This is a genomic window from Chryseobacterium sp. NG-CE01 (assembly GCF_055695505.1).
Map to the genome: position 1 here is coordinate 1,204,040 of NZ_CM146369.1, position 115,343 is coordinate 1,319,382.

At 37.3% G+C, this 115,343-nt stretch carries 118 protein-coding genes and 1 pseudogene (2 of these 119 running past the window's edge); 45 read left to right on the forward strand and 74 right to left on the reverse strand.

Features of this window, described 5'->3' with window-relative positions:
* The 8 genes from ACYT6F_RS05890 to ACYT6F_RS05925 all read right to left on the reverse strand — a co-directional run.
* Positions 1-574, reverse strand: partial view of a nucleoside recognition domain-containing protein gene (locus ACYT6F_RS05890; protein ID WP_472600312.1) — the 5' end (the start) only. 830 nt of this gene lie to the left of the window's left edge; only the first 574 of its 1,404 coding nucleotides appear in the window; its start codon is at positions 572-574; the stop codon falls past the left edge of the window.
* A 452-nt stretch (positions 575-1,026) separates the two neighbouring features.
* Positions 1,027-1,539: a DUF6973 domain-containing protein gene (locus tag ACYT6F_RS05895; protein WP_472600313.1), complete on the reverse strand. Its 513-nt coding sequence runs from the start codon at positions 1,537-1,539 to the stop codon at positions 1,027-1,029.
* 53 nt (positions 1,540-1,592) lie between these two features.
* Positions 1,593-2,447, reverse strand: coding sequence for an acetyl-CoA carboxylase, carboxyltransferase subunit beta (gene accD / locus ACYT6F_RS05900; protein WP_169231710.1), 855 nt, complete (start codon positions 2,445-2,447; stop codon positions 1,593-1,595).
* 81 nt (positions 2,448-2,528) lie between these two features.
* Entirely contained in the window at positions 2,529-3,599 is a 1,071-nt protein-coding gene (fbaA, locus tag ACYT6F_RS05905) for a class II fructose-bisphosphate aldolase (RefSeq protein ID WP_169231711.1), read from the reverse strand.
* Between the two features lie 70 nt (positions 3,600-3,669).
* Positions 3,670-4,536, reverse strand: coding sequence for an NAD kinase (locus ACYT6F_RS05910; RefSeq protein WP_472600314.1), 867 nt, complete (start codon positions 4,534-4,536; stop codon positions 3,670-3,672).
* Between the two features lie 6 nt (positions 4,537-4,542).
* Positions 4,543-5,193 (reverse strand): CBS domain-containing protein, encoded by a 651-nt coding sequence (locus tag ACYT6F_RS05915; protein WP_169231713.1) that lies wholly within the window; start codon positions 5,191-5,193, stop codon positions 4,543-4,545.
* A gap of 185 nt (positions 5,194-5,378) precedes the next feature.
* The gene (locus ACYT6F_RS05920; protein WP_472600315.1) at positions 5,379-5,909 is read right to left on the reverse strand and encodes an RNA methyltransferase; all 531 of its coding nucleotides are present in this window, start codon (positions 5,907-5,909) and stop codon (positions 5,379-5,381) included.
* Positions 5,910-5,969: 60 nt separating this feature from the next.
* Positions 5,970-6,851 (reverse strand): bestrophin family protein, encoded by an 882-nt coding sequence (locus ACYT6F_RS05925; protein WP_472600316.1) that lies wholly within the window; start codon positions 6,849-6,851, stop codon positions 5,970-5,972.
* A 107-nt stretch (positions 6,852-6,958) separates the two neighbouring features.
* On the opposite strand from ACYT6F_RS05925, the gene ACYT6F_RS05930 reads away from it, so the two are divergent.
* The 4 genes from ACYT6F_RS05930 (at position 6,959) to mutS (ending at position 11,237) form a co-directional block, all read left to right on the forward strand.
* Entirely contained in the window at positions 6,959-7,123 is a 165-nt protein-coding gene (locus ACYT6F_RS05930) for a hypothetical protein (protein WP_472600317.1), read from the forward strand.
* A gap of 90 nt (positions 7,124-7,213) precedes the next feature.
* Entirely contained in the window at positions 7,214-8,083 is an 870-nt protein-coding gene (locus tag ACYT6F_RS05935) for a cupin-like domain-containing protein (RefSeq protein WP_472600318.1), read from the forward strand.
* Between the two features lie 47 nt (positions 8,084-8,130).
* Entirely contained in the window at positions 8,131-8,508 is a 378-nt protein-coding gene (locus tag ACYT6F_RS05940; protein WP_472600319.1) for a hypothetical protein, read from the forward strand.
* Positions 8,509-8,648: 140 nt separating this feature from the next.
* On the forward strand, positions 8,649-11,237 hold the full coding sequence (gene mutS, locus ACYT6F_RS05945; protein WP_472600320.1) for a DNA mismatch repair protein MutS: 2,589 nt from the start codon (positions 8,649-8,651) through the stop codon (positions 11,235-11,237).
* A gap of 6 nt (positions 11,238-11,243) precedes the next feature.
* On the opposite strand, the gene ACYT6F_RS05950 is transcribed toward mutS, so the two are convergent.
* Positions 11,244-11,675 (reverse strand): energy transducer TonB, encoded by a 432-nt coding sequence (locus tag ACYT6F_RS05950; RefSeq protein WP_472600321.1) that lies wholly within the window; start codon positions 11,673-11,675, stop codon positions 11,244-11,246.
* A 30-nt stretch (positions 11,676-11,705) separates the two neighbouring features.
* On the reverse strand, positions 11,706-12,134 hold the full coding sequence (locus ACYT6F_RS05955) for an energy transducer TonB (protein WP_472600322.1): 429 nt from the start codon (positions 12,132-12,134) through the stop codon (positions 11,706-11,708).
* A 219-nt stretch (positions 12,135-12,353) separates the two neighbouring features.
* On the opposite strand from ACYT6F_RS05955, the gene ACYT6F_RS05960 reads away from it, so the two are divergent.
* Positions 12,354-12,728, forward strand: coding sequence for a ribosomal maturation YjgA family protein (locus ACYT6F_RS05960; RefSeq protein ID WP_472600323.1), 375 nt, complete (start codon positions 12,354-12,356; stop codon positions 12,726-12,728).
* Positions 12,729-12,734: 6 nt separating this feature from the next.
* Here the strand turns inward: ACYT6F_RS05960 and ACYT6F_RS05965 are convergent, their stop codons facing one another.
* The 4 genes from ACYT6F_RS05965 to ACYT6F_RS05980 are packed head-to-tail and all read right to left on the reverse strand — an operon-like array spanning position 12,735 to position 15,968.
* Positions 12,735-13,652: a YARHG domain-containing protein gene (locus ACYT6F_RS05965; protein ID WP_472600324.1), complete on the reverse strand. Its 918-nt coding sequence runs from the start codon at positions 13,650-13,652 to the stop codon at positions 12,735-12,737.
* A gap of 32 nt (positions 13,653-13,684) precedes the next feature.
* Positions 13,685-14,323 carry a DUF2306 domain-containing protein gene (locus ACYT6F_RS05970; protein WP_472600325.1) on the reverse strand — a complete coding sequence of 213 codons (639 nt, stop codon included), beginning with the start codon at positions 14,321-14,323 and terminating at the stop codon, positions 13,685-13,687.
* Between the two features lie 12 nt (positions 14,324-14,335).
* Complete coding sequence (locus ACYT6F_RS05975) at positions 14,336-14,746, reverse strand: energy transducer TonB (RefSeq protein ID WP_472600326.1); 411 nt, start codon at positions 14,744-14,746, stop codon at positions 14,336-14,338.
* A gap of 10 nt (positions 14,747-14,756) precedes the next feature.
* On the reverse strand, positions 14,757-15,968 hold the full coding sequence (locus ACYT6F_RS05980) for a BaiN/RdsA family NAD(P)/FAD-dependent oxidoreductase (protein ID WP_472600327.1): 1,212 nt from the start codon (positions 15,966-15,968) through the stop codon (positions 14,757-14,759).
* A gap of 204 nt (positions 15,969-16,172) precedes the next feature.
* On the opposite strand from ACYT6F_RS05980, the gene ACYT6F_RS05985 reads away from it, so the two are divergent.
* The 3 genes from ACYT6F_RS05985 to ACYT6F_RS05995 all read left to right on the forward strand — a co-directional run bounded on the left by ACYT6F_RS05985 (position 16,173) and on the right by ACYT6F_RS05995 (position 18,117).
* A complete protein-coding gene (locus tag ACYT6F_RS05985; RefSeq protein ID WP_326321273.1) occupies positions 16,173-16,667 on the forward strand; it encodes an acyl-CoA thioesterase in 495 nt (164 codons plus the stop codon).
* Between the two features lie 61 nt (positions 16,668-16,728).
* Entirely contained in the window at positions 16,729-17,793 is a 1,065-nt protein-coding gene (gene thiL, locus ACYT6F_RS05990; protein ID WP_472600328.1) for a thiamine-phosphate kinase, read from the forward strand.
* Between the two features lie 60 nt (positions 17,794-17,853).
* Positions 17,854-18,117: a CPCC family cysteine-rich protein gene (locus ACYT6F_RS05995; protein WP_472600329.1), complete on the forward strand. Its 264-nt coding sequence runs from the start codon at positions 17,854-17,856 to the stop codon at positions 18,115-18,117.
* 70 nt (positions 18,118-18,187) lie between these two features.
* Here ACYT6F_RS05995 and pepT read toward each other — a convergent pair whose 3' ends face one another.
* Entirely contained in the window at positions 18,188-19,435 is a 1,248-nt protein-coding gene (pepT, locus tag ACYT6F_RS06000; RefSeq protein ID WP_472600330.1) for a peptidase T, read from the reverse strand.
* Positions 19,436-19,623: 188 nt separating this feature from the next.
* Between pepT and ACYT6F_RS06005 the strand changes: the two genes are divergently transcribed.
* Genes ACYT6F_RS06005 through ACYT6F_RS06015 form a run of 3 tightly spaced genes read left to right on the forward strand, consistent with a single transcriptional unit; the run spans position 19,624 to position 22,321 of the window.
* Complete coding sequence (locus ACYT6F_RS06005) at positions 19,624-20,472, forward strand: hydroxymethylglutaryl-CoA lyase (protein WP_472600331.1); 849 nt, start codon at positions 19,624-19,626, stop codon at positions 20,470-20,472.
* A gap of 2 nt (positions 20,473-20,474) precedes the next feature.
* Entirely contained in the window at positions 20,475-21,464 is a 990-nt protein-coding gene (locus ACYT6F_RS06010) for a tetratricopeptide repeat protein (RefSeq protein WP_472600332.1), read from the forward strand.
* 20 nt (positions 21,465-21,484) lie between these two features.
* Entirely contained in the window at positions 21,485-22,321 is an 837-nt protein-coding gene (locus ACYT6F_RS06015; protein WP_472600333.1) for a sulfurtransferase, read from the forward strand.
* Between the two features lie 100 nt (positions 22,322-22,421).
* Here ACYT6F_RS06015 and ACYT6F_RS06020 read toward each other — a convergent pair whose 3' ends face one another.
* The 3 genes from ACYT6F_RS06020 to ACYT6F_RS06030 are packed head-to-tail and all read right to left on the reverse strand — an operon-like array spanning position 22,422 to position 23,815.
* A complete protein-coding gene (locus ACYT6F_RS06020) occupies positions 22,422-22,748 on the reverse strand; it encodes an SUF system Fe-S cluster assembly protein (RefSeq protein WP_029296148.1) in 327 nt (108 codons plus the stop codon).
* Between the two features lie 3 nt (positions 22,749-22,751).
* Positions 22,752-23,456 (reverse strand): 3'-5' exonuclease, encoded by a 705-nt coding sequence (locus ACYT6F_RS06025; protein ID WP_472600334.1) that lies wholly within the window; start codon positions 23,454-23,456, stop codon positions 22,752-22,754.
* Between the two features lie 11 nt (positions 23,457-23,467).
* Entirely contained in the window at positions 23,468-23,815 is a 348-nt protein-coding gene (locus tag ACYT6F_RS06030; RefSeq protein ID WP_472600335.1) for a tRNA-binding protein, read from the reverse strand.
* Positions 23,816-24,042: 227 nt separating this feature from the next.
* On the opposite strand from ACYT6F_RS06030, the gene ACYT6F_RS06035 reads away from it, so the two are divergent.
* The 6 genes from ACYT6F_RS06035 (at position 24,043) to ACYT6F_RS06060 (ending at position 30,382) form a co-directional block, all read left to right on the forward strand.
* Positions 24,043-24,618 carry a DUF4840 domain-containing protein gene (locus ACYT6F_RS06035; protein ID WP_472600336.1) on the forward strand — a complete coding sequence of 192 codons (576 nt, stop codon included), beginning with the start codon at positions 24,043-24,045 and terminating at the stop codon, positions 24,616-24,618.
* Positions 24,619-24,685: 67 nt separating this feature from the next.
* Positions 24,686-25,282, forward strand: a complete 597-nt coding sequence (locus ACYT6F_RS06040) for an RNA polymerase sigma factor (protein ID WP_472600337.1) — start codon at positions 24,686-24,688, stop codon at positions 25,280-25,282.
* Positions 25,275-26,633: a hypothetical protein gene (locus tag ACYT6F_RS06045; protein WP_472600338.1), complete on the forward strand. Its 1,359-nt coding sequence runs from the start codon at positions 25,275-25,277 to the stop codon at positions 26,631-26,633. The genes ACYT6F_RS06040 and ACYT6F_RS06045 overlap by 8 nt, the downstream gene beginning before the upstream one ends.
* A gap of 29 nt (positions 26,634-26,662) precedes the next feature.
* A complete protein-coding gene (locus tag ACYT6F_RS06050; protein ID WP_472600339.1) occupies positions 26,663-27,634 on the forward strand; it encodes a T9SS type A sorting domain-containing protein in 972 nt (323 codons plus the stop codon).
* 100 nt (positions 27,635-27,734) lie between these two features.
* Positions 27,735-29,270: a YifB family Mg chelatase-like AAA ATPase gene (locus ACYT6F_RS06055; protein ID WP_472600340.1), complete on the forward strand. Its 1,536-nt coding sequence runs from the start codon at positions 27,735-27,737 to the stop codon at positions 29,268-29,270.
* A gap of 71 nt (positions 29,271-29,341) precedes the next feature.
* A complete protein-coding gene (locus ACYT6F_RS06060) occupies positions 29,342-30,382 on the forward strand; it encodes a hypothetical protein (RefSeq protein WP_472600341.1) in 1,041 nt (346 codons plus the stop codon).
* Positions 30,383-30,500: 118 nt separating this feature from the next.
* On the opposite strand, the gene ACYT6F_RS06065 is transcribed toward ACYT6F_RS06060, so the two are convergent.
* The 4 genes from ACYT6F_RS06065 to ACYT6F_RS06080 form a co-directional block, all read right to left on the reverse strand.
* Entirely contained in the window at positions 30,501-31,352 is an 852-nt protein-coding gene (locus ACYT6F_RS06065) for a GLPGLI family protein (RefSeq protein WP_472600342.1), read from the reverse strand.
* A gap of 57 nt (positions 31,353-31,409) precedes the next feature.
* The gene (locus ACYT6F_RS06070) at positions 31,410-31,682 is read right to left on the reverse strand and encodes a hypothetical protein (protein WP_472600343.1); all 273 of its coding nucleotides are present in this window, start codon (positions 31,680-31,682) and stop codon (positions 31,410-31,412) included.
* Positions 31,683-31,900: 218 nt separating this feature from the next.
* Positions 31,901-32,377, reverse strand: coding sequence for a YdeI/OmpD-associated family protein (locus ACYT6F_RS06075; RefSeq protein WP_472600344.1), 477 nt, complete (start codon positions 32,375-32,377; stop codon positions 31,901-31,903).
* A gap of 90 nt (positions 32,378-32,467) precedes the next feature.
* Entirely contained in the window at positions 32,468-34,669 is a 2,202-nt protein-coding gene (locus tag ACYT6F_RS06080; RefSeq protein ID WP_472600345.1) for a S46 family peptidase, read from the reverse strand.
* An 87-nt stretch (positions 34,670-34,756) separates the two neighbouring features.
* Here ACYT6F_RS06080 and ACYT6F_RS06085 point away from each other — a divergent pair, with 87 nt between their 5' ends.
* Positions 34,757-35,212 carry an META domain-containing protein gene (locus ACYT6F_RS06085; protein ID WP_472600346.1) on the forward strand — a complete coding sequence of 152 codons (456 nt, stop codon included), beginning with the start codon at positions 34,757-34,759 and terminating at the stop codon, positions 35,210-35,212.
* 75 nt (positions 35,213-35,287) lie between these two features.
* Here ACYT6F_RS06085 and ACYT6F_RS06090 read toward each other — a convergent pair whose 3' ends face one another.
* The 10 genes from ACYT6F_RS06090 to ACYT6F_RS06135 form a co-directional block, all read right to left on the reverse strand.
* Entirely contained in the window at positions 35,288-36,187 is a 900-nt protein-coding gene (locus ACYT6F_RS06090; RefSeq protein ID WP_309846278.1) for a hypothetical protein, read from the reverse strand.
* Positions 36,188-36,199: 12 nt separating this feature from the next.
* A complete protein-coding gene (locus ACYT6F_RS06095; RefSeq protein ID WP_472600347.1) occupies positions 36,200-37,054 on the reverse strand; it encodes a hypothetical protein in 855 nt (284 codons plus the stop codon).
* Positions 37,055-37,140: 86 nt separating this feature from the next.
* On the reverse strand, positions 37,141-37,545 hold the full coding sequence (locus ACYT6F_RS06100) for a hypothetical protein (protein ID WP_472600348.1): 405 nt from the start codon (positions 37,543-37,545) through the stop codon (positions 37,141-37,143).
* 5 nt (positions 37,546-37,550) lie between these two features.
* Complete coding sequence (locus tag ACYT6F_RS06105; RefSeq protein ID WP_029296175.1) at positions 37,551-37,958, reverse strand: hypothetical protein; 408 nt, start codon at positions 37,956-37,958, stop codon at positions 37,551-37,553.
* Positions 37,959-37,960: 2 nt separating this feature from the next.
* Complete coding sequence (locus ACYT6F_RS06110) at positions 37,961-38,323, reverse strand: DUF6804 family protein (protein WP_472600349.1); 363 nt, start codon at positions 38,321-38,323, stop codon at positions 37,961-37,963.
* Positions 38,324-38,357: 34 nt separating this feature from the next.
* Entirely contained in the window at positions 38,358-38,654 is a 297-nt protein-coding gene (locus ACYT6F_RS06115) for a hypothetical protein (RefSeq protein WP_472600350.1), read from the reverse strand.
* A 26-nt stretch (positions 38,655-38,680) separates the two neighbouring features.
* Positions 38,681-38,830, reverse strand: a complete 150-nt coding sequence (locus ACYT6F_RS06120) for a hypothetical protein (RefSeq protein ID WP_409790159.1) — start codon at positions 38,828-38,830, stop codon at positions 38,681-38,683.
* 150 nt (positions 38,831-38,980) lie between these two features.
* Complete coding sequence (locus ACYT6F_RS06125; RefSeq protein ID WP_288244381.1) at positions 38,981-39,646, reverse strand: response regulator; 666 nt, start codon at positions 39,644-39,646, stop codon at positions 38,981-38,983.
* Between the two features lie 12 nt (positions 39,647-39,658).
* Positions 39,659-41,311: an ATP-binding protein gene (locus tag ACYT6F_RS06130; RefSeq protein ID WP_472600351.1), complete on the reverse strand. Its 1,653-nt coding sequence runs from the start codon at positions 41,309-41,311 to the stop codon at positions 39,659-39,661.
* 78 nt (positions 41,312-41,389) lie between these two features.
* Positions 41,390-41,611 (reverse strand): hypothetical protein, encoded by a 222-nt coding sequence (locus tag ACYT6F_RS06135; RefSeq protein WP_472600352.1) that lies wholly within the window; start codon positions 41,609-41,611, stop codon positions 41,390-41,392.
* 394 nt (positions 41,612-42,005) lie between these two features.
* On the opposite strand from ACYT6F_RS06135, the gene ACYT6F_RS06140 reads away from it, so the two are divergent.
* From ACYT6F_RS06140 to ACYT6F_RS06195, 12 genes are all read left to right on the forward strand, one after another.
* Positions 42,006-42,848 carry a hypothetical protein gene (locus tag ACYT6F_RS06140; RefSeq protein ID WP_472600353.1) on the forward strand — a complete coding sequence of 281 codons (843 nt, stop codon included), beginning with the start codon at positions 42,006-42,008 and terminating at the stop codon, positions 42,846-42,848.
* Positions 42,849-42,949: 101 nt separating this feature from the next.
* Positions 42,950-44,710, forward strand: coding sequence for a metallophosphoesterase family protein (locus ACYT6F_RS06145; protein WP_472600354.1), 1,761 nt, complete (start codon positions 42,950-42,952; stop codon positions 44,708-44,710).
* 135 nt (positions 44,711-44,845) lie between these two features.
* Positions 44,846-46,075, forward strand: coding sequence for a GTPase HflX (gene hflX, locus ACYT6F_RS06150; RefSeq protein WP_472600355.1), 1,230 nt, complete (start codon positions 44,846-44,848; stop codon positions 46,073-46,075).
* Positions 46,075-46,704, forward strand: a complete 630-nt coding sequence (locus ACYT6F_RS06155; protein WP_472600356.1) for a DUF4919 domain-containing protein — start codon at positions 46,075-46,077, stop codon at positions 46,702-46,704. Before hflX ends, ACYT6F_RS06155 begins: the two co-directional genes overlap by 1 nt.
* A 26-nt stretch (positions 46,705-46,730) precedes the next feature.
* Entirely contained in the window at positions 46,731-48,008 is a 1,278-nt protein-coding gene (locus ACYT6F_RS06160) for a cation:proton antiporter (protein WP_472600357.1), read from the forward strand.
* A gap of 16 nt (positions 48,009-48,024) precedes the next feature.
* Positions 48,025-48,678, forward strand: a complete 654-nt coding sequence (locus ACYT6F_RS06165; RefSeq protein ID WP_472600358.1) for a DUF4919 domain-containing protein — start codon at positions 48,025-48,027, stop codon at positions 48,676-48,678.
* 2 nt (positions 48,679-48,680) lie between these two features.
* A complete protein-coding gene (locus tag ACYT6F_RS06170) occupies positions 48,681-49,397 on the forward strand; it encodes a DNA alkylation repair protein (RefSeq protein ID WP_472600359.1) in 717 nt (238 codons plus the stop codon).
* A 15-nt stretch (positions 49,398-49,412) separates the two neighbouring features.
* On the forward strand, positions 49,413-50,078 hold the full coding sequence (locus ACYT6F_RS06175) for a hypothetical protein (protein ID WP_472600360.1): 666 nt from the start codon (positions 49,413-49,415) through the stop codon (positions 50,076-50,078).
* Positions 50,079-50,093: 15 nt separating this feature from the next.
* Positions 50,094-52,154, forward strand: coding sequence for a hypothetical protein (locus ACYT6F_RS06180; protein WP_472600361.1), 2,061 nt, complete (start codon positions 50,094-50,096; stop codon positions 52,152-52,154).
* Positions 52,154-53,395, forward strand: a complete 1,242-nt coding sequence (locus ACYT6F_RS06185; RefSeq protein WP_472600362.1) for a hypothetical protein — start codon at positions 52,154-52,156, stop codon at positions 53,393-53,395. Before ACYT6F_RS06180 ends, ACYT6F_RS06185 begins: the two co-directional genes overlap by 1 nt.
* 10 nt (positions 53,396-53,405) lie before the next feature.
* Positions 53,406-53,744: a DUF6122 family protein gene (locus ACYT6F_RS06190; protein WP_472600363.1), complete on the forward strand. Its 339-nt coding sequence runs from the start codon at positions 53,406-53,408 to the stop codon at positions 53,742-53,744.
* A gap of 66 nt (positions 53,745-53,810) precedes the next feature.
* Positions 53,811-54,881, forward strand: coding sequence for a calcium:cation antiporter (locus ACYT6F_RS06195; protein ID WP_472600364.1), 1,071 nt, complete (start codon positions 53,811-53,813; stop codon positions 54,879-54,881).
* Between the two features lie 32 nt (positions 54,882-54,913).
* On the opposite strand, the pseudogene ACYT6F_RS06200 reads toward ACYT6F_RS06195, so the two are convergent.
* From ACYT6F_RS06200 to ACYT6F_RS06270, 15 genes and pseudogenes are all read right to left on the reverse strand, one after another.
* Positions 54,914-55,293: pseudogene (locus tag ACYT6F_RS06200) on the reverse strand (group III truncated hemoglobin).
* Between the two features lie 129 nt (positions 55,294-55,422).
* The gene (locus ACYT6F_RS06205; RefSeq protein WP_472600365.1) at positions 55,423-55,884 is read right to left on the reverse strand and encodes an SMI1/KNR4 family protein; all 462 of its coding nucleotides are present in this window, start codon (positions 55,882-55,884) and stop codon (positions 55,423-55,425) included.
* 323 nt (positions 55,885-56,207) lie between these two features.
* Complete coding sequence (locus tag ACYT6F_RS06210) at positions 56,208-56,681, reverse strand: SMI1/KNR4 family protein (RefSeq protein WP_472600366.1); 474 nt, start codon at positions 56,679-56,681, stop codon at positions 56,208-56,210.
* Positions 56,682-57,043: 362 nt separating this feature from the next.
* Positions 57,044-57,505, reverse strand: a complete 462-nt coding sequence (locus tag ACYT6F_RS06215; RefSeq protein WP_472600367.1) for an SMI1/KNR4 family protein — start codon at positions 57,503-57,505, stop codon at positions 57,044-57,046.
* 16 nt (positions 57,506-57,521) lie between these two features.
* Positions 57,522-57,737, reverse strand: a complete 216-nt coding sequence (locus tag ACYT6F_RS06220) for a hypothetical protein (protein WP_472600368.1) — start codon at positions 57,735-57,737, stop codon at positions 57,522-57,524.
* Positions 57,738-57,821: 84 nt separating this feature from the next.
* The gene (locus tag ACYT6F_RS06225) at positions 57,822-58,304 is read right to left on the reverse strand and encodes an SMI1/KNR4 family protein (protein WP_472600369.1); all 483 of its coding nucleotides are present in this window, start codon (positions 58,302-58,304) and stop codon (positions 57,822-57,824) included.
* A 4-nt stretch (positions 58,305-58,308) separates the two neighbouring features.
* The gene (locus ACYT6F_RS06230) at positions 58,309-60,669 is read right to left on the reverse strand and encodes a hypothetical protein (RefSeq protein ID WP_472600370.1); all 2,361 of its coding nucleotides are present in this window, start codon (positions 60,667-60,669) and stop codon (positions 58,309-58,311) included.
* Positions 60,670-60,787: 118 nt separating this feature from the next.
* Positions 60,788-61,012, reverse strand: coding sequence for a hypothetical protein (locus ACYT6F_RS06235; RefSeq protein ID WP_472600371.1), 225 nt, complete (start codon positions 61,010-61,012; stop codon positions 60,788-60,790).
* An 82-nt stretch (positions 61,013-61,094) separates the two neighbouring features.
* Positions 61,095-61,376 carry a hypothetical protein gene (locus tag ACYT6F_RS06240; RefSeq protein ID WP_472600372.1) on the reverse strand — a complete coding sequence of 94 codons (282 nt, stop codon included), beginning with the start codon at positions 61,374-61,376 and terminating at the stop codon, positions 61,095-61,097.
* Positions 61,377-61,712, reverse strand: a complete 336-nt coding sequence (locus ACYT6F_RS06245; RefSeq protein WP_472600373.1) for a zincin-like metallopeptidase toxin domain-containing protein — start codon at positions 61,710-61,712, stop codon at positions 61,377-61,379. It abuts the gene before it with no gap.
* The gene (locus tag ACYT6F_RS06250; RefSeq protein ID WP_472600374.1) at positions 61,693-61,899 is read right to left on the reverse strand and encodes a hypothetical protein; all 207 of its coding nucleotides are present in this window, start codon (positions 61,897-61,899) and stop codon (positions 61,693-61,695) included. The genes ACYT6F_RS06245 and ACYT6F_RS06250 overlap by 20 nt, the downstream gene beginning before the upstream one ends.
* Positions 61,900-62,071: 172 nt before the next feature.
* Entirely contained in the window at positions 62,072-62,491 is a 420-nt protein-coding gene (locus ACYT6F_RS06255; protein WP_283423181.1) for a hypothetical protein, read from the reverse strand.
* Complete coding sequence (locus tag ACYT6F_RS06260; RefSeq protein ID WP_472600375.1) at positions 62,463-64,043, reverse strand: hypothetical protein; 1,581 nt, start codon at positions 64,041-64,043, stop codon at positions 62,463-62,465. Before ACYT6F_RS06260 ends, ACYT6F_RS06255 begins: the two co-directional genes overlap by 29 nt.
* A 3-nt stretch (positions 64,044-64,046) precedes the next feature.
* Positions 64,047-64,316, reverse strand: coding sequence for a hypothetical protein (locus ACYT6F_RS06265; protein ID WP_472600376.1), 270 nt, complete (start codon positions 64,314-64,316; stop codon positions 64,047-64,049).
* A 121-nt stretch (positions 64,317-64,437) separates the two neighbouring features.
* On the reverse strand, positions 64,438-68,196 hold the full coding sequence (locus tag ACYT6F_RS06270; RefSeq protein ID WP_472600377.1) for a hypothetical protein: 3,759 nt from the start codon (positions 68,194-68,196) through the stop codon (positions 64,438-64,440).
* A gap of 474 nt (positions 68,197-68,670) precedes the next feature.
* On the opposite strand from ACYT6F_RS06270, the gene ACYT6F_RS06275 reads away from it, so the two are divergent.
* The 4 genes from ACYT6F_RS06275 to ACYT6F_RS06290 all read left to right on the forward strand — a co-directional run bounded on the left by ACYT6F_RS06275 (position 68,671) and on the right by ACYT6F_RS06290 (position 71,053).
* Positions 68,671-69,642 (forward strand): ion channel, encoded by a 972-nt coding sequence (locus ACYT6F_RS06275; protein WP_472600378.1) that lies wholly within the window; start codon positions 68,671-68,673, stop codon positions 69,640-69,642.
* Entirely contained in the window at positions 69,642-70,130 is a 489-nt protein-coding gene (locus ACYT6F_RS06280; protein ID WP_472600379.1) for a YkgJ family cysteine cluster protein, read from the forward strand. Before ACYT6F_RS06275 ends, ACYT6F_RS06280 begins: the two co-directional genes overlap by 1 nt.
* 125 nt (positions 70,131-70,255) lie before the next feature.
* Positions 70,256-70,603, forward strand: coding sequence for a hypothetical protein (locus ACYT6F_RS06285; protein WP_472600380.1), 348 nt, complete (start codon positions 70,256-70,258; stop codon positions 70,601-70,603).
* A gap of 180 nt (positions 70,604-70,783) precedes the next feature.
* Positions 70,784-71,053, forward strand: a complete 270-nt coding sequence (locus ACYT6F_RS06290) for a hypothetical protein (protein ID WP_472600381.1) — start codon at positions 70,784-70,786, stop codon at positions 71,051-71,053.
* A 301-nt stretch (positions 71,054-71,354) separates the two neighbouring features.
* On the opposite strand, the gene gdhA is transcribed toward ACYT6F_RS06290, so the two are convergent.
* The 3 genes from gdhA to ACYT6F_RS06305 form a co-directional block, all read right to left on the reverse strand.
* Positions 71,355-72,713, reverse strand: coding sequence for an NADP-specific glutamate dehydrogenase (gdhA, locus tag ACYT6F_RS06295; protein WP_472600382.1), 1,359 nt, complete (start codon positions 72,711-72,713; stop codon positions 71,355-71,357).
* Positions 72,714-72,903: 190 nt separating this feature from the next.
* The gene (dprA, locus tag ACYT6F_RS06300) at positions 72,904-74,013 is read right to left on the reverse strand and encodes a DNA-processing protein DprA (protein ID WP_472600383.1); all 1,110 of its coding nucleotides are present in this window, start codon (positions 74,011-74,013) and stop codon (positions 72,904-72,906) included.
* Between the two features lie 64 nt (positions 74,014-74,077).
* On the reverse strand, positions 74,078-74,848 hold the full coding sequence (locus ACYT6F_RS06305; RefSeq protein WP_472600384.1) for a rhomboid family intramembrane serine protease: 771 nt from the start codon (positions 74,846-74,848) through the stop codon (positions 74,078-74,080).
* Positions 74,849-75,102: 254 nt separating this feature from the next.
* Here ACYT6F_RS06305 and ACYT6F_RS06310 point away from each other — a divergent pair, with 254 nt between their 5' ends.
* The gene (locus ACYT6F_RS06310; RefSeq protein WP_472600385.1) at positions 75,103-76,029 is read left to right on the forward strand and encodes a DUF3078 domain-containing protein; all 927 of its coding nucleotides are present in this window, start codon (positions 75,103-75,105) and stop codon (positions 76,027-76,029) included.
* A 123-nt stretch (positions 76,030-76,152) separates the two neighbouring features.
* Here ACYT6F_RS06310 and sufD read toward each other — a convergent pair whose 3' ends face one another.
* From sufD to ACYT6F_RS06330, 4 genes are all read right to left on the reverse strand, one after another.
* Positions 76,153-77,460, reverse strand: coding sequence for a Fe-S cluster assembly protein SufD (gene sufD / locus ACYT6F_RS06315; RefSeq protein WP_472601101.1), 1,308 nt, complete (start codon positions 77,458-77,460; stop codon positions 76,153-76,155).
* Positions 77,461-77,553: 93 nt separating this feature from the next.
* Entirely contained in the window at positions 77,554-78,297 is a 744-nt protein-coding gene (gene sufC / locus ACYT6F_RS06320) for a Fe-S cluster assembly ATPase SufC (RefSeq protein WP_472600386.1), read from the reverse strand.
* Between the two features lie 243 nt (positions 78,298-78,540).
* On the reverse strand, positions 78,541-79,989 hold the full coding sequence (sufB, locus tag ACYT6F_RS06325; RefSeq protein WP_472600387.1) for a Fe-S cluster assembly protein SufB: 1,449 nt from the start codon (positions 79,987-79,989) through the stop codon (positions 78,541-78,543).
* Positions 79,990-80,050: 61 nt separating this feature from the next.
* Positions 80,051-80,380 (reverse strand): HesB/IscA family protein, encoded by a 330-nt coding sequence (locus tag ACYT6F_RS06330; protein ID WP_169231783.1) that lies wholly within the window; start codon positions 80,378-80,380, stop codon positions 80,051-80,053.
* A 144-nt stretch (positions 80,381-80,524) separates the two neighbouring features.
* On the opposite strand from ACYT6F_RS06330, the gene ACYT6F_RS06335 reads away from it, so the two are divergent.
* Positions 80,525-81,352, forward strand: coding sequence for a GLPGLI family protein (locus ACYT6F_RS06335; RefSeq protein ID WP_472600388.1), 828 nt, complete (start codon positions 80,525-80,527; stop codon positions 81,350-81,352).
* A gap of 75 nt (positions 81,353-81,427) precedes the next feature.
* Here ACYT6F_RS06335 and ypfJ read toward each other — a convergent pair whose 3' ends face one another.
* From ypfJ to ACYT6F_RS06400, 13 genes are all read right to left on the reverse strand, one after another.
* On the reverse strand, positions 81,428-82,279 hold the full coding sequence (gene ypfJ, locus ACYT6F_RS06340; protein ID WP_472600389.1) for a KPN_02809 family neutral zinc metallopeptidase: 852 nt from the start codon (positions 82,277-82,279) through the stop codon (positions 81,428-81,430).
* Positions 82,280-82,358: 79 nt separating this feature from the next.
* The gene (locus ACYT6F_RS06345; protein WP_472601102.1) at positions 82,359-84,443 is read right to left on the reverse strand and encodes an LTA synthase family protein; all 2,085 of its coding nucleotides are present in this window, start codon (positions 84,441-84,443) and stop codon (positions 82,359-82,361) included.
* 214 nt (positions 84,444-84,657) lie between these two features.
* Complete coding sequence (gene ribH, locus ACYT6F_RS06350) at positions 84,658-85,176, reverse strand: 6,7-dimethyl-8-ribityllumazine synthase (RefSeq protein WP_472600390.1); 519 nt, start codon at positions 85,174-85,176, stop codon at positions 84,658-84,660.
* Positions 85,177-85,179: 3 nt separating this feature from the next.
* Entirely contained in the window at positions 85,180-85,887 is a 708-nt protein-coding gene (locus ACYT6F_RS06355; protein WP_472600391.1) for a YfgM family protein, read from the reverse strand.
* Between the two features lie 236 nt (positions 85,888-86,123).
* The gene (locus tag ACYT6F_RS06360) at positions 86,124-86,660 is read right to left on the reverse strand and encodes an adenine phosphoribosyltransferase (RefSeq protein WP_472600392.1); all 537 of its coding nucleotides are present in this window, start codon (positions 86,658-86,660) and stop codon (positions 86,124-86,126) included.
* A 4-nt stretch (positions 86,661-86,664) separates the two neighbouring features.
* Complete coding sequence (locus tag ACYT6F_RS06365; RefSeq protein ID WP_472600393.1) at positions 86,665-87,858, reverse strand: hypothetical protein; 1,194 nt, start codon at positions 87,856-87,858, stop codon at positions 86,665-86,667.
* 49 nt (positions 87,859-87,907) lie between these two features.
* Positions 87,908-88,918 carry a hypothetical protein gene (locus ACYT6F_RS06370; protein WP_472600394.1) on the reverse strand — a complete coding sequence of 337 codons (1,011 nt, stop codon included), beginning with the start codon at positions 88,916-88,918 and terminating at the stop codon, positions 87,908-87,910.
* 150 nt (positions 88,919-89,068) lie between these two features.
* A complete protein-coding gene (locus ACYT6F_RS06375) occupies positions 89,069-90,400 on the reverse strand; it encodes a quinol:cytochrome C oxidoreductase (protein ID WP_472600395.1) in 1,332 nt (443 codons plus the stop codon).
* Positions 90,401-90,408: 8 nt separating this feature from the next.
* The gene (locus ACYT6F_RS06380; protein WP_472600396.1) at positions 90,409-91,131 is read right to left on the reverse strand and encodes a c-type cytochrome; all 723 of its coding nucleotides are present in this window, start codon (positions 91,129-91,131) and stop codon (positions 90,409-90,411) included.
* Entirely contained in the window at positions 91,124-91,645 is a 522-nt protein-coding gene (locus ACYT6F_RS06385) for a DUF3341 domain-containing protein (protein ID WP_066435200.1), read from the reverse strand. The genes ACYT6F_RS06380 and ACYT6F_RS06385 overlap by 8 nt, the downstream gene beginning before the upstream one ends.
* Entirely contained in the window at positions 91,632-93,029 is a 1,398-nt protein-coding gene (gene nrfD / locus ACYT6F_RS06390; protein ID WP_169231793.1) for an NrfD/PsrC family molybdoenzyme membrane anchor subunit, read from the reverse strand. The genes ACYT6F_RS06385 and nrfD overlap by 14 nt, the downstream gene beginning before the upstream one ends.
* Before the next feature lie 25 nt (positions 93,030-93,054).
* Positions 93,055-96,114 (reverse strand): TAT-variant-translocated molybdopterin oxidoreductase, encoded by a 3,060-nt coding sequence (locus tag ACYT6F_RS06395; protein WP_472600397.1) that lies wholly within the window; start codon positions 96,112-96,114, stop codon positions 93,055-93,057.
* Between the two features lie 22 nt (positions 96,115-96,136).
* Complete coding sequence (locus ACYT6F_RS06400; protein WP_472600398.1) at positions 96,137-97,504, reverse strand: c-type cytochrome; 1,368 nt, start codon at positions 97,502-97,504, stop codon at positions 96,137-96,139.
* A gap of 184 nt (positions 97,505-97,688) precedes the next feature.
* Here ACYT6F_RS06400 and ACYT6F_RS06405 point away from each other — a divergent pair, with 184 nt between their 5' ends.
* A complete protein-coding gene (locus ACYT6F_RS06405) occupies positions 97,689-98,228 on the forward strand; it encodes an SPOR domain-containing protein (protein ID WP_472600399.1) in 540 nt (179 codons plus the stop codon).
* 105 nt (positions 98,229-98,333) lie between these two features.
* On the opposite strand, the gene ACYT6F_RS06410 is transcribed toward ACYT6F_RS06405, so the two are convergent.
* The 6 genes from ACYT6F_RS06410 to ACYT6F_RS06435 all read right to left on the reverse strand — a co-directional run bounded on the left by ACYT6F_RS06410 (position 98,334) and on the right by ACYT6F_RS06435 (position 106,981).
* Positions 98,334-99,608, reverse strand: coding sequence for a DUF6080 domain-containing protein (locus ACYT6F_RS06410; RefSeq protein ID WP_472600400.1), 1,275 nt, complete (start codon positions 99,606-99,608; stop codon positions 98,334-98,336).
* 75 nt (positions 99,609-99,683) lie between these two features.
* Positions 99,684-101,024 (reverse strand): T9SS type A sorting domain-containing protein, encoded by a 1,341-nt coding sequence (locus tag ACYT6F_RS06415; RefSeq protein WP_472600401.1) that lies wholly within the window; start codon positions 101,022-101,024, stop codon positions 99,684-99,686.
* 91 nt (positions 101,025-101,115) lie between these two features.
* Positions 101,116-102,657 carry a protein adenylyltransferase SelO gene (locus ACYT6F_RS06420; protein WP_472600402.1) on the reverse strand — a complete coding sequence of 514 codons (1,542 nt, stop codon included), beginning with the start codon at positions 102,655-102,657 and terminating at the stop codon, positions 101,116-101,118.
* A gap of 75 nt (positions 102,658-102,732) precedes the next feature.
* Entirely contained in the window at positions 102,733-105,111 is a 2,379-nt protein-coding gene (locus ACYT6F_RS06425; RefSeq protein ID WP_472600403.1) for a transglycosylase domain-containing protein, read from the reverse strand.
* 6 nt (positions 105,112-105,117) lie between these two features.
* Positions 105,118-105,582: a gliding motility lipoprotein GldH gene (locus tag ACYT6F_RS06430; protein WP_472600404.1), complete on the reverse strand. Its 465-nt coding sequence runs from the start codon at positions 105,580-105,582 to the stop codon at positions 105,118-105,120.
* A complete protein-coding gene (locus tag ACYT6F_RS06435; protein ID WP_472600405.1) occupies positions 105,575-106,981 on the reverse strand; it encodes a PSP1 domain-containing protein in 1,407 nt (468 codons plus the stop codon). Before ACYT6F_RS06435 ends, ACYT6F_RS06430 begins: the two co-directional genes overlap by 8 nt.
* A gap of 274 nt (positions 106,982-107,255) precedes the next feature.
* Between ACYT6F_RS06435 and ACYT6F_RS06440 the strand changes: the two genes are divergently transcribed.
* The 5 genes from ACYT6F_RS06440 (at position 107,256) to ACYT6F_RS06460 (ending at position 113,169) form a co-directional block, all read left to right on the forward strand.
* Positions 107,256-108,491, forward strand: coding sequence for an OmpP1/FadL family transporter (locus ACYT6F_RS06440; protein ID WP_472600406.1), 1,236 nt, complete (start codon positions 107,256-107,258; stop codon positions 108,489-108,491).
* A gap of 9 nt (positions 108,492-108,500) precedes the next feature.
* A complete protein-coding gene (locus ACYT6F_RS06445; protein ID WP_472600407.1) occupies positions 108,501-110,066 on the forward strand; it encodes a G-D-S-L family lipolytic protein in 1,566 nt (521 codons plus the stop codon).
* Positions 110,067-110,151: 85 nt separating this feature from the next.
* Positions 110,152-111,090, forward strand: coding sequence for a ribose-phosphate pyrophosphokinase (locus tag ACYT6F_RS06450; RefSeq protein WP_472600408.1), 939 nt, complete (start codon positions 110,152-110,154; stop codon positions 111,088-111,090).
* 56 nt (positions 111,091-111,146) lie between these two features.
* Positions 111,147-111,791 (forward strand): 50S ribosomal protein L25/general stress protein Ctc, encoded by a 645-nt coding sequence (locus ACYT6F_RS06455; RefSeq protein ID WP_472600409.1) that lies wholly within the window; start codon positions 111,147-111,149, stop codon positions 111,789-111,791.
* A 157-nt stretch (positions 111,792-111,948) separates the two neighbouring features.
* Complete coding sequence (locus ACYT6F_RS06460) at positions 111,949-113,169, forward strand: aminotransferase class V-fold PLP-dependent enzyme (RefSeq protein ID WP_472600410.1); 1,221 nt, start codon at positions 111,949-111,951, stop codon at positions 113,167-113,169.
* A 73-nt stretch (positions 113,170-113,242) separates the two neighbouring features.
* Here the strand turns inward: ACYT6F_RS06460 and ACYT6F_RS06465 are convergent, their stop codons facing one another.
* Positions 113,243-113,434 (reverse strand): hypothetical protein, encoded by a 192-nt coding sequence (locus ACYT6F_RS06465; RefSeq protein WP_472600411.1) that lies wholly within the window; start codon positions 113,432-113,434, stop codon positions 113,243-113,245.
* Between the two features lie 179 nt (positions 113,435-113,613).
* On the opposite strand from ACYT6F_RS06465, the gene ACYT6F_RS06470 reads away from it, so the two are divergent.
* The 3 genes in view from ACYT6F_RS06470 to ACYT6F_RS06480 are tightly spaced (at most 31 nt apart) and all read left to right on the forward strand, a layout consistent with a single transcriptional unit that may run on beyond the window.
* Complete coding sequence (locus tag ACYT6F_RS06470; RefSeq protein ID WP_472600412.1) at positions 113,614-114,174, forward strand: RNA polymerase sigma factor; 561 nt, start codon at positions 113,614-113,616, stop codon at positions 114,172-114,174.
* Positions 114,161-114,775, forward strand: coding sequence for a hypothetical protein (locus tag ACYT6F_RS06475; RefSeq protein WP_472600413.1), 615 nt, complete (start codon positions 114,161-114,163; stop codon positions 114,773-114,775). Before ACYT6F_RS06470 ends, ACYT6F_RS06475 begins: the two co-directional genes overlap by 14 nt.
* A gap of 31 nt (positions 114,776-114,806) precedes the next feature.
* Positions 114,807-115,343, forward strand: the 5' portion of a protein-coding gene (locus ACYT6F_RS06480; RefSeq protein WP_472600414.1) for an outer membrane beta-barrel protein. 501 nt of this gene lie beyond the right edge of the window; only the first 537 of its 1,038 coding nucleotides appear in the window; the start codon lies at positions 114,807-114,809; the stop codon falls past the right edge of the window.

Genomic DNA, 115,343 nt, shown 5'->3' on the forward strand with positions numbered 1-115,343 from the left:
TGTCTTTATTGGGATTTAAGCTTTGTAAGCTTTCCATGGCTTTTAAACCGAAAGGTGTTGCCGCGTTATCAAGGCCCAGAAGATTAGCACTGAAATTCATCAGCATATGTCCGAAAGCCGGATGGTTTTTGGGAATTTCAGGGAAAAGCCTTGAGAAAAAAGGCTGTATCAGACGACTCAGGAGATTGATTCCGCCTGCCTTTTCAGCAATGCTCATAAATCCCATAAACAAGGTCATGATCCCAATCAGTCCAAGGCAGATCTTTACGGCCGTTTCAGAAGTTCCGATCACTCCGTCTGCTTCCTGAATGCGGTAGACTTTTACGTCCTGCTGCAAAGAATCTGTCTTATAATGAATCCTGCTGTCTGCGAAATCCGGTTTTTTAGTAAGACTGTCTCTTACAATTGGGGAAAGCGTGTTCATTTTCTGGGTGGCAATCTGCACCGTATCTCCGCCTTTGCCCACTACCATATCATTAAATATGGTTTTGTAATGGCTTGACGAAATGTATTTTATGCTGGCAATGGCAATGGCCACAATGATAAAAGCCGACCAAATTCTGCTGAGAACCATTTGATTAAATTAATATGGGTTAAACTTATCAAAAAAACTTCAGATGACAAAGGCAAGCTGCGTTTTTAAGTCATTGTGAGACACGAAGTATTGAAGCAAATGTATAAAAGATATTCAGGCAATTTATTTGAAGCTATTTCCAGCTATCTGCTCATACTCCTCGCGCCACCGCTTTTGCCCCGGCTTGCTGTGGGGTAACCGCGTCTATCTGGGCTAAAAAAAAAGGCAATCTTGAATTCCTTGGCGCGAATGGCAATTTTATAATCCAGCTTCTTTTTGTAACCACCCCGTCTAAATTTTCCCTGAAAATTTAGCCACCCCTCCAAGGGAAGGGAATTCCCAACGTTTAGAGATCAATAGGAGCGGGCTTTAGCCCGCGTCATGATTATAAAATCAGATTGGCTTTAGCCAAAGCTTAAAAATCACAATGAGTCATTGTAAAATGTAGAAACTTATTTTTCATCCAAATAAACCAAAAAACCTTCAAAATAATCATTCATGTTCTTCAGGACTTTGGCTTCTTTCATTTTCTTTTCGAGGCCGTCTATGAAAAAGCTTTTTTCAAAAAACTGGCGGTGAATCCCTGGAAGCAGCTCCATGAAATAATCCATTCCGAATTTATTGTTATGAAGATCCATTTTGGTTTCCAGCGGTTTATTGGGAAACAGTTCTTCATGAAGATCGGTCATCCGTTTACAGAATGCAAGGGCTTTTTCGGGTGAAGAAATCTTACAGCAGTACATCATGATGAGACAGCACCAGAATGCATGTCTGAAGGCATTTCCGATACCGTTGGTAGATGCCGTATCAGGAAATTTTTTCTGTGCAATAGAGTAAGCCTGTAACGTAGCATGGAAGCTTAATAAAGAAAAAAGAGGGTGAGAAAGAGCTAGTGATAAAAGACGCATGATCTTTTTTAGGCTCATGCTCCGGATCGTATTGAAAAATATGCTGAACGTTCTCATCAATAAAAAATCTCTCTCCTGTTCAGAGAGAGATTGCTGTATTTTTATTAAAATTAAGCTTTTACAGTTAACAGATTTATGGTTTTAGAAACGGTATCTTTAATTTCCGTTCTTTTCACGATAAAATCAACAAATCCTTTTTCCTGAAGGAATTCTGACGTCTGGAAACCTTCCGGAAGATCTCTTCCGATGGTTTCACGGATGACTCTTGGTCCTGCAAACCCGATCAGTGCACCTGGCTCAGCCATGATGATATCAGCTGTCATTGCGAAAGACGCAGTGATTCCTCCAAAAGTAGGGTCACAAAGGTAAGCGATGTATAAAAGACCAGCTTCCGAAAGCTGGGCCAGCTTCGCCTGAACTTTTGCCAGCTGCATCAGAGAGTAAGTTGCTTCCTGCATTCTTGCACCTCCCGATTGGCAGATGATCATATACGGAAGTTTTTTCTGAATACAATAGTCTATCGCTCTTCTGATTTTTTCGCCCATTACGGAGCCTAAAGAACCTCCGATGAAAGCGAAATCCATACAGGAAACTACCATTTCGGTTCCTTTTACGGTTCCTACTGCGTTTCTGATAGAATCGGTAAGTTTTGTCTTAGCTTTTACCTCTTTCAGACGGTCTGCATATGGTTTTGTATCTTTAAAATTAAGAATATCGATACTTTCAACATTAGCGTCCAGTTCTGTGAATTTACCTTCATCGAAAAGGATTTCAAAGAATTCTGCACTTCCTATTCTTACGTGAAAGCCATCTTCAGGAGAAACATAATTGTTTCTTCTCAGTTCGTCGTGTTCTACAATCTTTCCTGACGGTGTCTGATGCCAAAGACCTTTAGGAACGTCTTTTTTCTGATCAGTTGAGGTCGTAATATTTTGTGCTTTTCTCTTAAACCACTCGAATGCCATATTCTAAATATAATTGATGTGTGATAAATGATAAAAGATGAACAACGGATTATCATTCATCTTTTATCAATTATAAATAATTTATTTAAGCGTATTAACGTTATTTAAATCTTCAAATGCCTGAACAAGTCTCTTCGAGAATGTTTCTTCTCCTTTTCTTACCCAAACTCTCGGGTCATAGAATTTCTTGTTAGGTTTTTCTTCTCCTTCAGGATTACCGATTTGAGCTCTAAGGTAGTCGATATTGTTAATCATATAATCTCTGATACCTTCTGTATAAGCAAACTGCAGATCCGTGTCGATGTTCATTTTAATTACTCCATAATCAATTGCCTCTCTGATTTCTTCCAAAGTAGATCCTGAACCTCCGTGGAATACGAAATTTACCGGCTTAGCAGCAGTTCCGAATTTCTCCTGAACATATTTCTGAGAATTATCCAGGATTTTAGGCGTAAGAACAACATTTCCAGGCTTGTAAACCCCGTGTACGTTTCCGAAAGCGGCAGCAATCGTAAAGTTTTCGGAGATCGCTTTCAGCTTTTCATATGTATAAGCTACATCTTCAGGCTGGGTATATAATTTTGAATTGTCAACATCAGAATTGTCAACACCATCTTCTTCACCTCCGGTAACACCGATTTCCACTTCAAGCGTCATCTGCATTTTCGCCATTCTTTCGAAATATTGCGCAGAAGTTTCAAGGTTTTCTTCTAAAGATTCTTCAGAAAGATCCAGCATGTGAGAAGAATAAAGGGATTTTCCGGTCTGCTTGTAGAATTCTTCGTTGGCATCCATTAATCCGTCGATCCAAGGCAATAATTTTTTTGCGCAGTGGTCGGTATGAAGGATTACAGTTGCTCCGTAAGCTTCTGCAAGGGTATGAATATGTTTTGCTCCGGCAATTGCTCCCAGGATGGCAGCTTTCTGACCGTCATTGCTTAATCCTTTTCCTGCATTGTAAGCAGCCCCTCCATTAGAGAACTGAATAATGACAGGTGAGTTTAGTTTTGCTGCAGTTTCCATAACCGCGTTTACGTTGCTTGAACCAATTACGTTTACTGCTGGTAATGCAAATTTGTTTTCTTTAGCATGCTGAAAAATATCAGTAACTAATTGACCTGTGGCAACTCCTGCCGGGAAAATTCTGCTCATGTTTTACTTTTTAATATAAATTATTAGGGTTTGTAAAATTCCTGTAAAGGTAATCATTTTTGCTTAATTCTTAATTTCTTTTGTCTCTGCCCCAAAGCAGCTTCTGACGGATGGTTTCGTAAAAGCTGAGATTATTCGGCTGTACAAGAAGGATCTGGAAATCGGCTTTTTTTATGATGATTTCCTTGTCTGTCTCGATGTGTATCAGCCTGGAGTCCAGCGACAGAGAAAACTGTGGCACCCGGCTTTCTACTTTGAATTTTATTTCTACCTTATCATTTACTACAAGTGGCCTTACATTGAGATTGTGAGGAGCAATAGGCGTAATGACAAAGTTTTCGTTATTCGGGGAAATGATCGGTCCGCCACTGCTTAATGAATAAGCCGTAGAACCGGTAGGCGTGGAGACTATAACGCCGTCACCCCAAAAAACATTGAGAAACTCATTATTAATATAAGAATCTACCGTAATCATGGAGGTGGTCTCTTTCCTGGAAATCGTCACGTCGTTAAGAGCATACGGGAAAAAGTCTTCTATTTCCGGTGACACTACCTGGATCACTGATCGGCGGCTGGTCTTTACATCGCCTTTTAAGATAGAATCCAGCGCGTTGAAGGCTTCTTCTTTGGTAAAGCTGGCCAGAAAACCGAGCCTGCCTGTATTTACCCCAACAATCGGAATTTCAAGATCTTCAATAAACGTTAAAGAATTAACAATGGTTCCATCTCCTCCGAAAGTGAAGAAAAGATCTACTTCTTTATCCAGCAGATCCGGTTTACAGTTGAAGGTTTCGAAAATTTTTGAAAACTGAAGTGCTTCAGCCATTTCATCATACAAAACCGATTTTACGCCTCTGTTTTCAAGCTCGGAAATGAATTTGCTTAAATATAAAAAGGTATCTAAATCTTTTTTCTGGGAATATATGGCTGCCTTCATTGTTTTTTATATTTCTATAAATTTTTGGAAAAACCCGAACCTGTCCTGAAACAAGTCCGACTTTTCATCAGAATAATATTTTTGTACAATACGATAATCGTACCGGTCGAATGTTTCATCAATGGAGCTCAGGTTTTCGTTGCTGATTTTGATCGTTACCTGAATCGTATCTTCTGACATGTGGCTGATAAAGGCTCCGTAAAACTTGGAGTTGTTGCTTTCCACAATATTGGCGATCTCGGTCATTGAATATTTTCTTGCCGACGTCTCCACCGTGAGAATGGCTCCTGATTCCGAAAACAGAGGATATTTCGACAGATCCTGAAAGATGTCTTCACAGCTTATGTAACCAAGGTATTTCTCATTCTTGTTAATGACAGGAATGATGTTGGCATTAAAGGTGTAAAAAAGCCTGATGCTGTCCATGATATTGTTGTCTTCAAGAATGGCGAAGCGCTCGATCTGGTGTTCGAGGTCCTTCAAAGTACCTTCTTCTTCATAAAGAAAATCTTCTGCAAGGGCACCGTAAAACTGATTGGATTTTTTGATAAAAATGTGAGAATATCCAAACGCTTCCAGCGTATCTCTTGCTGATTCTATAGAGTCAGAAAGGCTAAAACACGGATAGTCTTTTGAGATATATTCCTTGATAAACATTGTGCTAATTTATAAAAAATTAAACGAAACTTTTTTCGAATGTCAAACTTTTTTTCCGTAGAGAATAAAAAAATGAATGTAAAATTTGTTTGTGACAAAAAAATAGGTATCTTTGTCGCCTTTCATTTTTACTTTTTATTAGATTTATTTCAAACTGCACTGTCTATTAGGCATATGCAGTTTTTTTATTTCAGGGCTTTTGCAAATTCCCACATCACAATTCCGCCACATACACTTACGTTCAGGGAATGTTTGGTCCCCAATTGCGGAATTTCAATAAAAGAATCAATATAAGGCAATGCTTCATCACTGATTCCTTCCACTTCATTTCCTAAGATCACGGCATATTTCTTAGATTGATCAATGGTAAAGTCCGTAATCATTCTACTGTTTGTAGTCTGCTCAATGCCGATTACTTCAAATCCATCGGATTTTAACTCATTAATAACGGTAATAATATCATTTTCATATTTCCAGTCAACACTTTCTGTTGCTCCCAGTGCAGCTTTGTGAATTTCACGGTGCGGCGGCTGGGGAGTGATCCCGCAAAGAATAATCTTCTGGATCAGAAAAGCGTCTGCGGTTCTGAAGGTGGCGCCTACATTATGCATGCTTCTGATGTTGTCCAGAACAACAATTAACGGAATTTTTTCAACCGTCTTAAAAGTTTCTACATCGATTCTGTTGAGTTCTTCCAGTTTTAATTTCTGTACCAATTGTATAGTTTTATTAATGGTTTATAAATATGTACGATTTCCTAATCATTTCAGATTTAATCATTTTCCAGAACACATGATCTGGTCAACACTCCGTTCGATATTCTGGGCAATCGTCTCCATCGGAATATCATTTTCGTCATTATTGAACGGGTCTTCAATTTCTTCGGCGATCATCTCCAGACTCATTAAAACATAATAGACAAAAACCGTAAGCGGAATCATGAAAAGACCGATAGAGATTACATATGCCACGGGCAAAGCTAATACATATAAAATGATAAATTTTTTAACGAAAGAAGAGTAAGAGTAGGGAATCGGTGTATTTTTAATCCGTTCACAGCCGCCGCATACATCCAGAAACCCGGACAGCTGTGTGTCGAGATACAGCATTTCCACATCAGTTATTTTGCCTTCTTTTTTAAGCTGATGAAGCTTGTGCGTCAGCAGGATCACGATTTCACTGGGACCGTGATGTTTGATATATTCTTCAATTTCGGAATAATCTTCGTCTAAAGCCAGTCTTGTAGATTCTTTCGAAAGATGCTTAGCCAGGAAATGCGGAAAAAACTTCAGGTATCTGGCGATCTGATCGGCATTTTTTCTGTCATCGCCAAGAATGGTGTTGATTTTAATGGCAAAATTCCTTGAATCATTCACAAGCTTGCCCCAGAGTTTCCTTCCTTCCCACCATCGGTCATATGCTGTATTTGTTCTGAAAACCAATAATAAAGAAAGCACAAAACCCAAAAGAGAATGAATCATGCTCACATTGCTGATGGGAGATTTGGAAGAAAGGTGAAGGTATTCTACCTCAAGATATTGAATTCCCCAGGAATAGAGTCCTATCAGGATCATGGTCGGAAAAAGAATTTTCAGCGTATCGCTTTTATGAAGACTGAATAGGATTTTCAGGAAATGTTTGGTATTGTAAACTCTCATAAGATTGGTTGACCGTACAAATATAAAATTTCACTTTTACTTTTGTTTTACGGAAAACCATAAATTTTATCTTATGATTCATTTTTTCTTTGTAAAAACAAATTACTATGGGATATTATCGAAAAGGACATTTCAGAAGAGACGGAAAATGGGTAAGCGGACACTATGTAAGCACCTTTGGAAGAAAAAGAAGAAAAAACGGCTCGCCTCAGGGATGCGCCATTTTGTTTCTCGGAGGAATAATTTCCTTTTTAATTTGGTTACTGAAATAAAATTGATGAAATGATGTCTGATATCGGTTAAAATTTTTACGGAATTTAAAAAAGCAGTACTTTTAATTTCGAAATTAAAAACACCACCAAATGATCCTCGGAAACGTAGACGTTGTCACTGATATCAGCAAAGAAGAATTTCAGAATAATTATTTTAAAAAGCATAAACCTATTCTGATTAAAAATTTCGCAAGCCGATGGGAAGCTTTCGACAAATGGAATTTTGATTTTATCCGCGAAAAAGCTGGTGAGCAGGATGTTCCGCTTTATGATAATAAACCGGCAGATGCATCCAAAAGTTCCGATGCTCCCGTTACCCACATGAAAATGAAGGATTATATTGATACGATCAGAACGAAACCTTCTGATCTGCGTATTTTCTTTTACATTATTACCGACCGTCTTCCTGAGCTGCTTAAAAATTTCACCTATCCTGATTTGGGGATGAAGTTTTTCAAAAGGCTTCCTACCTTGTTTTTCGGAGGCAGCGAAGCACATGTGCTGATGCATTATGATGTGGATCTCGGCGATTTTCTGCATATTCATTTTGAGGGAAGAAAAAGAATTCTGCTGTTTGATCAGAAGCAGTCTCCTTATTTATATAAGGTGCCTTTATCGGTTCATACGATTTATGAGGTCGATTATGAGAATCCTGATTATGATAATTTTCCGGCGTTGAAACATGCAAGGGGTTACGAGATTTTTATGGAGCATGGCGATGCGCTTTTTATTCCCGGTGGATTCTGGCATTTCAACAGGTATCTGGAGCCAGGATTTTCCATGTCGCTTCGTGCGTTGCCCAATAAGCCGGCCGTCTTTGCTAATATGCTGTATCATGTATTTATTATGCGGTATACAGACAAGCTTATGAGAAAACTTTTTAAAGCGAAATGGGTAAATTACAAGCAGAAATGGGCATATAAAAAAAGTTCTAAGGCTTTGGCCAGGCATAACGTTTAATTTTTTCCGCGGATTTTCACAGAAGCTTTAATTAAAATTTTTTAGAAATGATGAAATTAATTTATCTAAGTTTATTCTTTACATTTTCAGTTTCTTTTTTTTACTGCCAAAATCGTTATAGTCCGATGAAAATGAATAAGGAACTTATGACACTCACAAAATCAAAGCTTATTTTACAAAGTGAAATTGGTTATTTTATTTCTGAAGGGAAATGCAAATACTTAATAAAAGAAAGAAATTATGTTGCCCCTGTTGGCTTAACTGCGAAGCGGGATTTAAAAAATGCAGCAAAAGGAATTGACGAGTGGGTAGAATTAGATAAAGGAAATGCATATGTACTTACAAATTATAAATGGATTATAATTGATAATTTAGGCTCATCACAATTACATGTAGATTTTGATACTTTATATTGTAGTGAATAAGTCAAATAAATGATATTTCTCTAATATAAAATAGGCTAATTATCTGTGAAACCTGTGATATTTGTGGGAAAAATATAAAGCTCTTTACTCCTTCTATTTTATTTCCTATTTTTACCGACCAATTTTAAGACAGAATTTTAATGGCAAAGGCAGCGAAGAAAGAAACTCCGTTAATGACACAGTATAATACCATCAAGGCAAAATACCCTGATGCGCTTTTACTATTCAGAGTGGGAGATTTTTATGAAACGTTTGGCCAGGATGCCATTAAAACATCTCAGATTTTAGGAATTGTTCTCACCAAAAGAGCCAATGGGGAAGGACATATCGAACTGGCAGGATTTCCGCATCATTCAGTAGATTCTTATTTGCCAAAACTGGTAAGAGCGGGGATGAGAGTCGCCATCTGCGATCAGCTGGAAGACCCGAAAATGGTCAAAGGAATTGTAAAAAGAGGGGTTACGGAACTGGTTACTCCGGGGGTTACCTTCAACGATCAGGTTCTCAATTCAAAGAAAAATAACTTTCTGCTTTCGCTTCATAAAGAAAAAGAAAAATTCGGGATTGCGCTGGTGGATATTTCCACAGGGGAATTTCTCGTAAGTGAAGGAAATCTTGAAAAGTTGCTTCATATTGTTCATACATTCGATCCGAGTGAAATTATTTATCAGAGAAGTGTTCAGATTCCGGAACAGCTCAAAAACAGAAGTGCTTTTAAGCTGGAAGACTGGGCTTATCAATATAATTTTGCCTATGAAAAACTTACGAATCACTTTAAAACCAATTCGTTAAAAGGATTCGGGATTGAAAACCAGCAGCTGGCTATTACTGCGGCAGGAGCTATTTTTGCTTATCTGGTTGAAGATACACATCACAATTTATTGTCCCACATTACCAAAATTCAGATTATTCCCCAGGAAGATTTTCTGATGATGGATAATTTCACACTGAGAAATCTCGAAATTGTTTATCCAAGCAATGCGCAGGGAAAATCTTTACTTGATATTATCGACAGAACCTCTACACCGATGGGTGGAAGGCTCTTGAGAAGGAGGATTATTTTACCGTTGAAATCTGTTAACGAAATCAACAGAAGGCTTTCTTTAATTGACTTTTTAAATGAAAATGATCATCTTAAATATGAAATTTCCCAGCTGTTGAAATCCATATCGGATCTGGACCGACTGATGGGAAAGCTGGCGGCGGAAAAGATCTGCCCGAAAGAATTGGGATATCTTCGTCAAAGCCTTATTAATATTCACAAAATCAAAGGGTTGCTGCATCCTCATGCCGATGTACTGGCGTGGCTTGATCCTCTGTATGATCAGGAAGAATTAATCAAATGCCTTCAGAACCACCTGAACGATGAATTACCGGTGAATCTTGCCAAAGGAAATGTGATTAAAGAAGGAATTTCAGAAGAACTGGACCGATTAAGAGGACTGCAGTCGAAAGGTCGCGGCTTCCTTGATGAAATGTGCCAGCGGGAAATTGAAAGAACCGGAATTTCCAGTCTTAAGATTGATTTTAATAACGTTTTCGGGTATTATATTGAAGTAAGAAATACCCATAAAGATAAAGTTCCGGCAGACTGGCTCAGAAAGCAGACGTTAGTCAATGCCGAGCGGTACATCACCGAAGAGCTGAAAGAATACGAAAGCCAGATTCTGGGTGCAGAAGAAAAAATAGGCATCCTTGAAAATGAGTTGTACAGGAAAGTTTGTGGAGATACCATGATTTATATGGATCAGATTCAGGAAAATTCACATATTATTGCGCAGCTTGATGTGGCGGTTGGATTGTCGGAACTTGCTGTTTCTGAAAGTTATACAAGGCCTGTTTTAAACAAAAGTTTCGCAATCGATTTAAAAGAAGCGCGTCATCCGATCATTGAAAACGCACTTCCTTTAGGCGAAAAATATATTCCGAATGATATTTATCTGGATAAAGATTCCCAACAGATTATCATGGTTACCGGACCGAATATGGCCGGTAAATCGGCTATTCTTCGTCAGACCGCGATTGTCTGCCTGATGGCGCAGATCGGAAGCTTTGTTCCTGCTAAACATGCAGAGATCGGAATTCTGGATAAAATCTTTACCAGAGTCGGGGCAACGGATAATATTTCGGCAGGGGAATCAACCTTTATGGTAGAGATGAATGAGGCGGCTAATATTTTGAATAATATTTCAGAACGCAGCCTTATTCTTTTAGATGAAATCGGGCGCGGAACTTCCACTTATGACGGTGTTTCCATTGCCTGGGCCATTGCAGAATATCTCCATCAGCATCCTACCCAAGCCAAAACGTTATTTGCCACCCATTATCATGAATTAAACGAAATGACGGTAAATTTTGAGCGTGTGAAAAATTTCCATGTTTCGATTCAGGAAAATAAAGGCAATATCATTTTTTTAAGAAAACTGATTCCGGGCGGAAGCGAGCACAGCTTCGGGATCCATGTGGCCAAACTGGCGGGAATGCCTGCAAAAGTAGTCAACAGGGCCAATGAAATCCTGAAAACACTGGAAGCCAGCCGTACACAGGGAAGCTCATCAGAAAGCATTAAACGGGTAACGGAAGAAAATATGCAGCTTTCCTTTTTCCAGCTGGATGATCCCGTTCTGGAAAATATCCGTGAGGAACTTACGAAAATTGACATTAATACTTTGACGCCTATTGAAGCGTTAATGAAGCTGAATTCTATTAAAAAAATGATTGGTGGGTAGACTAACCTATTTTTTACTGAAAGTAATGGTTAAAGGCAAACGAAATTTGTAGCGGACTTTTTCGCCGTTCAGTTCAGCGGGAATCCACTTATCTTTAATTTTTGAAACGGCTTTTTCTGCTTCCCTGTTAAAACTTTCATTGCTTCCGGAAGCTTTCACGTCTACCATAGAGCCCTCCTTATCAACAATAAAAAGTATTTCGCAAGATTCTTTTTCGGCATTGCTGATAATTTTTCGCATCCTGAAATTTTCACTCACTCTATTTTTGAATGCAGTTACTCCGAGTGGGAAAACTGCCGGTTTTTCAGCGTCGATTTTTGTTCTGCCGTTTTTTTCAACCATCAGGAGCTCATTAAGCTGAGTTGTTTGGACCTGCTGTTCCTGAGCAAAAGTGAGAAAGCTCAAAAATAATCCTAAAAGTGTTATTATATTAGTCATTAATCGGCAAATATAAATATTAAACTTTATTTAAGATTTTTTCAGGGTTAAAGGAAAAGTGTAAAGATAACGCACCGGTTCACTGTTCACTGTTGCGGGTTTCCATTTTACAAATAATCTTCTCACGGCTGTTTCTGCGGCATCCGAATGTTTTTTGTCGCTTCCTGTTGCGGTTACGAAACGTACATATCCGTTTTTTTCAACAATGAAATACACTCTTGTATCAATGCTTTTGGATTTTACATTGATAATATCCATCTTTTCTGCAAACTGTCTTTTGAAATTTTCCATACCTCCGGGGAATTCGGGTGGGGTATCTGCTTTGGTTACGACATCATCAAGCTTCATTTTCTTTTTTAAAATTTCATAATCCGGAAGTTGTGAAACGGAAGTGTACTCTGTCTGTGAAAATAAAAAAGTGCTGAAAAACAGCGTTAAAGCTAATAAGATCTTCTTCATGTTCTGTAATATTTGATAAATCAGGACAGCAAAAATAACACCGAAGACGGTGTATGGCGGAATAAGAAATATTAATTTTGAATGAATTTTTTTCGGTTCGGCGCCGAAGGCGCCGAACCGAAAAAAGCAACCACAATAAGGACGTTCAACAAATAAAAAAAGAGCGAAAACTCTTAAATCCTGAAAAATTCAATATAATTGCAGCAAATAATCATCCGGATGATCAAATTAAAATTTAACCTCACTTATTTTCTGGTCAGCATATTCATTTTCATCACTGAAGTGTTGATTGCCACAGTATTCAGCAATATATTCTTCGTTAGGGCTTATCTTGGAGATGTTATAGTGGTAATGCTGCTCTTTACGCTTGTTAAATCTTTCCTGATCATTAAAAACAATCACATCCTTATTCTGGTAATTTTCCTGTTTTCCTGTCTGGTGGAGTGGGGTCAATATTTCCACATCGCCGAAAAAATGGGGTTAAAGCCGGGAAGCATCATGTATATTATCGTTGGAAATTCTTTTTCGTGGATTGATATCTTGTGCTACGCGGCGGGATGCCTGTTGCTGTTTCTTTTAATTCCCAAAAAATAAGTAGAATTATCTTCCGAAACTGTCGTACTTATCCTCTGCATACTTAATGAAACGGCTCAGTAACGCTACATTTTCTTTTTCCAGTGGAGAAAGATCGTTGTCTACATTATCTGACACAGGAATATACCAGTCGGTCTGTTCAAAAAAATTGCGGTAGGTTGCTTTTTTAAATGAATAACCATGCCGCGCAAACACGGAATTTTTAATGATTTCCATATCCAGCTTACGAAGGTTTTTAAGATCTTTTTCTGTTAATTTCTGTTTGGAAGCGTTGATCCTGAATACGGCATCAGAAGCAATCCTGTTTTTTGAAGCAGTATAGGTTTCTGTTTTGCCTGTTTCTTCATCGGTATATTTTTCGACAAAATTTTTTGGATTTTCCCAGTCGATGAGGTCGTTATCCGGGCTCAGCATAAAATTAGGATTGTAAACAAACTCTTTTTTTACCAGCTTTAATGTTTTCAAGGGTGCTTTTACTGCGGTTTTATTAAATGCATTCCAGGTTCCCGTAAGGCTGTCGTTGCTGAGCTTCACTTCGAATCTTCCGTCGGTCTTGTCATTTCCGGGTTCATCAAGGATGAAAGATTTTGCAGCGTCATTAAAAACTCCGCGGAAAGAGCGCTGGTTTCCGTCTACAATGCTTTGTCCGTATACACTATCTTTTGTGATTCTGTTGATTTTCAGGGCTATTCTTTTGTAAACATCACCTTCGTAATCTTCCCCGATTTCAGGTGTAATGATCTCTTTTCCTGCAAAATCTCCCATGTAAATTCCATAGTATTCTTTATGGATTTCAGGTATAATGACAGAGTCTTTTTTTGCGGTTAAGCTGTCTTTGGCAGTATTCGTAGTTTCTGCTTCCTTTTTACAGCCTGTTAAACTTATCAGAAGGGAAGCGGTCAAAAATAATTTTAAAATTTTCATATACAATTGTTGTTGATGGTGAGTTAATACAATTAGATATATTTTTTAGCAATTAAATATTCAATAAATAAAAGGTTCGGAATCCAGCCCAGCCACGCAATGATCTGATATACATCCATCGGGTTCGGGTGAAATAAATATACAATAATTACTTTCCACATTCTCAACGTCACTGCAGAAAGTGAGAGGGCAAAGCTCCGCCACATCCATTGCTGATGTTGTTTAAATTTTTTCTGCCGGGCTAATTGATACGCCTTAAAAGTTGAAATCCACCATAAAAAACCCAACAGTACAAACGAAATTTTAGAGTAGATTCCTCCATTGGCAAATATTCCCATATAAATTCCTGATGGTGCTGCAAAAACCAGAATTAGGAAAATGTATGCTTTTCCGATATTTTTATGGAAGTTTTTTATTCCGAAATCTTTTCTGAGAATTGCTAAAAACCCGCTAAGCAATACAAAAATACTGGTATACACATGGGTATAGAAGAAATATAAATATTCCGGTCTTTCGGAAACTTCCGTTTGTTTGATCATCAGAAAACTAACATCGGCTTTCACCGGAATATATTCCAGTGTGATTTTCAGCATCAGCCAAAAGAAATATCCGAATCCTGGTATCAATAGGATCTTTAAAAAATTAGGAATATTTTTTTTGAGTGAAAGCATTTATATTCTAAGTTAATCAAGATTCATTGTAATAGGTAATTTAAATTTGAATTTTACCGGTTTTCCATCAATTTTAGCCGGAATCCATTTTGTTTTTGACATATGCTTTGCTACACGTTCCATCTCTTTATTGAAAGAGTTATTGTCTCCTATGATTTTTATGTCTGTAACCTCACCGTCTTCGGAAATTATTAAATGAGCTTCTGATTTTATAGTGCCTTTACCCTTTACCTTATCCCAATTAATCATTTTAGCAAAGTTCATTTTAAAAATATTAATTCCGCCAGGATATATCGGGAACTCTTTAGTTTTTTCCGAATTGTCAAATTGTTCAATTCCATTTATCTGGTTAGATAGCGTATTCTGTTGTGAGAAAAATTTTATAGAACTGGTTAATAAAATAAATAAAATAAATTTTTTCATAAGACATGTTTTATAGATTGTTAAAATTATTTAAGTCCTGCGCAATCAGCCACGCTTCGCTCCAGCATGCCTGAAAATTAAAACCTCCGGTTACGGCATCAATATTCAGAACTTCTCCTGCGATATAAAAATTAGGTAAAATTTTAGAAGACATATTTTTAAAGTTAATTTCCTTTAAATCAACGCCACCAGCAGTTACAAACTCATCTTTAAAGGTTGATTTTCCGGTAACCTGAAATTTCTTTTTGCAGAGATTTTCAATAATTCTGTCCATTTCTTTTTTTGAAATGTTGGCTGCCTGTTTATTAAGATCAATGTTTGATACTTCCAGGACTCGTTGCCAGAAACGATTCGTTATCTCAAAAATTTTCGACTGTCCGATTGTTTTTTTTGGATTTGACTGTCTAAAATTCTGAAAAAGCTGTTCTGCTTCGTCTAAAGATTTAGAAACAAAGTTCACTTCAATTTCAAAATTGTACTTCATTTTCGCAATATTCACAGCCTCCCAGGCAGAAATTTTGAGAATTGCCGGTCCTGAAAGCCCCCAATGCGTGATCAGCAAAGGCCCGCTTTCTTCCGTTTTTAATTTCGGGATGGAGGTTTCTGCCATTTCAAAGCTTGTTCCCGCCAAATCCTTCAGCAAATCATCTTTAATATTAAAAGTAAATAGTGAAGGAACTAAGTCCACAATTTTGTGTCCTAAATTTTGAATTATCTTTAAAGACTTTGGAGAGCTTCCCGTGGTATAAATAATATAATCAGCCTCAAAATCTCCCAGACTGGTTTTTACCACATATTTTTCATCCTGTCTTTCAATTTCTTTAACGGAGCATTTGGTCTTTACTTCAATATTTTTGTTTTGAATTTCGTCTAACATTGCATTAATAATCGTCTGTGAAGAATTGCTTTCCGGGAAAACACGGTTGTCTCCTTCAATCTTTAACGAAACTTTTCGGTTTTCAAACCATTCCATTGTATCTCCCGGCTGAAAACGGGTGAAGACACTCAGTAATTCCTTATTGCCACGCGGATAAAACTGAACCAGCTCTCTGGGATCGAAACAGGCATGCGTGACATTGCAGCGGCCTCCTCCGGAAATTTTCACTTTCTGAAGAACATCCGAATTCTGTTCAAGAATGGTAACTTTATATTGGGTGGCGTCCAGGTTGGCAGCACAGAAAAATCCTGCAGCGCCGCCCCCGATAATGATGATTTGTTTCATATTCCTTGTAATCCTATGCTCAGGATTATTTTTGCAAAACTACAATTTTTATAAACCATCTTATTTGAGTAATTTTGAAGAATGTAATTTTTTCATTTTTAAAAGTGAAAATTATTAACCGCAAAAGCCGTCAGAATGAAAATCAATCTTTAATAAAATGGCACGGTTAATTAAATTAAAGTTCATCTTATAAACAAAGTTTAAATGATATTCTACCACAAATTCGAAGTACGCTGGAGCGATCTTGACGCCAATAAACATTTAGCCAATTCATCATATGTACAGTACTGTGCACAGGCTAGAATGGCATTTATGACCAAAGAAAAAATGGGTGTCACCCAATTGAGCAGATGGGGAATCGGGCCGGTGATCCTTCACGAACGGTATTCTTTTTTCAAAGAAATCTACGCCGATCAGACCGTAATTGTAAGCGTGGAAATCGACGGATGTTCAGAAGATTCTTCCATCTACAGATTTCTTCATAAGTTTTATACACCGGACGGCGTACATTGTGCCACTTCTGAAGCTACCGGAGTCTGGATCGATATGATGCTCAGAAAGATGACCACTCCACCGGATGATGTTGTGGAAGCCATGAACAAATATAAAACTCCGGATACGGTTGTGCTCTCGAAAGAGGATTTCAAAAAATTCCCTTTCCATCCGCATAATATTGATCCGGCTGAATTTACGGTTTAATGTTTTGAGTGTAAAGTTTAATATTACTCATTACTAATTATTCATTACTTATATTTAAAATATGTTTGAAGATAAATCACAGGAATTGACGCCCATCTCCAAATTAGGAGAATTCGGTCTTATAAAGCACTTGACGGAGCAATTTTCTTTGTCAAACAGCTCTTCCGAGCTTGGAGTGGGAGATGACGCCGCAGTCATTAATCCAGAAAACAAAAAAGTAGTTCTTACGACAGATGTGTTAGCTGAAGGTGTGCATTTCAATTTAGGGTATGTTCCGCTTAAACATTTGGGTTATAAAGCGGTGGTTGTAAACCTGAGCGATATTGCAGCAATGAACGCCAAGCCTACTCAGATTCTCGTTTCGCTTGCTGTTTCCAACCGTTTTCCGGTAGAAGCGCTGGAAGAAGTTTATGCTGGAATTCACGCAGCTTGCGCAAGATATAAAGTTGACTTAATTGGCGGAGATACAACGAGTTCCAATGCCGGTCTTGTCATGAGCATCACCGCAGTCGGAATAGAAAATGAAGAAAATCTTGTGAAAAGAAGCGGTGCAAAGCCGAATGATCTCTTGGTTGTGACGGGTGATCTTGGGGGAGCTTATGCGGGCCTCCAGATCCTGGAAAGAGAACATGCCGTTTTCCTCGCCGATCCCAATATGCAGCCTGAAATGGAAGGCTATGATTATATTCTGGAAAGACAGCTGAAACCGGAAGCGAGAACTGATGTAAAAGGCATTCTGGAACAGCTGGATATTAAACCGACCTCTATGATTGACGTTTCGGACGGCCTGGCTTCAGAGATTCTTCATCTTTCGGATCAATCCGGAGTGGGATTCAGGTTATATGAAGAAAAGATTCCGATGGACAGCCTTACCATTTCCACAGCAGACGAGTTTAATTTAAATCCTGTGGTAACGGCTTTAAGCGGAGGGGAGGATTATGAATTGTTATTCACCATTTCACCGAATGATTTTGATAAGATTAAAAATCATCCGGACTTTACCATCATTGGTCATGCCGTTGAAAAAGAAGACGGGAATTTTATGATGGCAAGAGGTTCAAACCAGTTAATTGCATTAACGGCGCAGGGTTGGGATGCTTTTTTAGGAAATCAGCAAAACGATTAAATTTTATTTAATTTTGAATATTGTAAACCACTGCTTTTGTAGTGGTTTTAATTTTAATTCATGAAAGAAGAAATTACTAATATGAATGTTCAATGTTATTGTTGCGGATATTATACGCTTGAAGAAAGAGGGCATTATGAAATCTGTCCTGTTTGCTTTTGGGAAGATGGTGGTGGATTTGAGTTAGATGAGATAAGTGGACCCAATGACATGACTCTAAGACAAGGTAGGCTGAACTTTTTGGAATTTGGAGCCTGTGAAAAGAGATTTTTAGAATATATTGTAAAAGATCCTGAAACTAGATTTGGTAAAGGAAATTTATAATACTTAAAAAAAACTTTGTCAAAGTTCTGAACTTTGACAAAGTTGATTCTGGTTAAAATATTCTTATATTTTACGCTTTCACAATATTCAGGATTACTTCAATTGCCTTTTGCATGCTTTCCAAAGCCACATATTCATACGGTCCGTGGAAATTAATTCCTCCCGCAAAAATATTAGGACAAGGAAGTCCCATATAAGACAGCTGTGCGCCGTCTGTCCCTCCTCGGATGGCTTTAATTTTCGGTTCAATTCCCGCTTCTTTCATGGCGGCAGCTGCACGGTCGATGATGTACATTTTACCTTCAAACTGCTGCTTCATGTTTCTGTATTGCTCTTTAATCTCAATTTCGGCAGTACCTTCGCCGTGCTTCTGATTAAATTCAGCAACTTTTTCTTCTATGAATTTCTTTCTTGCCTCAAATTTATCAGCATCATGATCACGGATGATGTACTGTAATTTAGCTTCAGAAACATCAGCATTCAGATCCATTAAATGATAAAAGCCGTCAAAACCTTTTGTGGTTGCAGGCGTTTCGTTCGCCGGAAGCATTTGTGCGAATTCGGAAGCCAGTAAAGCAGCATTTACCATTTTACCGTAAGCATAACCTGGGTGTACACTCAGCCCGTGAATCTTTACTACCGCTCCGGCAGCATTGAAGTTTTCATATTCCAGTTCGCCAACTTCTCCGCCATCCATTGTATAAGCGAATTCTGCCCCGAATTTCGCCACATCAAATTTATGCGCTCCTCTTCCTATTTCTTCATCAGGCGTAAATCCTACCGCAATTCTTCCATGCTTGATTTCAGGATGTGCGATCAGATATTCTGCAGCGGTTACGATTTCCGCACATCCGGCTTTGTCATCTGCTCCCAATAATGTATTTCCGTCTGTCGTAATCAACGTCTGGCCGATGTATTTTTTTAAGCTTTCAAATTTTGAAGGGGATAAAGTAAATCCGGTTGTCTGATTTAAAACAAGATCACTTCCGTCATAGTTTTCCCAAACCTGAGGATTTACATTTTCTCCGCTGAAATCCGGCGATGTATCATAATGTGAAATAAATCCGATCGTCGGGAGATCATTATTTTCCAGATTTGAAGGAACATATCCCATGATATACCCGTTTTCATCAATTGATACCTCTTCGAGACCGATCGTTTTCAGCTCTTCCGCGATATAATTGGCGATATCCCACTGTCTTTCTGTAGAAGGAGTGGTTTCGCTTTCAGCATCACTGGTTGAATATATTTTTACATAAGTAAGAAAACGGTTCAGTAATTTTTCTTTCCATAGCGGGTTGAATTCTATTGCGCTCATTATTAGTATAAATTTGTGGGCAAAGTTAAGGAATTTGAGCCTCAGAATGATTTATTTGTAAGCTGATATACACCATCGAAATTATAAATGAGATATAAATATTTGAGAATCAAAATAATGGTAGATTTGTGGAAGATAAAACTAAATAGTTTAGTTTTATTATATTTGAGAAAATCTAAAAGTCAAAAATGTTCCTTACTGAATGTCCGCGTGATGCAATGCAGGGTTGGGGAGAATTCATCCCCACAGATAAAAAAATAGACTATATCAACTCCCTGATGGATGTTGGCTTTGATGTGCTGGATTGCCTGAGCTTCGTATCTCCAAAAGCAATTCCGCAGATGGCCGACTCTGCTGAAGTTGCCGAAAATATTGATAAATCCAGATCCAATACGAAAGTTTCTGCCATTATCGGAAATTACCGAGGCGCAGAAAAAGCCCTTAAACACCAATCAGTAGATATTATCGGATTTCCGTTTTCTATTTCTGAAACTTTTCAGCACAGGAATACCAATAAAAGCCAGGAAGAGGCCTTCAATGAAATCATTAAAATGCTGGAACTGGTAAAAAGTGAAAACCGGCAGCTGAATGTCTATTTTTCAATGGCTTTTGGAAACCCTTACGGGGAAATGTGGAAATGGGAAGATGTGGATTTCTGGGCGCAGCGTTTTTCGGAAATAGGAGTTAAAGATATTTTACTTTCTGATACTACGGGAGTTGCAACACCGGAGACCATCTCTCTTTTATTCGGGAAAATTCCTGCAAAATATCCTGAAATTAATTTCGGAGGACATTTTCATAACCGGTATGAAGATTCTTATTCTAAATTAAAGGCAGCATACGATCAGGGTTGCAGAAGGTTCGACAGTGCCATTAAAGGAATCGGCGGCTGTCCGATGGCAAAAGATGATCTTGTGGGAAATATGCCGACTGAACAGGTAATCAACTTTATGAGCGTGGAAAAAGCAGAGCATAAGCTTAACCTTCTGAACTTTGAAAGTGCCTATAATAAGGCGAAAGATATTTTTCATTTTTAAATATGAAAAAGTTTTTTATCACCATTCTTATTATCTTTTCTTCAGGAATTTTTGCGCAAAAGGTAGAGAAACTCTTTAATGAAGAGAAATTTGAAGAATTAACGGCGCTTGAAAAAGAAAGCTCTGCGTTTACCGGCGAGGAATTGTATTACTTAGGCTTTGCATTTTTCAGGCAGGAAAATGACGAAAAAGCAATTGAATATTATAATAAAGCTTTACAAAAAGGCTTTGATAATGCTCTTGTATATTATCACATCGGCCTTTCTAATATGTATCAGAAAAAATATGATGAGGCTTTGAAAAATATAAATTTAGGACTTGATTCTCACCCTCTTGCTGAGTTTTATTTTGAAAAGTTACGGATTTACAGCATCTTGGAGGATTCTGTTAACCAGGAAAAAACTTTTTTAGAGGCACTCCAAAAATCGGGAGAGAAGGATAGTTGGTATTTGAAAATAGTTTTATTTGCAGGAGGTTTTTATTATAGCCAGAAGGATTATAAAAAATCTGAAAAAGTTTATAAAGATGCTATTTTATCTTTACCAAAAGAATATGAACTGTACACCAAGCTGATAAAATCCTTAAATGTTCAGAACAAATTTTCAGAGGCAGATTCCTATTTTGAGAAAATGAGAACTTTCTATGAATATAAAGAGCTTCCGGAGGATGAAATGAAGTTTAAAAACCTTAATGTGGATCAGTTCAACTGGAAAAATCAGGTTGTGAATATCCATAAATATTTTGAAAAGCCAAAAGAGATGCTTCAGCCTTTGTATGTTTTGTATTTAATTAATGAAAAAGGAGACAAAGTGGAGCGTAAATTCAAAATTGAAAAAACGCTTCAGGTTGAAAAGACAGATCCACAATTCGTCATTTGTGAAGAAACAAAGAGCGGACATTCCACTTATCCGATCGGTTTTAAAGATGCCGGTTTTACTTTGGAAGAATTACGGACATTCTTAATAATAAATACAGAGTTGCGGCTTCTTTAGAACATAATTAAACAACAGATATGCAATCCATCATCTCACCTTCAGAACTAAAAAATCTTCCAACAGAAAATCTTGTAATTCTTGATGCAAGAGCAGGAAAAGATGTTTACCAAAATTATTTGAAGAAACATATTAAAGGAGCGAGATTCATTGATCTGGATAAGGACCTTGCTGAAATCGGTGAAGATGCTGCTTTTGGAGGAAGACATCCGCTTCCGGAAATCAAAAAATTTGCAGAAACACTTTCCCATCTTGGAATTTCAGAAAATAGTCATATTGTTATTTATGATGATAAAAACGGGGCTAACGCTGCCGCAAGAGCCTGGTGGATGCTGAAAGCTTTCGGATTGAAAAATGTGCAGGTTCTGGATGGAGGTTTTCAAAATGCTGGAAAATATGATCTGGAATTCTCATCAGGGGAAGAAGCATTTGAAAAGGCTGATATTATCAAAAAAAATAAATGGCTACTTGCATTATCAGCCATAGAAGATGTTGAAAATGAACTAAAAAGCAATGAATCAACAGTGATTGATGTTCGGGATGCATACCGCTATAATGGAGAGTCTGAACCGATAGATCTTATTGCAGGTCATATTCCGGGAGCCATTAATATTCCTTTTTCTGAAAATCTCGATGAAAACGGGAACTTCCTTGCTCCTGAAATATTAAGGGAAAAATATTCAAAATTATTGGAAGATAAACCCGGGAATCTTATCATTCACTGCGGTTCCGGAGTGACTGCCTGTCATACGATTTTAGCGTTGGAATATGCCGGTTTTGAAATTCCGTCTTTATACGTAGGTTCATGGAGTGAATGGAGCAGGAGGGAAGGTAAAGAAATAGCAAAAGAAGTGTAATTTCCTTATGATTCTCGGATGATAGTGAATAGATATAGATAGATCATGAAACAAAATAAAGGCTGCCAAAAATGGCAGCCTGATTTATTTAAACTTAAATTTAAAGCATGCCCAGCTCAAATTTGGCTTCCTCACTCATCATATCCTTATTCCAGCTTGGTTCGAAGGTAAGTTCCAGATCAACACTTTTTACGTTTTCCACTTCTGCTACTTTATCTTTTACTTCCTGAGGAAGTGTTTCAGCAACTGGACAATTGGGAGTCGTAAGGGTCATGATGATCTTAACATCCGCATCATCGGAAATCTGAACATCGTAAACCAGCCCAAGTTCATAGATATCTACCGGAATTTCAGGGTCATATACGGTTTTTAAGACGTTGATGATCTCTTCACCAATGTCAGCAATCTGATCGTCTGTAAATTTCATTTTTTAATCTAAATTGATATACCTTTTCAACAAATCTTCCTGACGCATGCGCCGGAAAATGTTTGCCAAAGTTAAGACATCTTTTTCACAATAGTCTATTATTCTTTGCAAGTCTTTCTCTATGTAGTAGATTGATGAAACCATTGAGCCGTCGATATCGTCTTTCGGCGTAGGAATTCCGAAAAGATGCGCCAGTAATTCCAGCGAAACAAAGCTTTTGTAATCCCCGAATTTCCAAAGTTCCATCGTATCGATATGAGGAATTTCCCAGGGTTTTTTCCCGAACATCTGAAACGGCACGGGAGGCATCATGCCATTAATCAGAAACCTTCTGGCAATCCACGGAAAATCAAACTCTTTACCGTTATGGGCACAAAGTATTACTTCCCGAAGCCGCAGACTGTTAAATATTTCTCCGAATTCCAGTAATATCTTTTTTTCATCATGCCCGGCAAAACTTTTAATTTTTAAGGTATCATTCTTTTCAAGCATCCCGATCGTAATGCAGATAATTTTTCCGAATTCGGCCATAATTCCTGCTTTTTCCGAATAAAAATCCTGTGCAGAGATTTCATCTTTTCTCTGGTACTTCGTTTTTTTATCCCAAAGCATCTGTTCGGATTCCGATAGGTCTTCCCATGATCCGGAGCCCGGAACTGTTTCAATATCAATAAATAAAATTCTTTCTAAAGGAATGTGTTGTATCATTTGTTTTTATTTTATCCTACCTGCATTCCGTTTTTCACAGGTAATGAAGGTGTAAGTAAAGTAACGTCTTTTTTATCTTCACCATAAACGCCCAGCACGAGGCATTCGCTGAAAAAGTTGGCAATCTGCTTTTTAGGGAAATTAACGACGGCGAGAACCTGCAGGCCAATCAATTCTTCTTTACTGTATAATGATGTAATCTGTGCCGATGACTTTTTAATCCCCAAATCTCCAAAATCTATTTCCAGTTGGTAAGAAGGGTTTCTGGCCTTTTCGAAATCATTGGCTGAAATAATGGTTCCGCATCTGATATCAATTTTTTCAAAATCTGCCCATGAGATTTCAGGTTTAATGGTCATGATGTATTGATTTATTATTCTGTTTCAGTCTTCTTTTATGCATGTTATAGCAAAAGTATTAAAATAATGAAACTTACTTGATGTTGTGATATAAAATTTTATACTTAAAAATCAGACCATTATGAGTTTTTTAATATTTTTTCAGCCATTCTATGCAAGATTTACCTAAAACGGGATTTACCTAATGAGTACTCAGGAATAATGTGTAATGCTTAAATTTTAAGATAATGAAGATAAAAAAAGTACTTCGTTTTGTGATGCTTGCCGCAATTGCCATATCCGGAATGTCATTAATATCCTGTATGGATGATCAGTATGTACCTGTTCCCGTAAAAATCAGCGATGTCAACGGGAATTACAGAGCACGGCTGGTAACTTCCAAAGGAATAAATGTGAATGAAAAAATCATTGACTTTAATGCAAAAGACAGCCTGATCACTTTTAAGGATTTTCCGGTAAGAGAAATTGTGAAAACACTAGTGGCAGATCCAGTGAAAGCCGATACAGTTTTAGCACACTTAGGGAAAGTTGAATATAAAATAAAGTTTAAGTCAAAACTGAAGGTAGATCAGAACCTGGTAGAACTTGCCTTAGAACCTCAGATAATGGCTTTTCAGATTCCGGTTGACGGAGTACCAAAAGATGTTGCCATAACAATGACAGCCAAGCAGAAAGGCTTTTATGTAGGATACGATACATCCCTGAGATTTGGATGGGAAGCAGAAAAAATAAACATTGGAGGAGTAGATATAGCTCCTTACCAAACCATAAAATATGAAATCCCGATCAGTATTAAAAATTAAGTAATGGTTATTGGCGGATAGACAGGTTTCAATTTGAGGCAGCCTATCTTTGTATTATGTTAAATAAATGGCCGTCCCGGACGATGCCATAAAGTTAATGAAGGAAAATAGCGAACAGATTTTGGTAAGCCGTCTTTTACAGAAGGAAGAAACGGCCTGGAAGGAGCTTTTCGAGGCTTATTCAGGTAGCCTTGCCTATGTCTGCTCAAGATATATCATTGACAGGGATCAGGTAAATGATGTTTTGCAGAACAGCTTTATCCGGATGTTTCGCTCTATAGAATCTTTTGAATACAGAGGAAAAGGTTCGCTTAGGGCATGGATTACCAGAATTGCTGTTAATGAATCTTTAAAGCACATTAAACAAAACGCCGACTTTAAAATCATGACCGATGAAGCTGATATTCCGGATACAGAAACAGAAGATGATCCTGATCTGGATGAAATTTCACAGCAGGAAATTATGGAAATGATCCGGACGCTTCCTGATGGTTACAGAACAGTTTTTAACCTCTTTGTTTTTGAGGAAAAAAGCCATAAAGAAATAGCCGAAATACTAGGAATTGCAGAAAATTCTTCAGCATCACAGTTTCACAGGGCCAAATCAATGCTTGCCCGGAAAATAAAAGAATATAAAATGTCTAAAACAGCGCAATATGAGTAATGAATGGTTAAATGAGCTGCGCAGGAAAATGGAAGATCACACAGAAGATGTTCCTGATGGATTGTGGAGAAATATCAGTGAAGAGTTATTTGTGGAGGACGAGACCAAAAGCATTCCGGGTCCCGTTCCGAATGATCTGAAAGCGCAGAAGGGTGTTATATTTAATCTGCCGTTACTGTACCGTATTTGCGGTGTTGCCGTGGCCATTGCTGTATTCTTAATTCTGGGCGGGCTATTTTATTTTAACGGAAATAAACATCAGCCTGAAATTAAAAAACAGTATACTGTAAAAGATAGTTTTCAGGGAAAACCTATATCTAAGCCAGTAGGAAATTATTCCGGAAAAGACTTTGGAAATCAATTTTTTAGCGTTAACCAAAAAGAAGGGAAGAAGGAGAATTTGACACCTGAATATCTTAAAAAGTCTTTGACCAAGATACATTTTTTACCAGGAATTGATCAGGGTGAAAGATTAAAAATTTCTTCACAAAATGAAGTTTTTACTGAAAACAAATCAGCTCAAAAAGAAGACGTAAAAAGTATTGCGGCAAAACCGGCTTTTGAAGAAACGGAAACGTATGCCCTGACGACAAAAGAGGAGAGAAAACAGAAAGAAGAAGCGGAAAAAATGAAAGCTCTGGCATTTGCCAAAACGAAAAGCAAATGGATGCTTGGTTTGGGAACGGGTAATGCCTCTTCAAATACCACTGATCAGTTTCCCGGTTATGCCTCGCTCAATGGTTCAACGCCCAGCCTTCCTGAAATGTGGAGTCTGGGATCCGGAGAAGATCCGCTGATGCAAATTCTTCTCGCCAATCAGGATAAAAAAGTTGATGCCACCATAAGACATAAAACCCCTGTTACTATTGGTGCTTCTGTTTACAAAAATTTAGGCAAAAAATGGAGCATCGGGACAGGAGTTAATTATACCAGGCTTTCTGCAGAACTTACCTCCGGAAGTCCTTCCGATTTTATCAGCAGTGAACAGAATATTTATTACATGGGAATTCCGGTTCAGGTAAACTATAATGTTATTCAGAAGGGAGTTTTTACAGGATATATTACCGGAGGCGGAACTGTTGAAAAAGCTGTTTCCGGAAATATCAGGACGAAATACATTGTAGATGGCGTGATAAAGCAGGAAACTAAAGAAGAGATCGGCGAGAAACCGGTTCAGGTTTCGGTAAATTCGGCTGTGGGCGTTCAGTTCAGGTTGATAAAACATATCGGAATTTATGCAGAACCTGGTATTGGCTATCATTTTAATGACAACAGTGCGCTCAAAACCATTTATAAAGAAAAGCCGCTGAATTTTAATCTAAAGTTCGGGGTCAGAATACTATTGGATTAAAGAAATATCGAATCACAAAATAATTATATATGAAAACAAAACTAATTTTTTTAAGTATTTTATTATTCAGCTTTTTACAGCTTAACGCACAGCAATGTACTCCAGAAATTATCAGTCCGAGACTGGGAGCCATGTTTGCAGAAAGAATTCTCTTTTGTAATGCGGAGACAGAAACGCTTTCTACGACCCAAACGTACGGAACGTATCAATGGTACAAACAGCAGTGGGACTGGCAAACGCCAAATAACAATCCGTGGGTAGCAATTCCCGGTGCCACATCCCAGACGTTAACGATCAACGGAACCGATGATATGCTGTACTATTTCAAAGTTGAAGTAACACAGAATGACTGTACGGCGCAAAGTGCTCCGGTTCTGGCAGACGGCTACGCCTACGGTCTTCCTTTTATGATGGCAGACTTCCAGCCGGGAACTTTTGAAGAGACCGCACCCGGAGTGTATAATGTTTGTGACGGCGCTTCGGTACAGCTCAATGACGGCTTTCCGCAGGTATACGGAACGCATACGTGGTTTAAATGTATTCCGGGAAGCAATCCTCCTTTACCTTCAGATCCTTGTATCATTGCAGGAGAAACAGGAGATTCTTATACCGCAACCAATTCCGGGACTTTCGGGTTTTATGCCTGTACGGAATATTGTCCGGATCAGTGCGAGATGCTGAGCGATTTTGCTTTTATCACCTTAAATTTCGGAAACTTCAGCTTCTGCTCCAATCTCGGGACGGGAGAAACCAAACCTAAAGAAAATAACCTCAGCGTTTATCCGAACCCTGCTTCACAGGTCATCTATATCGGAAAAGAATCTGATAAAAAATATCCTGAAGTTTCCATCATTGATATGTCCGGAAAGCTGATCCTGAAAAAGAAGGATCACCGGTTTTCTGAGGCTATTGATGTAAGTGCAGTGGTTCCGGGAACGTATTTTATCGTATCTAAATCTGCGGATGGAAAGGTGTACAAAAATAAATTTATCAAGAAATAAGTATTTGAGATATTTTGGATTTAATTGATTGAAAGGCCCGGAGTTAATTCGGGCTTTTCTTTTAGAAAAAATATTTTATTTTTGCATCAAAACACAGACGATGCTGATCAAAATTTACGGAAGTGCAATACACGGCGTCTCGGCGCAAACCATCACCATTGAAGTTAATGTAGACACCGGGGGAGTAGGATATCACCTCGTAGGTCTTCCCGATAGTGCTATCAAAGAGAGCAGTTACAGGATCTCAGCTGCGCTGAAAAATGTCGGTTATAAAATTCCCGGGAAAAAAATTACCATTAATATGGCGCCCGCCGATCTTCGTAAAGAAGGTGCTGCGTATGATCTCAGTATTGCCATCGGAATTCTTGCAGCCTCGGATCAGATTCTTGCCGAAAATATCCAGGATTATATCATTATGGGAGAGCTTTCTCTCGACGGAACCTTACAGCCGGTAAAGGGCGTTTTGCCGATTGCCATACAGGCGAGAGAAGAAGGATTTAAAGGAATCATTCTTCCGAAGCAGAATACCCGTGAAGCTGCGATTGTAAATAACCTAGATGTTTTTGCTGCCGAAAATATAAAAGAGGTGATTGATTTCTTTAATGAAGGAAAACCGCTTGAGAAAATTGAAATTGATACCAGAAAAGAATTTCAGGAAAAAATTAATGATTTTCCGTTTGATTTTTCAGAAGTGAAGGGGCAGGAGACTGCCAAACGGGCAATGGAAGTTGCAGCAGCGGGCGGACACAATATTATTTTGATCGGGCCTCCCGGAAGTGGAAAAACCATGCTTGCGAAAAGAGTTCCCAGTATTTTGCCTCCGTTAAGTCTCAAAGAAGCTTTGGAAACCACAAAGATCCATTCCGTCGCGGGGAAAATGGGCGCGGAAACTTCATTGATGACGGTTCGTCCTTTCCGTGCGCCGCATCACACGATTTCAGATGTGGCGCTTGTCGGCGGTGGAGGTTATCCGCAACCCGGAGAGATCTCGCTGGCACACAACGGCGTATTGTTTCTGGATGAGATGCCCGAATTTAAAAGAACCGTGCTCGAAGTAATGCGGCAGCCTCTGGAAGACCGTGAAGTAACAATCTCAAGAGCCAGATTTACGGTGAATTATCCCGCAAGCTTTATGTTGGTCGCCTCCATGAATCCCAGCCCCAGCGGATTTTTCCCTGATGACCCTAATAATACTTCCACGGTTTACGAAATGCAGCGGTATATGAATAAGCTTTCCGGCCCTCTTCTTGACAGGATTGATATTCATATTGAAGTACAGAAAGTGGAATTTGAACAATTGGCGGAGCGAAGAAAAGGTGAAAAGAGTGAAGACATTAGAAAACGTGTTCTTGTGGCCCGGGAAATCCAGAGGGAACGTTATAAAGATTTGAAAATAAGCTACAACGCTCAAATAGGCCCAAAAGAAATTGAACAGTACTGTAATCTGGATGAAACTTCCTTCAGCCTCATCAAAACCGCCATGGAAAAGCTTAATCTTTCGGCAAGAGCGTACGACCGGATCCTTAAAGTAGCCCGAACGATTGCAGATTTGGAAGAATCTGAAAGCATCCTTTCGTATCACGTTTCAGAGGCGATACAGTACAGGAGTCTGGATCGGGAGTTTTGGAATGGGTAGAAAAATGAATTTAATAAAACTTAGTTTTCCTTCTCTTGTTTTATTTTCCATTCATTTAATTTATTTTTTATATGAAAAAACGCTTAATTATTTTCATTTTTTTGATTAAAATATGTCATGCACAAAACAACAGAGATAAGAGAAATTATCTTGTATATGCTGCGCAAGTTAGCCTATATGACAAAGATTACAATCAATCATTAAAATACTTTACAAAAGCATTTAAATATGCTCCCGCACAAACTTCTTATGAATTGCTAGCTGCAGCTTCCGTAGCATTTAAACTCAATAAAGTAAAAATTGCAGAATCATACTTAAGAGAATCAATTACTAAATATAAAGTACCATTAGAACTGATAAATACTTATCCAAAATTAGCTCCCTATAAAAATTCAAAATTAATTAAGAAAATTAACGCTTCATATGATAACCTATTAAAAGAATATTATTCTCAGCTAAAAAATATATCTGCTTATCTGGAAGTAGAGCAACTCGTTACAAAAGACCAATATGTTAGATCACTGACTAATTATTATCTAGGAGTCAGTGATGAGGAGGGAGGGGAAATGTTATTTAATTATATTAATGCTGTTAATAAAAAAGATTCTTTAGGTATTGAGAAATATGGAAGATATGTAAACTTTAAAGATAAAAACCTTGAAAATCTGAAGTTTAAATTAATGGAAAATACAGATTCGTTAAATATTCAAAAATATATTGATATCACAAAAAGATACGGATATTTTGAAAATGGTTGGATACTGCTTTGGCATCATAGAGGAACATATAATGAAAGTAACTTTGTGTGGAGTTTTTTTAAGCCTTATCTTAATTCTGAAATTGAAAAGGGAAATTTGGAAAGAGATTTTTTTGCATCATTTGAAGACGATTACAATATATCAAAAACAGGAAAACAAAAATATGGTACTGAAGCACAATACGATATATATCCCATCGAAAATATTAAAAATGTAGATTTGATTAGGGAGAAAGTTGGGCTTCCGCCGCTTTATTATGATAAAATAATTTATGATATAGATATTCCGAACGATTATCTGATAGATGGAAAAAAGTTTCGTGAATCGATTTTTTCAAAAGTTAAATCTTTATGATATAATCACAGAAGAATTAGATATTATTTCAGATTTAATTTTGAATGGATTTTGTCATTAATTAACTCCACCTAAAAACTGATACTCGACAAAAAAAGACTGCTTGGAGGCAGTCATATTATTCTAATTCAATAGGGTTATAAGGTAAAGGATTAGACTTTACAGACATTTGAGAACCGTCAATATTATATGCTTTGCCATGAAAAAATCCAGGATTATCATGATACGATTGTAAAACGTTTCTAAACTTATCTCTTGTTACTTTATAGATACTTTTGTCATTGCGAACATAAATATCATTTGGTTGTTGGTTTACAGCAACTGCTTCAAACTGGAAATGTTTCTTATCATCTTCAATTGCAAGGATCAGACCCGGTAATCCTCCAAACACGTAAGGTCCATTATTAACAGGAATCTTATCAGTGTACCAAGCGGTATATTCCCGACCTCTATATTGTGTTTTTGCCTTTTTACATTCATACCCCAGAATCATTTTCTTTTCTCCACCCATATTCCATTTAAAAACAGGTATTTTCTCTTCATATTGATATCTATCTTTGGCCTTATCCTGAATAATCAAACTATCGGTAAGTCTATTTTTAAAAATAACACTGGTCCATATTTCTTTCACTTTAAGAAGTTGATTGATTTCTTTCCCCCCAATTCTTTCTTGATGACTGAATTTCTCAGTGATAGAATCTTGTTGAATACTTTTGTAATCAATAAATTTAGAATAATTATTATCCAGTTGTAAAATACAGAGAGTTTCTTTCTTGCTTTCAGGAAGATGAATATTATTAGAAAATTTTACCTGATAATAAATATTTAAATTACTTTTACCATACACTTTCACTTGATATTTTGGAGCCTGAAGTGTAAAATTATCAGGAAATGTAGTGTCTTGAGCTTTAACAAAATTAAAAAGCAAAACGAAAAGGACGGGTATAAATTTTATTTTAATTAGTTTCATCAAATTTAATTTTAATCTAAAAAATAAGACGGATTGAATATCCGTCTTATTTATTTTTTATGCTAGAGGGTATCCACACTTTTGTAAATTAAAATAAACTACATCACTTACAAATGAATCCAAACTGCTATAATCGCTTGCCTCTAAATAATACACAGCTCCACAAGGAGATGTTACTCTAATCCAATTATAGACAGCTGCTTTAGTTTTTTTATTAATAGCTTTCTTCTCAGTATTTGCTGACTTTTTGATTGTTTTTTTATCAGCATTACCCTTGGCGCTAATAAGTCCTGCTACACTAAGAGCAGCAATAAAGAAAATTTTTTTCATCGTTAAAATTTTAAATTAATTAAATTTTAGATTGCAATCTGAAAACAATATTATCAAATATTTTTTTTTCTGCAATAATGAAAATTAACTTTTTTATTATGTTAAACCCTAACACGAACTAAAAATAGGCATAAAATCTTATATGGATATTGCTGTATTATACAAGCAAGATTTTATCTATCAACCTGAGGAGATAAAACAACAAATTTTATTCGGTTCTAAATTCCCTTCTTCCCCTCCAAAATCATCTGTATCATTTTGACCTTCCTATTTTCGCGGGTTTCGGGCTTTTTGGCTTCGTTGATCCAGCGGATGTATTCTTTACGGTGCGTATAGCTCATTTTGTCGAAAAGAGCTCTGGCTTCGGGATTTTCATTAAAGAAGGTAAGAATATCATTGGCTATTTCCACGGTTCTTTCTTCTAAATCTTCAGTGAGGCTGACAGAAATTTCATCACCGAAATTCTTTCCAAGTTGTTTCCTGATTTCCTGGGTAATGCCTAAGATGTGGCAGTCGGATTTCATTTTGGCAAGGCTTCCGCGGTATTCTACTGTGTCATCGAAGACGGCTTTGATTTTCACCTGCCCTTTTTTGTTAAACAGTTCTTCAGTAGAAAAAGGAAATTCCACAAAAGCGGCATTCATGGTTTCGTGCTGCTTAATAGTTGCTTTGAATTGGATAGGCTGAGGTTTCATCAGGAATAAAATTTTAGAGCTAATTTATTCATTAAAAATAAAAAACCGCAAAAGAAACTTTCGCGGTTTAAAAAATTATATCAATAAAGATTATTTTCTTTTTCCTTTAGCAGGTGTTGCTTTAGGCATTTTTGTTTTGGTATCCGCAGGCGTGTTTTCGTCTCTTACCAATTGCAGTTCGTCGATTAATCTTCTTGCACCGGCGTATTTGTCAATCGTCCAAAGAACGAAACGAACGTCTACGTTGATGGTTTTCTGCCATTCCGGTTCGAAAACGATGTCACCGCTTAGTGCTTCACTGTTACCGTCGAATGCGATACCGATAAGATTTCCGTCGCCGTCGATAACCGGTGAACCGGAGTTACCTCCTGTAATATCGTTATTTGAAAGGAAGTTAACCGGCATGTATCCTTTAGCATCGGCATACTGACCGAAATCTTTAAGGTTGTAAAGGTCAATTACTCTCTGTGGAAGGTCAAATTCTTCATCCCCTTTCTTGTATTTTCCTACCAAACCGGTCATATCAGTATAATAGTTATCTGTAATACCGAAATAGTTTCTGTCAGTTCTGATAGGTAACGTATCTACTGTTCCGTAAGTAAGTCTCATCGTAGAGTTGGCATCCGGGTAGAATTTCTTTTCAGGCATTGCCTTCATCAATCCTGCTAAGAATAATCTGTTGTTTTTAGCAAAATTATCATCAATTTTTACGAATCTTTCCGCAGAAGCTCTTTGGTCTGCAACAAGTCCGTTGGCAATTTTCCAAAGCGGATCGGCATCCAGCTTTAATTTATCCGGATTCAACACGAAGTTGGTAGCAGATGTTTTGTTGGCAAAGATTGAAGAATAGGCAACATTAGAAAGATTTTTCGCATCAAGCCCCATGATGGTTTCAGAAGCCACATCTTTGTTTACTCTCGTCTGGTAAAGATTAACCATAGAGTTCAGCATTTCACCTTCAAGCTTGGTGTTGATATTTTCGTAAGCTGATTTTAGAGCAGCATCTACTTTTGGTTTCATCGCAAGCCTTCCTTTCATGTCCTGATCTGCATACGCTTTAAGCACGCTTCCTACCTGTAATGCTAAAGTAAAATACTTGGCATTTCTTGAAAGCTGAGACATATACATTCTCTCTACGTTTCTGTCTGAAGTCTGCTTATAGTAAAGCCCGATATCTTCTAAAACCGTTTCATATTCAGCAATGTTTTCAGGTCTTACCGCCCATGTTTTGAATTTTTCTTCTACTTTTTGCTTGTCTGTGATGGTTCCGTTTTTAATTACAGCATCAATAGTTCCCTGTCTGTTTTTCCAGTAGTTGGCTACAGAAGCATATTGAGAAGCATAATTCAGCTGAGTTCCTTTATCTTTATCCATGTACTTCTTCATTACGTCCATGGCTAATTTAGACGCTTCAACCCAAGCCGGATAATCCTTGTTAACCATCTGCTGGATTCCGTAAGAAGTCAGGTAACGGTTTGTTCTTCCAGGATAACCCAGGATCATGGAGAAATCTCCCGGCTTTACTCCTTTCAAAGAAACAGGAAGGAAATGTTTAGGTTTTAACGGAACGTTGCTTGGAGAATATTCTGCAGGGTTTCCGGCAGCATCTGCATATACTCTGAATACCGTGAAATCTGCCGTATGTCTCGGCCACTCCCAGTTGTCGGTATCACCACCGAATTTTCCTAATGCGGAAGGCGGAGCTCCTACCAATCTGATATCTTTATAATCCTGATAAACGAAATAATAAAACTCGTTTCCGTTGAAGAAATCTCTTACGACTACTGTGTACTTTCCGTTCTCAGAATTTTCAGACTGGATCGCTTTGGTTTCAGCATCGATCACTGCTTTTCTTTCTGCAGCAGACATGTTGTTGTTGAGTTTTGAATTGATTCTTTGCGTAGCGTCATCCATTCTTACTAAGAATCTCACATAAAGATCTTTAGCGTTGAATTCGTCTTTCTGTTTCATTGCCCAGAATCCGTTCTTTAAATAATCTTTTTCCGGAGTGGAAGCTGCCGCTACCGCGCCGTAACCACAGTGGTGGTTGGTGAAGATAAGGCCCTGCCCGGAAACAATCTCTCCCGTACAGAATCCTCCGAAGCTTACAATGGCATCTTTTAAGCTTGAATTGTTTACGGAATAAATTTCTTCCGGTGTAAGATGCAAGCCTTCTTTTTGCATATCTACACCATTAAGTCTTTTAATAAGCATTAACAACCACATTCCTTCGTCTGCCCTCATTTGCGCAAAACTTAAAAGGAAAGTGAATAGCAGAAGTATTCTTTTCATTTTATAAAATAATTTTTGTGTCGCTAATTTACTAATTTTTACCGTATTCTGGGCCCTGAATGGTATGAAATTGGATTTCATGTGACTATGAAAACAATATTCGTTTCGGTTTTGTGTGTTTTATTTTCAGGAATATTGCTGAATTGTAATGCCGTAAGCAGCAATACATCGCAAAACACTGACCAGAATTCCCAGCTTCGCAGGGAATGGATGCTTACCGCTTTCGGATCATATTCTAAGTCTGATCTGATCGCAAAAGATGCAAAAATCAATCTTACGGAAAAATCAGAAAACGGGAAAATTAAAGGAACTGCCTTCATGGGCTGCAACAGTATGTTTTTTACTTCGGAATTTAAGAATAACGGCAAGGTAAAAATGTCAGAAATAGGTTCTACACTGAAAGCCTGCCAGGATATGAAACTGGAAATGGATTTCTCAAAAGCGTTCAGGAATATAACGACGTATTCTGTAAAAGGACACTCTTTGACACTTACAGACGATCAGGGAAACCGGATGGAATTTATCGCAGCCGACTGGGATTAAAAATGAAAGCGAAGATTTTTTCTTCGCTTTTTTGATGGCGTACATCAGCCTTGTTTTATATAGTAATGTGTTTTTTTAGTTTTTGCCTGAAACTGCCCGCAGGATAATAGGTTCAAGGTTGGAAGGAAGGTCGGCAGATTTGATCTGGTATTTTTTGATTTTCATTTCCTTAAACCAGTTTTCCCAATATTCTTTAATGACATCTTCCTCAAATGGATTTCCTTTTACCGGATTGATTCCCAATACAATTACCTCAAGGTTTTCAAGATCATCATTCGCTTTAATAAATCCTGATTTTTCAGACTGAATTTTGGATTTATAATCCGAAGTAGTAAGCTTTAATGATTTGATAAGTTCAGGAGTTAAATAAGAAGTCATTTTGCCTTCGGAAAATTTGGAATCTTTATGATACATATATCCATCGGTAAGAATGAAAAGAATATTTCGGTGATCATCTTTAATACAATAATCTTTTACTTTATTTTTAAAGAACTCCCAAATATCCGAACCGATATATTTTTTATCCCGAATTGCAGACTGATAGATCTGTGAGGGGAGGGAAGCGTAAGTCTTTTCAACTTTCCGAATGTTGTCTTTCGTGGTGTTCCTGTCAAAAGAAACTTTGAGATCTTTAGTAAGCTCATTCATTTTCGGGTCTGAAGGTTCGGGATTGAAGAATACCTGCATCTGATCGTTAAGCTGAATCACTTTTTTAGTCTTAACATGATCCAGAAATCCTTTATCAATAGCTTTTATATATTCAATATCTCTCTGGAAATATTCCATGGTGGGATTAGAATTTTTCTCAGGGTCAATTCTGTCCGAAAGGTCAATCAATATACTGACGTTCAGATCTTTTAAATTCGTTGCATCTGTTGTGTTTTTTGAGTTAATGGTTTGTGAAACAGGGTCTTTAGGCTTTCCGCATTCAATAAATAATACGGAAGCCAAAATAATATAGAGTAGTTTTTTCATGGAATTTGTTTTTTATAGGACTGACATATAAACCGTGTTCTGGCTTTCCGAATTTGCACCTACTTTGTTGAGATTGTACGTGTACTGCTTTTTGCATTCTTCAATCATTTCCTGCTTTACCGGGTAAGAAACAACGAGCTTTTCGTTAATAAATGTGATCCAGCCCTGCATGTATTCGGAAGCGTAAAGCTTATAATCTTTGGTGGGAATAATGGTTCCGTCAATAATGTTCTGAAGCTCTTCAATCCTTCCTTTTGCTTTCGCGATAAGTTCTTTGATGCTTCCTATGCTTTGGCGTACTTCTTCTTTCTGTTTTTCAAGATCTGCTATTTTTTCTTTATAGATGAGGATATCTTTTTGTCTTTTGGTCTGTTCGTGTTTTATTTTATCCTTTTCTTTATGCTCTTTCATTACAAAATCAAACACCAATCCCCAGATAATGTAAACAATAAATCCTGCGAAAATAATTCCCCAAAACTGATTTTTTGTAAAGGCAATGGAAAGATCGAATGGAGGAGAATTGAACGTTCTGTTAAGCTCATATAATTTTGATTCAATTTCATAGGCTAGAATGGCATCAAACACGAAGGTGATCATAAAGAGCAGCGCAACTTTAGAATAATTCACGAAGTTTTTATTTTCACCAAACATATGGATCAAATATCCTAAGCCCAGGAAAACAAAAGGAATCAGTGTTACGAAAGCTCCTTCCAGAGGACCTTCAGCCCATGCCTTGTTAAAAGCCTGCGCATCTAAAACACTCTGAATAATATTGTTGTTGGCATCAAAATTTTTAAAAAATGCAGAATAGGAAGTAGAAATATAGAATGCAAACAGATATAAGCTGATGGGAATTAAAATAATCAACCCGATCCAAAATTTTGTGGAAGCGCCTTTTGTCGCTTTTACATTATAAATTTCAGGATTTCTCGGAAGATCGTTGATTTCAAATTTTATCTTCTCGATGGTTTCCTGTACCGCTTCAATATCTTCACCCAGCTTTTTAGCTGATCTTCCTTATTATCCAGCGAAACGGTAAGTCCTTTTATTTCAGTCTCTTTGTTTTTTTGCTCGTTGAGATAAGGCTCTTTCAGCTTATGCTGTTTGTCGCCCAGCTCTTTTTCTTCATTCTGAAATTTAGAATAAATGGCATCAAGGCAGATTGATAAAGCCGTATGATTTCCGTTGTTCCTGGAGCTGTCCCGGTATCCGGATTCATGATAGGTTCTTCTTCTGCTTTCTTCAGTAGATTCCGGGTTGGTTTCGATCTCGAATTTTACAGGCTCATCTTTCGGAATGTCTGCGGGAACAGGTTTCAATCTGAAAAGATTTTTGATGTTGGCGGTCATTGGGTTCATAGTGATTAATTTTTTAGGTCATTTAGAATATCTTGTTTGGTTTTTCCTTGTTTTACCGCTTCAATGAAATAGTCTGCAATGTCTTTCACATTTTCCTCCACAAACCCGAAAAGGGCGACATATTTATTGAGCGCTGATAATTCGTTTTCCGTAACAACTCCGTCTGCCCAAATCATTACGGTAAGATCGAAGAGGTATTCTACTTTTTCTTCAATGGTTTCGGGAATTAAAGATTTTGAATTGATAGGATTAAGAAGGATTTCATCCAGTTTCTTGGAAGAGATTCCTCTTTCTTCAGCCGTTTTGTAGAGCATTTTAAGTTCAAGAGGGCTAAAATCGTCATCGCAGATGGCCATTTGATAGAGTCTTAGAAAATGGGCTTTTAAATTTTCGGTTAATTGATTGGTTTCCATAGTTATTTAATTATTCTGTCTCTTGTTTTAGAAATTTCTTCGTGTTTTGTGTTGATTGTTTCGGAGGCTTTGGCTTTTTTCTTCGGAATTAATGTGTAGAAGTAGTAGAGAAATAAAAGTCCGACGATATAGTCAATGATTAGCCAGAACGGTTTCATGTAAAGATAAACCGGAAAGATGGGATTGAATATGATGAAGATCAGTATAAAAGCAATCAGCCAAAAGCTTCTGGTTCTGAATTCATTAACGATAATGACAAGCGCCATAAATGAAACTAAGATCCTGAGGAAAGTATAGTATCCGTAAGGCCATTCGAAAATGCTGATGAAGCACAGAATGGCAGCGATTATGATGAGGTATTTCATGGTTATTTGGTGTTAGTCGGACTTTTATCTATAGTTAATTACAGCCGGAACAATACGATCTGTCTACATATTCTTTGCTGTTACCGGAATAATAATAACACCCGCCACGAGGTCCAACAATAAGCTGGTGTCCGTTATAGGTGCATCCTTTGCTTTGAGAATACGACCTTGAACTTCGTGATTTGCTTCTTTTGTTTTTTCTCTTCTTTTTAGATTGGTTCTTTTTCTTTGCGGTAAATTCTGTTGTGGAAGTAGTGTTTGTTAAGGCAGAAACGCTCGCCGGTAACAATAATCCTAAGCTTAACAAGCTTGTAAATAGTAGTTTTTTCATGACTATTAAATTGTTTTAATAAATAATTAGTTTTTGCATCCATTTTTATCGCAGGTTATCTTTTCATTGGTATTTGTCCAATGAGTTGGGTGTGCATTGGTGTCTGTACCGCATCCTGTTGTTCCTCCTTTTTGTCCTTTATGAACAATGTCTGTTGGGGTGTGTTTTACATTCATGATAAATACTTTTTTATTTGTTTAACATTCCAAAAGTATAAACCTTTCAAAACCAAACCTTACGGGAATCCGTAAAACCGGAAAAAAAGAAAAACCTTCCAAAAAAATTGAAAGGCTTTATTAAAATATGGATGAAAAAAAAAATGATGATCAGATAATCCCGATGTCCTTACAGAAGGCTACGAGCTGCTCGTTGCTGGTTACTTCCAGATCTTCCTTCAGGCTGTTAAGTTTCTTCTCTACACTGCTCAGGCTGTTGGGTTTGATATTTTTTTCTTTAAAGTGTTCAGGAATATGCTTTTGAAGAATCCCTTTTGAGAGATGGGATACCAAGGCAATATCATACGCCGAAAACTCATAGCTGTTAAGCTTTTTGACATCCTGCTTCAGATCGAGCGACAAATAATCTTCATTGATATACACGGAAGCGATGGATTTTTTAAGCTCTTTGGAATCGTTTCTTGCTTTCCGCACATAGCCGTTGATGTGATAATCTTTAAAAAGAGAATCAATAATACCGGATTTGTGTTCGGCAGAAAAGACGATCACTTTTAATGAAGGCTGGATTTCCCTGATCTTCTCAATCAGTTCCCTTCCGTCTTTGATCTGTTGGGTATGATGATCCTCCTCATAATACAGATCCGTGATCAAAAGGTCGTAAGGCTGCTGCTCGCGGAGGGATTTCTGAACTTTTGCTAACGCATCATCGCAATAATACACATAATCTACACTCGGAATATGAAGATCCTCCAACGTTTTCTGTACGGAAATACTGATACTTTCATGGTCTTCCGCAATTAAAATTTTCTTGAACATTGTTTTAGTTTTTTAAGAAACAGGAAATGAAATATTAATCTTCAGTCCTTTTTCAGTTTTGGTGTCAAAAATAATTGCTCCGCGGATAGCTTCTATACGGGAAACCGTAGAAGACAGCCCGTTTTTGTATAGTACATCACCCGGAATTCCGATTCCGTTATCCGAATAAGTAATGCTGATTCGATCTTCCATTCTTTCAAATCTGAAAGAAACCGTGTTCGCTCCGCTATGTTTTCTCATATTTACAAGAAGTTCACGGATAATTTGATACACTTCATCCTGTGCTTTTTCACTTACATTTTCCCAAAGATTTTTGTCGTTCCCGGCAATGTAAGTGTTGACGGACTCATTTTTAAACGAACCGATAAGCTCCGAAACTTTTTCGCTGATATTCTTCTGTTCATCTGCTGTATCGATTTTTTCGTAAGAAATATCCCTTGATTTTTCGTAAACAAATTCCAGTTCGTCAAGTGCCTTTTCTTTATCAAAATGTTCCTGATTTTCAATTTTTGTCATTACCTGGTAAATACCGTTGGCCACCACATCATGAACTTTTTTAGACATTTTGAGCTGGGTGTTTTTGATTTCGAGTTCTTTTTCCTGGTCAAGCCTTATTTTTCTTTTCCTATACCAAAAAATCCCGACAATTAAAACAATTATGAGAATACTAATTGCGAAATTTCTTTTTATTCTGTCAAACTTATTGTCTTCTACGAGTTTTTGATATCTGTCATTTTGTTGCTTAACCTCATATCGTACAATAGCAAACTGGTTTTTTGATTTTGTTTTTGAAATCTGTAAGCTGTCGTTTAATATTTGAAATTCATTAAAATATTTCAAATAATTTTCTTTATCAAGCTTAACTATTTTTTGTAGCGCTTGTGCCTGATCCTCTTTACTGTTTTTTTGCCTTGAAACGGCAAGCATTTTTTTAGCATATTCTAAAGCCTTTTCTTTATTATCCTTATCTAAAAAATAATTAGACAATGTGGCGTAACTTGAATTTTGTCCCAAAATATCATCATTTTCTTCCCTTATTTTTAAAGCTGTATAAAGTTCAGGCAGGGGATTGTAGCTTGGGTTCTCACTATATCTTGCTCTTGCCAGATTATTTAAAGCTCTTGCATAATCTGATTTATCCTTTGTTTGCAGTGCGATTTTAAAATTATTTATTGCCTGTTTATAATCCTTTATTGTTACTAATACGTCTCCTAAATTATTATGATATACGTATTTGTTTTGAGGATAATTCACATATTTTAATGCTAGTTTATAAAATTTAATTGAGTTATCAAATTCATAAAGATATGAAGAGTTGATTCCCAGGCTATTATAATTTGCAGCTAAAGACAATCTAGTTATACTATCGTTGACATTTTTAAGGAATCGATTACCCTCAAGAGAAGTTTCAATACTTCCGTAATAATCACCATTATCAGCCTGAATAATCGCCATATTGACTAATGATCTTCCAACTCCCGAAGAATCTTTGATGTCTAAATATGAATTCTTTGCTAAATTGTAATAATAGTAAGCGGAATCTCCGGTTAATCCTTTAGCTTTTTTATAATAAGTGGTGGCAATAGAATCATCCTGAATGTTTGATGTTTCCTTATTACAGGAAAACAGCAGAATCAAAAGGATGAATAAAAAATAGTTTTTCATGGTTGTCTGGTTATAGTTTTATTTTGCAAAGTAATAAAAAAGAGCAGATTAAAACAATCTGCTCCGTACCATATTTAATTATGGTTTTACAAGGGGTGGAGGAGTTTGTCCTGTATTCCCTCCTGTACTTCCGCCGTTACCCGGTCCGCCTGTTCCATCGTCTCCCGTTCCCGGATCAAATCCTGTACCGGGCTCTGTCCCGCCAGTGGAAGAATATTGCGTAATTGGCTGTCCGTTATTATCGTTGTTGCATGTTGCGGTATGGGCATTATTGTGTCCGAATGCTAAACCTAATAGCATTAATATAAATTGTAACATTGTGTCAAAAAATTTAATTGTTAAAGCATTCGTGTTCTTCTCTGCGAAACCGATCGCAGACAGTGTTACACGGTAAAAATTTCGAAGCGCTTCTTAAATTTTTTGGGAAGTGAACCTTCAAAAACGGAAGAGAAACATCTGCTTCCCAACCCGGAGTTTTCTTCCGTTTTATCTGGTGATTTTTGAAATCAGGTTTGAAAATCTATTTTTATTTAATGTTGTGTTTCTCAACTGATTTCTGAAGCAAAGATGCGAGAAAGACTCAAGCAGGTGTTAGACAAAACATGGACATCAATAGACAAGAATTTGTTACGGAATCCCGTAATGCGGCATGGTAGAAAATCACCTATTTTGTAATACCCTTAAAAAACTAATTATGTCCAAGAAAAAACTATTAATTAATGAAGTGTTTACAAAGGCAAAAGAAGAATCTCAACGAGATACTAAAAGCGGTCTGGCCTCTTACTTATGGCTATATTTCAAAGAAGATTTGGGATTTGAAATAAATGACAAAAGTTTCTCGCGATATTATGATACTTACGTAACTGGAAGTGGTGATATTAATATTCAACCGGATCGTCTAGATAGGCTGAGTGAATACATCGGGTATAAAGATTTTACAGATTTCTCAAGAACGTTTGTGAAAAGGGAAGAGGATGCCAACAAAACCACGGTGAAAATAAGCGTTGATCATGATGAAGAATCTTTAACCGAAAAGCTTTCGAAAATTATCATCAACATCACCAATGAACAACATTTTAAAATGCCGGAATTCATTAAGAAAAATGGATTAGGGATTTTAGAGATGACTCTTTTATTAATATTTGTTACCGGAGGAGTCTTTTTCCCAAACACTAAAAGTAATTCGCCAGGTTCTAAAAAATCCTTCGTATTTTCATTACTGGGAAATCAGGAAAAGAAATATATGTATTGGAATGGTGAAAGGTATATTGCAACAGACAGCAGTTATATAAGCCCTACATATAAAGTGATCGCGGCAAATGAAAATGAATTAGGCCATTTTAGAAAAATTACAAGAAAAGACACGATGACGGTTGAAAATTCATTAGGGAAAGTCTGGTGTTCAAAATGGAATAATGAAGTAGATTTTTTTACGATGGACGGCATAAACCCAGATAATGGGAAAGAATTAAAGTTGGCTTCTGAACATATGATTTCAAAATATTCAGGAAATCATTCTTTAGAACCCGAAGAATAATTTTCTTCACAATTATTTAAAACTCCATTAAACTCCTTCCCAAGATATTCCTTTACCTTCGTCTTTTTAAGATGTGTAAAGGAATATTTTCATTTTTAATCTTGGCTTTCTCAATATTTTCGGCGCAGCAAAAGCCGGTGCAGATTGCCTTTCTCTCGGATATTCATTTTCAGGATTTGTACGGAAGCTTTTCCGATAGCGATTTTAAAGGAATTATCAATCCGAAAACCGGTAAACCAACCATTCTAAGAACCATGGATGCACAGCTGCATTCTACCCGGATTTTCAATGAAAACTATTTTGCGCTCCTGAAAGCGTTGGATGATATTGCCGGAAAAGAAATTAAGATCGTAGCCATGCCCGGCGATTTTTCAGATGACGGGCAGGCCTACAATCTCCGCGGATTGCACAACATTCTGAATCAATATCATCAGCAATATGGAATTGAATTTTACATGACAACCGGAAACCATGATCCGGTAGGCCCGTTCCGGCAGGATTCAGGAAAAGATGATTTTTTGGGTCAGGATGGTTATCCGCTCGGTATTTACAGTAAAGGGAATATCGGAAAGACCGATCGGAAAATAACCACACGGGACATTGCCGAGTCAGGCTATCTCGAGATTCTGGATGAATTGAAAAACTTTGGATTTTATCCTAAAAAGAAAGACCTGTTTTGGAGTACACCTTTTTCAAAATACGCTCCGAAAGAATATTCCTATGAAAAAGCATTACAGGATGCAGATTACACCAAAAGAATGTACAATGTCGCCGAAGGCTTTCCCGTTCCGGATCTCAGCTACGTTGCCGAACCGGTACAGGGGATCTGGCTGATGGCAATTGACGGAAATACGTATATTCCCAAAGATATAAGCGAAAGTCCTCAAAATCCCGGAAATTACAAAGGAGCAGGTATCGGTTATAATAATGTACTCACTCACAAAAAGCACCTGATTGACTGGGTTAAAAGAACCATGGCCGAAGCCCGCAAGAATGGGAAAACCGTGATTGCATTTACCCATTATCCTATGATTGATTTCAATGACGGCGCAACGAACGAAATCAAGAGTCTGTTGGGCGACAAAAAGTGGCAAATGGAACGAGTTCCGGAAGAAGAAGTTGCGAAGGCCTTTGCGGAAGCAGGTTTGCAGATTCATTTTGCCGGACACATGCATGTCAACGATACCGGAATCAGGAATATTAATGGAAATATGCTGGTTAATGTTCAGGTGCCATCGCTGGCGGCTTATATTCCTGCTTATAAAGTTCTTACCATACATTCCTCCGACAGGTTTGAGGTACAGACAGAAGTTTTAAACGACGTCCCGCGTTTTAACGAATTGTTCCCGCTGTACGAAAAAGAATATGATGTTTTAGCAAAAGATGGAAGTAAAAAGCTCTGGAATAAAGATATTCTGAGATCCTCATCTTATCATGATTTTATGCTCTTTCATCTTAAAGAACTCGTACGGCTAAGAATGATTCCGGATGAGTGGCCTAAAGATTTTATAGAAAAAACAAAAGATTTTACCGGTGAAGATCTCCTGCTGCTTGTAAAGACAAAAGATCAGCTCTTGACAATAAAAGTAGATCAGCAGTCCTTCAGAAAGTGGAAAATGGAAGATCTCCTTCTGGATCTTTATAAATTTCAGTCGGCCGACGAACTGGCCCAAAAGGATATACCCACTGAAAGACTTCAGCAGTATAAAATTCTGGAAGAGCTTTTTTCAGCTTATCAGGGACGAGATTCATTGATTACAAATCTTAAAAAAGTCTTTAAAATTCTGTCGCTCCTTTCCAACGGAGATCCGGCAGATCACTTTGAGGTCAATCTAAAAAAGAATTCCATTATTAAGCTGTAAATGAAACGGGCTGCAGGGATGATATTCTTTATGTTTTAAAAAAGGGTATGTTGTAATACGTACCACAAAAATTCATCTTGTTTTTTTTGCCGAAAAATGCTATCTTGTAAATCTTACAAACATAGATAGAATTTAATGCTAGAAAAGAAAGAACACAATTACGAGAAGGCCGTTTTGGTAGGTGTTGTTACGCAGCATCAGGATGAGGATAAACTTCAGGAATATATGGACGAGCTGGAGTTTTTGGCGTACACCGCAGGAGCTACCGTAGACAGACGTTTTACCCAAAAATTAACACAGCCCGATTCTAAAACATTTATCGGAAGCGGTAAGGCGCAGGAAATCAGAGATTACGTAAAAGAAAACGAAATAGGAACCGTCATTTTTGATGATGAACTCTCTCCGTCCCAGCTTAAAAACCTGGAAAGAGAAATGGAAGTAAAAATACTGGACAGAACCAACCTGATCCTTGATATTTTTGCCCAACGGGCCACGACATCATACGCAAGAACCCAAGTAGAACTGGCACAGTATCAGTATCTTTTGCCGCGACTGACAAGAATGTGGACCCACCTTGAACGTCAGAAAGGAGGAATCGGGATGAGAGGTCCCGGGGAAACGGAAATTGAAACCGACAGACGTATCATCCGTGACAGAATTTCATTATTAAAAGATAAGTTGAAAACCATTGATAAACAGATGGCTACCCAAAGAAATAACAGAGGGAAAGTCGTAAGAGCAGCATTGGTAGGATATACCAATGTCGGAAAGTCAACATTGATGAATGCGCTTTCCAAATCGGAGGTTTTTGCTGAAAATAAGTTATTTGCAACCTTAGATACCACAGTAAGAAAAGTGGTGATCGGAAACCTTCCGTTTCTGCTCACCGATACTGTAGGATTTATCAGGAAGCTTCCGACACAGCTTGTGGAATCATTTAAATCTACTCTGGATGAGGTACGCGAAGCCGATCTTCTGATTCATGTAGTGGATATTTCTCATGAAAGCTTTGAAGATCATATTGACTCTGTTAATCAGATTTTGATGGAAATTAATGCACATCAGAAACCAATGGTTATGGTTTTCAATAAGATCGATGATTTCAGCTATGAGAAAAAAGATGAAGACGATCTTACGCCTTCTACAAGAAAGAATGTTTCGCTGGAAGAATGGAAAAATACCTGGATGGCCAAATCAAAATATCCAACCGTATTTATTTCGGCGCTTACCAGGGAAAATTTCCCCGAAATGAAGAAGATGATCTATGATGAGGTTATGAAAATCCATATCTCAAGATTTCCTTACAACGATTTCCTTTTTGAGTATTTTGATAACGATGAGGAAGAAAACAGCCATACAGAATAATGAGACATTACATTTTGCTTTTATTCCTTTTGTTTTCGGTGTTCAGCTTTGGGCAGAAATCGGCGGTTGATCTGAAGATGATCAGGAAAGATCTTAAAAATGATAAATCTCCGTACAATTATGAGAAGCTCATTTTTAAATATAAGGCTTATCCTAAATCTCTCGATACAATAGAATCTCAACATCTGTACTACGGCAGGAATTTCAGAAACGACCTCGTTTCTACAATGGATGAAGATTTTAAAATGCTGGCAGAATCTTTTAAGAACGGAGATTTTGACGAGTGTATTAAAAAAGGGAAAGTCCTTTACGAAAAAGATCCCACCAACTTGGATGTTATTCTGATTTTATTGAGGGCATATGATGCTAAAAAGGAGGGAGGCAATTTTATACATCATCTCAATCAGTTTCGTACCCTTACAGATGCAATCAGGAGTTCCGGTGACGGAAAGTCCGAAAAGACTGCGTATATCGTCAATTCTGTGGGAGATGAATATATTCTCCTGAATATCCTTAATCTCGGACAGGACTATACACAGGTTTCAAAGCCCGGAAAAGACGGAATGTTTGACTTATGGCAAAAAGACAGTAATACCGTTTATATAAAAGTACTTTATATTGATTTTTAATTAATAAAATAAATTAAAACCGCTCAGTGGAGTTATACTATTCATTTTCAGCGTTAATCGTTTTAGCATCCATATTCTCATACCTTAATTACAGATTCCTTAAACTTCCAAGTACCATTGGAATTATGGTGATCGCTATTGTTGTTTCCATATTTCTGGTTTCCTTCGGAGAAGCCGTGTTGCCGAGAACTTTCGGCCATCTTCATAACCTGATGAACAGCATTGATTTTACAGAAGTATTGATGGGAGCTATGCTGAATTTCCTGCTTTTTGCGGGAGGAATCCATATTAATATAAACGACCTTAAAGAACAGCTGCGCCCTGTGCTTATATTCTCGACTTTAGGAGTGGTGATATCCACTTTTGTAGTAGGCTTTGGAATGTTTTATATTCTCCCGGTTCTGGGGATCGAGCTTCCTTTTATTTACTGTCTTCTCTTTGGGGCACTTATTTCGCCAACGGATCCGGTGGCTGTATTAAGTATCCTGAAACAGGCGAACGTTTCAAAATCCCTGGAAACAAAAGTAGCAGGAGAATCTTTGTTTAATGACGGTATGGCCGTAGTGGTTTTTACAGTTGTGCTTCAGTTGGCTATCGGGAATGAAGTCGATCTCGGTGTGGAAAGTATCGGGATGCTTCTGCTTAAAGAAGCGGGTGGAGGTTTGTTGCTGGGAGTGATACTCGGATGGGTAACTTCCCGACTGATGCGAGAAGTGGACGATTATATAATTTCCGTGCTGGTAACTCTTTCTGTTGTCATGGGAGGATATCTCATCGCACGGCAGATGCATATTTCGGGGCCTTTAACGATGGTTGCCGCGGGTTTGTTTATGGGTAATTTTAATGTTAAATTTAAAATGAAATCCGTTACCCAGGATTATCTTATTAAATTCTGGGAACTGATAGATGAAATCCTGAATGCCGTACTGTTCCTTTTCATAGGATTTGAGCTTTTGCTGATAAAAGATCTCAGCCATTTCATGATTCCGGGGCTTGTCGCGATTGTTGTCGTATTATTGGCAAGGCTCGTTTCCATCTACGGTCCGACGAAGTTTATGACAAGAACTTTCAGTCCGCAAACAGTAAAAGTGCTGGTTTGGGGAGGAATCCGGGGTGGTGTTTCTATTGCTTTGGCTCTTTCGATCCCAAAAAACGAATACAGTACTGCTGTTTTAAGTATTACTTATTGCGTTGTGGTGTTTTCAATTGTTGTTCAGGGACTTACCATTGGTAAAATTGCCAATCCTAATAAAATTGCCAAAGAAGAAGAGGAACAGGAAAATACTTTAAATGATATTGGTTAAAAAATTGTAAATCAAAATGCAAATAAAAAAAATTATTACAGTATTAATCTTATTGGTATTTGGTGTCAGCTTAGCTCAGATTAATGTTGAGGAAATTGAAAAAAACGCCGTTGAAAATCCACAGGAATATTTTTACAAATATTTAGAAATCTTTAAACAAGATCCTTCGAAACTGAATCAGCAGGAGCTGAACCAAATGTATTACGGAAGCCGTTTTGTAAAGCCAGAATACAATATCAAAGATTATAATGATGATTATGAGAAAATCTGGAAAATTGCTTCGAGAAAAGGATTATCAAAAGGAAAGGCAGAAAAAATTCTGGCTGCAGCTGAAGCTGCCTACAATAAAAATCCTCTGAATATGGAAATTCTGGTTTCCATGGTAAATATTTATCTTGCGACCGGAGAAAAAACAAAAGCAGAACGATGCATATTGCAGAATAATACGATTATTAAAATAATTGATGAAAGCGGAACCGGGCGAAGCGAAGATTCGCCAATTTGTGTGATTACTGCAGGAGATATGATGACCTTTGCCAAACCTGTTATGATGAGGGGAAGAGATTTTAAACAAAAAGATCTGAAAACTGACAAGAGTTCAATACTTACGGAATATTCTAATGGGGGAGCCAGCTTATTCGTTAAATGTATTGGCTGTTTTAATTTTTAGTCATGGAAACGTACCGTCAGATTTTAGAAGCTTTAAATGAGCTTTCCATTCCCGAAAAAGCAGCGTTTTTTCCGAAGTTTTTCAAAACAGGGAAAGGTGAATACGGAGAAGGTGATTTGTTTTTGGGCGTAACCGTTCCGGATCAGCGTTCGGTTGCCAAAGAATATTATTCTCAGATTTCTTTTACGGATCTTGGCGCGCTGCTTTCGTCAGAATATCATGAGCACCGTCTCACGGCCTTGCTCATGCTGGTTTTAAAATTTGAAAAAACAAAAGATGAAAACATAAAAGATGAAATTGTAACATTTTATCTGAACCATTTAAGGTATATCAACAACTGGGACCTTGTAGATTCAAGCTGTTATAAAATTCTTGGCAGGTATTGCTGTGAATATCATAAAGAAGAGATCTTAAGAAAGCTGTCGGCTTCTGAAGAAATGTGGCACAAAAGAATCGCCGTAGTCGGAACCCTGTATTATATCAAAAAAGGTGTTTTTAATCTTACTAAAGAATTTGTTACTGAAAATCTAAGGCACCCGCATGATCTGATGCATAAAGCAAACGGCTGGATGCTGCGGGAAATGGGTCAGAAAAATCAGCAGGAACTGATCTCTTATTTAAACAAGTATTATAAAGAAATGCCGAGAACCTGTCTGAGATATGCCATTGAAAAATTAGACGAGCCGACTCGTCAGGATTATCTGAAAGGAAGAATATAAATTTAAAACCCACTCATGAAGAAAATAAAATTATTCTTTGTCGTAACGTCTTTACTGCTGCTTACAAGCTGTTTTGACATTTTGGATAAAGTAAATGTAAAAGCTGACGGCAGCGGAGAATACTCTCTTATTCTCAATGCCAGTAAAAGCAAGACCAGGCTGGCTTCCATTTCAAAAATGGAAACGATCAATGGGAAGAAAGTCCCGAAAAGATCTGAGATTGAAGCGAAAATTAATGAAGCTGCCAGGATTTTTAAGGCTACGCCGGGAATTTCAAACGTAAAAACGTCAATGGATTTTGACAATTACATCATCAGGCTGAGCTGTCATTTCAGTAAAATTGAAAACATCAATGCCGGGCTGGAACAGTTAAAAGCCAGAAACATCATCGGCAAAATGATTCCCACGCAGATCTACAGTCAAAATCTTGCTAAGAAGATGTTCATCAGAAACAAGGTCAATACTTTCAAAAGCGATTACGATAAAATGAGCAAGGCCGACAAAGAGATCTTCAACGATGCCCGCTATATTTCCGTACTGCAGTTTGAAAATATGGTAAAATCTCAATCGAATACGGCTTATTCTCTTTCCCCGAACAAAAAAGCGGTAAAGCTGGAGGCCAATATTATCGACCTCATCATTCAGAAAAAACAATTACAAAATAATATTCTGTTTCAATAACATCAATCACACACCATGAAATCTATACTACAAAAAACGCAGGTGATCCTCTTTTTGCTCTGCTTTTCCCTTCCTTTTGCACAGCAGCGTATGAAACTGCCCGCAGATGTCCTTTTTTATATGGAAATCAATGGGAAACAACTCGATAAAAAAATTAATTGGGGAAAATTTAATCCGATTTTGCAGGAAGTAACCAAAAAGAGAAAAGAAAAGCTCTCCTGGACCGATTATTCCAAAACGGGAATAAAATATGACGCCCCTCAATATCATTATGCTTCTTTCAATGATTCTGTAAAGGCTTACACGGCACATTTTATCATTGATAACAAAGAAAAGTTTCAGGAATTCGTCACTTCCATTAAGAAAAAAGGACTGGAAAATTCCCGCAAGAACAACTACTCGTACGTAAGCCTGGACGATGATATTTTTGTAGCGTGGAATGGCAGCCGTGCTGTTCTTAAGATGATAAGCTACGATAAGCCTTATAAAGACAATTGGGATGAAACAGCTGTTACCGATAGTGCAGCGGCAGTTATAGATAGTGTTGCGGCCGCTGTTGTAGACAGTGTAGCCGTAGATAGTGCTTATGCAGAAGAACCGGAAAAGCCTTTTGATTACAAGGAAGAAATACAATATCTGAAAGATGATATTAAATATTTAAAACAAAGCATCAAGGAGAATACGGCTGAAATTGCAAAAATTCAGAAAGACATCAAATACCTGGAAAAGCATCACCAGTATCCTGAAGAAAAGAAAGGTTCAGCAGATAAAAAGTATGAGGAGCCCATTGTAGAAACGGAACCTTTGCCTGCTCCGGAAGAGGATATGGAAGACTTACAAATTCCTGAATATGATGATTTTAAAAAGGAAATGGACTCTCTGAAAACGGAAAAGTTCAAAATGCACAGAAAGCTTGCAGAAGAATCTTTCGATCAGTATTTTAACTCTAATCTCGAGCTTGACGTTCCTGTTGAAATGACAGCTTCCCGGGATGCCGGTTCGGATGTTTTCGTTTATACCAACTATGGAAGTCTTGTTAATAACGGGGTGTACGGTAAAATGATGAGAATGTACGAATACGGAAATCTTTTAAATTCAATTTATAATTCCGACTCGTCGTATAATCTGTATTTTGATAAAGATAAGGTTAGGCTGATAAACAATTACCAGCATAAAAATGAGGAGGTTCAGAAAAGCGTTGAAGGAATTTACAATGGCCGTAAAAATAAAAAGCTTGCCCGTCTTATTAATGACAAAAGCATTGGCTATTATGCAATTAACGTTAATAGCAGCAAATACTTCGACATGATGTATGCATTGATGAAGAATGCAGGAGATTCCGGGTATCAGAAAGAAACCGAACTCATCATGGAAACCGTGAAAATTGTGCTGGATGAAGAAGCAATCTCAAAAATTGCACCCGGTAACGGAATATTTGTCCTTAATGAACTGAAATCCAAAACTGTTGATTACACGGAATACGAATATGATGATGCATATAACGAAAAAGAGGTAAAGAAAACGAAGGAAGTGGCTGCTCCTGATTTTGTTTTCGCTTTTGCTACTGAAAATGAAGGATACTGGAACCGTATTTTCAATCTGCTGGCTAGCAATAAAAATACCTCCAAAAACTTTTCTAAAAACGGGAACATATATTCTTTTAAAGAAGATCATAATTCGGGATTTATGGATGAGCTGTTCTTTACTGTTAAGGACGGGATTGTGTACGTTACGACTTCAGTGAATAGTTTACATGTTGAAAATCAGGGGCAGATATCCAAAGCGTGGATAAAAGATTCCACAAAATATCCTGCGTCAGGAAGATTTGATGTGCAGAAACTGTTGACCGGACTGGAAAAAGAATTCAAAAGCAGTTCCGAAAGAAAAATGCTGGATCTGGTAAGAAAAAATGTGGGCGACGTATATTTTAAATCAGAATCCAAAGGAAATACGATTCAAACCGAAATCGATTATTCAATTAAAGGATCTTCGGAAAACAGCCTCATGTATTTCTTCGATCTTTTTGACGAAATATATAAATTAAATGAAGCCGACAAAAAACCGCCCGTTCTGTAATGAAAAAGAGAAAAACAGCTTTCGCATTACTCTTCCTGTTCATCTGCGGGTATTTTATTCTTTATCATCGCGATAAGGAATTAAAATATATTCCGAACAATGCAGATGCCGTTGTTTTAGTTGATACCAAAAAGGCGGTGAGGCAGTATATGATAAGCTTTTTATCACATCCTTCAGAATGGTTTAATACAAAAAATAAAAAGGGAAATGCAATTTCCATACAGCAATCGGGGTTGAAAATTCCCGATTTTTTACAGATCTTCCACTTGGAAAATACGGCCTTTTCGGATTGGTACTGCATTCTGGAACTTAAAGATAAATCCGGATTCCTGACTTATTTGAAGCAAAACAGTTTTGCAGAAAAAGGAAATAATCTCTTTCAAAAAGATCATCTCTTTATTAAAATAGAACAGGATTATTGTATTGCCGGAACTTCCAATTCGGCTTTTGAAAATATAAAACGCCAGTTTTCCACATTTTCCCAAAGAACGAATTTCAATTCAGATCAGTTTATTGATGGTTCGTTAGCAAGCATTTCATTGATTGAAAAAGGTCAGATCCGGAATTTTCCTATCCGGTTAAATTCAGATAATATTGAAATTAGCAATGGAGCAAATGAAGATTTTAATTCAGTTGTTGCCAAACTTCAGAAAAGACATCATTTCATTGATTTAGAACTCGATAACGACAATATTCAAAAAATTACTTCAATATTTAAAAACAACATTTCAGATTCTGTACAGATCGGTTATTTGCAGGCGACAGCAGATCTGCAACAGGTAAATGACACGATTATTACCTACGAGTACGATGATAACTTTAATGAAGTTGAAAAGAAAACAATTAAGAAAATCTTACAGCCCAATTATTGTATTTCATTGAAAACTTCAATGCCTGAAAAAGCTTTGCAGTATTTTCAAAATAAAAAATGGGTTAATGCACAAGGTCAGTTTACAGTGATCCCTTTTCAGCCCAATATTATTGAGAAAAAATCTGCAGGGCTCGAAATTTATTCAACGAAAAAAACAGTCCGGGCATCTTTTAGGCTGAATGAAAATTATATTTTTATTAAAAATAATGCATTACTGTTTTCGGGGTTGAAATCATTAACGTCAAAAGAAAAAAGAATAGTTTCAGATATAGACTATATTTTTTACGGGAATAAAGGGCAGCAATATTATATACAACTGCAATTCAAAAAAAGAAGTCTGCCACTGATGCTGAGATGGGGAAACGATTAATTTTAAAGGTATGGAAAATTCAGATATTGCTCTAATCCGGACTTTTGTGCATTACTTTCTGCATTTTGTTTTCCCGGTATTTATTGCTTTGGTGTTTTACCGCAACACCTGGAAGAAAACCTATCTTATCCTTCTGGCAACCATGCTTGTGGATCTCGATCATCTTTTTGCGAATCCTATTTTTGACCCTGACAGAGGAAGCGTGGGATTTCATTTTTTACATTCTTATCATGCCATTGCGGTGTATTTTTTGATGCTGTTTTTTAAAGGAAATATACGAATTGTCGGTATTGGATTGCTGTTCCATATGCTGACGGACCTGCAGGATTTTTATTGCTGGAGCCATTAAAATAACATTAATATTTTTCTTTTAATATTTCAAAAACCATAGATTTTTTGTATTTTGTAGACGCTTATGAAAATGAAAGAACTTTTACATTATACGTATATTTTCCCTATTCTGGCCGTAGGATATTATTTTTCCGGTGTTATGGGTACCGGGATTGTTTCTGATGTAATTGCCGGGATTTTGTTGACAGGAAGTGTACTCTCTGCCGTTCACCACGCAGAAGTGGTAGCCCATAAAGTAGGGGAGCCTTTCGGAACGATAATACTTGCGCTCTGCATAACCATACTGGAAGTCGCACTCATCATCTCACTGATGGTTGCCGGCGGGGACCAGGCCATTACCCTTGCAAGAGATACGGTATTTGCGGCCGTAATGCTGATCCTTAACGGGATTCTGGGGATTTGTATTCTGGTTGGCGGTGTAAAGTACTATGAGCAATTTTTTGCGAGAACATCTGCGACAACTTATCTCGTAAGCATCGTATCCATCCTGATTCTTACCCTCGTTCTCCCGAATTTTACCTCGAGCGTCAACGGACCTTTCTATAATCAGGCACAGCTGATCTTTGTTTCTCTTGCCTGTCTTGTCATTTACGGTATCTTTCTGATGGTGCAGACGGTAAGACACCGGAATTACTTTATAGTATCTGAAGAACATCCTGCAGGACATTATATTCCGTCGTTTCAAAAAACATTAATCAGCTTTGTTTTTCTTGTGATCTGCCTCGCTATTGTTGTACTGATGGCAAAAGGACTTTCTTCTACCATTGAGAATATGGTTCAAAGTTTAGGAGCACCGAAATCGCTGGTGGGAGTTATTATTGCCGGGATGGTTTTATTACCGGAAGGTATGGCTGCTATCCGTGCGGCACGGAGTAATCAGATCCAGTCGAGCCTTAATCTGGCGCTGGGTTCTGCTTTGGCAAGTATCGGGCTTACGATACCGGCAGTTTCCGTAGTGTGTATCCTGTACGATATTCCTTTGGTTTTGGGATTAGACAAAAAAGATATCATTCTGCTTTCATTATCAGTCTTCATTGTGATGCTTTCCCTGAGTCGCGGTAAAACCAATATTCTTTACGGAACGGTATTGCTGGTGAATCTGGCAGCGTATATTTTTACGGTAATTGTGCCATAGAATTGCGCAGCTCGTGATAAATGATCAAATAATTACAGTCTTCTTGCAAGATCCATTTTGAATGCCATCAGTCTGGCAATATTCTCGGATTTGTAAATGGCCATATCAGCATTCTCCCCGGCAAAATTTTCTTCAATCGTGGCTTTCCAAAGTTCAAGCCAGCGGTTGAAATGTTTTTGTTCCATCGCCTGAATCTCATTGATCGGGAAGTGGGCGCCCATAGGATTTCCCTTGTAGGTCATCTGTCCGAATAAAATGATTCCTAGAACGAATACATTTTGGGTAAATGCTTATCCCAGTCTACTTTGGCAATATCGGTAAAGAAGAAGCTTATTGTTTCATCCTTAATGACTTTCGCATAAAAAGAATTAACAAGATATTCTATGTCTTCCCGTGATTCCAGTTTTTTCATAATTCAAAATTAAGGTAAATTCGTTCTTAAATTTAATGTTTTGGGTTGATAAATTTCATAAATGTGGTTTTAGGAAATATGTTCTAAATCCTGAAAACACAAGAGCCGCTATTGCTAACGGTTTTTGTATTAATATCCTCTTTTGGAAAAAAGAATGGATTTGTTTATTACACTTTCTATAAATTCACTAAATTTTTCATTTAGTGGATAAATGTAGCTTTCATCTCCTGCACCATAAGTTACACCGTATACTTTGGGATCTTCAGTATTTTCATCCAGATAAAAGAAGTAGAATTGTTCAAAAGAATTATATTCTGAAATAACCCAGAAAGGACGTGTAATCTGTAAACCTTGTTCTATCAATGCTTCTTTTAAGTCCTTTAGTATTTCTGGATGAGACAACATCTTTAAACTACTATGTCCATTTCCTAATTGTAACCCTCCAGTATATTCTCCAGCTAACAGTAAAAACTCTTTATAAGCCTTAGGAAATTTAATGTTTAATCTATTTTCTACGACTTGTATTTCTGTTGCAGATACACCTTTCCTTTTTTGCTCTCTTATTTTGGGTGCATTTTCTAATTTTTGCATATATATATCCCATAACAATTCTTATTTTAAATTTTTTATTGCTTCTAAAAATTCCTCATCTCCTATTGCATATCGAGTTTTATTAAATCTTGTAGCTTCAATACTCAATTTATCTACGTTATATAATTCTTGTCGGATAAGAATCTGTTTTTTACAAGAGGGGCAGGGTTCGAATAGTGATCTAAAATTATTTTCCAACACCTGTACATTTTCTTTGCCGTGTTTGCCATTAATATCGCCAATTAGTAGTCTCGTTGATTAAATATATTGTAACTAAATCTTGAAAACGCAAAAGCCGCTATTGTTAACGGCTTTGTTATTAATTAATATCCATGCTTGGAAAAATGGATGGATTTGTCTATTACCTCATTTATAAAGACACTAAAGGTCATATTTAATGGTACAATTATATTGGGGTCATTGTAGTTTGAAGCGTGTGTAACTCCCCAAACTATGGGGTCTTCTGTATTCTCATCCAAGTAAAAGAAATAAAACTGATCAAAATTATCTTTCTCTCCTATTACCCAAAATGGCCTGGTAATATGCGGACCATATTTATTGAGTTGCTCGTTCATAAAATCTATATCAGATAGTTCTTCCAAACTGGTTGATCCCTCAGCAATACGTAAATTACCCGTGTACTCTCCAGCTAACAATAAAAACTCTTTGTATGCCAAAGGAAATTTAATGTTTAATCTACTTTCTACCGCCTGTATTTCAGATGTGGAGACACCTCTTATTTTCTGCGTTCCTATTTTTGGCGTATTTGCTAATTTTTGCATATATATATAGCTCATATTTTATTGGTTTAAAAATTCTAATAATTGTTTATTTCCTTTTACATATTCTTTTGCGTCTAATTTCACAGCTTCTACACTCAGTTTTCTACTTTATAAATTTCATGACGAATAAGCATCTGTTTCTTACAAGAGTTAAAAGATTCATATAAAGTTTTGAACTTCATACTTTTTACTTTTACTACATTTTCTCCCATTTTTTCAGCCTTAAATGTAGCTAAATCATGATCGAAATCAGAAAAAACCTATATGTTCAGAATCATGTTTTGCCATTAATATCGCCAATTAGTAGTCTCGTTGATTAAATATATTGTAACTAAATCTTGAAAACGCAAAAGCCGCTATTGCTAACGGCTTTTGTATTAATATCCTCTTTTGGAAAAGTGAATGGATTTATCTATCGTTGAATCAATATATTCACTAAATTTTTTGTTTAATGAATAAATATAATATTCATCATCTCCATTATATGTTACACCCCAAACAGTTGGATCTTCTGTGTTTTCGTCAAGATAGAAAAAAGTAAATTGATCAAAATTACCATACTCTGTTATTACCCAAAATGGTCTTGTTATGTTTAGCTTATTTTCTTTTAAAGTTTCTTTTAAATAGCCTAATACTTCATCGTCTGCCAACATATCTAAAGTACTATGACCATCAAAAAGTTGTAAATTTCCAGGATAATCACCTGCCAAAAGTAAAAATTCTTTATATGCTAGCGGAAATTTAATATTTAATCTACTTTCTACCGCCTGTATTTCAGATGTGGAGACACCTCTTATTCTCTGCGTTCCTATTTTTGGCGTATCTGCTAATTTTTGCATATATATAGCTCATATTTTATTGGTTTAAAAATTCTAATAATTGTTTATTTCCTTTTACATATTCTTTTGCGTCTAATTTCACAGCTTCTACACTCAGTTTTTCTACTTTATAAATTTCTTGTCGAATAATAATCTGTTTTTTGCAAGAGGGGCAGGGTTCGAATAGAGATTTAAAATTATTTTCTAAAACCTGTACATTTTCTTTTCCATGTTTTGCCATTGATGTAGCCAAATCGTGGTCATTTTGGGCGAAAATTTTGTGTTCGGAATCTTGAAATGAAAAAGCCGCTATTGCTAACGGCTAATTTTGATTTTACTACCAACCTTCTTTTAGGATTCTGTAAGCGGTTTTTATTTTTTTCTCAATAAAAATACTAAAAGGATCATTTAATGGTTCTATTATCTTTGTCCTGTCTTGTTGACCGTAGTTGACAAGATAAACATTTGGATCTTCTGTATTTTCATCTAAATAGAAAAAATAAAATACTTCACACCCATTACTTTCCGCAAAAAGCCAAAAAGGGCGAGTGAGTTGTTTGCCTAATCCTGTTTCTTCCATCTCTTCTCGCATAATTTCTTGATGCCAATCAGAAGAAATAGTTTCTAAGTCTGCAGTATCCATCAAAGGTAATGCTCCTCTATCTTTTCCTGCTAAAAATAGAAATTCTTTATAAGCTTTAGGAAATTTAACATTGCATTTTTGTTCCGCTTTTTCTATTTCTGATTCTGAAACACCAATAATTTTATCCGATCCAATTTTAGGAGTTTCTTTTAATTTTTGTAAATATTGAATATTCATAATGTTATTCCTTTACTATTTTTAATCGTTTTAAATCTAAGTTGCCCTTTGCATATTCTTTTGCATTTTTTCTTACTGCTTCCACAACAAGTTCTGCTTTATCATAAATTTCATGACGAATAAGCATCTGTTTCTTACAGGAGTTACAAGGTTCATATAAAGTTTTGAACTTCATACTTTTTACTTTTACTACATTTTCTCCCATTTTTTCAGCCTTAAATGTAGCTAAATCATGATCGAAATTAGAAAAAATCTTATGCTCAGAATCCTGAAACCTTTTAACTACTTCATTATATTCGTCAACTGTTTTATAATGTTCCATCATTTCAGCTTCACTCATTCCCAATTGTCTTGCAATATATATTTTGTCTGGATTTTGACATAATCCCAAACCGTTTATACCATCTCCTGCTAATGCTTTATATTCTAAAGTAATTAGTTTTCCATTTACTTCTATTTCAGCTTGCAAGATAGCTGCATTTTTATTGAACCCACTTTTATTGAGTGTTCGTATTTGTAATAGAATATCAATATCTTTTTTAGAAAGGTCTCCCATAGGCTTCAGCTTTTTCCAAGTCTTCATTACTTTGGCAACATCTGCGTACTTCAGCAACAAATCTTTAAAACCCGTGTAAAATGCCTTCATCAATCTTTTTTGTAAAGCAATTTCTGCCGGTCCTAAAAAAGGAAGCTGCATATTCAAAGAACTTCGTATTTCTTTAGAATAAAGTTTAAAAGCCTCAAAGATTTCGTCTATCATTTTACGCATCTCATCTTTGCCCTGCTTCAGAAAATCAATTAAAGCATCTAAGATTCTTATAAACTCATCAATGGCTTTACCTACAAACTTTACACTTTTTTGCCAGGCTTTTTTCACCCCTCTAGCAAATGTAGTAAAAAAACCAAAAAGTTCCTGTCCTAATCTGCGGACAATTTCTGCTACCGAAAGAACGCCTCCGCTTATCAAAATACCTATCACTACTTCTATAAGTAAAGAGATTATGAATCCGTAAAAACCACCTATAAAATACGCTACATGAACTAAATCTATATTAATAGAAGCTGTAATTGCTTTTTGTAAAAAATGTAATGTTAGTTGCCAAAGATCTAAATTCTCCATATTCTGAAGACCTTCCTCCACCCGTTCCACTAATCTCGGCAAATGGGTGTCAAGATTTTTCATCAATTCCTTACTTGAAGTGCTGATGTTGATAATCATCTTTATCATATCCAGAAGGCTGGTTACTGCATCTACTAAAGAGTTCCATACTCCGCAAATGAAAGCATTCCATGCTCTGATTCCGGTTTTAAGAATATCAGAAACATCAATATTCTCCAAATTATCAATGATGTTTTTGCATTTTTGATAAACCTGCCTGAATGCATCATACACAATCTCATTCAGGGTCATGTTTTTGGGATCTTTCTTCTTGCCGGCGGGTATATTGAAAAGATTGCTAAAATAGATATCGTATTCTTCCAGACCCGTAGTAAGATCCTGAATAACAGTTCTTATCTTTTTATTTAATTCACTATCATCTAACTTATCCAGTTCTTGTTCCAAAGCGATGGGATAAAATTTAGGATCGAAAGCTTTTTGAGCCTTCGGATTCCAACGATGATCTTCTATCTTTCCTTTGTTGATAAATTCTATCGCTTTATCCAGAAGTATACTGATACCATAATTTGAAACCTCTGTAAACGCTCCGAATGAAATAAAGTCAATAACCGTATAGATAACAGAAATTGTTTTTAGTGCAGGGTATTCAGCTTTTCCATTTTTTAAAAGTTCTTTTACAAAATCTTCTTCAATGATATAACCTGTCTCCAATACGAACGAGTCCAAAACCGTACGGATAAGATTCTTATTTTCCGTAACATCACTTTCATATGTTGACAAAAGATTTTCTCTCAGTTTACTTCCGACAGTTACTGCTCCGTAGATAAAACCTGTTTTGTCCGTAGAGTTATCTTCTACAAAAATGAGCAGTTCGTTTTCAGAAGCATTTGTGTTTTTAAAAGTTTCTTCCAACTTTTTTGCACTTTTAGAAATAAAGATCTTTACTTGATAAGCAAATTTTTTGTTTTTGCTTTCAGGATAATAGTAAAAATCTTTTTCAACAATTTTTATATCATCAGGGTCAGTTCCGGCATCATTAATCACCATGATCCCGTTATAATCTATAGATGTTGCATCGATAAAATAAGTATCTTTTATAATCGTGCTGTTTCCTGAAACCGCTCCCATGGTTAATAAAGGACTCACATTCTTCATTCCACGTATTGTCTCCCCCAATTGCATTGTTTGAGCGTCATTTTTCACCTTCATTAGATCCTGGAATCCTCCATATCCCATTTCTTTCATCAAAGAAGGATCATCCAGCGGAATAAGGTTTTGAAAATCGGCTAAAAGTTCCTGTTGAGTAATGCTGTCAAAATCTATTAAAAAAACTCCGAAGCATTTTTGCTTCGGAGTGTAAAACTTATTCTGGTTTTATCTCTCTGTCTTTGTACTTTTCGTAGTTCTTTCTAATGTCTTCTGCTAATACTTTCAATCTGTCAAAATCATAGTTTAGCTCGTCTCCTTCTAATTTAAATTCTCTTGTGAAATCAACAAAACTATTACAATAAACTACCTCCAAAAATTTCATGTCATTTTCTTCATATAAAGTAAAATCCCATGAACTATCAATTAATTCTTTTTTCATTATTTTAAAATTTAGAACTTATCAACATTACTTTTTGTGGATATTATTGAAGAATTAGTCGCTTTTTGCAACCTTTTACGTCTTACTCTTCCCAATCTTCAGCGTAACCGTGCTGCGTCATTGTAAATAAAACCTCCCCTGTTTCAGCGCTTACCGCAACAAATTGGGGGATAGGTTCTAAATAACCCTCAATGTCATAATTTACTACATAAATATCCTTTATCTTATCTTCATATTTTCCATATGGAATTTTTTTTTGCTCTTCAAAAACCACTTTATCTTTATTAACTATAAAAATATATTCTCGTTTTTTTTCAATAAGATATTTTTTGACATTTTCTAATGCTTGTTCTTTTGTTATCATTTATTTAAGATTTAAAATTTTATCTACATTTACTTCTTGTCGTTTCTTAGGTATATCATCTAAATTAAAAGGTAAATTTTCTTTTATGGGATTTCCAAGATTATCTGTGTTCCCAAACTTCCCATAATTCCAATTAATATACCATTCAGCATGTTCTAACTCTTTTCTATTTAAATACTTTTGATATTCTACTATTTTATCATACACAAATTTTTCCCGCTCCACCAAAGATTTCTGCATAAATGCTTTCATCCCTATCTTCTGGCAATCCCGCATATGCATTAGTTCGTGGAGGGTCTCGTAAAGAGTGGCATTTTCACGTAAAATCAATTTCAATTTTTATCCCATCTGTAACGAACATTGCGGCATTATGAGCTTCCAACATTAAAGGATTTCCAGATTTAAGAAAGAATCCTTCTACTTCAAAAGCTCCGGCTCCTTTTCCAATTTGCAATTCTACTTTTAATTGTTTTAAATAATTTTCTATCTTTATAAAATCTGCATCATCAAGAATCTGTCCCAAATATTTCCCTCTTCGTAGTAGTGCAATTTCGACTCTTCTTGCCCCCTTCCCTCCCCTTACTAAAACTTCATCAATCCATTTAACAAATTTAGATAATTGCTTTGCAAGTTTATTCTACATAAAAGCTCCAAAGTCATCAGATTTTGGAGCTTTATCAATATTATTTCAATTATTAATTCCAAGCAATTTTAAAAAAAATATTTTCTAATTCAGAAACTTCTTCTTCTGTTAGTTCTACTTCTTTATCTTTATTTTTTAGTACATGTATCACAAAATCATTATCAATTTTAAAGTTCTTATATTTTTTTAAATAATTTACAAAGTACTCCGGCCAATACCACTCACCATCAGTATATGCTGAGACTGAACCCATTCTCTCGTTATCAGTGTCTTCAGCAATAGACATTATTGCACCACACAATACTCCTTTTTTAAGGTACTCAATAACTTCATTTCTTTGTGTATTTTCCTCATTGTCTGCTAAATAATATTTTTGTAAATCTTTTGCAAAGAAGTAATCATCATGCTTGTTTATAAATCCTATAAATTTCATATTTTTCATTTTAGGGTTTGAATTTAATAAATTTTCCATTTTTGTCATGTACAAAGTTACCTAAGTCATCAACTCGAATCTTAAGAGTAGGAGCTTCTACTTCTACTTTTAGTATTTTAGCTAATTTTGCGGCAAAGCCGTTTTTTAGAGAGCCTGAATAACAAGACACTAATCTTATCGGAGTGCCTTCTATCCAACCTTCGGCTTTTATGATATTTGCATAGTCTTCAGCTTTAGTCCATGTTCCCGAATAATCAACAAATTTTCCATTATTACTGCCATGCGCCACAATATTAAAAATGTTTTCTTCTTCTCTTTGCAATAACTTTATTGAATTACGAAAAGTAGCTCCGTCATCACTAAATTTTAAAATTTTTGCTGTCAGCCAGTCTTCTTTCTTCCATTTAAGAGCCTCTTCTAATGTGATCTTTCTTATCTTATTAATAACTTTCCTTGCACCCTTGCCTCCCCTTACTAAAACTTCATTAATCCATTTAACAAATTTAGATAATTGTTTTGCAAGTTTCGCAATACCTTTTATTATAGTAATGATCGTTACAATAATATCTATTGCCAAAATAAGATCCTCTCCTTCATTGTGTTGTATTTGGTATTGGTTAAGTTTAGGATCATCATAGCGGGCATACTTGTAATTTTTTATACCTTCAATTACATCATTAAAGACTTTGGCGGAATCTTTCAAAACAGCTCCCAAAGCTTCTTCTACACCTTCTCTTATTTCTAAAAATTCTAAATTGGTTTCACCTCCAGCTAAATCACTAACGGTAATATTAATAGCCAGCAAAGCAAGGTCTAAAAATCCGCCAACAAATTCTACCAAGCCATTCCATACTCCACAAAGAAATGGTATTTTTAATTTGATATCATCTCTGTTCTCAATGAGCCAATTGCTTAAATCTTCAATACTTTTTATCTGCTCATCAATTCCTTTGATGATGTCTTCAATACTTTGTAGTTTAAATTCTTTACCCAATATTTTAAAAGACTTCAAAATTTCTAACTGATCTTTTACTTTTTTGAGTGTTTTTTTTAAAGAATTACATTTCTGTATAAAATAGTTAAAGGCTTTTTCTGGTTCTGCAAAAAGATATTCATCTGATTTCAATGTAGGATCCCATTGTTCTCTGGAGAACCGCTCATCTTTTCGGAAAGAATCTGAAATGCTTTCTGTGATTTTCCTGATAAAGTTTTGCACATCTAAAGCAGATACCGAAATGAATTTGGTTTGTAATTTAATAGATTCTAAAAATGCTTCAGCGATCTCATCTTCATTATAATGAAACGTATTATTGTTTTTGCTCTGCTCGTAAATATATTTCGCCCAATATTCCGGTAAATCTACAGTACCCTTATATTCATGGTGGTACTTAACCATTGCATCACTCATCTTGATAAGCAATACTCTGCCTAAGCTAATCGTATGATCGTCCTTTTCTGCATACACGATAAAATCCGTCTCCTCATCTTCTGTACCTTTAGAATTTTTGAGTTTCAAGTTTTCTTCCCGAAATTCTTTGATGAGTTTGGTAGCATTATAATCATGTACAATTTCATATTTCCAATATCCCATAGCTTACAATTTTGGTATTTGACCTTTAATTATTTCTCTTAGTTCTCTGTAGAATACACTGTCTTTACCTAAAGGGGTATTTAATGCAATTTCATTGGAAATTTCATAAAATGTTTTATCTGTTTTTATATCTTCAAACCCTCCATATCCTATTTCTTTCATCAAAGAAGGATTATCCAGCGGAATAAGGTTTTGAAAATCGGCTAAAAGTTCCTGTTGGGTAATGTCATCAAAATCTTCTATTTCTTTTAAATATTCTTCGTAAGTCATCATTTTTTGTTTTTTGCTTTGGCTCGTGGCGGCTGGCATTTTTACCCACCGCCACTTGCCTAAAGCAGGTTGTTAATATTTAACTTATGGCTTTCGGCATACTGCTTACTGCCTGAAGCATATTTTAAGGAAGATTGTTTTTGATGCTCTGCATAGAGATCTGGGCAATTACTTTTCTTGGATCATCATCTGTAGTCAGCTGCAGGTTGCCGTCTTTGATGTCGATATTTTCCACGAAACGATGTGCTCCAGAACTTAACTGCGCATCGGTAATGGCGAACTCGGATGATATAACCACTTCTTCCGGATTCTCAAACTCCAACGGGTTTTCTGCACTGAATGGCAATGCTGTTGTTGTCTTCAGTCCTGTTGAACCTTCCTGCAAAATCGTAAGGGTGGTTGGAAGTTTCGTAATCCATGGTTTTCCCTGCTTGATTCCTACAGGCTCTCTCATTTCATCCACAATGCTCATGTACATCGGGTCTCCGATTACCGGAACTTCTTCTCCGTTCCATATTTTTCCGGTACTCAGGAAGAATTGGATGGCATCTTCAAATCCCGGTCTTACCGTTACAATAACTCTTGCCATCCCGGATTGTAAGAAGCTTCTGAATAGCGGATCTACACTCTCCGAAATATACATTTCCTGCCAGTGTTTTCTGTTGGCCCAATAATAAGGATAGAAACTGTAACTCATAATATTCCATTCAAAAGCCTGCTCCATGAATTTGGCCATTGCTGTATATTGGTCCAGGTTTTCATTGAGAAACACCTGGAAATTTTCCATTTTGTCACCATCGGTAAAGTTTTGTCCTATGGTATTCGGAGAGAGATAATCCTGTAGCAAATAGGCAATACAGTTGTGCTTTAGTACATCATTCTCCATGTAGCGGTAGAAATTGCCCATTTTATCCTTGGCTTCTGCTTCTTTCTCTTTCTGCTCTTCATCAAGACGTTTTTGTTCTTCTTTAAATTTTTCGTACGCTTCTTTATATGCTTCGATGATGGCATTGAAGTTTTCAGTCTGCCATGCCAGAACATTGGCATCATTCGGAACGCATGGGAATTTAAGGGCAATATTAAATCCGCCGATATTTTTCCCGGATACCCTGTAGTTGAAAACTCCGGTAAGGTTTAATCCGCTCACGCCTTCTGTACCATTGAGCGTCTGGTTATGGGTGTCCTTATAATAGTTTATGCCTTTCAGATTCCCGAATGATAAATAAGCGGGAAGGATATAATTTCCCTGCCAGAATCCGGACCTGTTTCTCTGCTTATTGTATGCCCATACGATGGTTGCTGTAGTTGCTTTATAGCCGTCAGGAATTTCTAGGTTGCCATCGAAGAAGATGCCTTCCCCTTCCGTCTGAGGGCTTCCGTTGGCATTGAGAATAATCTCTTTGCCCGGCATTTCATCCGTAAGCGTTACTCCGTAAATATCTGCCCAGTATTGCAGTAAGGTTTTTGGGGCTGCTTTCGGATTCGGCATCGTGTAAGGAGCCGGTGCTTTTCTGGGATCTACCGGTGCGGTAAGCACATCTGCTTTTGCTACAGCCAAAGCCAGCCTGTGTAATCTTGCGGGTTCAGGGATCATGAATTCAAACATGGTTCGCTTTCCGTAGTTGTAGATCTGGTTTTTGTATTTCATATCTACCCATCTGTAAACGCCTACAACATGCTTGTCGCCGTTTCGGTTATCGAATCCATGCGCATTGTTTTCTTCAAATTCTTCAATAATTTTTTCAATTCTTTCTTCAGAGATTTTAGTAAGAAGTCTGTCAGTCGCTTTGTTGGTGATTTCCTGTGATTGGGTTATCGCCTGGCGGATACTGTTTTCTTTAGCATTATGAGTGGCAAGACTACCGCCGACTTCAAATCTTCCGTAAACCTCTGAATCTTTACTCCAGTTCGCGTATGCCTGTGCACTTGTATCTTTCATGATAACATTGGCCACTTCTGACTGCATATCGTGTCTGGTGGTACTTGTAGTGTCTGTAAGGGTTTCGCGTTCTGTAGATTTAGAGGTTGTAGTTTGGATTTCACTTTTTCTCAGTCTTCTGGTAGACTTTTGTTTAAACTCCCGAGCCATAATGTTTTCAATATGGGTAACATCTCCCGGAACATACGCATGGGTACTCTGGACTACTTTCATATATTCGGCAATACCCAATCTTTTAAGCCCGAAAAGTTTTCTTCCGGCAGGTGCTTCTGCCGCGCCTTCTTCTCTTGGATCTTCCTTGCCCGGTCTTAATGTAAGTAATCCGGTCTGCAATTCATTATTAGGAATCTTCAGTAATTCCAGGTACGCTTCTCTTCCGTTGCTGAAGTAGATATCAATTCGGACTTTGCTTATTGATGAGAATTTATTGACCATCACTGCCGGGAAGCTGATTATGCCGTTAAGCACATCAATATTTGCTACTGCTTCTTCATGGTATCCGGTATTAGATTCCAATATAATTTTTGCATTGGTTACACTCCAAGAATTATCCTGCACTTCAAAAGAAAAATTGATAAATCCGTTATCCGGAACAAAGGCCGATCTTCTCCAGACCGCTAAAAGGCTGTATGCTAAGTGTGTTCTCGTTGAGGAATTTCCAACCGGAATTAATGCTCCTCCTAAATTAGCATATTGAGTCTGCTCCAGCACAGTATTGTCCAAGGCATATTGCGTTTGCTGTGAAATATGATTTTGTACGTGGGAAATCAGGGATTCATAGGTCTGGTAGCTGTCGTCGACCTGTAGAATTTGTGTCCCGATTCTCAGTTCTGATTCTGAAACCACTTCTACCGTTGCCGTGGGAGATATTTTAGAAAAGACTTCAACTATTTCCTGGGAAACGAAAAGGCTCATAAACAATTCTAACGACTCGGGAGACAATTTTCTCTGAAGTTCTGAAAGATTAATTTCATTTTGATACGAAAACTCAAACGGAGGAACTTCCAGCTCCCTTAATTTTTCGTGTAATTTTATCAGTTCTTCTTCGGGTGCTCTGTGCTCTATTAAATAAGCTATTTCTTCAAAAACTTTTTCATATTCTTCTTTTTGATACTGATAGGTGGCAGTATATTCATTATATGCAGACTGATAAGCTTTCGTCCTGGAATTATGATATGCTTTCTGGATCTTTTCCAGTTCAGCATTCAGTTTTTCAAGCTGTTCTTTTTTGAGGAGTGCCTGAGTTACCACTAAATCTCTTTTAGCATCTGCTTTTACTCTCTCTTTTGTTTTTGATGAAAGGCCTGATGTTTCGGATGATGCCATTTTCGAGGCCGAAGAAGATCCTGATATTTCTTCTTCTACGAAAAGTTCTTTTGGCATCACTACTTTAGCATCGAGTGCTTTTGCCACCAGATCGGCTCCGTTGATTTTTGTAAGTTCTTCCGTTAAAGAAAGTGTCTGCGCGTAGCCTACATGTAAAGCTTTTAAAATATGAACGAGCGCTTCTTTAGCATAAAAGTCTTTTTGGGTAACAACCTGATAGATCAGATTGTCCCATAGTTTTTCAAACTCGGTCTGTCCGGAAGAATATGCCTCTTTTGTCCTGGTCAGTTCTGCGGCGGAAAGCTTTTCTTTTTTAGTAATTTTTCTGCCTATTTTAAGCAGGCCAGCATATTGGCTGTTTTCAAGATCTTTTTCTGTAAAAGGAGAGGGAAATAATTTACACTGGTTTTCCAATGCTTTAATTTTAGAGATTCCGGATCTGTTTCTCACGGCCTGATCAAAGGCATTATTTAAAACAGGTCTGTGGATAAATCCTAAATTTTCTTTCTTTGTTTCCGTAAGCTGAGGGTTTCTCATGCTTATAAATCTGAATAATGTTTGAGAAGTGTTCTGAGTAGTGGTATTGCCGGTATTGGCAATGCTGTCATTTGTGGACATTTTTTTGTAATTTTGTTTTGCTTGTTAAGGTTAAGATTTGAAGCCTCTTTTTATGAGAGTCACTTCAGGTTTTAGCCTTATTTTTTTAGGTGGTCTTCAGGCTAATGTATATCCACCGGAAGTTTTAAAATCCTGTTTCATTGTTTGTATTTTCTTACAGCAAATATCCGCCGGGAAAGCGACAGAACACGTCGTATTAAAATTTAATCAATAAAAAATTGAGTCCGGTGTAAAGATTTTATTAAATATCTGAATGGGATTTCCCAAGTAATAATCTGTGTTTTCTTACAATGAACTGCCGGTATTGCGTTTCATCCTTTTTCAATGTCACAAATGTTTTTTGCATACTTTATCCAAAAATATTTTAATAAATTTCATGCAAACAATATTCTATCTTTGCATGTTATTTTTATTCAAATTGAAAGTAATTTGCATGCTTCAGATTGGATGAATTAAAAACAAAATGATTGTAAAATGGCAAAAGAATTCAGGCAGAAAATTCGCCAGAAGAATACCGATAACAGCGGTTTCGGAGACAGTGCGTCCGGAAGATTTATTAATAAGAACGGACTTCCGAATGTTAACAGGAAAGGAGTAAATGTGTTCAATCGGTTCAGCTGGTACCACACCATGCTGGAGCTGTCGACGTTTAATTTCCTTTCGTATCTGGTTATTGCGTACGTTATGGTAAATTTGTTTTTCGCTTTGATCTATTATCTTATCGGAGTCGAGCATCTTACCGGGATTGATAAAAGCGATACGGTGAATGAATTCATTGATGTTTTTTTCTTTAGTTCCCAAACTTTTACGACTGTAGGATACGGGAGAATTGCGCCAGTAGGTTTTATGGCAAGTCTGGTGGCTACTTTTGAAGCATTTCTTGGATTGCTTACCTTTGCCATTGCAACGGGCCTTTTCTACGGAAGATTTTCCAGGCCGAGAGCATACCTTAAATTTTCGGATATTGCTCTTATTGCTCCTTTCAAGGATAAAACAGCGCTGATGTTCAGGCTTGCTCCTTATAAAAACAATTCTTTAACGGATGCTGATGTTATTGTATCAGCAGCCATCGAAGTCATCGAAAACAGTGTTCCGAAAAGTAATTTTTATACCCTGAAAACTCAGCTCAGTAAGATCAATACGCTGGCTCTGAACTGGACAATTGTGCATCAGATTGACGAGGATTCGCCGTTTTTCGGCTTTTCTGATGAGGATTTTAAAAATACGCATATAGAAATCATTGTTCATGTACGGGCATTTGATGAAGTATTTTCCAATACGGTTGTACAGCGTACCTCTTATGTTTCCGAAGAAATTATATACGGGGCCAAATTTATCCCGATGTATTATCCGGATAAAGATAACCAGTCTACCGTGCTGAATCTGGACAAAATCAACCATTACCAACAAGCAGATCTTCCGATATTTCAGGAGGAAAATGAATAATGAATTTAGAACTCTACAAAAAACAGGCTTTACAAAAGCAGAAAGAACATAAAAAATTCCTGGACGGTATCAAAAAGAAACCGCCAAAAAATCTTGATTATGTAGTTCAGGAAACCCATGATGAAGTTTTCGAAAGGATAGACTGTCTTCAGTGCGCCAATTGCTGCAAAACCACAGGTCCTCTGTATACAGAGAAGGATATTGAAAGGATAGCGAAACATCTTCGCATGAAACCTGCTGATTTTGAAGCCAAATATCTGCGCACCGATGAAGATAACGATAAAGTGCTTCAGAATCTTCCCTGTTTCTTTTTGAACAGCGACAATACCTGTTCTATTTACGAAGTACGCCCCAAAGCCTGCCGGGAATATCCGCATACAGACCGAAAAAAGATCTATCAGATTAATAATCTTACCATGAAAAATACGCTGATATGTCCTGCTGCATACGAGTTTGTTGAACGAATTATGAAAAATTTAGCAAAATAACATATAATTCAAAATCATTCTTAAATAATTATAAAGTCCGTTAAATAAAGACTTCCGGGATAATATCAGGAGAAATAGTAGCGTTTAAGTTAAACAACCATTTAATAAATAAAATATTAATTATTATGAAGAAGTTAGTTTTAACAGCAGCGTTTACATTAGTCGGAGTAATCGCAGTATCAGCTCAGACGGACAGTACACAACAGAACCCGTCTCAAACCCAAAATCCTAATAACCAAACGACAACTCAACCTCAGCAGGGTACACAGGCCACTTCGGATTGGAACGCCAATTCCGCCGGAACGGCCCAAACTCAGAATACCAATGCAGCTTCTACCACAGATGCGGCAGCAGCAACCACTGCCACTGATGCTTCAGCCAGTGTAACTGCAGATCCAAATGCAGATGCTACCAAACCTAATGACGAAGCGACTAAAGAAGAAAAGAAATCTAAAAAGAAAAAGTCGAAGTAAGTATTTAAATTAGTAAAGTAGAAATGGAATCCTGAAATTTTATATTTCAGGATTTTTATTCCCGGCTTTATAATGTAATTTGTCTTAATTTATTATAAATCAAGTTAAAACATTTTTATAAAGTATCCTTTGTACGATTATTGTACATAGTATAACACACCACTTTAAATCATTAATATTATGAAAAATTTAATTTTAGCGACAGCATTCGCAATGTTTGGTACGATCGCAGTATCGGCACAAACGACTCCACAGAAGACATCAACTGATAGTATGAGAACAGATACTACCAGAAACAAAGACATGAATAACGGAACTACCGGAACAATGAATAACGGTACTAACAATTCCAACAACAATTGGGATAAATCTAAAACCGATACCGCCGCCAACTGGAAAAACAGAGATGCCACCACGGGCGATAGAAAAATGAAAAAGAAAAATAAGTAGATAATGTAAAGGAAATCCTGAAAATTTTTTTCAGGATTTTTTATTTTTAGTGTCAAAGAATATATTCATCTATAATTTCAAAAGTGTTCTTTATATTTAAGATGTAATAAATTATGATAGTATTCCGTCTCAGAAGCAAATATTCTGAATGAGCCGGAACATCACAGTAGTAATCTTATAATACAACTAAAAAAAGCGTTGAATCATCAACGCTTTCTCCTTTCACTTTTTACTTTTATCCCATTTATATCCCGGGAACAGGTTATGAAAAAAGGTCAGGAAAATTTCCCAACCTTGTATTTTATACGACTCCCTGTGCTAGCATAGCTTCTGCTACTTTCACGAAACCGGCGATATTTGCACCTTTCACGTAGTTTACATAGCCGTCTTCTTCTTTACCGTAGTCTCTGCACGCTTTATGAATTCCGATCATAATCTCTTTCAGTCTGGCGTCAACTTCTTCAGAAGTCCAGTTCAGACGGATAGAATTTTGAGTCATTTCAAGACCTGAAGTTGCTACCCCTCCTGCGTTGGAAGCTTTCCCCGGAGAAAATAGCACTTTATTGTCAAGGAAATAATTAATAGCATCTAAAGTTGATGGCATGTTCGCCGCTTCCGTTACGCAAACACATCCGTTTTCAACAAGCTGTTTGGCATCTTCAAGATCAAGCTCGTTTTGAGTAGCAGAAGGAATGGCAACATCACACTTTACTTCCCAAGGACGCTTTCCTGCAAAAAACTGTGCAGACGGATATTTTTTAGCATAATCTTCAGCTCTGTTGTTTCCTGAAGATCTTAGTTCTAATAAATAATCGATTTTCTCCCCGTCTATTCCGTCTTTATCATAAATATATCCATCAGGTCCGGAAATCGTTACTACTTTTCCGCCAAGCTCAGATACTTTTTTAATTACGCCCCATGCAACGTTTCCAAAACCTGAAACCGTTACGATTTTATCTTTAAACGTTTGTCCGATGGTCTTAAGCATCTGTTCTGCAAAGTACACCACGCCATATCCAGTAGCTTCAGGACGAATCAATGAACCACCATAAGCAAGACCTTTACCGGTAAGTACTCCGGTAAATTCATTTCTGATTTTTTTATACTGCCCGAACAGATAACCGATTTCTCTTGCACCTACTCCGATATCTCCTGCAGGAACGTCAGTTTCAGGACCAACGTGCTTACACAGTTCTGTCATGAAGGCCTGGCAGAAACGCATTACCTCCATATCAGATTTTCCTTGCGGATCGAAATCTGAACCTCCTTTTCCACCTCCCATCGGTAGCGTGGTAAGAGAGTTTTTGAATACCTGCTCGAATGCTAAGAATTTAAGAACCGAAAGATTTACGGTAGGATGAAAACGGATTCCGCCTTTATATGGTCCGATAGCAGAGTTCATCTGAATTCTGAAACCTCTGTTTACCTGGATTTCTCCTTTATCGTCAACCCACGGAACTCTGAAGATGATGATTCTTTCTGCTTCCGCCATTCTTTCAAGAAGTTTCATGCCCGTATATTCCTTCTTAGTCATGATAAACGGAATTACTGTAACAGCAACTTCTTTTACGGCTTGTAAAAATTCTGGCTCATTAGGGTTTTTGGCCTCAATTTTTGCTATAAACTCTTGGATTTTCTGGTCAATATTATATTGTTCCATATATTAGGGTTGAATATTATTGCCAACAAATTTAATTTTTTTTTCAAGATTCACAACACCTTAATGAATGATTGTTGAAAGTTTAATAATATAAACACTTAATATTATTAAGTTGATAATTTATACGGTAATTTTATTAAAAATTAAATGTTATGTTTAAAATAATGCAATATTAAGAAATGGTTAAATCTTATATTGCTACAAATTGTCTCCCTGAAAGTGATTTTACTTTCCCCAAAAGCTCCAAATCCAGAATTACGGGTAAAATTTTATGAGAAGCGAGTCCTGTCTTCTCTATAAGATCATCTAAAGAAATCTGTGGATGATCTGATATAAAGTTTAATATGAATTGCTGGTTTTCAGTTAATTGAATGTTGATTTTACTTCTGGAAAACAGCTCATCCATTTTTACTTTAGGCTTTTTAAGTCCTAAATAATCAATCAGGTCTTTAATCGTAGAAATAGGCGCGGCTTTGTTTTGAAAAACGAGATGATTGCAGCCCTGGCTCTGTTTATCGGTAATCTTTCCGGGTAATGCAAAAACCTCGCGATTGTACTGATTGGCAAAAGTTGCAGTGCTTACCGATCCTCCGCCAAAAGCGGTTTCTACAACAATGGTTGCAGGAGATATGCCTGCTACAATTCTGTTTCTCTGAATAAAATTCTCACGGTCGGGTTTGCGGGAAGAATTAAATTCGGTAAATAAGGCACCGCCTTCTTCCAGTATTTTTTCGGAAAGTTTTCGGTTTTTTGAAGGATAAATGATATGAAAACCGTGCGCAAGAACTGCTGCTGTCTGAATTCCTTTCTGAAGAGACTGTTCATGAACCTCCTTATCGACACCCAAAGCCAGCCCGCTCACAGAAATATAATTGCAGGAATAGGTTTCTTCAAAAAAATCATGGAGAAACTGTTGTCCGTAAGAAGTCATATTTCTTGTTCCGACAATACTTAGCCGTTGTTTTTGATCATCAAAACTTCCTTTCTGGTAAAGAATTGCGGGAGCATCGTTACATTCGTTGAGCAGGGAAGGAAGGTCACCAAGATGTCTGAGGTTAATTTTGATCTTGTTCTTTTCGCAGAATTTCAGTTCAGCTTCAGCAAATTTCAGATGCCCGGGGTTTCCGATGTCGGCAACCATTTTATATCCTAAGCCGTCAATGCGTTTGTATTCTTTCCTTGTGTGCAGCCATGCATTTTTCGCACTTCCGAAAGCACGCACAAGCTTGTAAAAATTGATGTCACCGATTAAATTGCATTCGCGGAGCGCGATAGAATAGAGATGTTCTTCAGAATACATTTGTGTTGTTTTGACAAATGTATTGAATTTAGCTTTAATTTTTAGCAGGACATTTAATCTAAAATTATTTTCCTCTTAACTCATCCAAATGTTTCCAGATGTCATCTTTCTTTTTATAAGGAAGCTCCATGAAATCTTCAGGGTGGTTTTGTTTATATTCCTGCCATAATTTATCATCTTTTTCACTGTAATAGTTAGGAAACTCCCAGATATATCTTTTCTTTTTCTCGCCTACTTTTTTAAACATGAAAGCGAGGATTACTCCTATTACAGCACCTGCAATATGTGCCTGCCATGCAATTTTGCTCGGTTCCTGGAGGTTGTAGAACAACTCTTCCGGCAGCATGCCCCATACAAGGCTTCCATAATACAATACGACAAGTAATGAGATGGTAAGCAGTTTTATATTCCATTTAAAAATACCGCTGAAAAACAGGAAAAAGGCAAGAACATACACGACACCACTTGCTCCGATAGTACAGGTATAAAGATAATCCCCGGTCATAATATCAATTGGCGGCAGCAGCCACACCAGAAGACCCGTAGCCAGCCAGCCCAGAATAAATACTTTATTGGCCACAAGCGGATAAAACTGATACAGAAGAAACATCAGGATCGCAATAGGAATAGAATTTCCTACAATATGATCCAGATTACCATGCAATAGAGGAGAGGTGATGATTCCCAGAAGGCCTTCCGGCAGTAATGGAATGATCGCTCCGAAGCAACTTTCAAAAAAGCCCTGAAGCTGAAGAAAATATCCCAGCCACATGGCTGAAAGCATCAGCAATGGATTTACAATAGCTTTTTTAGAAATTACATTGTTTTTTAGCATGCAGAATATATGTCAAATGAAAAGCCAATGATAAATTTCGGAAAATTTGGCGATGAATAAGAATCTTTATTTTTTATTTCAGACAAAAAGTAATTTTTTAAAAAAGATCTTTTTTTTAAAGGATCGTATCTGTCATTAATCTTAAGCTGTATATTTAATGATGAAAAGTCTTAGATTTAACGTTGTGTTGAGAGTTCATCAAATTTATATTTAATATTTTTGTTTGGAATTTTGTATAATGAAACCCTGAACTCATGAAGAAGTTTTTATTAATTCTTTCCTTTTCTGCAGGAATTTTTATCAATGCGCAGGTAATTCTTGACACTGCTTCTATTAAGGTAGATACTATCAAACACTGGTCTGTATTAGGTAAGCAGTCTTTAATGATTAATCAGGCAGCCTTTTCCAACTGGGTAGGCGGTGGCGCCAATAATATAGGCTGGCTTTTGGGAGCCGACTATAATATCAGGTATGAGAACGATAAAGATCTATGGGAGAATATTATCCTTTTAAATTACGGACAAAACGATACGCAGGGTATTGGAGTAAGAAAGACTCAGGACGTAATTAATGTTTCTACCAATTACGGACGAAAAGTCTCCAAAAGCTGGTATCTTTCGGTGGGGGCAGGCTTACAGTCTCAGTTTTCCACAGGTTATGAGGATGGAAATAATCCTGAAGCAAAGAAAATTTCCAATTTCATGGCTCCCGGTTATCTGAATGTCGGGATGGGGATCACTTACAGGCCCAATGATAATGTGAATGTTACTTTACGGCCATCCAATGCCAGGTGGACCTTTGTTCTGGATGAGGATCTTCAGACCGAAGGAACATACGGATTGAAAGCTGACGGGGATGATACTCTACTGCAATACGGTTTTCTCGGCACGGCTTTATATAAATTCAAATTGATGGAGAATGTAAACGTTACCAATACTGCGTCTGTTTTCTCCAATTATCTGGACCATCCTGATAGATTGGTTCTCGCCTATGGAATGATATTAAATTTGAAGGTTAATAAATTCATTTCCTCAAATATTACGGTGGATTTGATGTATGACCATAATCAGATTAAAAAAACACAGCTCAAACAAACACTTGGGGTAGGCTTTGCTTATACGCTGGATAACGGGGTTAAACGTTCTGACCGAAAAGACAGCCAGTGGTGGATTAAAAAATAGTAAACTAAAACGATAGGGGCGGGCTTTAGCCCGCTTTTTTTAAAGCAATCGGGGCTTTAGCCAAATGACAAACAAAAAAGCACTCCAAATATGAAGTGCTTTACTATTATCAATTATATATTACTAAAATTCTATATCAACTTCCAGTTTCTCGGCCAAAAGCTTAGAAATTTTTTCTTTCAAAGGCTCAATGTCTATATTCTGCATCGCATCGTTTGCGAAAGCGTACAGCAATAAAGCCTGAGCTTCTTTTTTGGAAATACCTCTTGCTCTTAAGTAGAACAGGGCATCTTCGTTCAGCTGTCCTACGGTACATCCGTGAGAGCACTTCACATCATCTGCAAAAATCTCCAGCTGAGGTTTTGTATCAATGATTGCACCTTCGCTCAGCAATACATTATTGTTCTGCTGGTACGCATTGGTTTTCTGGGCAATTTTGTCTACAAATACTTTTCCGTTGAATACCCCGTGAGATTTCCCGTTAAAAATACCTTTGTAGTTCTGATAACTTTCACAGTTCGGGAAATTGTGGTGAACCGCCGTGTGATGGTCTACCAGCTGATCTTTTCCGATAATGGTAATCCCGTTCATAAACGAATTGATATTGGATCCGTTATGAATAAAATCAAGGTTGTTTCTTACCAGTTTTCCTCCGAAAGAAAAAGTATTTACGGTTGTTAAGCTGTCTTTTTCCTGTCTTGCAAAAGTATTGTCAATGAGATACGAAGTATCGTTATCATTCTGAAGCTTGTGCCAGTCTGCTTTTGCATTCGGATATGTGAAAATTTCCGTTACCGAATTCGTCAGCACGTAGGTGCTGTCATAATTATGATGGCTTTCAATGATCTCTACTTTCGCGCCTTCTTCTACAATTAAAAGATTTCTTGTATTATAGAAGGTGTTTTCTTCCTGATTCTGAGAAATGTAGAAAATATGAATCGGTTTTTCAATTATTACATTTTTAGGAACCTTTAAAAAGAAACCATACTTGCAGTAAGCCTGATTTAAATTGGTAAAAGCAGATTTATCAGCAGCGATTGTATTAAAGTATTTCTCAAAAACATCTCTGTGCTTTTCGTCATTCAATGCATAATTGAATGAAAGAAACTCAACATTTTCAATAGAGACTTTTGATAATTCTTTATGAAGCTTACCGTTTACGAAAGTAATCCAGTCGAAATTTTCTTCGCCCAAATGCAGCTGATCCAGCTGTTCCTTGGTGATATTGTGGCTTTCTTTCGGGAAAAAGTTGTAAGCTTTTTCCGTAATCTCTTTTAAACTGGTATATTTATATTCTTCGTCTTTTTTTGTCGGAAAACCTGCTCTTTCAAACCTTTGAAGAGCTGCTTTTCGATCTTCGTCCATAAATCTGTGACGAAGGCTTTCCAAAAATTCGTTATGATTTTCTGTAATCTGTTCTTTTAATGCCATTACTGGTATATCTGTGGTTTGCACCATTTTTGTTTTTTTGTTTGGCTGAGTTGTTCAACTAAGAGATGAATCTCCGAATTCTTTATCTTTTAATTAATTTAAAAGCCAGTCGTACCCTTTTTCTTCCAGTTCCAGCGCAAGCGATTTATCACCTGTTTTGATGATTTTTCCGTTGGCTAATACATGAACAAAATCAGGCTGGATATAATTAAGCAATCTCTGATAATGGGTAATCAGAAGAACTGCATTTCCTTCATTTTTAAAGGCATTTACACCGTCTGCAACAATTCTTAATGCATCAATATCTAATCCGGAATCGGTTTCATCAAGAATGGCCAGTTTCGGATTCAGCATCATCATCTGGAAGATTTCGTTTCTTTTCTTTTCACCGCCGGAAAAGCCTTCATTAAGTGATCTTGAAAGAAAGTCTTTTTTAATGCCCAATTTTTCAGATTTCTCACGAATCATTGAAAGCATTTCTTTGGCCGGCATTTCTCCCAATCCGTTTGCTTTTCTGTTTTCGTTCATTGCTGCTTTGATGAAGTTGGTTACAGAAACCCCCGGAATTTCTACCGGATACTGGAAAGAAAGGAAAATCCCTTTGTGTGCTCTTTCCTCAGGAGCATCTTCAATGATGTTTTCACCCCCGAAAAGGATTTCTCCGTCTGTAACTTCGTAATCTTCTTTTCCTGCGATTACGGAAGAGAGGGTGGATTTTCCGGCTCCGTTCGGTCCCATGATGGCATGAACTTCACCTGGTTTTATCTCAAGATTAATTCCTTTTAAAATTTCTGCGCCGTCTTCAATTCTGGCGTGCAAGTTTTTTATCTCTAACATACGTTTAAATTTATCGCAAGGCTAGACTAAGATTTTTAATCTTCCTTTGCTTTTCTAGGATAAACAAAGGCGCTAACGCTTATCAATGAAATACAATTCTTTTTTTATTTTTAAACATTAAGAATTTAAGTTTAAAGTCTTAATGCATCATTTTTTTTAAGCAAACCAATAAAATTGATTTTAAATTAAGTTGATTAAGCTATTGCTGTAAATTTAACTTAATTTCTTAATGTTTAAAGAAGGCTATCCTACAGAACCTTCCAAAGAAATCTCCAGTAATTTCTGGGCTTCAATGGCAAATTCCATCGGCAGTTTATTTAAAACTTCTTTACTGAAACCGTTTACGATCAAAGCAATTGCTCTTTCTGTGTCAATTCCTCTCTGGTTACAGTAGAAAATCTGGTCTTCCCCAATTTTTGAAGTTGTAGCTTCATGCTCCAATTGTGCAGAAGGGTCTTTGATTTCAATATATGGGAATGTATGTGCTCCACATTCATTGCCCATTAACAGAGAATCACATTGCGAAAAGTTTCTGGCTCCCTTTGCAGAGGGCATTACTTTCACCAGACCTCTGTATGAATTCTGAGATTTTCCGGCAGAAATACCTTTCGAAATAATCGTAGACCTTGTATTCTTACCGATGTGGATCATTTTCGTACCGGTATCTGCATACTGGTGATTGTTGGTTACTGCAATAGAATAGAATTCACCGATAGATCCGTCTCCTTTCAGAATACATGAAGGGTATTTCCAAGTTACCGCAGAACCTGTTTCCACCTGTGTCCATGAGATTTTTGCATTCTTTTCACAAAGCCCTCTTTTCGTTACAAAATTGAATACTCCTCCTTTTCCTTCTTCATTTCCCGGGTACCAATTCTGTACGGTAGAATATTTAATTTCAGCATTGTCTAATGCAATAAGCTCAACAACGGCCGCGTGAAGCTGGTTTTCATCTCTTGAGGGAGCGGTACATCCTTCCAGATAAGAAACATAACTTCCTTCGTCAGCAATTACCAGGGTTCTTTCAAACTGGCCTGTTCCTGCCTGGTTAATTCGGAAGTAGGTGGAAAGCTCCATCGGGCATCGTACGCCTTTAGGAATATAGCAGAAGCTTCCGTCAGAGAATACTGCGGAATTTAAAGCTGCATAGAAGTTGTCTCCTCTCGGAACTACTTTCCCAAGATATTTTCTTACCAGATCCGGGTGATTTTTGATCGCTTCTGAAATGGAGCAGAAAATAATTCCTTTTTCCATCAGCGTGTCCTGGAAAGTTGTTTTCACGGAAACAGAGTCCATTACTATGTCTACGGCAACACCGGAGAGTCTTTTCTGCTCTTCGATGTTGATACCCAATTTTTCAAAAGTTTTGATCAATTCCGGATCTACCTCATCAAGACTTGCCAGTTCTGGTTTTACCTTTGGAGCGGCGTAATATTTAATAGCCTGGAAATCCGGCTTTTCATATTTAATATTGGCCCATTCCGGCTCAACCATTTTAAGCCAGATTCTGAAAGACTCCAGACGCCATTCCGTCATCCATTCCGGTTCTTCTTTCTTTGCAGAAATAGCGCGGATGATATCTTCATTCAAACCGGTAGGAAAATCTTCGTAATCGATTTTCGTTTCCCAGCCGAATTCGTATTTTTTATTTTCTAAATCGACGCGTAAATCGTCTTCAGTATATTTATTCATTATTTTTTATTAAGATTTCGAAAGCCGCGTTTACATTAAACTACAGTTTCAATGTCTTGTTCTATAAAGAAAAACTTTCTCCGCATCCGCATGTTCGGGATGCATTAGGATTGTTAAAAACAAATCCTTTTCCGTTTAAACCTCCTGAATATTCAAGAGTTGTTCCTGCAAGATAGAGGATTGATTTTTTATCAACAACAATTTTAATGTTATTGTCTTCGAAAATTTGATCAGTGTCCGTTTTTTGGTTGTCAAACCTCAAAACATATTCTAAACCAGAACATCCTCCGCTTTTTACCCCTACTCTTATATAGTCTTCAACAGGGTTAAAGCCTTCCTCTGTCATCAGTTGGACGGCTTTTGCCTTTGCTTGATCTGATACTTTTATCATTGTATTTATTTAGAATGATTTAATAATGCAAAAATACGAACAATAATTAGTATATAAAAATTAGCAATTTTATTTTATCGATTTTTATTATTGATGGCTTTAACTTTGCAAAGATTTTAAAATCCAAACTACAAATTTACCTTAATGAAAAAACTAGGCATTATTGCATTATCATTATTTATGCAGACTGTTTTTGCACAGACCAACAGATTTGTGTACCAGGTTACCATGAAGCCGGATGCATCCAATAAAAGTGATATTAAAACAGAAAATGCATATCTCGATATTTCCCAGGAAAAGTCGGTATTCTATTCTGAAAACAGGATTAAGAGAGATTCTGTAATACAGGCTGCCATACAGAGTGGAGGCGCAAGAGGTTTTAACAGGGATCAGATGCAAAATCTGAGATCTAATATCAATTACTCTGTAGAAAAAGATAAAAAAAGTCAGAAGACTATATTTAAGGACAGGATAGGGAGAGATGTTTACACGTATGAAGAAGACCGGCCAATCAGCTGGAAAATATTTCCTGAGACCACAAAAATAGGAGAGTATAAGGTACAAAAAGCTGAAACTGATTTTGGAGGAAGAAAATGGACTGCATGGTTCACTACAGATTTACCTTATCAGGACGGGCCTTACAAATTCGGAGGGCTTCCGGGGCTTATCGTAAAAGTGGAAGATGATAAAGGAGAATATTCTTTCGATCTGATGAAAAATTATAAAATTGCTGATTTTCCTACATTAAATCAGTTCGGAAATACTATTAAAGTAAAAAGAACCGACTACATTAAGCAGCAGAAAAAATTCATGGAAGATCCTATGGCTTTCATGTCACAAGGTGGCGGAGCAATGAGAATCGGTGGCGGTAACCGTGGAGGCGGCGGAAATCCTGCAGAAATGCGAAAGAGGATGGAAGATCGAGTGAAAGAAGAGGCTAAGAAAAACAGTAATCCAATCGAATTGCAATAAAAATAACCCTGAAGACTTATTCTTCAGGGTTATTTTTAGTAGTTATTTATTGATTTCCTTTTAAGATTTAACAAATCATCTTAAAAGTTGGTTGAAGGTATCGCCCTGTCTGATATCTCCGGTGTTGTATCCTTTCATAAACCATTCTTTACGCTGTGCGGAAGAACCGTGGGTAAAGCTTTCCTGATTTACATAGCCCTGAGATCTTTTCTGTATATTATCATCTCCTACAGCTTCTGCTGCATCAATCGCAGACTGAATGTCTCCTGGTTCCAGAATATGCTTTTCTGCATCCGTCCTTTTAGCCCAAAGTCCTGCATAAAAATCTGCCTGTAATTCTGTTGCTACGGAAATCCTGTTCATTTCTGCTTCGCTGTATTGTCCGCTTCTTCGCATTTCGTCTACTTTTTGTGTAGTTCCCAAAAGGGTCTGAACATGATGGCCGACTTCGTGCGCAAGTACATAGGCTACTGTAAATTCTGTTACTTCTGCTCCGAATCGCTTCTGCAGTTCATTAAAGAAGCTCATATCCATATATACAGATTGATCTGCCGGGCAATAAAAAGGTCCCATTGCTGCCTGTGCAGTTCCGCAGCCGGATCGTGTTGTGCTTTCAAAAAGTACGATTTTCGGAGGTTCGTAGGTCATCCCATTTTCAGTAAAAACCTGCTCCCAGGTAATGGTGTTCCATTTTCCCATCATGTCTACCATTTCTCCGATTTTTCTTTCTTCCGCTGAGAGTTCTCTCTGCTCGGTTTGTGCTGTACCGGAACTGTTTCCGGAAGAAAGTATGGAAGAAGGGTCTCCTCCCAGAAAAAAAACGATGGCAGCAATAATCAAAGTTCCCAATCCGCCTCCTACAACGGCTCCGCCGCCTAGTCCACGCCTGTCTTCCACGTTGCCGCCTCTGTCGTCAGTCCATCTCATAGTTGTATTATTTTGTGATATATAAATTTAGAAATTTAAAATCTAATTTCTTTTATAGATGGGCAACTATTTTTAGCAATTATCGGTTGAGCTGGTTTTTCTTCAGCCAGTACGAGGTCGACTGATATGCTGAAATAGCCTGTTCGACAAGTTTTTTATTCTGAAGGTTTCCTTTCAGATATTTTTCATCATAATAGAGATTGAATTCCGGAGAAAGGTTGTTTTTTTGCTGTGTTAACGCATATTGCTTAATTTTTTTAACCGGCGAAATAATGGTTAAATAATTATCTTTTATCAAACCTAAATCTTCATAAGTTGCCACATAAGCTTTAGGCTGAAACTCTTTCGAGAACACGTCCTGTCCTAAAAATTTAGTCTGATAATTAAAATTAAGAAGTCCTAAAACCGTAGGCATCACATCAATCTGCGACATGGTTTGTGTAAATTTCTGAGGCTGAATAAATCCTTCCGAAAAGATCATTGCAGGAATTTTGTATTTATCCATCGGAAGTTCCGTATCTCCTGCGCTTGAGGCACAATGGTCGGCAATAATAACAAAAACCGTATTGGGATACCAATCCTGTTTTTTAGCCATTTCAAAGAATTTTCTGAGAGAATAATCGGTATATTTTACGCCGCCCTCCCGTGATTTTGCATCTCCCGGAATATCAATTTTTCCGTTAGGATAGGTAAAGGGACGGTGATTGGAAACCGTCATCCAGTGATTAAAAAACGGTTTCCCGGATTTTGCTTCGGCATTCATAGTCTGAATTGCTTTTTTCGCCATATCTTCATCTGCTACGCCCCAAACGTTGGCAAAGGAGATTTCTTCCGGCTTGAAATTATTTCTGTCAATAATATCGTAGCCGTTTCCTTCATAGAAGTCTTTCATATTGTCGAAGTAGCTGTAACCGCCATACAGGAATTTTACATCATAGCCTTTTGATTTGAAAACACTTCCTGTGGTGAATTTGTTTTTATTGTTTTCCCGTTTAATAATGCTCTCTCCCGCGGTCGGCGGAATGCAGAGCGTAAGTGCTTCAAGACCGCGAACGGTTCTGTTGCCTGTAGCATACAGATTGGTAAACATCAGAGACTTATCTGCGAGGCTGTCCAGGAAAGGAGTAATTTTCTGCGTATTTCCATAATGCGCCATAAAATCTGCGGATAAACTTTCAATGGAAATCAAAACCACATTTTTCTTTAATTCCGGTTCTTCGGGCTGGATCGTTCTTTTTAAAACTGGCTGTGCGTATTGGCTTAGGAAAGTATTTTCTGCAACTTGCTGGTTGATCTGAGGATAAAACTGAAAATAATCAAGCTCATTATGCGTAAATGCCCAGTAAAATTTTGGCAATCCGTTCGCCTCGATTTCGTCTTCAAAGACATTATTGGATTTTAATTTTGTGGTAAAACTTAATCCCAGAAGACTTACCGCTGCCAAAATGCAGAACGAAGCTAATAAAATGCCTTTCTGTTTTAGGTTTGGAAGAAATAAAAGTTCTGTTTTGGTCTTTTTATAAATAAAAACTGTAAACGCTGTAGCAACAGCAAATATCGTCAGAAACAAAGGAACGACAGGATAACTTTCCATGATGTTTCCGATAACTTCGTTGGTGTAGATCAGGTAATCTACTGCGATGAAATTATACCGCAATCCAAATTCATTATAAAAGAAATATTCGCTTACGGCATTAAAAATGATAAGCAGGACATACAGGAAAACAGTAATGAAATACATCGTATTTCTGATCTTTACGCGTTTTTCCGGCAGAAAAAGCATAAGACCGAATATAATGATCTTCAGTCCTGTAAATGCCAATGCTATTTCAGCAGCTGATCCGCCATACTGTTTGAAAATATTGTCGGGTATGAGAAGAATGTATAAAAAGAAAGCAGCCAACAAGCCCAGAATAATATATCCGTAAGGTTTCTGATATTTCGAGTTGGATAAAAACAGAAAATAAACAGCCAGAAAAGGACAGGTCAGGATGAATACAAAAATATCATTCAGAATTCCGATCATCAGTATTTTAATTACCTGCAAAAAACTGAAATCTACGGTTGTAATAGGATGAAATATGAATATCATTCTCACTATAAATGAGATTGTCAGATAAAAAATACCTAAGTATAGAAAGGGTTTAATCTTTTGAATAAACATCATTTATTAATTAAACGTTAATTCCTGCAAATGTAGCTATTGAATGTAATTTTTCAATATAAAATCTTAAAATTTAGGAATATTTGTAAAATTTATAATTATTTAAAATAACATTAAGAATCTGCTATTATCGTTGGCTGCTATTTTATTTACATTGATAAAAAAGAGGACTGTCGGTAAACAGTCCTCAATATTTAAAAAGATGTAAGCTTATTTATGAATGTCCAAATCCTATATTTCCCTTTTTTCCGGATAGATTTTTTTTGAAATCGATCATTCTTAATGCGGTAACTGCTGCTTCAACGCCTTTATTGCCCAGATCTCCGCCGCTTCTCGCGATGGATTGTTCTTTGGTGTCGTCGGTAAGAACGCAGAAAATAGTCGGTGTGTCTGTAAGTATATTACAGTCTTTGATTCCCTGGGCAACCGCTGAACACACGTAATCAAAATGAGGCGTTTCTCCACGGATTACACAGCCGATAGAAATTACGGCATCATATTTACGTTCTTTACAAAGCTGCATGCTCGCATAGTTCAGTTCAAAAGCACCCGGAACCGGGAAAAGCTTGATGTTTTCAGGCTTAACACCTTCTTTTTGAAGGATTTCTAATGCTGCGTCGCGAAGATTGTAGGTTACAAAATCATTCCACTCAGAAAAAACAATGCCGATAGAAAATTCATCGGCATTGGTTATATGAAGTGGCTTATAATCAGAAAGATTAACTGTTGCCATTTTTTAGTAATATTTAGTCATTTCAATATAAGAATCAGACATTCCGTTGTCGTAGTCCTGATATTTTTCGTCAATTGCAGCAAAATATTTTTTAGCATCGGCTTTTTTGTTTAATCCTAAAGCCAGAATACCTGCTTTTCTTGTGAAGTAATAGGTTGTATACGGATCGTCTGAAGCAGAAGCTGCCTTATCCAGCAATTGCAATGCGTCATCATTTTTATTAAGACCCGATTGTGCATCTGCCATCGCACCGAATTTCATTGCCATCAACGTTTTGTTGTCTGATGAAAATTTATCCAAAAGATCGTATGCTTCCTGGAATTTCCCTTCCTTAAACTTAAGGATTCCGGCATTATAAGCAGAAAGCTTACCAACATTGGTTGCAGAATATTCATTATACGTTCCTAAGAAACCGGGATTTGCAGCAGATTTACCGCCAAGTGCCTCTTTTTCTTTTCCTTCAGTAAGATTTTTCTGAGCGGCAAGGAAACTTTTTACAGCTTCAGCATTTTTAGGAGTCACTACGAACTGCTTATAAGCGAAGAATCCCAGAACGCCTAAAACAAGCACCCCGAAAACAATACCCAATGGTTTTGAATATCTTTCTATAAATCTTTCGGTGTTTAAAGCTTCTCTGTCAAGATCTTTAAAAAACTCTACTGTTTCTTTACCTTCTTGCTCGTTTTGAGCATTCTTTGTAATTTTTGCCATAAATTGTTAAAAATTGAAATGCAAATTTAATTGTTTCTGAATGATTTACAAAATACTTTGTGCGTATTGTTGATTTTTATTTAATCAAAGGAAGTAAATGTGAGTTGTCAGTTGTTATTTGATTAAAAAAATGCTCCGACAAGCTTAGCGTGACAGCACTGGCAATTTACCATTATAGTAATACATACAGTATTAGAAGTGTCATGCTGAACTTGTAGAAGCATCAATATTTTGAATTAATATTCTAATATATGATATACCTCCGCATTGAATTTTTTTAATTTTTCTTCTCCTTTCAGATCTTTTAAACCAATCAGAAAGCTGAATTGGGAAACAGTTGCTCCCTGTTTTTCGACGAGTTTTGCCGCTGCTTCCGTTGTTCCTCCGGTCGCCAGCAGATCGTCATGGATAAGGACTTTTTGTCCCGGTTTTATCTGTCCGTCCCGGGTTTCAATGACAGCACTTCCGTACTCAAGGTCATATTTTTCTGAAATGACAGGCGGAGGAAGTTTCCCGGATTTTCTTATTAAAATAAAAGGAACTTCAAGGGCGACAGCGATGGCAATCCCGAAAAGATAGCCTCGGCTCTCGATCCCGCAGACTGCATCTACTTTCCCCTTGCTAAATGCTACGAGGTCTGCAATGACATCTTCATACAATTTAGGATCTAAAAAAATAGGAGAAATGTCCTTAAACTGTATTCCTGGAATCGGAAAATCAGGAACATTTTCTATCGTTTCTTCCAGTCTCCTGATGAGTTCTTGTGAAGCCATTATTCTAAGGGTTGATTTTATAGCTGGAAATTTTCCATTCGCCGTTTACATTTTTTAATCCGAAAGTTGCCTTTAAAGAAGTTGTTCTTCCGTTTTTGTCAGTAACGTCGTAGGTGGCATTTACGCTTGCGACGTTGGTATTGGAAAGATTCGTGGTGATATTTTTTACGCTCACGGTTTTCACGGATCCGAAACCTGAAGTAGGATTGGAGAACGATTCGTAGCTTCCCCAGCTTGGATTGCTGGAAGAGTTGTAGGCAGCTTTTAAGTTTTGAGAGCTTACATTGTTTAAAAATCCTGAAACCACGTTCTTAGGATCTGCAGCCGGTTGTTTTGGCGTTGCCGGGGTTGCTGGTGCTGCATTTGGGTCTGTGGATGGTACTGTCGCACCAGGATTATTCGGATCGATCACAGCAGGATCCTGACTTACAGCCATTGAGTCTACTACCACCGGAGCCGGTACCTTCAGTAATGAAGGGTTTACATCTAACCCTATTTTTGTCATCTTGAACGTTTTAGCTGTTGTTTTTACCGATACTGTGATGTCAATTTTATTATCAACGACTTTAGCTGCAGGGATAGATGAGAATTTTAAATTAAATCCTTTAAAATTATTATCCTGCATCAGGTTTTTGGCTGTAGAAAGCTTTACCCCATTGCTGAAAACCTCAAGAGTAGCTTCCAATCCTGCTCCTGTAAAAGAAACGGGGTTTCCGGCATTATCCACAAGTCGGGGAACAATCTGTATAGCGGTTGGTGAGCCTGTCCCGTCGTCACCCGTTGGTCGTGTAGTAATGCTGAGTGAGTTGGCCTTTACGTCGTTAGGATCACTTTCTTTTGCTTTATCGTCACCGAAAATATTCATTTCACCTAATGAAGGAGGTGCATTACTGGCCCATTCGATACCGTTTTTCTGCGCTACCTGGTCTGCCATAGCCATGATCTCAGGAACTTTTTTACCATTAATCAGCTGGCCCAGCGCTTTTAATTCTGCAACATCACCATCGGCTTCCACTCCGAAGGTCTTTAAAATATAAAGTGCTTCATTAAACTTAATCTGTTTAATGGTTGGAAGACTCGCCGTCATATCATTGATGCTCGACTGTAAAGTTTTCGTGTTGGTGGCATCTACCGAATCTTTTTTGCATGCTGTAAAAAGCAACAAACTGAGAATTAGCAGAAAAGACAACTTTTTCATTTTTTTCCGTTTGCCACAAATTTAGTAAAACGTTTATTAATAGAGGATTTTATTTTATATTTTGTTTTTCTTTTAAATCATCTTTGAAAAATGAACTGAAAACGGACTGCATATTCGGGAAATCCGGACTTTCCCAATAATTTGTGGAGTAGCCGCTGTTTTTAATGTCAAATTTATTTTTTTCTGTATCATTTTCGTTTTTAAAATCTAACTCTGTAGGATAGAAGTTTCTGTAAACAATTAGCTGGTTGTATTCGGGTTCACTTTTGTGTTTCAATTTTAGAAAAGCAATTTCATTATATTCTAATAAATCTCTAAGTGTTTTTGAGGTATCTTTCCCGTAGGCAGCGTTGATAATTGTTCTTACATCAAAGAACCGATATCCGAAAAGCGCAAATTCTTTTTCCTGTAATGCTTCACCGGTGATCTCGATCTGATCTTTCTGCTGGCCTTTAAGTTCTTTAATTACAGAATTCTTTTTCTTGTACTCCAAAATATTTCCAACTTCTTTCATTTCAGGAAGTCTCAGCATTGCCTGATAATCCCACATTCCGGTTTGTTTTTTCTCGAAAGTTGCGTCTTCCAGCCTGAAAATACGGTATTGTTCTACATTAGCTGATTTCAGCTTTTTTGTTTTGTTATCGAAAATATAGGTAACGATTCCGTCTGTGTAGCAATTAAGTTTATTATTAACGGTAACATAGGCATTGAAGTTCCCTTTTACAGAAATGTATTTTGCAGGCTTATTATTTTTAATGACAACCGCCTCGATATCTTTTATACGATCATTAATTTTAATGATATCCTGATTAAAATCTGAATAAGACAGGGTTGCTACTGAAATATTATCATACACCAGCTGGAATTTTTCCTTGTCGGGTTTTATTAAGTTTTTGTCGATCTTGCCGTCAATATCTGAATAGGCAACAATGCTTCCGTCTTTTCCGAATACAGAAACTTTGGGAAGAGGTTTGTTTGTTTTTTCAGAAATGAAAGTAACGGTTTGTGCATTAAAATGAAATGCTAATGTCAAAAGTAATAATAGGAGACTTTTCTTCATGGTTAATTTTATTAATAATTAAAATCTGACTTTTACCTATAAGACAACAAAAATTAAAAAAGGTTGCATGAAATTTTATTTTTTTTGAATTAAAACAAAAAAGACTGATCATTACAATCAGTCTTTTAGTTTTATCTTATTATAAATTCCTTAGAAAGGATATTCATAAATTTCAGATTCGTGTAGGTAAGGGTTTCCTGTAGGGATTAATTTAAGTTTAGATAATGCTGAAAGCACGGTAAACATAAACAATCCAACTACGAACAGGATTGCTCCTACGATTAATAAGAATACTTCAGGAGTTTTCCAGTATGGTCCTACTGTTCCAGGCATTACCATGTTGAAGTAATCTAAAATGTGTCCGAAGATCACTACTACAGCCATCGTTGTAACAACTTTATAGTTTCTCTTGATGCTGCTGCTCACTAATACCAATAGCGGTAATAAGAAGTTTACAATAAGCATTGGTAAGAAAGTAGGAGAGTAGTGCTGGAATCTTCCGAAGAAGTAATTAACCTCTTCCGGAATGTTTGCATACCAATATAGCATGAACTGTGCAAACCATGTATATGTCCAAAGCATACTTGTAGCGAAAAGGAATACTCCTAAATCATGTAAGTGGTTATCATTGAACTGCGGAAGGAATCCGTTTTTCTTTAAATAAACACTTAGCAGGATAATAACCGCGATACCACTTGATAGACAGCTTACCATAGAATACCAGATATACATGGTAGAGTACCAGTGAGGATCAATAGACATCAACCAGTCCCAAGCCCAAGCAGCAGAAGCAAATCCGAAGAATGCGATATATCCTACTGCCCATCTGTAAAGCATTTGATAATCTACCTTTGATTTGGTTTCATCTACTTTTTTAGACTGAGCCTTTAGTTTCCAAGCAAAGAAAGAAGCACCTAGTACATAGATGAATGTTCTTACGGCATAGAAAGGTATGTTTAAGAAAATTCTTTTTTCAAATAAGATCACATCAAAATGAGCAGAATTCGGGTCTGTCAATTCAGGGTCCATCCAGTGGAAGAGGTGCCCTTGGTGAGTGATGTTTAAAAGCATCAGGATGATTAAGATAGCACCACCATAAGGGATATAAGAAGCAATAGCTTCCATTACTCTTGTAATGATGATCGGCCATCCTGCATGTGCAGCATGCTGAATAGAATAAAAGAATAATACGCAGCAGCTTACTCCGAAGAAAAATACAGCTACAAAATGTATTGCCGCTAAAGGCTGGTTGTGTACCTGAAGAGTCGCGTGCTCCAGATGAGCAGCGTGATCCTGAGGACCAACCATTTCACTAGAATGTGTAGGAGCAGTATGACCAGAAGCATTAACAGCTTCCATCATGTGTTCTATTTTCTCAGCAGTGATTCCTTTATTTAAGAAGAAACCAATACCAAACAGAACTAAACCTACAACAAGAAGGATTATAGAAGTTGATTTTAATTTTGGTGAAAAACTATACATTTCTTTTCTTATTTTTTAGTTTCGGTAGTCTTAGTTTCAGTTGTTGCCGGTGCCGGTGTCGCAGTAGCCGTAGCTGCCGGTGTTGCGGCGGCCGGTGCAGCTGCTCCTTTTTTGAAGGCATTCATCACATACATAGCCACTCTCCATCTGTCTCCAGCGTTTAGTTGCCCTGCATAAGATCCCATAGCATTTCTACCGTTTGTGATTACATAATGAACAGATCCTACAGTAATTTCTCTGTCGGCATAGTTTGGTACACCGGAAAATGCTCCGGACTGTACGATAGGGCCCTGTCCGTCTCCACCTACACCATGACAAGCCGCACAGGTATGTTCAAATAATATTTTTCCTCTTTCCAGATCCTTTGCAGCGTTTGCAGGATTTAAAGGAGAAGCGGTCATACTTTTTGAGGCATCATATCCGGCATTGTACTCGTCAACAGTTTTGGGAAGTAATCCTTCTTCAAAAATACCGTCTTTATTCTGAGGAACAGATCCTTCTACAGGAGTAAGGCCTGTTGCTCCGTTATTTTTTACAAAAGCAGGAATTTCATTTTCATGATCAGAATAAGCATCCTGAGCTTTCATTAATGGATCGTAAGCTACAGGAAAATACATGTCCGGGAAATATACCAGGGGTGTATTTTCTTTCGGTCCGCAAGAGTTAAGTAAAACTGTTGTTAAACCTAAAACTGCTGTAATTTTTAATACATTCTTTTTCATTTTAAGCATCTTTAACAGTTATTTCTTCAACTCCGGTTTCAATAAGCAACTGCTTTACAGATTCTACATCATCAGTTACAAATTCCATCATAAATTTATCGTCCGTTGTTCTCGGGTCCGGGTTTTGTGCAGGCGCTCCGGGATACATTTTGTTTCTTACCAGGAAAGTTAATGACATCATGTGCGCTGCGCAGAATACCATAAGCTCGAACATTGGCACTACGAATGCAGGCATGTTATGTCCCCAGTCGAAAGCTGGTTTACCACCAATATTCTGAGGCCAGTCATGATTCATTACATACCAGGTTAAGGTAGCACCGATCGTAACTCCGTAAAGAGCGTAAAGAAATGCGGCATCAGAAATTCTTGTTTTCTTTAACCCTAAAGCTTTATCTAGCCCGTGAACCGGAAACGGAGTGTAAACTTCGTTGATTGCGATTCCTTTATCGTTGAATGCTTTAACGCCGTTCATTAAATCGTCGTCGTCAGCATAAAGTCCGTATACAATTTTAGTGGTGCTCATCTCCTTCTTTTGCTTTATAAGTTTCACCTGAGATTTTCAAAATCGATTTTAATTCTGCCTGTGCAATTACAGGGAATGTTCTTGCATATAATAAGAATAATACAGAGAAGAATCCGATTGTTCCTAAATATACGCCCACATCAATGATCGTTGGCTTAAACATGGTCCAAGAACCAGGTAAGTAATCTCTTGAAAGGTTGATTACGATGATATCGAAACGCTCAAACCACATACCGATGTTGATGATTAATGCAATAATAAAAGTCGCAATAATATTTGTTCTTACTTTCTTGAACCAGAATAATGCAGGAATAATAAGGTTACAAGTGATTAACGCCCAGAAAGCCCACCAGTAAGGTCCCACAGCAGCACCAGGAGAAAGATAAGTAAAGTCTTCAAATCTTGAGCCGGAATACCATCCGATAAAATATTCAGTGGCATAAGCTACCGTTACCATACCTCCTGTTAAGATGATTACGATGTTCATAATTTCAATATGATACATAGTGATGTAATCTTCAAGGTGACAAACTTTTCTTGCTACTAACAATAGGGTCTGTACCATTGCAAATCCTGAGAAGATCGCACCGGCAACGAAGTAAGGAGGATAGATTGTAGAGTGCCATCCTTTAATAACCGAAGTTGCGAAGTCAAAGGATACGGTGGTGTGTACCGAGAATACAAGCGGCGTTGCCAACCCTGCAAGAACCAAAGAAAGCTCTTCGAATCTCTGCCAGTGTTTTGCTTTACCTCCCCATCCGAATGCAAGGAATGTATAAATTTTCTTAGTCCAAGGCGTTTTAGCTCTGTCTCTGATCATTGCAAAGTCAGGGATAAGACCCATGAACCAGAATACTGTAGATACCGAGAAATATGTAGAGATTGCAAATACGTCCCAAAGTAGAGGCGAGTTGAAGTTCCCCCAAAGAGAACCGAACTGGTTTGGTAAAGGGAATACCCAATATCCTACCCAAACTCTACCCATGTGAATTACCGGGAAGATTGCTGCCTGTACTACCGCGAAGATCGTCATTGCCTCTGCAGATCTGTTTACAGACATTCTCCATCTCTGTCTAAATAATAATAATACCGCTGAGATTAGGGTTCCGGCGTGACCGATACCTACCCACCATACGAAGTTGGTAATATCCCAACCCCAGTTAATAGTTCTGTTAAGCCCCCATGCTCCAATACCTGTTCCGATAGTATAAGCGATACACCCAAATCCATAGATGAATAGAACCAAGGCTGCATATAATGAGATCCACCATAATTTCCCTGCTCTTTCTTCGATAGGTCGTGCAATATCTTCCGTGATATCGTGATAAGTTTTGTGACCAATAATCAGAGGTTCCCTTATCGGAGCTTCGTAATGTCCTGACATTTTTTACCTATTTATTATTTAAACTTTATTTTTCTACTCTGTTTCTTACTTTAGTATGATAGAACACGTTTGGTTTGGTTCCGATCTCTTCAAGTAAATAATATCTTCTGTTGCCAGCATATAATTTTCTGACTTCAGATGCTTTATCATTCATGTCTCCGAACTGGATAGATCCTGTAGTACAAGCTTTTGAACAAGCTGTCTGGAATTCTCCGTCTTTTACGATTCTATTCTCCTTTTTAGCCTCTAGAATAGTAGTCTGAGTCATCTGGATACATAAAGAACATTTCTCCATTACCCCTCTTGTTCTTACAACTACGTCTGGGTTCAATACCATTCTTCCAAGATCGTTGTTCATGTTGAAATCGAACTTGTCATTCAGGTTATAAGTAAACCAGTTGAAACGTCTTACTTTGTACGGACAGTTGTTTGCACAATATCTTGTACCGATACATCTGTTGTAAGCCATATGGTTTTGTCCCTGAGAACCGTGAGATGTAGCCGCTACCGGACATACCGTTTCACAAGGTGCATGATTACAGTGCTGACACATTACAGGCTGGAAGATCACGTCAGGATTATCAGCAGGGTGGTTCAATGCACCTCCGTCACCGAATGCAGTACCGTATAATTCAGGAACTGCCATTCCTTCTTTTAATCCCTCATATACCTCCACTTTCTGTCTTGAAGAATAATAACGGTCGATTCTTAACCAATACATATCTCTTGACATTCTGATCTCTTCTTTTCCTACTACAGGAACGTTGTTCTCTGCCTGGCAGGCGATGATACATGATCCACAACCTGTACAAGAGTTTAAGTCGATAGACATGTTGAAGTGAGGTCCGTCCGTATCATCAAAAGCATCCCAAAGGTCAATCTTTCTTGCCGGAAGTGCTCCGCTGATGGTGTGATATTCCAAAGGCTTATTCCATCCTTTGTGTTCATCATCAAATGCTACGTTTAAGAAATCTGCCAAAGGAACTTCTTTAGCAATTTCATAACGTCCCATTAATGTATTCTGAAGCTGGATCCCTGCGAATTCATGATCTTCACCTGTTTTTTCTAATTTAACATTAGATACCACTAGGTTAGATCCATCGAATAAAGGATATGCATTTACTCCTGTGTCGGCTGTAGCTCCTGAATTTTTCTTACCGTATCCAAGCGCAAGACCTACTGATCCTTCTGCCTGTCCCGGCTGAATGAATACAGGAACATCTTTTATAGTAACTCCGTTTACCGTAAGGTTTACGATAGAACCGTCCAGCTGCATTCTTGCATTAAGATCGTTTTCTATACCTAATCTTTCCGCATCTTTCGGAGAAATTGTCAGGTAGTTATCCCAAGACATTCTTGTGATAGGATCCGGTAATTCCTGAAGCCAAGGGTTGTTGGCCTGAGTACCGTCTCCCATTGCTGTTTTGGTGTATAATACCAATTCTAAATCAGAAGCTTTGAAGCTTCCTAATTCAGCAACTGCCTGAGCGGCATTTCCTCCTGCGTAAGATAATGCTGTAGCATTTACAGAAGTATTGAATCCGTTATATAAAGCTTTGTTGAATGAAGTTCCTCCTAGTACGGAAGATGCATTCGCTTTCAAATAATCGTAGTAGTTGTTGGCAGCATTGTTCTTTCCATTTTTCCAAACCAATAAAGATTCTTCAATCTGTCTTGATTTGTAGATTTTCTGGATGGTTGGCTGCATTAATGAATATACTCCTGTCTGAGGCTCTATATCTCCCCAAGACTCAAGCCAGTTGGCTACAGGAATTACAGCTTTCGCTGCTTTGTACATTTCATTTTTCTTATCAGCAACAGCAATAACGTAAGGAACTTTTGCTAAAGATTTTTTGAAATCTTCTCCTTTGTGATAAGAATAAATAGGATCTACATTATTGGCGATCAATACGCCAACCTGACCTGCACTTACCCATCCAAGGAATTCCTGGAATCTTGCTTTGTCAAATTCTTTTAATAGGTTTGCTTTACCTGTGAAAGCTGTAGAAGCAAGCTTTTGGTTGATAAGGTGTGCTAAAACCTGAGCTCCTTTCGAACCGTCTGCGAAAACCACCGCTTTGTTTCCTTTAGCCTGTAGTTCTTTGGCAATTTCAGAAGCTGTTTTATCTGAAGTTCCGCCACCAACGATTGCATTGTATACTTCAACTAAAGTTTTGTTTACCTGGCTTGGCTTTAATCTTACTCTTGAATCTGCATTGGCTCCGGTTAATGACATGTTTGATTCCACCTGAATGTGTCTCAACATGTTTTGCCCCGGTTTTCTTGCAGCAGCGTAAGAAGATTCTAATCCTCCGCCGTTGTAATCTCCTAAGAAATCTGCTTGGAAAGAAACTACCAATTCAGTTCCTCTAAGGTCATAAACAGGTAATGCTCTTGTTCCGAAAACTTCCTGGGCTGCATCTAATGCTGCAGCGTAAGGATAGGCATCATATGTTACTAATTCTGCTGTAGGATATTTTGCTTTAAACTCAGCAAATAATTTTTTGAAAGTAGGTGAAGCAAAAGAATGTGATAATAACACGATTCTTTTTCCTGCCGCGTTAGCTTCTTCCAGTCCTTTAATAACGAAGCTGTCTACTTTATCGAAAGTTTCGTCTTTACCTTCAAATTTAGGTTGTTTTACTTTATCGTTATCATAAAGAGAAAGTACGCTAGCCTGCGCTCTTGCACTTGTTTTTCCCAAGTCTCCTGCTACAGGGTTTGGTTCGATTTTAATAGGTCTCCCTTCTCTCGTTTTTACTAAAACACTCGCAAAATCAAAACCATCGAAATATGTTGAAGCGTAATAGTTCGGAATCCCCGGAATGATGTCATGCGGCTTTACCACATAAGGAATCGTTTTGATTACCGGAGCTTCACATGCAGCTAATGTAACCGCTGCAGTAGAGAATCCTAATAGTTTTAAGAAATCTCTTCTTGAAGTACTGGATCCGTTCTTTTCAGCATCTCCAAGGAAATCTTCTACCGGAATTTCTTCCTGGAACTCTTTCTGAGCCAGCTTATTGTTTAAAGCCGGATCTTTAAGTTCGTGAATACTTCTAAATTGTATTTTGTTTGAAGCCATTTATACTTCTAATTTTTAGTTATTAATAATGACATTTACCACACTCAAGACCTCCAATTGCATCTACAGTAATCTTACCACCATCTTTAGGGTATTGTTTTTTCAACTTGTCATGTAGATTCTTGAAGTATTCTTTATTATAACCGTTGTTCATATCAACTTCAGTAGTTCTGTGGCATTCGATACACCATCCCATTGTGAAGTCATTAGCCATCTGAACAACATTCATTGTATCAATTTTACCGTGACAAGCTTTACATACAACATCGATTTTGTTGTTCGGATTCTTTTTGTTGAAAGAATTGATGATTGCCTGCTCACCTGCTACAACGTGCTGGGAGTGGTTAAAGTAAACGAAATCCGGCATGTTGTGGATTCTGGTCCATTCAACCGGCTGAGTTTTTCCTGTGTACTGTTGTTTTTCAGGATCCCAACCTGTAGCCGCATAGATTTTCTTAATTTCTCCATCATAGAAAGCTTTATCTTTTCCTGGCTCCATGTAGTGCTCTGCATTGTATTCGGAAATTGTTCTGTGACAGTTCATACAAACGTTCATAGAAGGGATTTCAGATACTTTACCATACTTGGCACTGGAGTGACATAGCTGACAATCGATCTTCTGCTCTCCTGCGTGGATTTTATGTGAGAAGTAAATAGGCTGTTCAGGCTTATACCCTTTGTAAACCCCGATCCACATGATCCAGTTCCACACGCCGTATGCTGCCAGTAAGGCAAGAATAGCGATAAGTCCTTTACCGATATAGTGGTATTTCTCGTAAATTTCACGGAAAGATTTTACTCTTGTTTCGTTAAGACCTGCTAATTCTTCAGACTGTCCTAATTTTACCAATTGTCTCAGTTTCAACAGGATCCAAACCAATAGGCCTGCAATCGCTAAAAGTGAAATGATTACTACATTGGTAGTGGTAGAGCTCTGTGGTGCTGCATTTGCAGATCCTGCATTTGCTGTATCCTTAGCCGCATCTGTTGCTGCAGGTGCCGGAGCAGGAGGATTAGTTGTGTATGCTAAGATGTCATCAATATCCTTATCGGTAAGATTAGGAAAGACCTGCATCTCAGTCTTGTTGAATTTTTCGAAAACTTCATTGGCGTACTTGTCACCAGAGGCTCTTAGCTCTTTGTTGTTCTTAATCCATTTGTGAAGCCAGTCTTTCCCAAGCCCCTGTTCGGTTTCGAGTCTTGCAACCACACCTTTCAATGCAGGTCCTACAACCTGTTTGTCTAATGCGTGGCATGCAGTACAATTCGCTTTGAAAAGTTTTTCTCCGTTTGTAGGATCGCCGTCTTGCCCGTAAATTGAAGCACTGGTTGATAACAATAAGCCTATTGCGATCAACGTTTGTCTATAATGCTTTCTCCAACTAATCATTTAAATTATCTTATGTTAGTAAATATTGAACATTCAATCAATTCGGCAAAAATAATATATTTAACAGGAATTTAACGGTATATAGAAAGGGGAAAATATCATTTACGTTTAATTTGTATTGATTCTAAATAACTGTATTTGGTATAATTTTTTAATTTGTCTAAATTTGCGGAAACAAGTTTAAATGAAAAATTTGATTAAAATATTTTCGATATTGTTGTTTGGTGGATTTTATACTCTTGATGCCCAACAAATTGTGAAAAAGGATACCTTGGCCGGTACGGAATTGGTGATGACTATGGATTCTAAGGTAAGCGCTGCTTTGGAAGGCATTGAAGACAAATGTGCACGAACCTCTAATACGATTGTTTCAAACGATAGTGGTGATGATGCAGGTTCTTCGAAGCCAACAAAAATTTACGTGCCCAACAGGGAACTTACCAATGCGGAAATTTGCAGGAGAAATCCAAGAATTTTAGGATACAAGATCCAGATAACAACCGTGAAAAGCAATGAAGAAGCGAATGAAGTAAAAGCGTATTTCAGAAAAAGATTTCCAAACCTGAAGGTTGAAACGGACGCTTCACTAAGACCAAATTATAAGATTCTGGCAGGAAGTTATTTTACAAAACAAAGCGCTGCATCTGATCTCTCAAAAGTAAGAGAATATTTCAAATCGGCAATTGCCGTGCAGTACAGAATTTTCTGTGCGGAAGCAAAATAAATTAAAGTTATTGATAAGATAAAAGCTGAGAAAATAAATCTCAGCTTTTTTTTTATTTCTACTAATTTAAAAACGGTTAAAAGTCTAAAAATGAATTATATTTCGTTAATAATATTTGTTTAAAAACCAGAAAAATTCTGTCATTCTCAGGTAATTATTGGTTGCCACATATACAAGTAAAATGCTCATGGCAACCGTTAAAAAAGACAGCATTTTCGGCGACTCTCTATAACAGTAAAAGAGCCATCCCAGCAATAGAGGATACACAAAAACGAAATGCCCTCCGTAGATGTATGAGGTATGAAGTCCGAATCTCATAATACAATGAATAATTATATCAAACAAAAACGAAATCATGAGTACCTGCACCAGCTTGTTCTTGAAATTTCTGTAATAACTCCAAAATAAAAGAATCAATAAAAAGACAATAAAAATATAAGGAATCCAGGATGAGTAAACGGTCATCACAAGACCTTTGTAATGGTAGCCCATCATATTGTGCTTGTCCCGGATTATAAAGTCTGAAAACAAAATATTTCCGCCAAAAAAGTAAGAAAGAATCATATCCCAGGTCGGCGTAGAATTCACATTTGAGAATTTTTCATATTGCTCGTTGGTCTTGCTGAAGATATTCTCATATTTAAAATCAATTCTGTTCAGGTACAATAAAACAAAACAAAGAATAGTGAAAGCGCCCCGGAAAAACGCATTCCCGAATTTTTTCCAGCTTTTGAAAAGTCCTTTTTCAAACGCAACAGGAATAAAAACTTTAGCAATATTGGTAACTGTTAACCCTCCAATGGTAATTCCTGAAAAAGCCAGCGCCAAAGCCGGAATTTTTTCATCTTTCTGAAGTTTTATAGCAGCATAATGACTAAATAAAGCCAGTAAAAAAAGAGTATAGGTAAAGTTTTCAGGAGTGAAAGAAAGCAAAATTGTCGTTGAAAATGTCCCGAAAAATAAAACCAGCAAAAGACTAAGGATTAAAGGAAGTCTTATGATGTTTTTCAGGTATTTGAAAACCTGAAGCACACTCAGACTTACGGCAATATTACTGAACCACGCAAGTATAAACCGAAAGTTGCCATTCATTTTGCCGTCTGAAAAAAGTAATGCCAATTCGCGGATCCAATTGAAAAAATAATAGGATAGAGGATGTCTTTCGAAGCTTCCTCCGGTCATTACAATCGATTTGTTATCAAAGCTGAAATACGCATCCCAGGGAATTCTGGAATCAAAAATAATTTTATAATGAATGGCAATGAATGATCCCAGATATCCGTAAACAACCAGAAAAAAAAGGAAAATGATCAATTCAATTCCTGAGGATGGAAACAGTAATTTAAAAAAATGGATGAATTTTGTCTTTAATTTTATCACCGGCTAAGATTTTCTGCAAAAGTAAATAAAAAACTCACCAATTTGGTGAGTTTAGAATTTGTTGAAATAAGTTAATTATTCTTTAATTATTTTTTCAGAAATAGAAGATCCGTCTGTAAATTCTACCTGTATCATATAATTTCCTTTTGGTAAAGAAGAAATATCTGCTTTAGCTGATGAAGATTTTAATATTGATTTTCCGCTGAAATCTAAAATTTCAGATGATTTTATTTTCTTATCAGATTTGATATTGATGTCTCCTTTTGTCGGATTAGGATAAACGGATAATTTGCTGATTGCTGCATTTAAATCCTTTGTACCTAGCGATTGAGAAGATTTAAACATTCCTCCTACTGTTGATGAAGTATTAAATCCACCCGAATAGCAATTATTGGCATCGGAACATCTTACGCCTAAATGTTGCACACCAGAGTCTATTGCAGTCCAGGTTGAACCGTTATCGATACTTTTCCAAGATCCTCCTGATGAGCTTGTAGCAATTAAAATATTAGTACCTGGTACGTATGTAATATCACTTATAGCATTGGCTGCAGTAATTCCTGTAAATGTTACTGCTGACCATGATGCTCCGCCGTCTGTTGTTCTGTATAGTGCGAGAGCTGTTGGAGTACTTCCAATAAAATTCTTTTTGACTACCATCCCTCTGCTGGCATCGCTCCATGCCATATCTCCACTTACGGTAGCACTTCCGAAATCTGTTAAGCTATATGTTGAACCGGTAAATGCAATGCTCCATGTTACTCCCTTATCGGTAGATTTATAAATACGTCCTTTATTGGTGTAAAAGAAGATATTGTTACCAGCAGCATAATATCCTGCATTATAACCATATTCGCCGGCCAAAGGATTTGGAACATTAGCTGCAGCAACTCTTGACCATGTTGTTCCGCCATTGGAACTTGTGTAAAGTTCAAATTCACCACCTTGCGGGTCACCCCCTGCAATAACATTATTGGCGTCAAATGCATGTACGAAATTTAAATAAGACTCTCCCGATGTAGAAAAAGCCTGTTGAGGATTCCAGGTAATACCGCCATCTGTAGTTTTGTAAACAGCTCCCAGTCCATCTGAGGCACTTGAAAATAAAGCCCCTACCCAAGCTGTAGTACCACTAACACCTGATATATTAGTAATAGTTAAAGTAGGATCTCCAACGTCAATCGCTCCGGATGTCCAGGTTGTTCCCCCATTAGAAGTTTTTGTAAACTCCTGAACATTGTTTGTGGATGTGACCCCATCGTAAGCAAACGCCCAAACGGTACTGGCATTATAAACTTCCAGTCCTGCAATACCTCTTGATGCAGTTGAAAAACCACTATTTTGTGTTGACCAATACTGTGCAATAGCAGATGAGCTCATTACCAATGCAAATGCAGATAGTAAAATTCTTTTCATAAGATTTCTTTTTTTTGTAAAATTAGTAAAAAAAGAAACAATTATGACAAAAATATTTACCAAAAGTTTTTTACTGTTGCATATTTTCAATTTATGAACTACAGGAAAGCATCGAACATCCGGAAACATCATCATAGCCCGATGGTCTTTTTGCTGAAAATTCAGGATAAATAGTGTGGTACGGATTTTCGAGGGCATGAGTCAATTTGCCCAGCATATCTGTTTTTCCCTCATCGATTTCTTCGATACACTGATACAACAGATAATTCCTTAGAATAAATTTCGGATTTGTTTTATGCATGATCTCCAGAGACTCTTCTCTTGAAATACCGTTTTTTTCCAATCTTGACTTGTATTCTTTTATAAAATCTGATAATCTGGAAATTTTTTCATCACTTAAAAATGTATAAGAGACATTCTCAAACTGTTGCCTTAAATCTTTTTGTTCATCATACTTTTCAAGTTCATTAAAAAATAGAGTATAATCCAATTGAAGATCCTGCATCATACTTTGCCAGTTGGTGAAGAATTTGTCATCATTATCCAATAATTGATCAAAACCGAACTTTTTACAAAGCATTTTGTCATGAGACTCCCAGAAATAGCTTCCGTAATCATTAAGTATATCTTCCAGGAATTTTTCATCTTCAATTAAAGGATGCAACGCATTGGCCAACTGCCAGAGATTCCATTGAGATATCTGGGCCTGCCTTCCAAAAGCATATCTTCTTCCGGGAAGATCGGTCGTATTGGGTGTGAAATTCAGATTGTACTCATCCATCATGGAATAAGGACCGTAATCAATTGTAAGGCCTGAAACCGACATGTTATCAGTATTCATTACACCATGCACAAACCCGACACGGTACCATTCTACCATCAGATCAGCGGTTCTGCGGCATATATTTTCAAAAAGATCTTTGTATTTCTGCTGTCCTTCCGCCTGGATTTCTTTAAAATAATTTGCAATAGTAAAGTCGGCCAACTCCTTCAAGGTAGTATATTCCTGTTGGGCAGATATCAGTTCGAAATGTCCGAAGCGTAAAAAACTTTCTGCTGTTCTGATAACCACTGCTCCTTTCTCATTTTGAGGATTTCCGTTATACATAATGTCTCTTACGACATCTTCCCCTGTAAGTGCTAAGCTTAATGCTCGGGTTGTAGGAATACCGAGATGGTGCATCGCCTCGCTCATCAGATATTCACGTAAAGAAGATCTTAAAACGGCTCTTCCGTCTGCATGCCTTGAGTACGGAGTTGCTCCGGCGCCTTTCCATTGGATCTCATTTTTTTGTCCTGCTTCGTTGGTGATCTCTCCGGCAAGTATCGCCCTGCCATCACCCAGCTGTCCGGCCCAGTTGCCGAACTGATGTCCTGCATAAGCAGTAGAGTAGGTTTTCATGTTTTCAGGAAGGTTGTTCCCAACCAAAAACCCAAGATCTTTTTCTTCAAATTTTCCCAAACCAATCTCCACGGATAGTTTTTCATTAAAAGCAATAAGTTCTGGATGGTCAAAACCTGCAGGGCTTACTGTTGAAAATAACACTTTCGGGGTATTTCTCTGCATGGTGTTGCCGGAAAAATCTCCCGGAAACTTTTTTATAAAAGGTTGCTGTATGTTTTCAATATTCATATATCAAAGGTATTAATTAAAAAATAAAAGACCTTCCAAATCATTGAAAGGTCCTGTGTATTACTAAAAGAGAATTTATTTATTATTGAAGTCTATATCTTCACTGCTGTTAAGATTCTCGTTTACGTTTTCTTCTTTTTTGCCCGGTGTTTTTGGTCCGGAAGGTTCTATCGGTTTTGGGTTTTTGATTTCGTCCAGGGTTTGTAGTCCGCCATCGTCTCCGTAGCCTGAGCCTAATCCTTTAAGGTTGGAACAGCCGTCTTTCCATTCGGAAGGTTTCACAAACTTATCGTCCGGAGAAACTCCGAGGCTTTTATCTGCCCATACTTTCTTCATGAAAATAGCCCATATCGGAAGCGCCATTTTAGCACCCTGCCCTTCACCGGTTCCGTAGAAGTGGGTCGCTCTGTCTTCCCAGCCAACCCAGGCACCTGTTGCAAGTTTCGGAACAATACCCATAAACCATCCGTCTGAATTATTCTGGGTTGTACCGGTTTTACCTGCAATTTCTATATCTTTTGAAATTCCTTTTCTTCCCAATTCTCCGGAAGCGGTACCGTACTGCGCCACACCTTTCATTAATTCAATCATGGTATAAGCGTACAGCGGGTTCATTACTTCTTTAGGTTCCACATTTACTTCCTTAATTACTCTTCCGTTGGCATCTTCAATTCTCCAGATCATCTCCGGTTTGTTGTAGTTACCATAGTTGGCAAAAGTACTGTAAGCTCCTACCATCTCGTAGATTGTAATATCAGATGAACCTAATGCCATCGGAAGACTTGTGGAAATTTCCTCTGTTACACCAAGATCTCTCGCCGTCTGAATTACACTTTGTGTAGTCGTCATTTCAGCAAGTCTTAATGCTACAGGGTTCTGAGAGTGTGCTAAAGCGTCTTTTAAAGTGAGCATTCCGCCTCTTCCCGGTACGTGATAAGTTCCTTTATTAAAGCTTGCATTAGAAACGGTAGAGCATGGCGTCATACCCAGTTTCATAATTGCGGTAGCATATACAAAAGGCTTGAAGGTAGATCCTACCTGCCTTTTTCCTTGTTTGATATGATCATACTGGAAGTGCTGCCAGTCGATTCCTCCTACCCAGGCTTTTATTTCTCCTGTTCCTGGAACCATTGACATTAATCCTGCCTGAGCTACTTTCTTGTGCCATCTGATAGAATCCCAAGGTGACATTTCCACCTCTTCTTCTCCGGCCCATGTGAAACGTGATGTTTTGATAGGCTTTTTGAATTCCATCATGATAGAATCTTCGGAAACTCCGGCTGCTTTCAGCTGTTTGTATCGTCCGGTCCTTTTCATAGCCTGAACCATCAGGTCGTTGATCTGCTTGCTGTTAAGATAATAAAAAGGCCAGTCTTTTCTGCCCCTCTGTTCGGCATCAAATCTTTTCTGAAGGTCTGTTAAATGCTCTCTGATTGCTTCTTCGGCATATTTCTGCATTTTAGAGTCCAGGGTAACGTAGATTTTTAAACCGTCTTTAAAAAGATTCAGCTTTTTGCCGTTTTCTTTTTCGTAATCCTTCAGATAAGCGTCAATTTCCTTTTTTAAATAAAACTTATAATAAGCGGAATAATCATCATTGATGTTTTTGATCGGGTGATAATCTAAAGTAATAGGAGTTCCAATTGCTTTATCATAAGTAGCCTGATCAATGTATCCTGTTTTTAACATTTGCTCCAAAACGACATCCCTTCTTGCTTTTGCTTTTTCAGGATTTCTCATCGGATTATTTTTTACAGGATTTTCAAGCATTGCCACAAACATCGCTGCTTCCGGTAAAGTAAGCTCTGATGTTTTTTTATTAAAATAGATCTTGGATGCCATTTCAATACCGTTGGCGTTATAAAGAAAATCGAATTTATTAAAATATAAAGTAACGATTTCTTCTTTGGTATATCGCTTTTCAAGACTTACGGCAACAACCCATTCTTTTAATTTCTGGAAAACAGCTTTAATTTTATTATCGGCTCTTTTTCCTGTGAAAAGCAATTTCGCTAACTGTTGAGTAATAGTGGAACCTCCACCTCTTCCTCCACGAAAGACAACTGCTCTGGCAACCGATTGTAAATCGATCCCTGAATGTTCTTTAAAACGTTCATCTTCTTTCGCCTGTAAGGCATAAACAAGGTAAGGAGGAAGATCTTTATAAATGATGGGCTGGGTTTTTTCCTTTTCAAATTTACCCAGTAAAACACCGTCCGAAGAATAGATCTCGGAGGCTACATAAATATCCGGATTTTCAAGTTCTTTTACATCCGGCATTTCCCCGAGAAAACCTTGGGAAACAGCAAAGAAAAGTCCTGAAATTCCTAATACTACAGCAATAAGTCCGACCCAGATAAATTTCACCCACTTTTTCCAGCCGGTATTTTTCTTCTTAGGAGGAAGAGGGAATGTTTTCCCTTTATTTCCTGTATTTTGTTTGTTCACTTCCATTTATGATTACGGTTTAGCCGTTTCTATTTTTACTCCAATATCTTCAATTCCCGGAAGGATGTCGTTTCGCATGGCTTGTGTAAGCCCGATTTCATATTTTCCTTTTGCCGGAAATCTGTAGTTCAGCCTGTACTGAAACAAAGTTTCCTTTGTATCACCGAAGCCCGTTCCCAACCATTCGCCGTTAGGTTTTGCCAAAACATAATTCAGCGTGTCGGTCTGTTTTTTTTTAGTCTGCAGGTCGGTAAAATTCACAATAAACCTGATATTACTGTAAGGATACTCGTTATTGTTTCTTACAACAAATATAATATTTTTAGGATTTTGCGGATCCGAAACTTCAAGATTAAATTTCTGTTCGCTTTTCTTATTCCATTTGTTATCAACGGAATTCATGATGACTTCTTCTGTTGAAGAAGAATTGCAGCTGAAGAAAAGGATAAGCGAGAATAATCCTAAGATTTTATGCATTGTTGTCTTTTTTAGGAGGAAACTTCTTTTTAAATTTTTTCTTGTTCGGGTTAGGTTTTTTATCTGCCTGAGAATCTACAGCAGCTTCTACTTTTTCCAACTGAGGTTTTGGCTGTTGGCTGTTTTTCTGTTGTTTCTGCTGATTGTTGGGATTCTGGTTTTGCTGCTTTTCCTGTCTCTGAGGTCTGTCAGATCTTTCAGAACGTTCCTGTCTTTCGGGTTTGATGTTGTTCTTCCTCTGTCCCTGATTCTGGTTGTTCTGGTTATTATTTGGTCTGTTCTGATTCCGGTTCTTATTGTTTGTTCTTCCTTTCTTTTCAAAACGGTCAACATTATTTTCCTGAATCAGATCTATGCTTGCAAACGGAGTTTCAGGTTGCTTCAGGTCTTCCAGCGGAAGGGTCTTTTCGCCACGTTTGTTTTTTGCAATAAGCTTTTTAACGAGATCAATATCGAAGTCGTACCAGGCAATGGAGTTTTCAACGTATGCAAACCACATTTTCTTCTTAAAAACGTCGATTTTTATACAGAACGCTCTTCCTTTTTCAGTATCCAGTGTGGTGGAAGAAGAAGGGAAATTACTTAATGCGTCAAGATAGCTGTCCAGTTCGTAATTCAAACAGCATTTAAGCTTACCACATTGTCCTGCGAGTTTCTGAGGATTGATACTCAGTTGCTGATATCGGGCCACATTGGTGTTTACTGATCTGAAATCCGTAAGCCATGTTGAGCAGCACAATTCTCTTCCGCAAGATCCTATTCCTCCCACTTTTGCGGCTTCCTGTCTGAAACCGATCTGTTTCATGTCGATCTTGGTACGAAATGCTCCTGCATATTCTTTGATTAACTGCCTGAAATCTACGCGATTATCCGCAGTGTAATAAAATGTGACCTTTGAAGCGTCACCCTGATATTCCACATCGGTGATCTTCATTTCGAGACCAAGTCGATGGGCAATTTTCCGAGCTTCTATCTTTACGTTTTCTTCTTTTTTTCGGGCTTCCTGCCAAACCTCGAGGTCTTTCTGGTTGGCCAGCCTGTATATTTTCTGTACAGATTCTTCAGAGAATTTTTTCTTTTTCATCTGAATCTTTACCAGTTCGCCGGTGAGACTTATCACACCTACATCATGTCCGGGACTTGATTCTACTGTTACTACACTACCTATGTGTAAAGGGATATTATTTACATTTTTATAAAACGATTTTCTGTCATTTTTAAATCTAACTTCAACAAAATCACATCTGTTTGGTGCGGGATTGTTGATGTCGGAAAGCCAGTCAAAAACACTTAATTTATAACTATTACCACAGGTATTTACATTTTCACAGCCATTCGCGGTCTTCTTGGGTCCGCAAGAATGTGCAGAATCGCCGGATGTTTTACATCCACAACTCATATATAATATATTTAATTTGCAAATTTATGATTTTTATCTTTATGAGGTCTAAAATAATGAAATATTCAGAAACATAGGTGTTTAGTTTTAAACAAAGCTCTAAAAGTGGTGATTTAGATATGGTTAAGTTTCTTATAATGTTTGGTTTATTATCAAATTTTGTTGAAGTGTTATTTTAAACATAGTTTTATTTGGTTTTATTGTTTAAAATTTTATGATTTATTAACAGAGGTAAGTAAAATAATTTTATATTTGGATTATATAATAATAGTCTATGAAAAAAATATTAGTATCAACTGCATTGTTGGCAGGTGTTTTATCTTACGCAGGAGGCTTCAGGGTTTCTCTACAGGGGGTGAAACAATTGGCAATGGCACACACCAGTGCTCATGCTGAAGATGCGAGTGTGGCATTCTTTAATCCAGCAGGTATGTCATTCATTCCCTCGAAACTAAGTATTGTAGCCGGTGGATTCGGCGCAAGCAACAAGATTACCTTTCAAAATCTGAATACATTACAGACTACTGAAACAGATAATCCTTTGGGTACGCCTATTTATGCTGCCGTAACGTACAGACCTATTGAGAAATTGTCTGTGGGTTTTAGCTTTACTACTCCTTTTGGAAGTACTATAGAATGGCCAAGTGACTGGGAAGGAAAAGAGATGGTTCAGAAGCTTGAGCTGAAAAGCTACTATTTCCAGCCTATGGTTTCTTATAAATTTAATGACTGGCTTGCTTTCGGAGCGAGTTATATCTATGCAAAAGGCACGGTAAACTGGGACAGAGCGGTTACTCAATTTGGAGGACAGCTTAATCTTGACAGCGATGCAAGCGGCCATGGATACGGCTTCGGGTTTTATTTCAGACCGGATCCTAAAGTGGATGTAAGTATTGCCTACCGTTCACCAGTTGATATGAAAGCTAAAGATGGTACTGCAACTTTCAAATTCCCTTCCACATCAATTTATCCTTTATTAGGGCTGAATTCTTCCGGAACAGATGGTTTTACCGCAACGCTGCCTTTGGTTGAAGAATATACAGTGGGTTTAACGTACAAAGTAACTCCGAAATGGTTGATTTCAGCAGATTTCAATTATCACGGATGGTCCAGATATAGCCAGCTTACCCTCGATTTTGCAAGTGCTCCGTTGGCAACCGGAAATGCAGATCCAACGGTTGTGGTTGCTCCTAAAAATTTCAGAAATGCAAAAACATTCCGTTTGGGAACTCAGTACGCATTCAGCAATATGATTTACGGACGTCTTGGAGCTTACTATGATGAATCGCCTTATTCTGACGACCATTTCATTCCTGAGACTCCATCTTTCAACACTTATGTAGTAACAGGAGGTGTAGGGTTTAAACTGAAACAGTTTGGGGTAGATATCGCAGGAGGTTACGCAATGCCTCAGTCACGAAGTGTAAATAATAAAACCCTTGGTTTCTACGGACAGGCTAAAGCTACTGCGTACTATTTCGGGTTAGGTTTATCTTACAATCCTTTTTAATTGAAGACTATGAAAAAAATTATAATTTCTACATTCGCGATTTCCGCACTTCTGTTTACAACAAGTTGCGAGGATGATTTTGATACAGATGTAAAAGATGTTGTGGTAACCAGTGGTGAAGCTAACTTTTCTAAATATGTAGCATTAGGGAACTCATTAACCTCAGGATACAGAGATGGTGCTCTTTATTCAGGCGGACAGAATGAGTCTTATCCCTCAATGATTGCCCAGCAAATGAAACTTACGGGCGGTGGTGATTTTAAGCAGCCATTGATGCCTAATAATACAGGTGGGTTTAATAACTTGCCGGGCTTCCCCGGAAAACTTACGCTTCAGGTTGTTAACGGATCACTGACTCCTGTTGCCAGTGCTGCCGGAGGTGCTTTGGATAATATTGCTTCAGGGAGACCTTACCAGAATATGGGTGTGCCGGGAGCAAAGTCTTTCCACCTTGTAGCGCCCGGGTATGGAAGTCCTGCCGGACTGGCAACCGGAACGGCAAATCCTTATTTTGTAAGATTTGCTTCATCTGCTACAACTTCCGTTTTAGCTGACGCAATGTCACAGGCTCCTACTTTCTTCTCTCTTTGGATAGGGAACAACGATGTCCTGTCGTATGCCACGAATGGGGGGACAAATTCTCAGACAGTGGGAGGCGTTACGACGTATACGGCAGCAACGGTTCAGCCCGATAATGTTAGTCCTGCAATGTACAGATCGAATGATATTTCGAACCCTAATGTTGTTGCAGCTTCTATTAAAGCGGTTTTAGACGGTCTTAAAAGTGTAGGGGCCACAAAAGGAGTTATTGCCAATATTCCTAATGTTACCAATATTCCTTTTTTTACAAGGGTTCCTTATAATGCAATTCCTTTAGATGCAACGAAAGCGCAGGCTTTAAATTCGCAACTTTACGGACCTTTAAAAGCTGCCCTTACAGCATTCGGACAGGGAAACAGAATTAATCCTGTTGTGGCTGGAAATAATCCTGTTCTTATTATTGATAATAAATTAACTAATCTTTCGGCTCAGCTTACCGCTGCTTTGGCGGCAAATGGATATACTCCTGCTCAGGCTGCATTTATAGGCAATGCTTTCGGAAGAGCACGTCAGGCAAAGCCAGGAGAATTAATGCTTCTTACTTCCAGCAGTTTGTTAGGTTTGGATGCAGTAACCAATCAACCGGCTACTCCGAGTTCTGTATTTATCTACGGAGCGAGTTTCCCAATTGGTGATCAATATTCATTAACGGCTGATGAGGTAAGCAATATTTCTACTGCTGTGACTGCGTATAATACATCGATCAGATCAATGGCAGATTCTTACGGATTAGCTTTTGTTGATATGAATCAGAAGATGGTAGAGCTGAATTCAAAATCAGGAATTACATATAACGGGGTAAAATACACCGCAACATTTGTCAGCGGAGGTACTTTCTCTCTCGACGGGGTACACCTTACCGGAAGAGGATATGCTATTGTTGCCAACGAGTTTATTCAGTCAATCAATAAGAAATACAGATCTAATCTTCCGCAGGTTGATGCCAATAAATATTCAGGAGTTACTTTCCCGTAATTTCTATAAAAATAAAAACTTAGAAACCACAAGACAGATTCTTGTGGTTTTTTTTTAAATTTGCAAAATCTTTTAAAAAGTAAAAATGGCCCATCAGTTAAGTTATCTATTTTGTACAAGGACGAGTAAGGACTTGGCAGAGAAAATTGCCCAGCATTACGGGAAAGAATTAGGAAAAATCAACTTTCAGGAGTTCAGCGACGGAGAATTTGAGCCGGTTTTGGACGAATCTGTAAGAGGAGGAAGAGTTTTCCTGATCGGATCTACATTCCCGCCAGCGGACAATCTTTTAGAACTTCTTCTAATGATTGACGCGGCGAAAAGAGCATCTGCAAAAAGCATTACCGTAGTACTACCTTATTTCGGACTTGCAAGACAAGACAGAAAAGACAAACCAAGAGCGCCAATCGGTGCAAAGCTTGTAGCAAATCTTTTAACGGCTGCAGGAGCAACCAGAGTAATGACGATGGATCTTCATGCCGATCAGATCCAGGGATTCTTTGAAATTCCGGTAGATCATTTATATGCCTCTACAATTTTCGTAGATTACATCAGAGATCTTAATCTTGAAAGTCTTACCATTGCTTCTCCGGATATGGGAGGTGCGAAAAGAGCGAAAAATTATGCTGGACATTTGGGTGCAGACGTTGTAATTGCTTACAAGGAAAGAAAAAAAGCAAATGTTGTAGAAGAGATGTTCCTGATCGGGGATGTAGTAGGAAAAAATGTAATTCTTATCGATGACATGATTGATACGGCGGGTACACTCTGTAAAGCTGCAGATATCCTGATGGAAAAAGGCGCAAAAACGGTAAGAGCAATGGCTACACATGGAGTGTTATCAGGGAAAGCATATGAGAATATTGAGAACTCTAAACTATTGGAAGTTATTGTAACTGACTCAATTCCTGTGAAAAATAATTTGTCATCTAAAATAAAAGTGCTATCTTGCGCCCCATTATTTGCAGACGTTATGAAGATGGTTCATGAGCATCAGTCAATCAGTAGTAAATTTATTATTTAATTGATATTCAAGAGCTTGCAAATTAAATTTTAAAACAAATTTTTAAATTTTTATAAATGAAATCTATTACAATTCAAGGTACAAAAAGAGAAAGCGTGGGCAAAAAGTCTACAAAAGCTTTACGTGATGCTGAATTAGTTCCTTGTGTTGTTTACGGAGGTGGTGAGCCATTGAACTTCTCTGCAGAAGAGAAAGCATTCAAAGGTTTGGTATATACTCCTGAAGCACACACGGTATCTATTGAGGTTGATGGTCAAACAATTCCGGCTGTTCTTCAGGATATTCAGTTTCACCCGATTACAGACAAAATTCTTCACGCAGATTTCTATCAGTTAGCTGACGATAAGCCAGTTATCATGGAAGTTCCTGTAAGAATTACGGGTCGTTCTAAAGGTGTTGTTGCCGGTGGTGTTTTACGTCAGTCTTTCAGAAAACTGAAGGTAAAAGCAATCCCTGCTAACTTACCGGACGAAATCGTTGTAGATGTTACCCCGCTAAGAATCGGGAACAAACTTTACATCGGTGGAATCAAAACTGAAGGATACACTTTCATGCACCCAGATAATGCAGTTGTTGTAGCTGTTAAGATGTCTAGAAATGCAATGAAAGGTGGTGCTGCAGCAATGGATGATGAAGATGAAGAAGAAGGAGCAACTGAAGAAGGAGCAGCTCCGGCAGCAGAAGAATCAGCAGCTGAATAAGAATTACTTATCACTATTATATAAAACCTGTCATTTTTTGGCAGGTTTTTCTTTTTAGATTACATCTATAATCATATTTCTACATAATACCTTTAGAAAAAAAGCCGTAAATTTGAAGAGTTCTAAATAAGAGCACTTTAATTTAAATTTTTAATAAATGTTTGACATTCAGGAAATCAGAATTCAGTTTTCTATATTAGATCAGAAGGTGAATGGTAAACCGTTGGTTTATCTTGATAATGCAGCGACATCACAAAAACCGGACTCCGTTTTAGATGTCTGGACTCAATATTATAAAGAAATTAATGCCAATGTGCACCGCGGAATTCATACATTGAGTCAGTTGGCAACCGAAGAAATGGAACTTTCCAGAAGGAAGATTCAGAAATTTATCAATGCAAAGCATGATTACGAAGTCATCTTTACCAAAGGAACAACAGAAGGGCTGAATCTTATTGCTTATATTTTAACACAAAAGCTTAAAAAAGACGACGAGATTATTATCTCTTACCTGGAACACCACTCCAATATAGTACCGTGGCAATTGCTTTGTGAAAGAACCGGAGCGAAACTGAGAGTTATTCCTATTGACGAGAACGGGATACTTCAGCTGGATATACTGGATGAATTTTTAAGTGAAAAAACAAAAGTAGTTTCGGTAAATCATGTTTCCAATGCGTTGGGTATTGTAAATCCTATTGAGCAAATCATAGAGAAAACAAGAAAAAATACAGACGCTTATATTGTAATCGACGGAGCTCAGTCTGCGCCGCACTTTACTATCGATGTTCAGAAAATGGACTGTGACTTTTATGTTTTTTCTGGACATAAGATGTATGCACCTATGGGGACGGGAATCCTGTATGGAAAACAAAATATTCTTGAGGAACTTCCGCCTTTCCATGGTGGCGGAGAGATGATTGCCACATGTTCATTCGATGGGACCACCTATGCACCACTGCCTTTTAAATATGAAGCGGGAACACCGAATGTGGGGGGGAATATTGCCTTGGGAGCAGCGGTGGATTTTATCCTGAAAGTAGGGCAGCAGAATATTCAGAATCATGAAAATGCATTGCTGGAATATGCTCAGAGAAAACTGTTGGAACTGGATGGTATAAAAATTTACGGTGAAAAAGCCAATAGAACCGGAGTGGTATCCTTTAATCTTGAAGGAATAGGCATTGCTTCTGATGTAGGGATGATTCTGGATAAATTAGGAATCGCCGTAAGAACCGGGCATCACTGCACTCAGCCTATTATGAGCTTTTTCAATATTGCGGGAACCGTTAGAGCAAGTTTTGCCGTTTATAATGATTTTAATGAAATTGATCTTCTTGTAGAAGGTGTAAAAAAAGCGCAGAGAATGCTCAGCTAATCTCTGAATTTTCTTTTAATAAAAACCCGGGCGGAAAAATTTCCGCCCGGGTCCGTTTTAATTATCAGCAATTTTAATTAAGACCGGATTCGCACATTTCAATAGGTACCAGGCAGCTGGTTGACGTGCATGGATTTCCCGTAGGAATTTGCAGGCAGCAGGCGTGGTAACCATTATAAGTAATGTGGTAAGTGTTGGCAGGACAGGTGTGACCACCCATAACCTGCTTTAAGTTTTCTCTTTGAAGTTTTCTTAGTTTTTTCATAATTTGTTATCATTTAGTTATTTGCAATTATTTCACTAAGTTATGAAAAATAATAATATAGTAAAGACAAAATTGAAAATTCTTTCTTTCTGCCAGAAATTTTATATTTATTCGAAAAAAAATGAGATCTGTGTAACCTTTTCGATTTTTTCTTGTCTTACTATCAGAAACAGATAATTATGAAGATTTTGTTCAGCAATAAAAAAGATGATTTGCTTAGCCGGCTCAAAAAGCATGATCCGGCAGCGCAGAAAACTTTTTATGATCAGAATGTAAAGAAGTACCTGAGCATCAGCAGGAGTTATATTAATGATCTTTACCAGGCGGAAGATTGCGTCATTAAAGCATTCTGTAAAATTTTCAAAAATATGGATAGCTTTCGCGGAGAGGGAAGCTTAGATGGCTGGGCAAGAAGAATTGTTGTAAATGAATGCTTAAACTTTATCAAAAGTAATAAAACGGTTTTCTATCTTGACGATATCAGCGAATCTTATCTGGAAGAAATGCATGATGAGGAAGTTACTTTTGATTTTAATGCGCAGGAACTTCTTGATCAGCTTCCGGATGCTTACCGAATGGTTTTTAACCTGTATGTTTTTGAAGATTATTCGCACCAGGAAATTGCCGATATGCTGCAGATTTCAACTGCGGTAAGCAAAACACAATTGTTCAGAGCCAAAGAGAAAATGAGAAAAATTTACTTTCAACAACAAAAAGCCTTAAAAAATGAACAGTTCTAAAAATAACATAGAATATCATATTAAAAAACAGATCAGTGAAAGAGAAATTACGCCTTCGAGAGATCTGTGGTCCGAGATTCAATCTCACCAGCCTGCTGAATCTTCAAAAACTAAGATAAATTGGTTCTTGGTGGCAGCCTGTGTTGTTTTGGCATTCAGTCTCAGTATGGTCCTGTTTTTTAACAAAGAAAACCCGCAGGATCTGAAATCAAATATTGCTGTTGGGAATAAAAAAGAAGAAAATCAGGAAAACGAATCAGTTATAGTTAAAACACAGAAATCATCTGAGCAAAAGAAGTTAGAATCTGTAGCAGTAGAGTCTGCTGCTCCGGAAGAAACGAAAAAGGCTAATGATTTACAGATTGATACACAGGAAAAGCAATTGCCGTTACCTGTCGAAAAAGCACCGGAAATGATAGCGAATATTTCAAGTGTTGAGCCGAAAAAAATCATTGCTCAATCTGATTCTGCAAAAACTCCAGCCAGAAGAAAAAAGTATGTGGATCCTTCAACCCTGCTCTTTTCAGTCGAGCATAAAGATGTTATTGAAAAAACAAAAGGAAAAAGCAATGTTGCAAGCATTGATCTAAACGAAAAATAAATCAATTTTAAACAATAAAAACTATTATAATATGATCAGGAAATTTATCATGATGGGTGGGCTATGCCTATTGTCTACAGCGATATTCGCTCAAAAAAAGCCGGTATTCAATCTTCAGCCAAAAGAAGACACCGAAGTAAGTCCAATTGTAAAAGAAAAGGTGGACGAATATGCAAAAAAGATTGACACGATCATTAAGGAGGAAAAAAAACTGATGGAAGTCGATTTAACTGAACTTCAGTCTAAAAATCTTTCTAAAGCGGAATTCAATGAACAAAAATCATTGATTGCCAGTAAGTATTCTGAGAAGATAGATCAGAGAATTGAAGAATTAGGCTTTGATATGGATGCCGTTATTCAAAAACAGGTACGGTATTCTCTCCTTAATTCTGATGTGACTTCTAATGAGGAATTGAAGGAAAAGCTGTTGAAAAAATTCAGACCAACAAAAGAGCTTTCTCCGTATATCTCTTATTCTATTATGAATCTTACAAACGATAAGGCAGATAATATTTTGGATAATAATCTGCGCTATGCCGGAAATTTTGAATTTGGGTTTAAATTCAAT

Excerpts from the sequence above, each read along its gene's own strand:
- ACYT6F_RS06240 (WP_472600372.1), bottom strand. The coding sequence starts at position 61,376 with ATGATAACAAAAGAACAAGCATTAGAAAATGTCAAAAAATATCTTATT.
- ACYT6F_RS06405 (WP_472600399.1), top strand. The coding sequence starts at position 97,689 with ATGAAAAATTTGATTAAAATATTTTCGATATTGTTGTTTGGTGGATTT.
- ACYT6F_RS06265 (WP_472600376.1), bottom strand. The coding sequence starts at position 64,316 with ATGATGACTTACGAAGAATATTTAAAAGAAATAGAAGATTTTGATGAC.
- ribH (WP_472600390.1), bottom strand. The coding sequence starts at position 85,176 with ATGGCAACAGTTAATCTTTCTGATTATAAGCCACTTCATATAACCAAT.
- ACYT6F_RS06030 (WP_472600335.1), bottom strand. The coding sequence starts at position 23,815 with ATGACCATTAAACCTGAAATCTCATGGGCAGATTTTGAAAAAATTGAT.
- ACYT6F_RS06035 (WP_472600336.1), top strand. The coding sequence starts at position 24,043 with ATGAAGATAAAAAAAGTACTTCGTTTTGTGATGCTTGCCGCAATTGCC.
- ACYT6F_RS06025 (WP_472600334.1), bottom strand. The coding sequence starts at position 23,456 with ATGATACAACACATTCCTTTAGAAAGAATTTTATTTATTGATATTGAA.
- ACYT6F_RS05980 (WP_472600327.1), bottom strand. The coding sequence starts at position 15,968 with ATGAAACAAATCATCATTATCGGGGGCGGCGCTGCAGGATTTTTCTGT.
- ACYT6F_RS06435 (WP_472600405.1), bottom strand. The coding sequence starts at position 106,981 with ATGAGTTGTGGATGTAAAACATCCGGCGATTCTGCACATTCTTGCGGA.
- ACYT6F_RS06270 (WP_472600377.1), bottom strand. The coding sequence starts at position 68,196 with ATGTCCACAAATGACAGCATTGCCAATACCGGCAATACCACTACTCAG.
- ACYT6F_RS06400 (WP_472600398.1), bottom strand. The coding sequence starts at position 97,504 with ATGATTAGTTGGAGAAAGCATTATAGACAAACGTTGATCGCAATAGGC.
- ACYT6F_RS06080 (WP_472600345.1), bottom strand. The coding sequence starts at position 34,669 with ATGAAAAGAATACTTCTGCTATTCACTTTCCTTTTAAGTTTTGCGCAA.
- ACYT6F_RS06310 (WP_472600385.1), top strand. The coding sequence starts at position 75,103 with ATGAAGAAGTTTTTATTAATTCTTTCCTTTTCTGCAGGAATTTTTATC.
- ACYT6F_RS05895 (WP_472600313.1), bottom strand. The coding sequence starts at position 1,539 with ATGAGAACGTTCAGCATATTTTTCAATACGATCCGGAGCATGAGCCTA.
- ACYT6F_RS06125 (WP_288244381.1), bottom strand. The coding sequence starts at position 39,646 with ATGTTCAAGAAAATTTTAATTGCGGAAGACCATGAAAGTATCAGTATT.
- ACYT6F_RS06190 (WP_472600363.1), top strand. The coding sequence starts at position 53,406 with ATGGAAAATTCAGATATTGCTCTAATCCGGACTTTTGTGCATTACTTT.
- ACYT6F_RS06285 (WP_472600380.1), top strand. The coding sequence starts at position 70,256 with ATGAAGAAGTTAGTTTTAACAGCAGCGTTTACATTAGTCGGAGTAATC.
- ACYT6F_RS06040 (WP_472600337.1), top strand. The coding sequence starts at position 24,686 with ATGGCCGTCCCGGACGATGCCATAAAGTTAATGAAGGAAAATAGCGAA.
- ACYT6F_RS06235 (WP_472600371.1), bottom strand. The coding sequence starts at position 61,012 with ATGAAAAAAGAATTAATTGATAGTTCATGGGATTTTACTTTATATGAA.
- ACYT6F_RS06165 (WP_472600358.1), top strand. The coding sequence starts at position 48,025 with ATGCAAATAAAAAAAATTATTACAGTATTAATCTTATTGGTATTTGGT.
- ACYT6F_RS06460 (WP_472600410.1), top strand. The coding sequence starts at position 111,949 with ATGTTTGACATTCAGGAAATCAGAATTCAGTTTTCTATATTAGATCAG.
- ACYT6F_RS06440 (WP_472600406.1), top strand. The coding sequence starts at position 107,256 with ATGAAAAAAATATTAGTATCAACTGCATTGTTGGCAGGTGTTTTATCT.
- ACYT6F_RS06470 (WP_472600412.1), top strand. The coding sequence starts at position 113,614 with ATGAAGATTTTGTTCAGCAATAAAAAAGATGATTTGCTTAGCCGGCTC.
- ACYT6F_RS06465 (WP_472600411.1), bottom strand. The coding sequence starts at position 113,434 with ATGAAAAAACTAAGAAAACTTCAAAGAGAAAACTTAAAGCAGGTTATG.
- ACYT6F_RS06050 (WP_472600339.1), top strand. The coding sequence starts at position 26,663 with ATGAAAACAAAACTAATTTTTTTAAGTATTTTATTATTCAGCTTTTTA.
- ACYT6F_RS05935 (WP_472600318.1), top strand. The coding sequence starts at position 7,214 with ATGATCCTCGGAAACGTAGACGTTGTCACTGATATCAGCAAAGAAGAA.
- ACYT6F_RS05940 (WP_472600319.1), top strand. The coding sequence starts at position 8,131 with ATGATGAAATTAATTTATCTAAGTTTATTCTTTACATTTTCAGTTTCT.
- ACYT6F_RS06110 (WP_472600349.1), bottom strand. The coding sequence starts at position 38,323 with ATGAAATACCTCATCATAATCGCTGCCATTCTGTGCTTCATCAGCATT.
- ACYT6F_RS06275 (WP_472600378.1), top strand. The coding sequence starts at position 68,671 with ATGGCAAAAGAATTCAGGCAGAAAATTCGCCAGAAGAATACCGATAAC.
- ACYT6F_RS06355 (WP_472600391.1), bottom strand. The coding sequence starts at position 85,887 with ATGGCAAAAATTACAAAGAATGCTCAAAACGAGCAAGAAGGTAAAGAA.
- ACYT6F_RS06130 (WP_472600351.1), bottom strand. The coding sequence starts at position 41,311 with ATGAAAAACTATTTTTTATTCATCCTTTTGATTCTGCTGTTTTCCTGT.
- ACYT6F_RS06415 (WP_472600401.1), bottom strand. The coding sequence starts at position 101,024 with ATGAAAAGAATTTTACTATCTGCATTTGCATTGGTAATGAGCTCATCT.
- ACYT6F_RS06255 (WP_283423181.1), bottom strand. The coding sequence starts at position 62,491 with ATGGAAAATTTATTAAATTCAAACCCTAAAATGAAAAATATGAAATTT.
- ACYT6F_RS06210 (WP_472600366.1), bottom strand. The coding sequence starts at position 56,681 with ATGAGCTATATATATATGCAAAAATTAGCAAATACGCCAAAAATAGGA.
- ACYT6F_RS06075 (WP_472600344.1), bottom strand. The coding sequence starts at position 32,377 with ATGAAACCTCAGCCTATCCAATTCAAAGCAACTATTAAGCAGCACGAA.
- ACYT6F_RS06140 (WP_472600353.1), top strand. The coding sequence starts at position 42,006 with ATGTCCAAGAAAAAACTATTAATTAATGAAGTGTTTACAAAGGCAAAA.
- sufC (WP_472600386.1), bottom strand. The coding sequence starts at position 78,297 with ATGTTAGAGATAAAAAACTTGCACGCCAGAATTGAAGACGGCGCAGAA.
- ACYT6F_RS05955 (WP_472600322.1), bottom strand. The coding sequence starts at position 12,134 with ATGAAGAAGATCTTATTAGCTTTAACGCTGTTTTTCAGCACTTTTTTA.
- ACYT6F_RS05995 (WP_472600329.1), top strand. The coding sequence starts at position 17,854 with ATGAAAGAAGAAATTACTAATATGAATGTTCAATGTTATTGTTGCGGA.
- ACYT6F_RS05960 (WP_472600323.1), top strand. The coding sequence starts at position 12,354 with ATGATCAAATTAAAATTTAACCTCACTTATTTTCTGGTCAGCATATTC.
- ACYT6F_RS06180 (WP_472600361.1), top strand. The coding sequence starts at position 50,094 with ATGAAATCTATACTACAAAAAACGCAGGTGATCCTCTTTTTGCTCTGC.
- ACYT6F_RS06185 (WP_472600362.1), top strand. The coding sequence starts at position 52,154 with ATGAAAAAGAGAAAAACAGCTTTCGCATTACTCTTCCTGTTCATCTGC.
- ACYT6F_RS06330 (WP_169231783.1), bottom strand. The coding sequence starts at position 80,380 with ATGATAAAAGTATCAGATCAAGCAAAGGCAAAAGCCGTCCAACTGATG.
- ACYT6F_RS06305 (WP_472600384.1), bottom strand. The coding sequence starts at position 74,848 with ATGCTAAAAAACAATGTAATTTCTAAAAAAGCTATTGTAAATCCATTG.
- ACYT6F_RS06365 (WP_472600393.1), bottom strand. The coding sequence starts at position 87,858 with ATGAAAAAGTTGTCTTTTCTGCTAATTCTCAGTTTGTTGCTTTTTACA.
- ACYT6F_RS06135 (WP_472600352.1), bottom strand. The coding sequence starts at position 41,611 with ATGCTATTAGGTTTAGCATTCGGACACAATAATGCCCATACCGCAACA.
- ACYT6F_RS06155 (WP_472600356.1), top strand. The coding sequence starts at position 46,075 with ATGAGACATTACATTTTGCTTTTATTCCTTTTGTTTTCGGTGTTCAGC.
- ACYT6F_RS06090 (WP_309846278.1), bottom strand. The coding sequence starts at position 36,187 with ATGAAAAAACTACTCTATATTATTTTGGCTTCCGTATTATTTATTGAA.
- ACYT6F_RS06215 (WP_472600367.1), bottom strand. The coding sequence starts at position 57,505 with ATGCAAAAATTAGCAGATACGCCAAAAATAGGAACGCAGAGAATAAGA.
- ACYT6F_RS05975 (WP_472600326.1), bottom strand. The coding sequence starts at position 14,746 with ATGAAAAAATTTATTTTATTTATTTTATTAACCAGTTCTATAAAATTT.
- ACYT6F_RS05925 (WP_472600316.1), bottom strand. The coding sequence starts at position 6,851 with ATGAGAGTTTACAATACCAAACATTTCCTGAAAATCCTATTCAGTCTT.
- ACYT6F_RS06070 (WP_472600343.1), bottom strand. The coding sequence starts at position 31,682 with ATGAAAAAAATTTTCTTTATTGCTGCTCTTAGTGTAGCAGGACTTATT.
- ACYT6F_RS05985 (WP_326321273.1), top strand. The coding sequence starts at position 16,173 with ATGATATTCTACCACAAATTCGAAGTACGCTGGAGCGATCTTGACGCC.
- ACYT6F_RS06475 (WP_472600413.1), top strand. The coding sequence starts at position 114,161 with ATGAACAGTTCTAAAAATAACATAGAATATCATATTAAAAAACAGATC.
- ypfJ (WP_472600389.1), bottom strand. The coding sequence starts at position 82,279 with ATGAGATGGACTGACGACAGAGGCGGCAACGTGGAAGACAGGCGTGGA.
- ACYT6F_RS06120 (WP_409790159.1), bottom strand. The coding sequence starts at position 38,830 with ATGAATGTAAAACACACCCCAACAGACATTGTTCATAAAGGACAAAAA.
- ACYT6F_RS06015 (WP_472600333.1), top strand. The coding sequence starts at position 21,485 with ATGCAATCCATCATCTCACCTTCAGAACTAAAAAATCTTCCAACAGAA.
- hflX (WP_472600355.1), top strand. The coding sequence starts at position 44,846 with ATGCTAGAAAAGAAAGAACACAATTACGAGAAGGCCGTTTTGGTAGGT.
- ACYT6F_RS06060 (WP_472600341.1), top strand. The coding sequence starts at position 29,342 with ATGAAAAAACGCTTAATTATTTTCATTTTTTTGATTAAAATATGTCAT.
- ACYT6F_RS05915 (WP_169231713.1), bottom strand. The coding sequence starts at position 5,193 with ATGTTTATCAAGGAATATATCTCAAAAGACTATCCGTGTTTTAGCCTT.
- gdhA (WP_472600382.1), bottom strand. The coding sequence starts at position 72,713 with ATGGAACAATATAATATTGACCAGAAAATCCAAGAGTTTATAGCAAAA.
- ACYT6F_RS06010 (WP_472600332.1), top strand. The coding sequence starts at position 20,475 with ATGAAAAAGTTTTTTATCACCATTCTTATTATCTTTTCTTCAGGAATT.
- ACYT6F_RS06260 (WP_472600375.1), bottom strand. The coding sequence starts at position 64,043 with ATGGGATATTGGAAATATGAAATTGTACATGATTATAATGCTACCAAA.
- ACYT6F_RS06290 (WP_472600381.1), top strand. The coding sequence starts at position 70,784 with ATGAAAAATTTAATTTTAGCGACAGCATTCGCAATGTTTGGTACGATC.
- mutS (WP_472600320.1), top strand. The coding sequence starts at position 8,649 with ATGGCAAAGGCAGCGAAGAAAGAAACTCCGTTAATGACACAGTATAAT.
- ACYT6F_RS06205 (WP_472600365.1), bottom strand. The coding sequence starts at position 55,884 with ATGCAAAAATTAGAAAATGCACCCAAAATAAGAGAGCAAAAAAGGAAA.
- ACYT6F_RS06230 (WP_472600370.1), bottom strand. The coding sequence starts at position 60,669 with ATGAAAGAAATGGGATATGGAGGATTCCAGGATCTAATGAAGGTGAAA.
- ACYT6F_RS06380 (WP_472600396.1), bottom strand. The coding sequence starts at position 91,131 with ATGCTTAAAATGAAAAAGAATGTATTAAAAATTACAGCAGTTTTAGGT.
- ACYT6F_RS06225 (WP_472600369.1), bottom strand. The coding sequence starts at position 58,304 with ATGAATATTCAATATTTACAAAAATTAAAAGAAACTCCTAAAATTGGA.
- ACYT6F_RS06085 (WP_472600346.1), top strand. The coding sequence starts at position 34,757 with ATGAAAACAATATTCGTTTCGGTTTTGTGTGTTTTATTTTCAGGAATA.
- ACYT6F_RS06395 (WP_472600397.1), bottom strand. The coding sequence starts at position 96,114 with ATGGCTTCAAACAAAATACAATTTAGAAGTATTCACGAACTTAAAGAT.
- ACYT6F_RS06360 (WP_472600392.1), bottom strand. The coding sequence starts at position 86,660 with ATGGCTTCACAAGAACTCATCAGGAGACTGGAAGAAACGATAGAAAAT.
- ACYT6F_RS06170 (WP_472600359.1), top strand. The coding sequence starts at position 48,681 with ATGGAAACGTACCGTCAGATTTTAGAAGCTTTAAATGAGCTTTCCATT.
- ACYT6F_RS06065 (WP_472600342.1), bottom strand. The coding sequence starts at position 31,352 with ATGAAACTAATTAAAATAAAATTTATACCCGTCCTTTTCGTTTTGCTT.
- ACYT6F_RS05965 (WP_472600324.1), bottom strand. The coding sequence starts at position 13,652 with ATGAAAATTTTAAAATTATTTTTGACCGCTTCCCTTCTGATAAGTTTA.
- ACYT6F_RS06195 (WP_472600364.1), top strand. The coding sequence starts at position 53,811 with ATGAAAATGAAAGAACTTTTACATTATACGTATATTTTCCCTATTCTG.
- ACYT6F_RS05970 (WP_472600325.1), bottom strand. The coding sequence starts at position 14,323 with ATGCTTTCACTCAAAAAAAATATTCCTAATTTTTTAAAGATCCTATTG.
- ACYT6F_RS06375 (WP_472600395.1), bottom strand. The coding sequence starts at position 90,400 with ATGTATAGTTTTTCACCAAAATTAAAATCAACTTCTATAATCCTTCTT.
- ACYT6F_RS06115 (WP_472600350.1), bottom strand. The coding sequence starts at position 38,654 with ATGAAAAAACTACTATTTACAAGCTTGTTAAGCTTAGGATTATTGTTA.
- nrfD (WP_169231793.1), bottom strand. The coding sequence starts at position 93,029 with ATGTCAGGACATTACGAAGCTCCGATAAGGGAACCTCTGATTATTGGT.
- ACYT6F_RS06020 (WP_029296148.1), bottom strand. The coding sequence starts at position 22,748 with ATGAAATTTACAGACGATCAGATTGCTGACATTGGTGAAGAGATCATC.
- ACYT6F_RS05910 (WP_472600314.1), bottom strand. The coding sequence starts at position 4,536 with ATGAAGGCAGCCATATATTCCCAGAAAAAAGATTTAGATACCTTTTTA.
- dprA (WP_472600383.1), bottom strand. The coding sequence starts at position 74,013 with ATGTATTCTGAAGAACATCTCTATTCTATCGCGCTCCGCGAATGCAAT.
- ACYT6F_RS06175 (WP_472600360.1), top strand. The coding sequence starts at position 49,413 with ATGAAGAAAATAAAATTATTCTTTGTCGTAACGTCTTTACTGCTGCTT.
- fbaA (WP_169231711.1), bottom strand. The coding sequence starts at position 3,599 with ATGAGCAGAATTTTCCCGGCAGGAGTTGCCACAGGTCAATTAGTTACT.
- pepT (WP_472600330.1), bottom strand. The coding sequence starts at position 19,435 with ATGAGCGCAATAGAATTCAACCCGCTATGGAAAGAAAAATTACTGAAC.
- accD (WP_169231710.1), bottom strand. The coding sequence starts at position 2,447 with ATGGCATTCGAGTGGTTTAAGAGAAAAGCACAAAATATTACGACCTCA.
- ACYT6F_RS06385 (WP_066435200.1), bottom strand. The coding sequence starts at position 91,645 with ATGAGCACCACTAAAATTGTATACGGACTTTATGCTGACGACGACGAT.
- ACYT6F_RS06055 (WP_472600340.1), top strand. The coding sequence starts at position 27,735 with ATGCTGATCAAAATTTACGGAAGTGCAATACACGGCGTCTCGGCGCAA.
- ACYT6F_RS06335 (WP_472600388.1), top strand. The coding sequence starts at position 80,525 with ATGAAAAAACTAGGCATTATTGCATTATCATTATTTATGCAGACTGTT.
- ACYT6F_RS06455 (WP_472600409.1), top strand. The coding sequence starts at position 111,147 with ATGAAATCTATTACAATTCAAGGTACAAAAAGAGAAAGCGTGGGCAAA.
- ACYT6F_RS06450 (WP_472600408.1), top strand. The coding sequence starts at position 110,152 with ATGGCCCATCAGTTAAGTTATCTATTTTGTACAAGGACGAGTAAGGAC.
- ACYT6F_RS06005 (WP_472600331.1), top strand. The coding sequence starts at position 19,624 with ATGTTCCTTACTGAATGTCCGCGTGATGCAATGCAGGGTTGGGGAGAA.
- ACYT6F_RS06045 (WP_472600338.1), top strand. The coding sequence starts at position 25,275 with ATGAGTAATGAATGGTTAAATGAGCTGCGCAGGAAAATGGAAGATCAC.
- ACYT6F_RS06100 (WP_472600348.1), bottom strand. The coding sequence starts at position 37,545 with ATGAACCCAATGACCGCCAACATCAAAAATCTTTTCAGATTGAAACCT.
- ACYT6F_RS06430 (WP_472600404.1), bottom strand. The coding sequence starts at position 105,582 with ATGCATAAAATCTTAGGATTATTCTCGCTTATCCTTTTCTTCAGCTGC.
- ACYT6F_RS06105 (WP_029296175.1), bottom strand. The coding sequence starts at position 37,958 with ATGGAAACCAATCAATTAACCGAAAATTTAAAAGCCCATTTTCTAAGA.
- ACYT6F_RS06425 (WP_472600403.1), bottom strand. The coding sequence starts at position 105,111 with ATGGAAGTGAACAAACAAAATACAGGAAATAAAGGGAAAACATTCCCT.
- ACYT6F_RS05950 (WP_472600321.1), bottom strand. The coding sequence starts at position 11,675 with ATGACTAATATAATAACACTTTTAGGATTATTTTTGAGCTTTCTCACT.
- sufD (WP_472601101.1), bottom strand. The coding sequence starts at position 77,460 with ATGGCATTAAAAGAACAGATTACAGAAAATCATAACGAATTTTTGGAA.
- sufB (WP_472600387.1), bottom strand. The coding sequence starts at position 79,989 with ATGAATAAATATACTGAAGACGATTTACGCGTCGATTTAGAAAATAAA.
- ACYT6F_RS06420 (WP_472600402.1), bottom strand. The coding sequence starts at position 102,657 with ATGAATATTGAAAACATACAGCAACCTTTTATAAAAAAGTTTCCGGGA.
- ACYT6F_RS06280 (WP_472600379.1), top strand. The coding sequence starts at position 69,642 with ATGAATTTAGAACTCTACAAAAAACAGGCTTTACAAAAGCAGAAAGAA.
- ACYT6F_RS06445 (WP_472600407.1), top strand. The coding sequence starts at position 108,501 with ATGAAAAAAATTATAATTTCTACATTCGCGATTTCCGCACTTCTGTTT.
- ACYT6F_RS05930 (WP_472600317.1), top strand. The coding sequence starts at position 6,959 with ATGGGATATTATCGAAAAGGACATTTCAGAAGAGACGGAAAATGGGTA.
- thiL (WP_472600328.1), top strand. The coding sequence starts at position 16,729 with ATGTTTGAAGATAAATCACAGGAATTGACGCCCATCTCCAAATTAGGA.
- ACYT6F_RS06370 (WP_472600394.1), bottom strand. The coding sequence starts at position 88,918 with ATGAAGAAAAGTCTCCTATTATTACTTTTGACATTAGCATTTCATTTT.
- ACYT6F_RS06345 (WP_472601102.1), bottom strand. The coding sequence starts at position 84,443 with ATGTTTATTCAAAAGATTAAACCCTTTCTATACTTAGGTATTTTTTAT.